70 protein-coding genes and 1 riboswitch (1 of these 71 only partly in view) are annotated in these 81,222 nt (G+C 63.9%); of the genes, 25 read left to right on the forward strand and 45 right to left on the reverse strand.

Translation table 11 applies throughout. The features are described 5' to 3' along the window. Both ubiA and NCT32_RS01915 read left to right on the forward strand, forming a co-directional pair. Positions 1 to 354: the end of a 4-hydroxybenzoate octaprenyltransferase gene (gene ubiA / locus NCT32_RS01910; protein ID WP_061117785.1), read on the forward strand. Its footprint begins 507 nt before the window's first position; the window shows 354 of its 861 coding nt (coding positions 508-861); its start codon lies off the left edge, out of view; it ends in the stop codon at positions 352 to 354. A 550-nt stretch (positions 355 to 904) separates the two neighbouring features. After that, on the forward strand, positions 905 to 1,918 hold the full coding sequence (locus NCT32_RS01915; protein WP_250489863.1) for a class I SAM-dependent methyltransferase: 1,014 nt from the start codon (positions 905 to 907) through the stop codon (positions 1,916 to 1,918). A 55-nt stretch (positions 1,919 to 1,973) separates the two neighbouring features. On the opposite strand, the gene proC is transcribed toward NCT32_RS01915, so the two are convergent. The 6 genes from proC to NCT32_RS01945 form a co-directional block, all read right to left on the reverse strand. After that, positions 1,974 to 2,786, reverse strand: a complete 813-nt coding sequence (proC, locus tag NCT32_RS01920; RefSeq protein WP_250489864.1) for a pyrroline-5-carboxylate reductase — start codon at positions 2,784 to 2,786, stop codon at positions 1,974 to 1,976. A gap of 14 nt (positions 2,787 to 2,800) precedes the next feature. Then, positions 2,801 to 3,496, reverse strand: coding sequence for a YggS family pyridoxal phosphate-dependent enzyme (locus NCT32_RS01925; RefSeq protein ID WP_061117783.1), 696 nt, complete (start codon positions 3,494 to 3,496; stop codon positions 2,801 to 2,803). A gap of 44 nt (positions 3,497 to 3,540) precedes the next feature. After that, a complete protein-coding gene (gene glcF / locus NCT32_RS01930; protein WP_061117782.1) occupies positions 3,541 to 4,767 on the reverse strand; it encodes a glycolate oxidase subunit GlcF in 1,227 nt (408 codons plus the stop codon). A gap of 8 nt (positions 4,768 to 4,775) precedes the next feature. Continuing rightward, on the reverse strand, positions 4,776 to 5,864 hold the full coding sequence (gene glcE / locus NCT32_RS01935) for a glycolate oxidase subunit GlcE (protein ID WP_061117781.1): 1,089 nt from the start codon (positions 5,862 to 5,864) through the stop codon (positions 4,776 to 4,778). Between the two features lie 143 nt (positions 5,865 to 6,007). After that, complete coding sequence (locus tag NCT32_RS01940) at positions 6,008 to 7,552, reverse strand: FAD-linked oxidase C-terminal domain-containing protein (RefSeq protein ID WP_061117780.1); 1,545 nt, start codon at positions 7,550 to 7,552, stop codon at positions 6,008 to 6,010. A 64-nt stretch (positions 7,553 to 7,616) separates the two neighbouring features. Beyond that, entirely contained in the window at positions 7,617 to 9,035 is a 1,419-nt protein-coding gene (locus tag NCT32_RS01945; protein WP_061117779.1) for an FAD-binding oxidoreductase, read from the reverse strand. Between the two features lie 239 nt (positions 9,036 to 9,274). Here NCT32_RS01945 and NCT32_RS01950 point away from each other — a divergent pair, with 239 nt between their 5' ends. Beyond that, entirely contained in the window at positions 9,275 to 9,832 is a 558-nt protein-coding gene (locus NCT32_RS01950; RefSeq protein ID WP_061117778.1) for a cob(I)yrinic acid a,c-diamide adenosyltransferase, read from the forward strand. Between the two features lie 253 nt (positions 9,833 to 10,085). Here NCT32_RS01950 and aroG read toward each other — a convergent pair whose 3' ends face one another. The 4 genes from aroG to NCT32_RS01970 all read right to left on the reverse strand — a co-directional run bounded on the left by aroG (position 10,086) and on the right by NCT32_RS01970 (position 18,281). After that, the gene (gene aroG / locus NCT32_RS01955; RefSeq protein ID WP_061117884.1) at positions 10,086 to 11,159 is read right to left on the reverse strand and encodes a 3-deoxy-7-phosphoheptulonate synthase AroG; all 1,074 of its coding nucleotides are present in this window, start codon (positions 11,157 to 11,159) and stop codon (positions 10,086 to 10,088) included. A 331-nt stretch (positions 11,160 to 11,490) separates the two neighbouring features. Continuing rightward, the gene (tldD, locus tag NCT32_RS01960; RefSeq protein ID WP_061117777.1) at positions 11,491 to 12,957 is read right to left on the reverse strand and encodes a metalloprotease TldD; all 1,467 of its coding nucleotides are present in this window, start codon (positions 12,955 to 12,957) and stop codon (positions 11,491 to 11,493) included. 137 nt (positions 12,958 to 13,094) lie between these two features. Then, positions 13,095 to 13,925 (reverse strand): carbon-nitrogen hydrolase family protein, encoded by an 831-nt coding sequence (locus NCT32_RS01965; RefSeq protein ID WP_061117776.1) that lies wholly within the window; start codon positions 13,923 to 13,925, stop codon positions 13,095 to 13,097. A gap of 69 nt (positions 13,926 to 13,994) precedes the next feature. After that, a complete protein-coding gene (locus NCT32_RS01970; protein WP_061117775.1) occupies positions 13,995 to 18,281 on the reverse strand; it encodes a YhdP family protein in 4,287 nt (1,428 codons plus the stop codon). A gap of 183 nt (positions 18,282 to 18,464) precedes the next feature. On the opposite strand from NCT32_RS01970, the gene glnE reads away from it, so the two are divergent. After that, positions 18,465 to 21,257, forward strand: coding sequence for a bifunctional [glutamate--ammonia ligase]-adenylyl-L-tyrosine phosphorylase/[glutamate--ammonia-ligase] adenylyltransferase (glnE, locus tag NCT32_RS01975; protein WP_061117774.1), 2,793 nt, complete (start codon positions 18,465 to 18,467; stop codon positions 21,255 to 21,257). A 7-nt stretch (positions 21,258 to 21,264) separates the two neighbouring features. Here the strand turns inward: glnE and recN are convergent, their stop codons facing one another. Both recN and NCT32_RS01985 read right to left on the reverse strand, forming a co-directional pair. Then, on the reverse strand, positions 21,265 to 22,917 hold the full coding sequence (recN, locus tag NCT32_RS01980; RefSeq protein ID WP_061117773.1) for a DNA repair protein RecN: 1,653 nt from the start codon (positions 22,915 to 22,917) through the stop codon (positions 21,265 to 21,267). Positions 22,918 to 22,952: 35 nt separating this feature from the next. Further along, positions 22,953 to 23,849: an NAD kinase gene (locus NCT32_RS01985; protein WP_061117772.1), complete on the reverse strand. Its 897-nt coding sequence runs from the start codon at positions 23,847 to 23,849 to the stop codon at positions 22,953 to 22,955. A gap of 185 nt (positions 23,850 to 24,034) precedes the next feature. Between NCT32_RS01985 and hrcA the strand changes: the two genes are divergently transcribed. The 3 genes from hrcA (at position 24,035) to NCT32_RS02000 (ending at position 26,671) form a co-directional block, all read left to right on the forward strand. Beyond that, positions 24,035 to 25,051 carry a heat-inducible transcriptional repressor HrcA gene (gene hrcA, locus NCT32_RS01990; protein ID WP_061117771.1) on the forward strand — a complete coding sequence of 339 codons (1,017 nt, stop codon included), beginning with the start codon at positions 24,035 to 24,037 and terminating at the stop codon, positions 25,049 to 25,051. A gap of 120 nt (positions 25,052 to 25,171) precedes the next feature. Next, a complete protein-coding gene (gene hemH, locus NCT32_RS01995) occupies positions 25,172 to 26,239 on the forward strand; it encodes a ferrochelatase (RefSeq protein WP_250476315.1) in 1,068 nt (355 codons plus the stop codon). A gap of 24 nt (positions 26,240 to 26,263) precedes the next feature. Continuing rightward, positions 26,264 to 26,671: an RNA-binding S4 domain-containing protein gene (locus tag NCT32_RS02000; RefSeq protein WP_061117769.1), complete on the forward strand. Its 408-nt coding sequence runs from the start codon at positions 26,264 to 26,266 to the stop codon at positions 26,669 to 26,671. Here NCT32_RS02000 and NCT32_RS02005 read toward each other — a convergent pair. Further along, a complete protein-coding gene (locus NCT32_RS02005; protein ID WP_181291003.1) occupies positions 26,643 to 26,804 on the reverse strand; it encodes a hypothetical protein in 162 nt (53 codons plus the stop codon). The genes NCT32_RS02000 and NCT32_RS02005 overlap by 29 nt on opposite strands. 358 nt (positions 26,805 to 27,162) lie before the next feature. Here NCT32_RS02005 and grpE point away from each other — a divergent pair, with 358 nt between their 5' ends. From grpE to pabB, 5 genes are all read left to right on the forward strand, one after another. After that, entirely contained in the window at positions 27,163 to 27,753 is a 591-nt protein-coding gene (grpE, locus tag NCT32_RS02010) for a nucleotide exchange factor GrpE (protein ID WP_061117768.1), read from the forward strand. Positions 27,754 to 27,769: 16 nt separating this feature from the next. After that, positions 27,770 to 28,165 (forward strand): thioredoxin family protein, encoded by a 396-nt coding sequence (locus tag NCT32_RS02015; protein WP_250489865.1) that lies wholly within the window; start codon positions 27,770 to 27,772, stop codon positions 28,163 to 28,165. A gap of 162 nt (positions 28,166 to 28,327) precedes the next feature. After that, positions 28,328 to 30,283: a molecular chaperone DnaK gene (dnaK, locus tag NCT32_RS02020; protein ID WP_061117766.1), complete on the forward strand. Its 1,956-nt coding sequence runs from the start codon at positions 28,328 to 28,330 to the stop codon at positions 30,281 to 30,283. 236 nt (positions 30,284 to 30,519) lie between these two features. Then, positions 30,520 to 31,656, forward strand: a complete 1,137-nt coding sequence (gene dnaJ / locus NCT32_RS02025) for a molecular chaperone DnaJ (protein WP_061117765.1) — start codon at positions 30,520 to 30,522, stop codon at positions 31,654 to 31,656. A gap of 37 nt (positions 31,657 to 31,693) precedes the next feature. Continuing rightward, positions 31,694 to 33,481 (forward strand): aminodeoxychorismate synthase component I, encoded by a 1,788-nt coding sequence (pabB, locus tag NCT32_RS02030; RefSeq protein ID WP_061117883.1) that lies wholly within the window; start codon positions 31,694 to 31,696, stop codon positions 33,479 to 33,481. Between the two features lie 3 nt (positions 33,482 to 33,484). On the opposite strand, the gene dgoD is transcribed toward pabB, so the two are convergent. Then, positions 33,485 to 34,633: a galactonate dehydratase gene (gene dgoD, locus NCT32_RS02035; RefSeq protein WP_061117764.1), complete on the reverse strand. Its 1,149-nt coding sequence runs from the start codon at positions 34,631 to 34,633 to the stop codon at positions 33,485 to 33,487. Between the two features lie 181 nt (positions 34,634 to 34,814). Between dgoD and NCT32_RS02040 the strand changes: the two genes are divergently transcribed. Next, positions 34,815 to 35,450, forward strand: a complete 636-nt coding sequence (locus NCT32_RS02040) for a FadR/GntR family transcriptional regulator (protein WP_409219251.1) — start codon at positions 34,815 to 34,817, stop codon at positions 35,448 to 35,450. On the opposite strand, the gene NCT32_RS02045 is transcribed toward NCT32_RS02040, so the two are convergent. Beyond that, positions 35,447 to 36,307, reverse strand: a complete 861-nt coding sequence (locus tag NCT32_RS02045) for an MBL fold metallo-hydrolase (RefSeq protein WP_061117762.1) — start codon at positions 36,305 to 36,307, stop codon at positions 35,447 to 35,449. The two genes, NCT32_RS02040 and NCT32_RS02045, sit on opposite strands and share 4 nt — an antisense overlap. 162 nt (positions 36,308 to 36,469) lie before the next feature. Between NCT32_RS02045 and NCT32_RS02050 the strand changes: the two genes are divergently transcribed. Further along, complete coding sequence (locus NCT32_RS02050; protein WP_061117761.1) at positions 36,470 to 37,483, forward strand: DedA family protein/thiosulfate sulfurtransferase GlpE; 1,014 nt, start codon at positions 36,470 to 36,472, stop codon at positions 37,481 to 37,483. 1 nt (position 37,484) lies between these two features. Here the strand turns inward: NCT32_RS02050 and NCT32_RS02055 are convergent, their stop codons facing one another. The 14 genes from NCT32_RS02055 to NCT32_RS02120 form a co-directional block, all read right to left on the reverse strand. Further along, positions 37,485 to 38,414 carry a DMT family transporter gene (locus NCT32_RS02055; RefSeq protein WP_061117760.1) on the reverse strand — a complete coding sequence of 310 codons (930 nt, stop codon included), beginning with the start codon at positions 38,412 to 38,414 and terminating at the stop codon, positions 37,485 to 37,487. Between the two features lie 149 nt (positions 38,415 to 38,563). Then, entirely contained in the window at positions 38,564 to 38,950 is a 387-nt protein-coding gene (gloA, locus tag NCT32_RS02060) for a lactoylglutathione lyase (protein ID WP_061117759.1), read from the reverse strand. Between the two features lie 81 nt (positions 38,951 to 39,031). After that, complete coding sequence (locus tag NCT32_RS02065) at positions 39,032 to 39,952, reverse strand: M48 family metallopeptidase (protein WP_061117882.1); 921 nt, start codon at positions 39,950 to 39,952, stop codon at positions 39,032 to 39,034. Positions 39,953 to 40,034: 82 nt separating this feature from the next. Further along, positions 40,035 to 40,808, reverse strand: a complete 774-nt coding sequence (locus NCT32_RS02070) for a 1-acyl-sn-glycerol-3-phosphate acyltransferase (RefSeq protein WP_061117758.1) — start codon at positions 40,806 to 40,808, stop codon at positions 40,035 to 40,037. Between the two features lie 12 nt (positions 40,809 to 40,820). Beyond that, entirely contained in the window at positions 40,821 to 41,393 is a 573-nt protein-coding gene (gmhB, locus tag NCT32_RS02075) for a D-glycero-beta-D-manno-heptose 1,7-bisphosphate 7-phosphatase (protein ID WP_061117757.1), read from the reverse strand. Between the two features lie 9 nt (positions 41,394 to 41,402). After that, the gene (gene glyS, locus NCT32_RS02080) at positions 41,403 to 43,502 is read right to left on the reverse strand and encodes a glycine--tRNA ligase subunit beta (RefSeq protein WP_061117756.1); all 2,100 of its coding nucleotides are present in this window, start codon (positions 43,500 to 43,502) and stop codon (positions 41,403 to 41,405) included. Between the two features lie 17 nt (positions 43,503 to 43,519). After that, complete coding sequence (gene glyQ, locus NCT32_RS02085) at positions 43,520 to 44,548, reverse strand: glycine--tRNA ligase subunit alpha (protein ID WP_086960944.1); 1,029 nt, start codon at positions 44,546 to 44,548, stop codon at positions 43,520 to 43,522. A 195-nt stretch (positions 44,549 to 44,743) separates the two neighbouring features. Continuing rightward, on the reverse strand, positions 44,744 to 46,417 hold the full coding sequence (lnt, locus tag NCT32_RS02090) for an apolipoprotein N-acyltransferase (RefSeq protein WP_061117755.1): 1,674 nt from the start codon (positions 46,415 to 46,417) through the stop codon (positions 44,744 to 44,746). Between the two features lie 79 nt (positions 46,418 to 46,496). Beyond that, positions 46,497 to 47,402, reverse strand: coding sequence for an HlyC/CorC family transporter (locus tag NCT32_RS02095; protein WP_061117754.1), 906 nt, complete (start codon positions 47,400 to 47,402; stop codon positions 46,497 to 46,499). Between the two features lie 200 nt (positions 47,403 to 47,602). Further along, complete coding sequence (locus tag NCT32_RS02100; RefSeq protein ID WP_061117753.1) at positions 47,603 to 48,295, reverse strand: gamma-glutamylcyclotransferase; 693 nt, start codon at positions 48,293 to 48,295, stop codon at positions 47,603 to 47,605. Positions 48,296 to 48,330: 35 nt separating this feature from the next. After that, positions 48,331 to 48,795 carry an rRNA maturation RNase YbeY gene (gene ybeY / locus NCT32_RS02105; RefSeq protein WP_061117752.1) on the reverse strand — a complete coding sequence of 155 codons (465 nt, stop codon included), beginning with the start codon at positions 48,793 to 48,795 and terminating at the stop codon, positions 48,331 to 48,333. After that, entirely contained in the window at positions 48,792 to 49,910 is a 1,119-nt protein-coding gene (locus NCT32_RS02110) for a PhoH family protein (protein ID WP_061117751.1), read from the reverse strand. The genes ybeY and NCT32_RS02110 overlap by 4 nt, the downstream gene beginning before the upstream one ends. A 21-nt stretch (positions 49,911 to 49,931) precedes the next feature. Further along, a complete protein-coding gene (gene miaB, locus NCT32_RS02115) occupies positions 49,932 to 51,293 on the reverse strand; it encodes a tRNA (N6-isopentenyl adenosine(37)-C2)-methylthiotransferase MiaB (protein ID WP_061117750.1) in 1,362 nt (453 codons plus the stop codon). A gap of 112 nt (positions 51,294 to 51,405) precedes the next feature. Continuing rightward, on the reverse strand, positions 51,406 to 52,377 hold the full coding sequence (locus tag NCT32_RS02120; RefSeq protein WP_061117881.1) for a LysR family transcriptional regulator: 972 nt from the start codon (positions 52,375 to 52,377) through the stop codon (positions 51,406 to 51,408). A gap of 111 nt (positions 52,378 to 52,488) precedes the next feature. On the opposite strand from NCT32_RS02120, the gene NCT32_RS02125 reads away from it, so the two are divergent. The 3 genes from NCT32_RS02125 to NCT32_RS02135 are packed head-to-tail and all read left to right on the forward strand — an operon-like array spanning position 52,489 to position 54,787. After that, positions 52,489 to 52,872 carry a VOC family protein gene (locus NCT32_RS02125; protein ID WP_061117749.1) on the forward strand — a complete coding sequence of 128 codons (384 nt, stop codon included), beginning with the start codon at positions 52,489 to 52,491 and terminating at the stop codon, positions 52,870 to 52,872. A gap of 12 nt (positions 52,873 to 52,884) precedes the next feature. Next, positions 52,885 to 54,063, forward strand: a complete 1,179-nt coding sequence (locus NCT32_RS02130) for an MFS transporter (RefSeq protein WP_061117748.1) — start codon at positions 52,885 to 52,887, stop codon at positions 54,061 to 54,063. Positions 54,064 to 54,100: 37 nt separating this feature from the next. After that, positions 54,101 to 54,787, forward strand: coding sequence for an HAD family phosphatase (locus NCT32_RS02135; protein ID WP_061117747.1), 687 nt, complete (start codon positions 54,101 to 54,103; stop codon positions 54,785 to 54,787). 12 nt (positions 54,788 to 54,799) lie between these two features. Here NCT32_RS02135 and ribB read toward each other — a convergent pair whose 3' ends face one another. Further along, positions 54,800 to 55,534 carry a 3,4-dihydroxy-2-butanone-4-phosphate synthase gene (gene ribB / locus NCT32_RS02140; protein ID WP_061117746.1) on the reverse strand — a complete coding sequence of 245 codons (735 nt, stop codon included), beginning with the start codon at positions 55,532 to 55,534 and terminating at the stop codon, positions 54,800 to 54,802. A 151-nt stretch (positions 55,535 to 55,685) separates the two neighbouring features. Beyond that, a riboswitch (FMN riboswitch) is annotated at positions 55,686 to 55,849 on the reverse strand. A 114-nt stretch (positions 55,850 to 55,963) separates the two neighbouring features. Further along, the gene (gene glpK, locus NCT32_RS02145) at positions 55,964 to 57,460 is read right to left on the reverse strand and encodes a glycerol kinase GlpK (RefSeq protein WP_250489866.1); all 1,497 of its coding nucleotides are present in this window, start codon (positions 57,458 to 57,460) and stop codon (positions 55,964 to 55,966) included. A gap of 221 nt (positions 57,461 to 57,681) precedes the next feature. Here glpK and NCT32_RS02150 point away from each other — a divergent pair, with 221 nt between their 5' ends. Then, the gene (locus tag NCT32_RS02150; protein WP_061117744.1) at positions 57,682 to 58,065 is read left to right on the forward strand and encodes a hypothetical protein; all 384 of its coding nucleotides are present in this window, start codon (positions 57,682 to 57,684) and stop codon (positions 58,063 to 58,065) included. Between the two features lie 70 nt (positions 58,066 to 58,135). Here NCT32_RS02150 and NCT32_RS02155 read toward each other — a convergent pair whose 3' ends face one another. Continuing rightward, a complete protein-coding gene (locus NCT32_RS02155) occupies positions 58,136 to 58,333 on the reverse strand; it encodes a hypothetical protein (protein ID WP_035497782.1) in 198 nt (65 codons plus the stop codon). Between the two features lie 461 nt (positions 58,334 to 58,794). On the opposite strand from NCT32_RS02155, the gene ggt reads away from it, so the two are divergent. The 4 genes from ggt to NCT32_RS02175 all read left to right on the forward strand — a co-directional run bounded on the left by ggt (position 58,795) and on the right by NCT32_RS02175 (position 63,642). After that, the gene (gene ggt / locus NCT32_RS02160) at positions 58,795 to 60,432 is read left to right on the forward strand and encodes a gamma-glutamyltransferase (RefSeq protein ID WP_061117743.1); all 1,638 of its coding nucleotides are present in this window, start codon (positions 58,795 to 58,797) and stop codon (positions 60,430 to 60,432) included. A gap of 146 nt (positions 60,433 to 60,578) precedes the next feature. After that, positions 60,579 to 61,928, forward strand: a complete 1,350-nt coding sequence (locus NCT32_RS02165) for an MFS transporter (RefSeq protein ID WP_061117742.1) — start codon at positions 60,579 to 60,581, stop codon at positions 61,926 to 61,928. 337 nt (positions 61,929 to 62,265) lie between these two features. Next, positions 62,266 to 63,090: a ferritin-like domain-containing protein gene (locus NCT32_RS02170; protein ID WP_061117741.1), complete on the forward strand. Its 825-nt coding sequence runs from the start codon at positions 62,266 to 62,268 to the stop codon at positions 63,088 to 63,090. Between the two features lie 39 nt (positions 63,091 to 63,129). After that, entirely contained in the window at positions 63,130 to 63,642 is a 513-nt protein-coding gene (locus NCT32_RS02175; RefSeq protein WP_061117740.1) for a hypothetical protein, read from the forward strand. Between the two features lie 49 nt (positions 63,643 to 63,691). On the opposite strand, the gene NCT32_RS02180 is transcribed toward NCT32_RS02175, so the two are convergent. From NCT32_RS02180 to NCT32_RS02195, 4 genes are all read right to left on the reverse strand, one after another. Continuing rightward, entirely contained in the window at positions 63,692 to 65,254 is a 1,563-nt protein-coding gene (locus tag NCT32_RS02180; protein ID WP_061117739.1) for a DEAD/DEAH box helicase, read from the reverse strand. Between the two features lie 239 nt (positions 65,255 to 65,493). Further along, positions 65,494 to 66,114 (reverse strand): PAQR family membrane homeostasis protein TrhA, encoded by a 621-nt coding sequence (trhA, locus tag NCT32_RS02185; protein WP_061117880.1) that lies wholly within the window; start codon positions 66,112 to 66,114, stop codon positions 65,494 to 65,496. A gap of 98 nt (positions 66,115 to 66,212) precedes the next feature. Continuing rightward, the gene (locus tag NCT32_RS02190; RefSeq protein ID WP_061117738.1) at positions 66,213 to 67,511 is read right to left on the reverse strand and encodes a cytochrome c; all 1,299 of its coding nucleotides are present in this window, start codon (positions 67,509 to 67,511) and stop codon (positions 66,213 to 66,215) included. Between the two features lie 21 nt (positions 67,512 to 67,532). Next, a complete protein-coding gene (locus NCT32_RS02195; protein WP_061117737.1) occupies positions 67,533 to 68,279 on the reverse strand; it encodes a cytochrome c in 747 nt (248 codons plus the stop codon). Between the two features lie 462 nt (positions 68,280 to 68,741). Between NCT32_RS02195 and NCT32_RS02200 the strand changes: the two genes are divergently transcribed. Next, positions 68,742 to 69,680 (forward strand): CopD family protein, encoded by a 939-nt coding sequence (locus NCT32_RS02200; protein WP_061117879.1) that lies wholly within the window; start codon positions 68,742 to 68,744, stop codon positions 69,678 to 69,680. 8 nt (positions 69,681 to 69,688) lie between these two features. Here the strand turns inward: NCT32_RS02200 and NCT32_RS02205 are convergent, their stop codons facing one another. From NCT32_RS02205 to hda, 7 genes are all read right to left on the reverse strand, one after another. Next, positions 69,689 to 69,988, reverse strand: a complete 300-nt coding sequence (locus NCT32_RS02205; RefSeq protein WP_061117736.1) for a hypothetical protein — start codon at positions 69,986 to 69,988, stop codon at positions 69,689 to 69,691. Positions 69,989 to 70,113: 125 nt separating this feature from the next. Further along, a complete protein-coding gene (panB, locus tag NCT32_RS02210; protein ID WP_061117735.1) occupies positions 70,114 to 70,929 on the reverse strand; it encodes a 3-methyl-2-oxobutanoate hydroxymethyltransferase in 816 nt (271 codons plus the stop codon). A gap of 49 nt (positions 70,930 to 70,978) precedes the next feature. Continuing rightward, positions 70,979 to 71,659: a deoxynucleoside kinase gene (locus tag NCT32_RS02215; RefSeq protein WP_061117734.1), complete on the reverse strand. Its 681-nt coding sequence runs from the start codon at positions 71,657 to 71,659 to the stop codon at positions 70,979 to 70,981. Next, complete coding sequence (folK, locus tag NCT32_RS02220; RefSeq protein WP_061117733.1) at positions 71,656 to 72,213, reverse strand: 2-amino-4-hydroxy-6-hydroxymethyldihydropteridine diphosphokinase; 558 nt, start codon at positions 72,211 to 72,213, stop codon at positions 71,656 to 71,658. The genes NCT32_RS02215 and folK overlap by 4 nt, the downstream gene beginning before the upstream one ends. Positions 72,214 to 72,292: 79 nt before the next feature. Next, positions 72,293 to 73,870: a polynucleotide adenylyltransferase PcnB gene (gene pcnB / locus NCT32_RS02225; RefSeq protein ID WP_061117732.1), complete on the reverse strand. Its 1,578-nt coding sequence runs from the start codon at positions 73,868 to 73,870 to the stop codon at positions 72,293 to 72,295. Next, the gene (locus NCT32_RS02230) at positions 73,863 to 74,549 is read right to left on the reverse strand and encodes an HAD family phosphatase (RefSeq protein ID WP_061117731.1); all 687 of its coding nucleotides are present in this window, start codon (positions 74,547 to 74,549) and stop codon (positions 73,863 to 73,865) included. The genes pcnB and NCT32_RS02230 overlap by 8 nt, the downstream gene beginning before the upstream one ends. A gap of 11 nt (positions 74,550 to 74,560) precedes the next feature. Then, the gene (hda, locus tag NCT32_RS02235) at positions 74,561 to 75,376 is read right to left on the reverse strand and encodes a DnaA regulatory inactivator Hda (RefSeq protein ID WP_061117730.1); all 816 of its coding nucleotides are present in this window, start codon (positions 75,374 to 75,376) and stop codon (positions 74,561 to 74,563) included. Positions 75,377 to 75,626: 250 nt separating this feature from the next. Here hda and purM point away from each other — a divergent pair, with 250 nt between their 5' ends. After that, positions 75,627 to 76,682: a phosphoribosylformylglycinamidine cyclo-ligase gene (gene purM / locus NCT32_RS02240; protein ID WP_061117729.1), complete on the forward strand. Its 1,056-nt coding sequence runs from the start codon at positions 75,627 to 75,629 to the stop codon at positions 76,680 to 76,682. Between the two features lie 653 nt (positions 76,683 to 77,335). Here purM and miaA read toward each other — a convergent pair. Next, positions 77,336 to 78,283, reverse strand: coding sequence for a tRNA (adenosine(37)-N6)-dimethylallyltransferase MiaA (miaA, locus tag NCT32_RS02245; RefSeq protein WP_061117728.1), 948 nt, complete (start codon positions 78,281 to 78,283; stop codon positions 77,336 to 77,338). Then, complete coding sequence (gene mutL / locus NCT32_RS02250) at positions 78,280 to 80,232, reverse strand: DNA mismatch repair endonuclease MutL (RefSeq protein WP_061117727.1); 1,953 nt, start codon at positions 80,230 to 80,232, stop codon at positions 78,280 to 78,282. The genes miaA and mutL overlap by 4 nt, the downstream gene beginning before the upstream one ends. 214 nt (positions 80,233 to 80,446) lie before the next feature. Here mutL and NCT32_RS02255 point away from each other — a divergent pair, with 214 nt between their 5' ends. Then, positions 80,447 to 81,106 carry a VTT domain-containing protein gene (locus tag NCT32_RS02255; RefSeq protein ID WP_061117726.1) on the forward strand — a complete coding sequence of 220 codons (660 nt, stop codon included), beginning with the start codon at positions 80,447 to 80,449 and terminating at the stop codon, positions 81,104 to 81,106. The last annotated feature ends 116 nt before the right edge of the window (positions 81,107 to 81,222 follow it).

Genomic DNA, 81,222 nt, shown 5'->3' on the forward strand with positions numbered 1-81,222 from the left:
GCGAACGTGTTCTGGTCGGTCGCGTACGACACCGAATACGCGATGGTCGACCGCGACGACGACATCAAGATCGGCATTCGCACGTCCGCGCTCACGTTCGGCCGATACGACGTGCTGGCCGTCATGCTGTGTTACGCGGTGACGCTCGCGATCTACGTGGGCATCGGCATCGCACTGGGATATGGCTGGCTCTACTGGCTCGGCTGGCTCGCGGCGGCGGGTTGCGCGGTGTATCACTACGGGCTGATCCGCAATCGCGAGCGGATGGCGTGCTTCGCGGCGTTCAAGCATAACAACTGGCTCGGAGGGATGCTGTTCGCGGGAATCGCCCTTCACTACGCGATTTCGAGTTGAGCCCTTTTGCGTGGATCGAGTGCCCGCAACGTGCACAACGCACGTTGCGTAAAACCATAGCTCGCTGCTTTATGTCAATCTGCGAAATGGTTTGAGAACGAAAAATTTGATCACATCGCGGCGTCGCGGCCTTATGTTTTGATAACGTCGTGCGCCAGTCAAACGATTGGTTGCCCGGGAACGCTCAAAGCAAAGCCTCCCGTGGCGCCCGGTGATTCTCACGAACGCACCGTCCCTTCCCTCGACAAGCCGGTTGAACACTGCGGGGTTTTCCGCGCGGTGGCAATCGTTCGCTTGCTTCATTTTCAGCGTGTGAATCATGGGTTCTCTTGCTCGCTTCGATCTGGCTGCACTCGTTTCCCGGAATCGGGTCACACATCTCATTGAAACCGGTTATGGAAAGGGCGATTCTTGCCGAGCCGCATTGTCCGCCGGGTTCGCCAAAGCGCTGTCCTGCGAAATCTTCAAGCCGCTTTTCGCAGAGGCGGAACAAAGCGAACGTCTCCATGTGGCGAATGCTGACAGTCTTGCCTTTTTGCGCTCGGCCCCGGTGGAAGACACACTGGCCGGGCGACGCTGCCTCGTTTTTCTGGACGCGCATTATCCCGGCGCGGACTATGGCGGCAACAGCTATATCAGCCAGGAGCACGCTCCGACCGAGCGCCTGCCGCTGCTCGCTGAACTCGAACTCCTGCGCGGCCGGACGGCTAACGCACTCATCGTGCTGGACGATGTGCGCATCTACCGGCGCGACTTCCGGACGAACGCAGGGACCCTTCCGGATTGGGTCGAGAACGGCTTCGATCAGGAAGCGGCGTTCCTCGAATTGCTCGCGTCGTTCGAGTCCACGCATACGGTGCACTGGCATGGAGAGGATACGGGCTACGCGGTGCTATGGCCGCGTGCGTGGGGCGAGTACGCGCTGAAGAAATGGGTCGTTCCCGGCGATCAGACGCAGCCGTTTGTGCTGACGCTGGGTGTTCCGGGTACGACGTGCATATCGGTCAATCGCCGTCTGCTCGACGCTCGCTTCGGCAATCGCTGGCTCGTGGGCAAGGGGCTCGATATCGGCGGTGGCAACGACAGCATCGCGCTGTATAGCACGTTGTTTCCGCGCATCGAGAGCGTGACGGTCTATGAGTGGGCGCAGGGGGACGCGCAATACCTCGAGAACGTTCGGGACAACAGCTTCGACTTCGTCTATTCGGGGCACTGCCTCGAACACGTGATGGACCCGCGCGTCGCGTTGCGCCACTGGTTGCGCGTGCTCAAGCCGGGCGGCCATCTCGTCATCACCGTGCCGGACGAGGACATGTACGAGCAAGGTGTATGGCCGTCGACATTCAACACCGACCACAAGCACACGTTCACCCTCTTCAAGCGCAAAAGCTGGTCGCCTGTGTCGATCAACGTGCTCGATTTGCTGCGCGATTTCGAACGCGAAGTCAGCGTGAAGAAGGCCGAACTGCTGGATCACAGCTTCATGCACGGCATGGAGCGCTTCGACCAGACGCGGACTGCCTTCGCGGAGTGCGGCATCGAGTTCGTCGTGCAGAAGCTTTGAGCGAGCGCGGCGCGCGTGCTTGCGCGCGCCGCTCGTTCAGGGTGGCGTCGCTCGATCAGGCGCCGCCCAGTTCATCCCCCATCTCTTTCGCCCGCGCTTGCGCCGCCAGTGCGCCGCGCACGATCGCGTCCTTCACGCCCTGAGCATCGAACGAGGCGAGCGCGGCCGCCGTGGTGCCGCCCTTCGACGTCACGCGCTCGCGCAGCACGCTCGCCGGCTCGCCCGATTGCGCCGCCAGTTGCGCCGCACCCGTGAACGTGGCGACCGCGAGCGCGCGGCCTTGCTCCTCGTCCATGCCGAGCTGGCGGGCCGCTTCCTGCATCGCTTCGATGAAATAGAACACGTAGGCCGGGCCGCTGCCGGAGATTGCCGTGACCGCGTCGAGCTTGGCTTCGTCGTCGAACCAGACGGCCGTGCCGACCGCTTCCAGGACCTGGCTGCTGAGCGCCTTCGCCGCGTCGCTCACGCCGGGCAGCGCGGCCAGACCCGTCACGCCCATGCCGATCAGCGCGGGCGTGTTCGGCATCGTGCGCACGATCTGCGTATAGCCGTTCAGCCAGCGCGAAAGATCGGTCGCGCGGATGCCCGCCGCGATGCTGATGATCGTCTGCTTCGACAGATGCGGCGCGAGCGCTTCGGCCACACTCTTGAGCACTTGCGGCTTCACGGCGAGCACGATCGCGTCGTAACCGGCGAGCGTTGCATCGACGGCCGCGCCGGTCGCGATGCCGAACCGTTTCGCCGTGCGCTCGCGCGCTTCGTCGTTGATGTCGACGGCGTAGATGTCGGACGGCTGGACGCCGCGCTTGATCAGACCGCCGATGAGCGCCGCGGCCATGTTGCCGCCGCCGATGAATGCAATTTTCATGGTTGAAGGTGAGGTCAGGTGGTGTAAGTGCGCGCGCCAAAAATGGCGGTGCCGATACGCACGATCGTCGCGCCTTCGATCACGGCGGCTTCGAGATCGGCGGACATGCCCATCGAGAGCGTGTCGAGTTCGAGGCCATCGGCGCGTAGCGTGTTCATCAACTCGCGCAGGCGGACATGCGGCGCGCGTTGCGCATCGAGGGTATCGGCGGGCTCGGGTATCGCCATCAGGCCGCGCAAACGCAGGCCGGGCAGGGCGGCGACCGCGTGCGCGAGCGCGGTGGCTTCATCCGGCTCGACGCCGCTCTTCGACGCCTCGCCGCTCACGTTGACCTGAATGCACACGTTGAGCGCGGGCGTGCCTTCGGGACGTTGCGCGGAGAGCCGCTCCGCGATCTTGAGCCGGTCGATGGAATGCACCCAGTCGAACTGCTCGGCGACGAGCTTCGTCTTGTTCGATTGCAGCGGCCCGATGAAATGCCATTCGATGTCGCTGCGCAGATCACCGAGCGCGGCGATCTTCGCGATGCCTTCCTGCACGTAGTTCTCGCCGAACGCGCGCTGGCCGGCGTCGAAGGCGGCGCGCACGTCGTCGGCGGGAAAGGTCTTGGACACGGCGAGCAGCTTGATGGACGCCGCATCGCGCGACGCGCTTTGCGCGGCCTTCGCGATGCGTCGACGGACTTCTTCGAGGTGTTGAGCGATGGACATACCTGAGACAGCCATGAGAACCATCCGGCCATTATACGAATCGCTCAACCGTACAGCAGATGCTCCAGCAGTTGAATCCAGTGCGTGACGGGCGTCGACGTGCCGCTTTGCAGATGCGCGATGCAGCCGACATTGGCCGATACGATCATCTGCGGCTCCAGCTTCTCCAGCCGGTCGAGCTTCTGATTGCGCAGCGTGTACGAGAGCTTCGGCTGCAGGACCGAATACGTCCCCGCCGATCCGCAGCACAAGTGGCTGTCGGCGGGCAGGCGCACTTCGAGCCCGAGCGCGGTCAGCAATTGCTCGACGCGTCCGCGGATCTGCTGTCCGTGCTGCAACGTGCACGGCGGATGGAACGCCACGGTATGCACGCCGCGCCGACGCGAAAGCGCGACGAGCTCCTCCTCGTACATCGGCAGGATTTCGGCGAGATCGCGCGTCAGGTCGACGATCTTCTGCGCCTTTTCCGCGTACGCCGGATCGTTGCGCAACAGATGCGCGTACTCCTTCACCGTCGCGCCGCAGCCCGACGCGTTCATCACGATCGCCTCGACGCCGCTTTCCACATACGGCCACCATGCGTCGATGTTGTTGCGCACGTCGTCGAGCGCGTCTTCGTTGTAGCCGAGATGCAGGCGGATCGCGCCGCAGCAGCCCGCGGACGGCGCCGTGACGATCTCGATGCCGAGCGCGTCGAACACGCGGGCCGTTGCGGTGTTGACGTTAGGCATCATCGCCGGTTGCACACAGCCGGCGAGCATCAGCATCTTGCGTTCATGCTTGTTCGTGGGCGCCGCGAGCGGCCGCTCGGGCACGGGAATCTTCGCGCGCAGCTTGCGCGGCAGGATGCCGCGGAACTGCTGCCCGAGCTTCATCGCGGGCGTGAAGAGCGTGCTGTTCGGCAGGAAGCTCGCGAGGAGGCGCCGTTGCAGGCGCTGGCGCATCGGCCGCTCGACCTTTTCTTCGACGATCTTGCGCCCGATCTCGACGAGCCGTCCGTACTGCACGCCCGATGGACACGTGCTTTCGCAATTGCGGCACGTGAGACAGCGGTCCAGATGCAGTTGCGTGCTGCGCGAGACCGGCGCGCCTTCGAACATCTGCTTCATCAGATAGATGCGCCCGCGCGGCCCGTCGAGCTCGTCGCCGAGTATCTGATACGTCGGGCAGGTCGCCGTGCAGAAGCCGCAGTGCACGCACTTGCGCAGGATGGCGTCGGCTTCGTCGCCATCGGCCGTGCCGCGGATGAATTCGGCGAGATTGGTTTGCATCGAAGCGCCTAAAAGTCGGGGTACAAACGCGCGCGGTTGAAGATGCGCGCCGGATCGAATGCGGCTTTCAATCCACGATGAATCTTCATCAGCGGCGCGGGCAGCGGCGTGAACACGCCCGCGTTGCGATCGTAGGCGGAGCCTGCGCGGAATATCGTCGCGTGCCCGCCCGCCTGCTTCGCGCTGATGCGCACGGTTTGCGGATCGGTGTCGGTGATCCACCAGCGCTGCGCGCCGCCCCATTCCATCAACTGCGCGCCCGGCAGATGCAGCGGCTCCGCGATCGACGGCAACGCGAGCCGCCACAGCGCCGAGCGCGGTTCGATCACCGCGAAGAACGGGTCCGTCTGCTCGCGCATGCCGATCCAGAAACGGTCGGCTTCGACCGCATCGACGACCTCGCCGCCGAGCGTATTGCGCGCTGTCTTTACAGCAGCTTCCGCGCCTGCGAGACGCAGCGCAAGCGTGCCGTCGCGCCACGCGCTGCCGCAGATCGGCAATGGATGGCCGCCCCATTCGTTGAGCTTGCGCACGCCGTCGGTGGCGTGCATGTCGAACTTGAGCGTGGCTTCGGCGACGGGGCGCGGCAGCACCTTGATCGAGAGTTCGAGAATCAGCCCGAGCGTGCCGAGCGAACCCGCTAGCAGGCGCGACACGTCATACCCGGCGACGTTCTTCACCACTTGTCCGCCGAAATGCAGCACTTGCCCGTGACCGTTCATGACGACCGCGCCGAGCACGAAATCGCGCGGCGCGCCGGTCCATGCGCGGCGCGGGCCCGCGAGCCCCGCGGCGATGCAGCCGCCCAGCGTCGCGTTGCGCCCGAAGTGCGGCGGCTCGAACGGCAGCATCTGGTTGTGCTCTCTGAGTGCCGCTTCGATTTCGGCGAGCGGCGTGCCGCTTCGCGCAGTGATGACGAGTTCCGCCGGATCGTAAGCGATGATGCCGCGATACACGCGCGTGTCGAGGATCTCTCCCTGGAGCGTCTGCCCGTACCAGTCTTTCGTGCCACCCCCGCGCACGCGCAGCAGCGTGCCGGTTTCGGTGGCCCGGGCGATCCTCTCCGACCAGCCGGCGACGATGTCGTCCTGTTCCATGGATGTTCCGCTCATTCGTCGATTTCGATCCGACTTCCGTGTTCAGCTTTCTAATGGCTGTCCGATCGATTGTACCGGCCGCTTAACCCCGCCACACTCGGAGAAACGTGGATAGCGCAACGCGCGCCGCGCGTCGTGAGACTTCAGAAGCGCGGCAATTCGGGATGCGGCAACAGCCCGCCCCGGACATGCATCTTGCCGTACTCGGCGCAGCGCGCGCGCGTCGGGATACCCTTGTCGGGATTGAGCAGGCCCGGCGGATCGAACGCGCGCTTGACCGCGAAGAACGCGTCGCGCTCTTCCGGCGAAAACTGCACGCACATCGAATTGATCTTTTCGATGCCGACGCCGTGCTCGCCCGTCACCGTGCCGCCCAGTTCGACGCAACACTCCAGGATGTCGCAGCCGAACGCCTCGGCGCGATGCCATTCATCGAGATCGTTGCCGTTGAACAGAATCAGCGGATGCATGTTGCCATCGCCGGCGTGGAACACGTTGATGCAGCGCAGCGCGTACTTCTTCTCCATCTCTTCGATGCGCTTGAGCAGCGGCCCGATCGCGCGGCGCGGTACGGTACCGTCCATGCAGTAATAGTCCGGCGAGATGCGGCCCGCCGCCGGGAACGCGTTCTTGCGGCCCGACCAGAACTTGAGGCGCTCGGCTTCGGAGCGCGAGATCTGGATGCGCGACGCGCCGTGCTCGCGCAAAACCGCCGTCATGCGGACGATTTCCTCGGCGACTTCGTCGTGCGTGCCGTCGGATTCGCACAGCAGGATCGCGGCGGCGTCGAGGTCGTAGCCCGCGTTGACGAACTCTTCGACCGCGCGCGTCGCGGGTTTGTCCATCATTTCCAGGCCGGCCGGGATGATGCCCGCGGCGATGATCGCCGCGACGGCGTCGCCGCCTTTCACGACATCGTCGAAACTCGCCATGATGACCTGCGCCGTTTGCGGCTTCGGGATCAGCTTGACGGTGATCTCGGTGACGATCGCAAACATGCCTTCGCTGCCGATCAGCACCGCGAGCAGATCGAGGCCCGGCGCGTCGGGGCCGAGCGAGCCGAACTCGACGACGTCGCCTTCCATCGTCACCGCGCGCACGCGCAGGACGTTGTGCACCGTGAGGCCGTATTTCAGGCAGTGCACGCCGCCGGAGTTCTCGGACACATTTCCGCCGATCGTGCACGCGATCTGCGATGACGGATCGGGCGCGTAATACAGCCCATAGGGCGCGGCAGCTTCCGAAATGGCGAGGTTGCGCACGCCCGGCTGCACGGTCGCGGTGCGCGCGTATGGATCGACTTCGACGATCTTGCGAAAGCGCGCAAGCGACAGCACGATGCCGTGGCGAATCGGCATCGCGCCGCCGGAGAGGCCGGTGCCCGCGCCACGCGGGACGATCGGAATGGAAAGACGCGCGCAGATTTGCACGACACGCTGCACCTGCGCCTCGGTTTCCGGCAGCGCCACCGCGAGCGGCAGGCGCCGGTACGCGGCGAGGCCATCGCATTCATACGGGGCGGTGTCTTCGTCGCGAAAGAGCAGACAGTGCGTCGGCAGCACGGCCATCAGCGCCTGCACGACTTCACGCTGACGCGCGGCGAGCTGATCTTCGGTCAGCTCGGGCGCGTCTTCGTGCGGCAGATTGGGCGACATCTGCTCGGCCTTGAGCTCGTCGGGTGCGTTCATGTCTCCTCCTTTTGATGCCTGCGCGGTCAGTGGCGCTTATTTCATGCGTGCATCTTGCGCTTCTTCAGCCTTCGAAAGTGAAGATTTTCCCGGGGTTCATCAGGTTTCTCGGATCGAGTGCCTGTTTGATGGCGCGCATCGTCGCGATGGCGTCCTCGCCGTGCTCCTCGATCATGAAGCTCATCTTGTGCAGCCCGACGCCGTGTTCGCCGGTGCAGGTGCCGCCCATCTCGAGCGCCCGTCCGACGATGCGCCGGTTGATGCGCTCGGCTTCGTCCAGCTCTTCGGGCTTGTTGGGATCGAGCAGCATCGCGACGTGAAAATTGCCGTCGCCGACGTGACCGACGATCGGGCTCGGCAAGTACGAGCCTTGCAGATCCTTTTCCGTTTCCTCGACACATTCGGCGAGACGCGAGATCGGCACGCAGACATCGGTGGTGACGGCGCGGCAGCCCGGCTTCAGTTGCAGCATCGCGAAGTAGGCCGAGTGGCGCGCGTTCCAGAGACGGCTGCGGTCTTCGGGACGCGTCGCCCATTCGAAGTCCTCGCCGTTGTTCTCCGCGACGATGTCCTGCACGGTCTGCGCCTGTTCCTGCACGCCGGATTCGGTACCGTGGAATTCGAAGAACAGCATCGGCGATTCGCGCAGCGTCAGATTCGAGTGACGGTTGATGGCGCGCACGGCGAGTTTGTCGACGAACTCGACGCGCGCGATCGGCACGCCCATCTGAATGGTTTCGATGACGGCGCGCACGGCATCTCCCATGGAAGGGAATGCGCACACGGCCGCCGAAATCGCTTCGGGCTGCGGATAAAGACGTACCGTGATTTCGGTGATGACGCCGAGCGTGCCTTCCGAGCCGACGAAAAGACGCGTGAGGTCGTAACCCGCGGACGATTTGCGCGCGCGCGTGCCGGTTTTGATGACGCGGCCATCGGCGAGCACGACGGTGAGGCCGAGGACGTTTTCGCGCATCGTGCCGTAGCGCACGGCGTTGGTGCCCGAGGCGCGCGTCGCGGACATGCCGCCGATGCTCGCGTCGGCGCCGGGATCGATCGGGAAGAAGAGGCCCGTGTCCTTCAGCGCTTCGTTCAGTTGCTTGCGGGAGATGCCGGGTTGCACCGTGACCGTGAGGTCTTCGGCGTTGATCGAGACGATCTGGTTCATCTCGGAGAGGTCGATGGAGACGCCGCCCTGAACGGCGAGCAAGTGACCTTCGAGCGAGGAGCCGTTGCCGTAGGGAATGATCGGGACGTCGTGTTCTGCGCAGAGCTTCACGATGGCCTGCACTTCGTCGGTGCTGCGCGCGTAGACGACGGCGTCGGGGAGTTGCGGATCGAACGGCGATTCGTCGCGGCCGTGGTGTTCGCGGACGGCTTGCGATGCCGTCGCGCGCTCGCCGAATCTTGCTTTCAGCGCTTCGAAAAGCGACGCGGGAAAGGGACGCTTCTGAAGTGCTTGATGTTCTGTGGGGTGGTTCACTTGCGTGTCTCCGGGCGGTGCGGCTTTGTGTTCTTTGCTTGCGCGCTTGGTATGGGCGTTGCGGTTTTCGCGTGATGCCTCGTGACTGGCTCGTTTTGCGGCTCGCGCGAAAGCCGTACGGTGTTCATTCCATTTTACGCCGTCGGAGAGAGGCCGGCGGGGCGGGTTTATGGCGGTTTCGAGTGCGTCGGCGTGCCTATAATGGGTCGGTTTTTTGTCTGCTTATCAGGGAGACAGCGATGGGTAACCGCTTGAGCAAGATCACCACGCGTACTGGCGACGATGGAACCACAGGACTGGGCGATGGGAGCCGGGTTTCGAAGGACGATACGCGCATCGCCGCGATCGGGGATGTCGACGAATTGAATTCCTGTATTGGCGTGCTTTTATGCGAGCCGATGCCGTCCGATATTCGCGCCGCACTGACGCAGATTCAAAACGATTTATTCGATCTCGGTGGCGAGTTGTCGATTCCCGGGCATTCGATGATTCAGACTTCTCATCTTGCTCAACTCGATGCGTGGCTGGAAGAGTACAACGCGACTTTGCCTCCGTTGAAGGAGTTTATTTTGCCGGGTGGGTCGAGGGCGGCGGCGCTTGCTCATGTTGCGCGGACGGTTTGTCGGAGGGCGGAGAGGGGGATCGTGGCGTTGGGACGTGCAGAGACCGCGGGAGTGAATGAGGCGCCGAGGAGGTATGTGAACCGGTTGTCGGATTTGATGTTTATTTGGGCTCGGGTGCTAAATCGGGCGGACGGAGGAAGCGATATCTTATGGACTCGTGCAACTGAGCGATAGCAGCACCGCCAAAACACCATTGGTTTGATTCAACTTCGTCTTCCATCTCGCACTCTGGGTTCTTTTTAGATTGGAAATGCACGCGATAAGCGCCGAGTTCGAAATAATCCAAAGAGATTAAGTCAAACTCTGGAAACGATTGTCCTTCACGCCCGATGCCAGCAAATTCGGTTCTAGCGACGACTGCTCTGTTCTCATAGCCTACGTTGTAGACGGCTTACTCGGATCGCCGTCTACAACGATGTCAGGAAACTCAGTTTCCGCCGCCACGTACTACGCGCCGCTGCTTAACCGCTTCCGCCAATCCCTCAAGCACCTTCACACTCTCATCCCATCCGATACAGGCATCGGTGACGCTTTGCCCGTAGGTCAATTCGCATCCTTCCTTCAGATCCTGGCGTCCCGCAACCAGATGCGACTCCACCATCACTCCGACAATCCGCTCATCCCCAGCAGCCAGTTGCTTGCCAATATCCTCACAAACCGGAATCTGATTCTCATGCTTCTTCGAGCTATTGGCATGGCTCGCGTCAATCATTAATCGCGCAGCCAAGCCAGCCTTCCCAATATCGCTACACGCAGCATCCACACTCGCCGCATCGAAATTAGGCGTCTTGCCACCGCGCAAAATGATGTGGCAATCCTCATTACCAGCGGTAGAAACAATCGCCGAATGGCCGCCCTTGGTCACAGAGAGAAAATGATGCGGCTGCGAAGCCGCCTTGATCGCATCCACAGCAATCTTGACGTTACCGTCAGTACCGTTCTTGAATCCCACCGGGCAAGACAACCCGGAGGCAAGCTCGCGGTGTACTTGAGACTCCGTGGTCCGCGCCCCAATCGCGCCCCACGAAATCAGATCGGCGATGTACTGCGGACTGATCATGTCGAGATACTCGGTCCCCGCAGGCAAGCCAAGCTCATTGATATGCATGAGCAACTCCCGCGCGGCCCGCAACCCATCATTGATCTTGAAGCTGTTATCCATGTACGGATCGTTGATCAGCCCCTTCCAGCCGACCGTTGTCCGCGGCTTTTCGAAATACACCCGCATCACGATCTCAAGTTCACCAGCAAACCGCTTACGCTGCTCGATCAATCGCCCCGCGTACTCCAATGCAGCCTTCGGATCATGAATCGAGCAAGGCCCGACGATGACGATCAGGCGATCATCCATCCCATGAAGAATGCGATGCATCGACTGCCGCGCGTTGTAGATGAGTTCCGAAACCGGCTCGGCGCAGGGAAATTCGCGGATCAGATGCGCGGGCGGGGTCAGCTCTTTCAACTCGCGGATGCGAACATCATCGGTATTGTGCGGGGGCATGTCGTTCTCCAACGGCAACGTTCTAATCAAAATATGAGACGAAAAAAAACCGCCAGACTCGCTGGCGGTTTTTCGGGAATTTCGGTTTGTTCAACCTGTGTACGACTCACCCCTCTCGATCCGCCAGCGGCTTGAGATGCCAAAAGAAATAAAAATAAAACTTGGCGGACATGATGGGTCGAAGGGGTGTCGCAAAAAGTTGTGACTGCTCTTATAACCTCAAACGTGCGGCGCTGACAACCCTGCAACTAAGAAAACGCGGACAATCCGCATCGGACGGCGCGGCCACGCCGCATACCCACCCATCCGATGCGGAAATGCCGCATACAAATCACACCGTCCCGCCGACCGTCATCTTCTCGATGCGCAATGTCGGCTGACCGACGCCCACCGGCACGCTCTGGCCTTCCTTGCCGCACACGCCGACGCCGCTATCGAGCGACATGTCGTTGCCGATCATCGTCACGTACTTGAGCGATTCCGGGCCGCTTCCGATCAGCGTCGCGCCTTTCACCGGATACGTGATCTTGCCGTTCTCGATCATGTACGCCTCGGACGCCGAGAAGACGAACTTGCCGTTGGTGATGTCGACCTGACCGCCGCCGAAATTCACCGCATACAAGCCGTTCTTGACCGAGGCGAGAATTTCCTTCGGGTCCTTGTCGCCGTTGAGCATGTACGTGTTCGTCATGCGCGGCATCGGCAGCGCGGCGTACGATTCGCGGCGCGCGTTGCCCGTCACCGGCATTTTCATCAGGCGCGCGTTGAGCGAATCCTGGATGTAGCCCTTCAGAATGCCGTCCTCGATCAGCGTCGTGCACTGCGTCGGGTTGCCTTCGTCGTCGATATTGAGCGAGCCGCGCCGATTCGGAAGCGTGCCGTCATCCACCACGGTGACGCCCTTCGCCGCCACCTGCTCGCCGATCATCCCCGCGAACGCCGACGATCCCTTGCGGTTGAAATCGCCCTCGAGCCCGTGTCCGACCGCCTCGTGCAGCAGCACGCCCGGCCAGCCCGGCCCGAGCACCACCGTCATCGCGCCAGCGGGAGCCGGGCGCGCTTCGAGATTGACGAGCGCCGCGTGCACGGCATCGTCGACGTACTTGTTCAGGATGTCGTCGGTGAAATAGCCGTAGTCGAAGCGTCCGCCGCCGCCGCCCGTGCCGATTTCACGTCGCCCGTTCTGCTCGGCGATCACCGTCACCGACACGCGCACGAGCGGGCGCACGTCCGCCGCGAGCGCACCGTCGCTGCGCGCGACGAGCACGACGTCATACTCGCCGGCGAGACCGGCCATCACCTGCGTGATGCGCGGATCCTTGCCGCGGGCCATCTGCTCGACGCGCTCCAGCAACTTCACCTTGGCGTTCGCATCGAGCGAATGCAGCGGATCGGCAGGCAGATACAGATCGCGCCCCGATACGCCCGTGAGCGTGCTCGCCGGTTTGATCTTGTGCTTGCCGCCGCCCGCCTTGGCGATGGCGCGCGTCGCGATCGCGGCCTGGCGGATGGATTCGGGCGACAGGTCGTCCGAATAGGCGAACGCCGTGCGCTCGCCGGACACGGCGCGCACGCCGACGCCCTGATCGATGCTGAAGCTGCCTGATTTGACGATGCCTTCTTCGAGACTCCACGCTTCGCTGCGCGTGGACTGGAAATAGAGGTCCGCGTAATCGACACGATGCGTGAAGATTTCCGCGAGCGTGCGAGTGATCAGCCCTTCGTCGAGGCCGTAGGGCGTGAGCAAAACGTCCTTCGCCGTGACCAGGTTACGAATGCCGGGTTCGATGATATTCATGCGGTGCCTATTACGTGTTCTGTGACGAGTTCGATGATATTTCAGACGAATTGCAGCCTATTCTACGGTCTGATCCAGTCAGGTCATGTGCGCGGGCAAACCGCGTCTTCGAGTCGTCAGTTGAGTGAGCCGCGCGATCACCCGATCACGCGATGTCGATACGCCGGCAAGCTCTGCCGCACGGCTGCGATGCGTTGCAGATCGATACCGCCCGCGACCACGCCCATGCCCTCGTCCTTGACGGCGACGATCTCGCCCCACGGATCGATCAGCATGCTGTGGCCCCACGTCCTGCGGCCGTTCTCGTGGCTGCCGCCTTGCGCCGCGGCCAGCACGTAGCATTGATTCTCTACGGCGCGCGCCTTGAGCAGCGTTTCCCAGTGCGCATTGCCGGTCGTGTAAGTGAACGCGGAAGGCACGACCATCAGCGCGCAATCGCCGAGCTTGCGGTACAGCTCGGGAAAGCGCAGGTCGTAGCACACCGACAATCCCACGCGCCCGAACGGCGCCTCGAACGTCCGCACTTCGCTGCCAGGACAGATGGTGCGCGATTCGTCGAAGGATTCTTCGCCCTTTTCGAAATTGAACAGATGAATCTTGTCGTAGCGCGCGACCTGCTTGCCAGTCGGATCGAAGACGAGCGTCGTGTTCAGGACGCGGTTCGGTTCGGGCGATTGCAGCGGAAGTGTCCCGCCGATGATCCACACGCGATGCTCGCGCGCCGCATCGGATAGAAATTGCTGGATCGGACCCGCGCCGGGCGTTTCGCGGATCGCGAGCTTGTCGGTGTCCTTGAAGCCCATGTAGCAGAAATATTCGGGCAGGAGCACGAGCTGAGCGCCGCCGCGCGCAGCTTCGGCGACGAGGCGTCCGGCGTCGGCCAGATTGCGGTCGCGCTCGGGCGTGCTGACCATCTGCAGCGCGGCGACCTGAAACGGGGCCGCGCTTTCGCTCGATCTTTCGCTCATGTCTTTTGTGCGCTGATAAAAAAGGGGACGAAAAAACGGCGTCGCCGGGGCGGGTGCGACCGCCCGTTTTCAGCGGGCAGCGGACGGAACCGCGGTGGCGGCGGGTGTTTCGATCTTACCCTGATCGCCAGTGAGCCGCTTAACGACGGGTTTGCTCCATGAGCCGGTGATCGAATAGTCGAGCGCAAATGCTTTTTGAATCGATGCCGACAGCGCGATGTCCGCCGCAAGCACGCCGAGGCCGAGCAAGGGATTGATCACCGCGGCGCCGATCGCAGCCGCGCCCGCGCCGACTGTCGGAATCACCTTCACGTGAAGGTCCTGCGTCTGCTTCGGCATATCGACGAGGCCCTGCATCTGCACGCGCGCGGGCGATGTGACCATGAGAAAGTCGTCCGTGCGGCTGATGCCATCGACGATCTTCGCATTGCCCGTGATCTTCTCGAACGGCAGCCCCTTTCCGACGACATCCTCGAAGTGCAGCGTCAGCAGGTTGGCGAGGCTGCGCAGGCTGAAGATGCCGAGCCACTTCGCCGCGCCCGGCGCACGCAGGATCTGGCCGTGACGCAGATCGACGGCGACGTCGCCATCGAGCGTGTTCACATCGACGGCAGTCGGACCGCCGTTCCAGCCCGCATGGCCCGCGACCGTGCCGCTGCCCGAGTTGACGACGCGCGGCGCGCCGAAACGGTCGATCAACTGTCCGCCGTTCTTCACATCGAGCTTGAAAGCGAGCGACGTGCGGCGCGGCGGGCCGTCGCCGGTGTTTGCCTTTACGACGCCGCCCGGCAGCGTGCGCCACGTGGCGTTCGCGGTGAGCGTCGCGTCGGGGTTCGCGAGCTCGAGCTTGTCGAGTGTCCAGATCGGTTCGTCGGCGATGACTTCGTTGTGCGCGTCGACTTCGAGCCGCCCGAGGCTGTGACCGCGATACACGAGCTCGTTCACGATGAGATCGATCGTCGGCACATTGCGCGGCGGCTTTTTCATGACCTGCCCGGTGGATTCGCTTCCCGTCTTGTCCGGAATCACGACTTTCGCGAAGCGCGCATGCAACGCGCCGGGACTGTCCCGGGTCGCGCCCGGCGTCCACGCAACATCGCCCGACACCCGATCCGACGCGATGTTCGCCTGCCACTTGCGATCGGCACCGCTCGCGTCGATCGCGATGTTCTCCCACCGCCGGTCGAGCAGCTTGAGCGTCGTGATGTGGATGGCAGCGCGCGTCGGGACGAACTGACTGACGCTCTCGCTCATCGGGGGGGCAGGCGCGTTCGCGTCGGCGGCTTGCGGCGTCGCGGCGCCGGCGGCGGCGATATCGGCGAAGACCTTGCGCCATGCGTCGGCATCGAGCTCGTTCAGATCCGCGTTCGCGATGACGCCTTCGGCCGGCAAGTCGGCGGCCTTGTTCAAGCCGATCGCGCCGCGCACGACTTTCAGACGCGCGCGCATGTTCATCGGCTCGGCCGCGTTTTGCGGATCGATCCTGACCTGCGCGCGGCCTATCTGCTGCAGTACGTAATGCGCTGCCACCGGCCCGAAGCTGAGCCGCGCGTCGTGCAGGTCCGACGCACCGCCCGGCGCGGGCTGGAACGTGAAAGAGAAGGGCATCGGCGTGCCTTGCGGCTTGCTGAACGGCGCGGGCAGATCGATGCCGAGTCCCGTCAGATCCGAGCGAGCCTGCACGATCGGCAACGCGTTCCTCGCGCCGTGCACGTGCAGCTCGTAAGGCGCGGTGCCGTTGATCCGCTTCATGAATTCCGCGACCTGCGGCGTGATCCGCTTGTTGAGCCGCGTGGCGGCGTCCGCGCCGATGCGCCCGTTCACGTCGATCGCATAGCTGCCGTCGGGCTGCACGCCGCCTTTTGCACGCACGTCGCCGCCGAGCAACTGCGCGGTCAGGCCGTCGAGCGTCACGGTCTTCGCGGCGAAGTCGGCGCGGCCGCGCAGATGCGTGAGCGGCGGCAGATTGCCGTAGGTGACTTCGTTGTCCGCGAAGGTGAGCGAGCCTTTGTACTCGGGCTTGATCGGCGGTTGCGGCGCGGGCGGACGATAGCGCGGAATGCCGAGCGTGAGCGCGAGTGCGGCGTCGCCTTTGGCGTCGATCTTGCGCGTCGCGTGCTTCGCCATCAGGCCGAGCGAACTGTCGTCGACGTATTGCAGCATGTCGGTGAGCGGGCCGCGTGCCTTGCCGTCGATCCACAACTTCGTCTCACGATTGCCCGTATCGTCGATGCGTCCGATGACCTTCGAAACCTTCACGCCGCGGTAATGCCCCTTGTCGATGTCGAACCCGAGCTTGTTCTGCGCGAGCGTGAATGTGCCGTCGATGCCCTCGAACGCCGGCCAGAAGTTCGGCAGGCCGTTGGCCATCTTGCGCGGCGGAAACGGCGTCGGGTCGAACTTGCCGCCGCTGAACGGCGCCTCGATGCGGAAGATGCCCGCGTCGGGAAACTTCGCGTAAGGGAAGCGCGTGAGATCGCCGTGCACTTCGATCGTTCCGTTCTTCGCGACGCCCGCCTGCAGTGCATGGCCGAGATAGACGCGCACGCGCTCGTTCAGGCTCGTCGGCAGATAGCGCACGAGGCTCGTCACCTTCAGATGCGCGACCTTCGCCTTCAGGTCGAGATTGCCGCGTCCGTGGCCCTGGTTCCAGTAATCGGCGGTGGCTTCGCCTTCGGCGTCGGCGTTTTTGACGCGCAGTCTTTCGAGGTGGATCGTGAAGGCGCGGCGCAGTTCGCCCGGCGCGATCGCGTCGGCCACAGTCCAGCGCGCATTGCCTTGCAGCGAGTCGAAGGTGAGGCGGGGATCGTCGAACGCGCCGGGGATGATGACGGCCACGTTCTTCGTGTCGATCGTGATCCGGCCTTCCTTCTCGTTCGCGTCGACCGTGCCCCACATGTTCTCGACGCCCGGAATGCCCGCGCGGGGATGATTGTTGATCGTGAGTCCGGGTGGCGGCTCCTGCGCCTGGATGCTAAGACCCTGGAGATCGCCCTTCAGCGCGTAGTGCAAAAGCGGCGCGTCGCCCTTCTTGCGCTGCTCCTGCGCTTCTTGTTCGGTCTTCGGCGCGGCGCGCTCGGTGAAGATCGTGTAGTTCGACACCTGGCCGCGCGGATTGAAGCGCACGAGTTCGTTGAGCACTTTTGCCGGCACCGGCAGCGCGCGCGTGAATTCCGCAAGGATGCCGATATCGACGGAATCGCCCGTCAGCCGCACCAGTTGTCCCTTGCCCACGCCCGGCGGCCGATATGTGCCCGTCAGCGAGCGCGACACGAGCAGGCGCGTGACCGGCGTGCCGTCCTCGAGCGGCGGCTGGCCGAGCTCCGCATGCAGGTCGCGCAGATTCAACGTGTACTCGGTGTCGTTCCTGTCGATGCTCCAGCCGAAGCGCGCGATCGGCAGATCGAGACGCGGCTGCGTCGCGCGCACGCGCAGCGCGACGTTCGCGCCGGTCAGCTCGCCGGTCGCGTTCTGCAACTGGCCGCCGGCGAAGTTCAGCCAGATCTGGTTGTTGATGCGCCCGCCGTACATCTGGAAAGGCAGCTTCACGTAGCGCGCGAGCATCGGCAGATCGACCGGCCCGGTCGACATGTAGAGACGGCCGGCCCAGTTGGCGGGCGCGCCCATCGCGGAAAAAGGCTGATGACGGAAGTCCGCGCGCAAGTCGAGCGGGCCGTGCAGCACGTCGCCGTCGGCGGGCGCCTTGAGCGCGAGCCGATGCCGCGTGCCGTCGTTGATGATCGCGAGATGCAGGCGCTTGAACGCGATCTCGGGCGCGGCGCGTTGAGCGTCGCGCCAGCGCAGCGTGCCGTCGCGCAGAAGGATGCGGTCCTGGCCGAGCAGCCAGGTCGTGAACGCGTTCGAGCCGGTCCGATGCGTGGGAATCGGCACGCCCGCGACGGTCAGCGCGCCGTCCGCATTGCGCGCGATGATCACGTCGGGGCCGTCGACGGTCAGGTCCGCGAGCTTGGGCCGCAGATGCAGCAGCGAGGCCCACGCGATGCTCGCGCTCGCGTGCGGCACGGCGAGACCCGGCGAGCCATCGGCGGCGTCGATGCTCAGATTGTCGATATCGAGTGTCGGCGAAAGCCCCGACCATCGCGCGGAAATCCTGCCGATATGCAACTGCGCCTGAATCTTCGATGAGACGAGTTCCTCGATGCGCGGCCGGAACGAATCGACCTGCGGCATGACGATATAGCGCAGGCCGACATACACGCCCGCCACCGCGAAATACGCGATGGCCGCGATGACCAGAACGATTTTGAAGACGCGTGAAAGCACGCGCTCGGCGTTGCCGCTGGGCTTGGCTTGTCCAACTTCGGTCGGGTCGACGGATCGTCTGCTGTCGGACATGCTGCTGCTGTCGGGCGATATGGTAGTTTTGCGTGTTTGACGCTGAAATGTAACACGGGCAAAGCGGGGAAGGCCGCTGCCCGTGTACGCGTGGATGCTCGCAAAGTCGCGCCCGGCAAGACTCGCGGCGCAATGCGTGAAGCGTTATGTCTTACCGGAAGCAATGAGCGAACCCAACCATTCATGACCGCCGACACTCTCCTCAGTTCCGACTATTCCAACTATGCGGCGCGCGCGTATGCAGCGCGGCCCGAACTGGCGTCGAATGTCGCGCAGTGGGCGCGCTCGCGCATCACGCGCGCATGGATCGAGGCGCGTCTCGATGCGCACTGCAAGCCGTGCACCGAAAACGGCGTGCTCGACGAGGCCGCGCTCAAGACCGCGCTGCGTCGACTGCGAACGGATGTGTTTTGCACGGTGATGGAGCGCGATCTCGCGGGCGCGGCGGATGTCGCCGAAGTCACCGGCGCGATGACCGATCTCGCCGAAGTCACCGTCCAGCGCGCGCTCGCGGTGTTGTCCGCGGATCTCGAAGCGCTCTTCGGCGAACCGCGCGGACCGGACGGCGAGCGGCTCACGCTGGGCGTCGTCGGCATGGGCAAGCTCGGCGGGCGCGAGCTGAACGCATCGTCGGACATCGACCTGATCTTCGTTTATGAAGAGGACGGCGAAACCTCGGGCGGCACGCGCTCCGCGCTCGCGACGCAGGAATTCTTCACACGGCTCGGCAAACGTCTGATCGGCGCGCTCGCGGAGATCACGCAGGACGGCTATGTGTTCCGCGTCGACATGCGGCTGCGGCCCAACGGCGATTCCGGCCCGCTCGTGTGCAGCCTCGGGATGCTCGAAGAGTATTTCTACGTGCAGGGCCGCGAGTGGGAGCGCTACGCATGGATCAAGGGGCGGCTCGTTTCGGAGACACAAAGCGAATCCGCCAGGCGCCTCATGAAACAGCTCGAAGCGATCGCGACGCCGTTCATCTACCGGCGCTATCTCGATTACGGCGTGATCGCGGCGATCCGCTCGCTGCATCAGCAGATTCGGCAGGAAGCGCGGCGGCGCGCATCGATGCGCCCCGACAAAGCCGACGACATCAAGCTCGGACGCGGCGGCATCCGGGAGATCGAGTTCAGCGCGCAAGTGTTTCAGTTGATTCGCGGCGGTCAGGCGGCGGATTTCCGCATTCGTCCGACGCTCGCCGTGCTCGAACGCGCCGCCGCGCACGGCTTGCTCGCGCCCGACGTGTGCGCGGCGCTGTCCGACGCGTATCTGTTCCTGCGCACGGTCGAGCATCGGCTGCAATATCGCAACGACGCGCAGACGCACGCGATGCCCGTCGCGGACGACGAGCGCGCGCGGCTCGCGAAGTCGCTCGGTTTCGCGGACTATGCCGCGCTGATGGAAAAGCTCGATGCGCATCGCGAGCTCGTCGAGCAGCAGTTCGACGCGATCTTCGCCGACAAGGTGAGCGGGCAGGGCGGCTGCGGCGTCGCGGAGGATTCGGCGGCGTCGTGGATCTGGAGCAGCGCGCTCGCCGACGACTCCGCGCAGGAAGAACTCGCCGCACGCCTGGCGGAACTCGGCTTTGCGGACCCCGCGCCAGTGCTTTCGCGTCTGACCGGCGTGTGGAATTCGGCGCGTTATGCAGGCTTGCCGTCGCAGAGCCGCGAGCGCTTCGACATCGTTGCGCAGCGGGCGCTCGAAGCCGTGCAGTCGAACGATGCGGGCAAGCGCGGCGACATCATCGTGCGGCTGTTCGATCTGCTCGAAGCGATCGGCAAACGCGGCGCGTATCTCGCATTGCTGACGGAATATCCGGCGGCGCTCGAGCGCGTGCTGTCGGTGCTGTCGGGCTCGCGCTGGGCGGCGGGCTATCTGATCCGCCATCCCCAATTGCTCGACGAATTACTCGACGACGAAGCGATCGCCAGCCCGTTCGACTGGTCCGAGTTCAAGCGCTCGCTGATCGCGCGGCTCGATGCTGCCGAGGACGTCGAGCATCAGATGGATCTGTTGCGTCACGCGCACCAGGCCGAAGTGTTCCGCATTCTGCTGATCGATCTCGCCGGCCATTTGAGCGTCGAGCATGTGAGCGACCGTCTTTCCGAACTCGCCGATGCCGTGCTCGACGTAACCGTACGAACCGTGTGGAAGCAGTTCCCGAAGCGGCATCGCGAGACGCCGCGTTTCTCGGTCATCGCGTACGGGAAGCTCGGCGGCAAGGAACTGGGCTACGCGTCGGATCTCGATCTCATCTTTCTCTACGACGATGACGACGACGCGGCCTCCGACATCTACGCGATGTTCACGCGCCGCCTCATCACGTGGCTCACGGCGGCGACCGGCGCGGGCACGCTGTTCGACGTCGATTTGCGCCTGCGGCCGAACGGTGAATCCGGCCTGCTCGTGACCGATCTCGCAACGTTTCGCCGCTATCAGATCCGCGAGGGCGACGCGGCGAACACCGCGTGGGTCTGGGAGCATCAGGCGCTTTCGCGCGCACGCTATAGCGCGGGCGATGCCGAAATCGGCGCGGAGTTCGAGAAGATTCGCGCCGACGTGCTCATCATGGAGCGCGATGCCGCCGCTCTGGCGCGCGAGATCGCGACGATGCGTCAGCGCGTCGCCGACGGCCATCCGAATCGCAGCGAACTGTTCGACCTGAAGCACGATCGCGGCGGCATGGTCGATATCGAGTTCATCGTGCAGTACTGGGTGCTGCTGCATGCGCGCGAGCATCGCGCGTTTCTGCGCAACGCGGGCAATATCACGCTGCTCAAGATCGCTGCGCAAAGCGGACTGATCGCCGAAGCGCAAGCGGAAGTCATCGGCGCGGCTTACCGGCATTACCGCAAGCTCCAGCACACGCTGCGGCTCGACGGCATGGAGAAGGCGCGCGTCGATCCGGCCGAGGTTCAGACCGAGCGCGACGCGGTGACAGCGTTGTGGGAGCGGGTGTTCAGCGTGGCGGGCTGAGCCGGCTTCAGGCGGCCAGCATTTCCTTCGCGTGCTTGCGCGTGGTCGCGGTGATCTCCAGCCCGCCCAGCATGCGCGCGACTTCCTCGATGCGCCTGCTCTTGTCGAGCGGGGTCACCGTGCTCACGGTGCCGCCGGCGTCGTCCGGAGACTTCGCGACCTGGAAGTGCTGATCGCCGCGCGCGGCCACCTGCGGCAGGTGGGTCACGCACAGGACCTGACGGTCACGCCCGAGTTGATGTAGCAGACGCCCGACCACCTCCGCGACACCGCCGCCGATGCCCGTGTCCACCTCGTCGAAGATGAGCGTGGGCGTCGGGCTCGCGGTGCTCGCGATCACGGCGAGCGCGAGGCTGATACGCGCCAGTTCGCCGCCTGACGCGACTTTCGCGAGCGGTCTCAACGCGACGCCCGCATGACCGGCAACGCGGAACTCGACCTGCTCCAGCCCGTTGGCGCCGCCTTCGGCGAGGGGCACGAGCGCGACTTCGAAGCTGCCGCCCGCCATCGACAATTCCTGCATGCCGGCGGTGACTGCTTTCGAGAGATGCTTCGCGGCCTTCGCGCGCGCCTTCGACAGCACGTTGGCGTGCGCGAGATATTCGCCTTTCGCTTTGTCCGCTGCGGCGTTGAGCGCGTCGAGATCGGCGGCGGCGTCGAGTTCGGCGAGCTGGCGGCGGCGCGCGTCGTGTTCCTCGGGCAGCGTTTCGGGCTGAAGGCGGAACTTGCGTGCCGTCGAGTGAAGTTGATCCATGCGCCTTTCGACTTGCGCGAGCCGGTCGGGATCGAGTTCGAGCCGCTGCGCGTAATGCGACAGCGAATACGACGCCTCCTGCAACTGGATCTCCGCCGGTTCGAGCGACGCGAGCACGTCATTAAGCGCGGGATCGATATCGGCGAGGCCGCGCACCTTCGAGATGATCGTGCCGAGCTGCGAGATCATGGCCTCGTCGGACTCCGAAAGCGCGCCGAGCGCGCCCTGCACGCCGTCGATGAGACTCGCCGAATGCGACAGCCGATGATGCTCCGCGCTCACTTCTTCCCATTCGCCCGGTTGCGGCGCGAGTTTGTCGAATTCGCTCAGTTGCCACGCGAGGCGTTCGCGCTCCAGTTGCAGCTCGCGGTCGCGGCTTTGCGCGGCCTCGACGGCCTGCTGCGCGTCGCGCATGGCCCGCCACGCGCGACTCACCGCGCCGGCGGTGTCGAGCAACTGCGCGTGCGTGTCGAAGAGTTCGCGCTGCGCGTCGGGACGCATCAGCAACTGATGCGCGTGCTGCCCGTGGATGTCGACGAGCATTTCACCCACTTCGCGAAGCTGCGCGAGCGTCGCGGGCGTGCCGTTAATGAATGCGCGGGAGCGGCCGCCCGAATCGATCACCCGGCGCAGCATGACCGAGTCGCTGTCTTGCGCCAACGCGTGCTCGTCCAGCCAGCGCGTCACCAAAGGATGGGTGCCGAACTCCGCGGTGATATCGGCGCGCGCCTGGCCCGTGCGCACGACACTCGCGTCGCCGCGGGCGCCGAGCGTGAGCGCGAGGGCGTCGATCAGGATCGACTTGCCCGCGCCGGTTTCTCCCGAAAAGACCGTGAAACCTGGATCGAAATCGATATCCAGCGTGGCGACGATGACGAAATCTCGAATGGAAAGATGACGGAGCATGGACGCTTCGGGAAAGGGGAAGACGAGAAGTTAGTTCAGAGCGAAGAGGCGTCCTGCGACGGATGCTCGTTCCAGTGCAGCTTCTTGCGCAGCGTCGCGTAAGTGCTGTAGCCGACCGGATGCAGCACCGGCACCGTGTGCTTCGAGCGCCGCACTTCGATCGCGTCGTTCAATTCGACGGCGGTGAAGGACTGCATGTCGAAATTCACGTTGACGTCCCGTCCGCCGATGATCTGGATGGTCACCTTCGAATCGTCAGGCAGCACGATCGGACGGTTCGACAGCGAATGCGGCGCGATCGGCACGAGCACAAAGCCTTGCAACTGAGGATGAAGAATCGGCCCCGCCGACGACAGCGCGTAAGCGGTCGAGCCCGTCGGCGTCGCGACGATCAGGCCGTCCGAGCGCTGGTTGTACATGAAGTGGCCGTCCACCGACACGCGCAGCTCCGCCATGCCGGAAAAGCCGCTGCGATTCACCACGACGTCGTTGAACGCGAGTGCGTGATAGATCGGCTTGTCGTCGCGCACGATGCGCGCTTCGAGCAGGCTGCGCTCCTCGCGCTCGAACTGGCCGGCGAGCAGTTGCGGGACGATTTCCTGCATCGCCTTGAGCGGAATGTCCGTGATGAAGCCGAGCCGCCCGTGATTCACGCCGATGAGCGGCGTCTTGTAGGGTGCGAGCTGTCGGCCGATGCCGAGCATGGTGCCGTCGCCGCCGAGCACGATTGCGACGTCCGCGCGCGCACCCATCTCCGCGATGGACAGCGCGGGAAACTCCGTCACACCGACGTCTTTCGCGGTGCCCGCCTCGAACACGACCTCGAAGCCTTGCTGCGCAAGAAGACCGGCGAGCGATCTCAGCGGCGCCTCGATGCCTGGCGTGTTGGTGCGCCCCACGAGGGCGACGGTCTTGAATTGGCCAATTTCCATGCCGGCATTACACCATAGTCAGAGATCGAAAAGAACCGTGGGCGAGGTTGGACGGTCGTGTTGCGACGGGACCGCGCGACGTTGCGCGGCACGCCCGTCGTTTCTCGCTAGAATGGAGCGGACGTTGAACGCAGCGCACGCGGCGCGGCTCGCCGCCCCCCGACTCGTTGAGCTAAAATTTCCCCATGCTAGACCCACGTGCACAAACCCTCCTCAAGACGTTGATCGAGCGCTATATCGCCGAAGGTCAGCCGGTCGGTTCGCGCACGCTATCACGCCATTCCGGTCTCGAACTGAGTCCCGCGACGATCCGCAACGTGATGTCGGATCTCGAGGAGCTCGGCCTCGTCGCGAGCCCGCATACGTCGGCGGGACGTATTCCCACGCCGCGCGGCTACCGGCTCTTCGTCGATACGATGCTGACTGTAGAAGCGCCGCAAGACGAAGCCATGACCACCGCGGTCAAGACCCGGCTGCAGGGCGAGGAGCCGCAGAAAATCGTCGCCGCGGCGGCGAGCGTGCTGTCCAATCTGTCGTCGTTCGCGGGCGTCGTGCTCACGCCGCGCCGCAGCCACATGTTCAAGCAGATCGAGTTCATGCGGCTGTCCGACAAGCGTATTCTGCTCATCATCGTGACGCCCGAGGGCGATGTCCAGAACCGCATGATGGCGACGCAGCGCGACTACTCGCCGTCGCAGCTCGTCGAAGCCTCCAATTACATCAACGCGCATTTCGCGGGCCTGTCCTTCGACGAAGTGCGCCGGCGCCTGCGCGAGGAAATCGATCAGTTGCGCGGCGACATGACCGCGCTCATGCAGGCGGCCGTGGTCGCGAGCACCGCCGAGACGGATCCCACGGACACCGTGCTCATTTCCGGCGAGCGCAACCTGCTCGAAGTGGCGGACCTTTCGTCCGACATGGCGCGGCTGCGCAAGCTTTTCGATTTGTTCGACCAAAAGACGAGCCTCCTGCAATTGCTGGATGTTTCGAGCCACGCGCAAGGCGTGCAGATTTTCATCGGCGGCGAGTCGAATCTCGTGCCGATCGAGGAAATGAGCGTCGTGACGGCGCCGTACGAGGTCAACGGGAAGATCGTCGGCACGCTCGGCGTGATCGGCCCGACACGCATGGCCTACAACCGCGTGATTCCGATCGTGGACATCACCGCGCGCCTGCTCTCGATGTCGCTCAGCCACCAGTAGCGCCATCTTGGCGCGGCACGCAAGGCTGCGCCACTAGGCCGTTCGGCCAATGATGCGCTCGTGGACCCGCCGCTATAATGGTCTTCACCTTTTCGACGTCCCTTCCGGCCCGCTTGCCCTATGCGTTTCGACCTCGAGTTGCCCTCGCAGCCCAGCGCTTCCCATCGCGTCGCGGTGCTGCTGATCAATCTCGGCACCCCGGACGCGCCCACGCCGCGGGCGGTGCGCAAGTATCTGGCGCAATTCCTTTCCGATCCGCGCGTCGTCGAAATACCCTCGATCGTGTGGCAGGTCATTCTGCGCGGGCTGATCCTGCCGTTTCGCGGACGCGCGTCGGCGAAGAAATACGCTCAAGTATGGATGCCCGAAGGCTCGCCGCTGCGCGTTCATACGGAAAAGCAGGTCGAGGGCCTGCGGCGGCTGTTCGCGGCGAACGACTATCACGTGATCGTCGACTATGCGATGCGCTACGGTTCGCCCGGCATCGGCGCAATGCTGAATCAGCTGAAGCTCGAAGGCGCCGATCGCATCCTTCTCTTGCCGATGTATCCGCAATACTCATCGTCCACGACAGCCACCGCGTTCGACGATGCATTTACCGCGCTCAAGCGCGTGCGCAATCAGCCGGAAATCCGCACGATCCGCCACTACGCGGATCATCCGGCATACATCGCCGCGCTTGCGGAGCAGGTGCGCGACTACTGGCGGCATCACGGCCAGCCGGATTTCGCCGCGGGCGACAAGCTCGTCCTGAGCTTCCACGGCGTGCCGAAGCGCACGATGGATCTCGGCGATCCGTATCACGACCAATGCCAGTTGACCGGCTCGCTGCTCGCGTCCGCACTTGGGCTCACGCCGGTGGAGTGTCGCGTGACGTTCCAGTCGCGCTTCGGCCGCGCGGAGTGGCTTCAGCCGTACACTGCGCCGACGGTCATGGAGCTCGGCGCAGGCGGCGTCGCGCGCGTGGACGTGTTCTGTCCCGGCTTCACGGCGGATTGCCTCGAAACGATCGAGGAAATCGGCATCGAGGTGCGTGACGAATTCCTGAAGGCTGGCGGCAGGCATTTCCACCGGATTCCCTGTCTGAACTCGGCTTCCGCGTGGATCAAGGCGCTCGGCGAGATTGCCGCGCAGCATCTGCAGGGATGGCCCGTACAGTCCGTGCAGCCGCTCACCGCGGTGGCCTGAACAAGGCTTTTCAAGCATTCACCGATGAATCACAAAATTTCGACGGAACCTGGCGCGCGTTTGCGCATCGATAAGTGGCTTTGGGCGGCGCGTTTCTACAAAACGCGTTCGCTTGCGAGCGATGCGGTGGAGAAGGGCCGCGTGAAGGTCGGCGGGGCGAATGTAAAGCCGTCGAAGGATGTGCGCGTCGGCGATATCGTCGAGATCGACATCGAGGGGCTCGTCTGGCAGGTCGAAGTACTCGGGTTGTGCGACGTGCGCGGCCCGGCGACGGTCGCGCGAATGCTCTACGCCGAGACCGAGGACGGCCGGGCGAAGCGCATGGCCGAGGCCGAGCGTCGCAAGACGTTCCGCGAACCCGCAGCCGGCATGCAGGGCAGGCCAACCAAACGAGACCGGCGGATCATCGACAAATTTTCTCGTTCGGATTGAAGTAGCTTTCGATGGTCGCGTGAACGCCGCCGTACTCGGTGTTACGGTCGGTCACGACGCCGGACATGCAAATGGTGGTCGTTCCCGCGACGAGTACCAGGGCGACCACCGCAATAGCAAAGGTCAGTTTCATGGTACCCCGCAGAACGGGTTGCCCGGTCAAAAAGCGGCCGGTTCAGGAAACGGGCAAGGGCTGAAAGCGGTTTGTAGCAATACGTAGGATTAGGGTAAACGTGCGTCTGCAGTGCTTCGTTGAAGTGTAGGCCAGTCAGGGCTTTCCCTCAATCTCTAAATTGCGCGGTGCGGCGAAGCGTGGGTTACAGGCCATTTCGTGCCATCGAGGGCCGGAAACTAGTCGCAAAAATTCGCCTTTAAAGCTTGAAAATGCGTTCGACGCCCCAATTTCCGGCGCTAGTGCGAAAGACGCGATCTCAACTCTGTTCGCCGCTTTCGCAGCCGATTCAACTCAACAGCAATTCATATTGAGCGACATGGAAAACACGCAAGAAAATTCAGCGAGCCAGAACCCCACGCCCGCCGACGATAACGCGCGCCAGGCCGCAGACACGACCAGCACGGCTCAGGCCGCCCCGGCAGACGCGGCCGCCGCGCCGCAAACGGCGCCGAACGAGGCCGAGGCGGCGTTGGCCGAGGCGCAGGCGACCATCGCGGCGCTGAAGGAAGATTTCCTGCGCGCCAAGGCCGAGACGGAAAACGTGCGCCGCCGCAGCCAGGAAGATGTCGCGAAGGCGCATAAATTTGCCATCGAAAATTTCGCGGAAAACTTGTTGCCCGTGCTTGACAGTCTCGAAGCGGCGCTTTCGGATCAATCCTCGGACCTCGCCAAGGTTCGCGAAGGTGTCGAACTGACGCTGCGTCAGCTGACGGGCGCCTTGGAGAAAGGCCGCGTCATCGCGTTGAATCCTGTCGGCGAGAAATTCGATCCGCATCGTCATCAGGCCATTTCGATGGTTCCGGCCGAGCAGGATCCGAACACCGTCGTGACGGTGCTTCAGAAGGGCTATGTGATCGCCGATCGCGTGCTGCGTCCGGCGCTCGTGACCGTCGCCGCGCCGAAATAACGCATCCGGAGCGATCATGGCCAGCGTGCTCGTCGATTCGGCCGCTTTCGCGGTCCTCGACATGCAGGCGCTCGATGAAGCCGGTTTCGACGCCGGTCTTGCATCGGCGGGCGACGAGCTGGCCGTGGTGTTCTTCTGGGGCCGCGACTGCTTCAATTGCGAGATCGCCGAAAAAGCGATGCTCTCGAAGCCCGATGCGATCCGCTCGCTCGGCCTGAAATGGTTCCATAGCAACGTGTACGCGCATCGCGAACTCAGCCGGCGGTTCATGCTGCACGGCGTGCCGACCTGGTTCTTCTTTCATTGGGGCAAACGGCTCGGCCGGGTGACCGGCTGGCATGGACTCGCTCAGTTCGAAACGGCAGTCAAGGCGGCCCGTGAGAAGATCGGCGCCGCGCAAAAAAAGTTATAGACCGCATCGCGTTCAGGGTCTTGAAATCGAAACTGACGCTCTTATCTTGCGTACAGGTATGAATTTTGGGCGTTCGGCCCGGTAAATCGGCAAAAGCCGGCGTCAGGCACGACACACCGCCGCCGCAACGCCACTGCGATCAAAGCTAGGAGAGTATAAAAAATGGGCAAAATCATCGGCATCGACCTCGGCACCACGAACTCGTGCGTGGCGCTGATGGAAGGGAACCAGGTCAAGGTCATCGAGAACTCGGAAGGCGCGCGCACCACGCCGTCGATCATCGCTTACATGGATGACAACGAGATTCTCGTCGGCGCGCCTGCCAAGCGCCAGTCGGTCACCAATCCGAAGAACACGCTGTATGCGGTCAAGCGCCTGATCGGCCGCCGCTTCGACGAGAAGGAAGTGCAGAAGGACATCAACCTGATGCCCTACAAGATCGTCAAGCACGACAACGGCGACGCATGGGTCGAAGCGCACGGGAAAAACCTCGCGCCGTCGCAGGTTTCCGCCGAAGTCCTGCGCAAGATGAAGAAGACCGCTGAGGATTACCTCGGCGAGCCGGTCACGGAAGCTGTCATCACGGTGCCGGCGTACTTCAACGACAGCCAGCGTCAGGCAACGAAGGATGCGGGCCGCATCGCCGGTCTGGAAGTGAAGCGCATCATCAACGAGCCGACGGCAGCCGCGCTCGCGTTCGGTCTCGACAAGGCTGAAAAGGGTGACCGCAAGATCGCGGTGTTCGACCTCGGCGGCGGCACGTTCGATATCTCGATCATCGAAATTGCGGACGTGGACGGCGAAATGCAGTTCGAAGTGCTGTCGACGAACGGCGACACGTTCCTCGGCGGTGAAGACTTCGACCAGCGCATCATCGATTACATCATCGGCGAGTTCAAGAAAGAGCAGGGCGTCGATCTGTCGAAGGACGTGCTCGCGCTGCAGCGCCTGAAAGAAGCCGCTGAAAAGGCGAAGATCGAGCTGTCGTCGACGGCGCAGACCGACATCAACCTGCCTTACATCACGGCCGACGCGTCGGGTCCGAAGCACTTGAACCTCAAGTTCACCCGCGCGAAGCTCGAAGCGCTCGTCGAAGAGCTGATCGAGCGTACGATCGAACCGTGCCGCATCGCGATCAAGGATGCGGGCGTGAAGGTTGGCGACATCGACGACGTGATTCTCGTCGGCGGCATGACGCGCATGCCGAAGGTGCAGGAAAAGGTCAAGGAGTTCTTCGGCAAGGACCCGCGCCGTGACGTGAACCCGGACGAAGCGGTGGCCGTGGGCGCCGCGATCCAAGGTCAGGTTCTGTCGGGCGACCGCAAGGACGTTCTGCTGCTCGACGTGACGCCTCTGTCGCTTGGCATCGAGACGCTCGGCGGCGTGATGACGAAGATGATCAACAAGAATACGACGATCCCGACGAAGCACTCACAAGTGTATTCGACGGCCGACGACAACCAGGGCGCCGTGACTATCAAGGTGTTCCAGGGCGAGCGCGAAATGGCCGTGGGCAACAAGCTGCTCGGCGAGTTCAACCTCGAGGGCATTCCGCCCGCACCGCGCGGCGTGCCGCAGATCGAAGTGACCTTCGACATCGACGCGAACGGCATTCTGCACGTGGGCGCGAAGGACAAGGCGACGGGCAAGGAAAACAAGATCACCATCAAGGCGAACTCGGGTCTGACGGACGCGGAAATCGACAAGATGGTGAAGGACGCCGAAGCCAACGCCGAGGAAGATCACAAGCTGCGCGAGCTGGCCGATGCCCGCAACCAGGGTGACGCGCTGGTCCACAGCACGAAGAAGGCCGTTGCCGAGTATGGCGACAAGGTCGACGCTTCGGAAAAGGAAAAGATCGAAGCGGCGCTGAAGGACCTCGAAGACGCGCTGAAGAGCAGTTCGAGCGACAAGGCCACGATCGAAGCGAAGGTCGAGGCGCTGGCGCAAGCCTCGCAGAAGCTCGGCGAAAAGATGTACGCCGACATGCAGGCGCAGCAGGGCGCGGCGAGCGCGGCGGCGGGTGCCGCGGGCGCGGGCGCTTCGGCGGATGCGGGCGCGAGCCAGCATCACGACGATGTCGTCGATGCCGACTTCAAGGAAGTGAAGAAGGACTAAGCCGTGAGGGCGCGCGAGTGGCAACGCTCACGCGCTTTTCGGTGGCATCACCGGGACGCGTGACGCGTCTTACGTGTAACGCGCCTGGCGAGCCTCACGGCTCTCCGGGCACGTTGTTTTTTCAGAGGCGTCTTGATTTAGGCGAGGCGCGCGAAGTTTTACGCGCGAGTCGAAGCAACGGACTCGCAGCATCTGACAGGAACCGTCGCGGGTAAGCGCGGCGGCATCGAACCGACATGGCGAAACGGGATTACTACGACGTTCTGGGCGTCGCGAAAAACGCGAGCGACGACGAGATCAAGAAGGCGTATCGCAAGCTCGCGATGAAGTATCACCCTGACCGCAATCCGGACAACAAGAAGGCGGAAGAGAATTTCAAGGAGGCGAAGGAAGCCTACGAAATGCTCTCCGACCAGCAGAAGCGGGCCGCGTACGATCAGTACGGCCACGCGGGCGTCGATCCGAACATGGCGGGTGCGGGCGCACAGGGATTCGGCGGTTTCGCCGATGCCTTCGGCGATATCTTCGGCGACATCTTCGGACAGGCGGCCGGCGGTGCTGCTCGCGGCGGCCGAGGCGGCCCGCAGGTGTATCGCGGCGCGGACTTGCGCTACAGCATGGAGATCACGCTGGAGCAGGCGGCGCACGGCTACGACACGCAGATCCGCGTACCGAGCTGGGTGAACTGCAACGTATGTCACGGCTCGGGCGCGAAACCGGGCACCAAGCCGGAAACCTGCCCGACCTGTCATGGCCAGGGCCAGGTGCGCATGTCGCAGGGATTTTTCAGCATCCAGCAGACATGCCCGAAGTGCCACGGCAGCGGCAGCTACATTCCCGATCCGTGCGCCAATTGCCACGGCGCGGGCAAGGTGAAGGAAACGAAGACGCTGGAAGTGAAGATTCCGGCGGGCATCGACGACGGCATGCGCATCCGCTCGGCGGGCAACGGCGAGCCGGGTATCAACGGCGGACCGGCCGGCGACTTGTACGTGGAAATCCACATCAAGCAGCACACCGTGTTCGAACGCGACGGCGACGACCTCCATTGCCAGATGCCGATTCCGTTCACGACGGCGGCATTGGGCGGCGAGATCGAAGTGCCCACGCTGGCGGGTCGCGCGAGCTTCACGGTGCCGGAAGGCACGCAGTCCGGCAAGACGTTCCGTCTGCGCGGCAAGGGTATCAAGGGCTTGCGTTCGAGCATCGCCGGCGATCTCTATGTGCATGTGCAGGTGGAAACGCCGGTCAAGCTCACGGAACAGCAGCGTGATCTGCTGAAGCAGTTCGAGAAGTCGCTGGAGCAGGGCGGCGCGCGGCATAGTCCGCAAAGCAAAAGCTGGTTCGACCGTGTGAAGAGCTTCTTCGATTGATGCGGTTGAACGCGTTAAACGTCGTGCGAGCATGACGATGAAAACCGAAGAGCGCAGCGCGGTGTTCGCGCTGCTCGACGATTGCGATGCGACCGCCGAAAGGCGGTCGAGTCGTTTGTACACGGACTTCGCGCACGAACGCGCGTGCGCGGATGCGCGTGAGCTCGACGCGGTCTGCGGCGACATCGAACGCGACTTGCAATGCGGCCTCCATGCGGTCGTCGTCGCGGATTACGAGTTCGGACGCAATCTCCAGTTCGGCAGCATCGGACGCGGCGACGATCATGCGCTGCGCGTGCTCATGTTCCGCGAGTGCGCGCGTCTTTCGCGCGATGAGGTCGACGCCTGGCTCGCCTCGGAAGGCGATGACCTGACGGCAGGCATCGCGGGCCTCGAATCGAGCGTCACGCGCGATGAGTTCGATGCGTCGATCGCCGCTGTACAGGATGCGTTGCGCGCGGGCGAGTCATATCAGATCAACTACACCTTCCGTCTGCACTTCGACGTGTTCGGCACGCCGCTCGCGCTGTACCGGCGTTTGCGCGAGCGGCAGGCCGTGCATTACGGCGCGCTGATTGCGTTGCCCGATGGCAGGTCGGTGGTGTCGTGCTCCCCGGAATTATTCGTCGAGAAGCAGGGCGATCTGCTGCGCGCCCGGCCGATGAAAGGCACCGCGCCGCGCGACACCGATCCCGAAGCGCTGCGCCGTGATCCGAAGAATCGCGCCGAGAACGTAATGATCGTCGATCTGCTGCGCAACGACATGTCGCGCGTGGCGGTCACGGGTTCGGTGCATGTGCCCGTGCTGTTCGCGGTCGAGCCTTATGCGTCGGTGTGGCAGATGACCTCGACGATCGAAGCGCGCGTGATTCCCGGCACGTCGTTCGCCGGCATCGTGCGCGCGCTTTTTCCATGCGGTTCGATCACCGGCGCGCCGAAGTATCGGACGATGCAACTGATCGACGAAATCGAGAGCTCGCCGCGCGGCCTCTATACGGGCGCAATCGGCTGGCTGGATGCGAGCGGCGATTTTTGTCTGTCGGTGGCGATTCGCACACTCGTCGTCGATGCCGCGGGCAAACGCGGCGTGCTCGGCATCGGCGCGGGCATCGTGCTCGATAGCGTCGCGGCAGACGAATACGAGGAGTGTCTGTTGAAAGCACGCTTCCTGACCGGCGCGGACCCTGGCTTCGAACTCTTCGAGACGACCTATGCGACGCGCGACGAAGGCATTCGCTACTACGCGCGCCACGCCGCGCGACTGCAGGCAAGCGCCGCCTATCTCGGCTTTGCTTTCGACGAGCGCGCGCTCGCGGCTCAAGTCGAGAAGCAGTGCGCGCAATTCGACGCCGGCACGCCGTATCGTATGCGTATCGCGCTGGACAAGAACGGACGCATCACGATCACGAGCGCGCCGCTGGCGCCGTTGCCATCGGATACGGTGGAAGTGTTGCTCGCGTCCGATCGCGGCTTCGCACCACAATCGTCCGGCGATCCGCTGCTGCGTCACAAGACGACACGCCGCGCCGACTACGATCGCGCATGGAAAGCCGCCGAAGCCGAAGGCGCGTTCGACATGCTGTTCTTCAACGAACGCGGCGAGTTGACCGAAGGCGGCCGTTCGAGCGTCTTCGTGCAGCTCGACGGAAAGTGGTGGACGCCGCCCGTCGACGCCGGCGTGTTGCCAGGCGTGATGCGCGCGGTGCTCATCGAAGAACTCGGTGCCGCCGAACGCACGCTGACGATGGATGACTTGCAGAAAGCCGAAGCCCTGCTCATCAGCAACGCATTACGCGGTGCCGTGAAGGCAAGGCTTCGGCGCTAAGCATCACCACTCCGCGACGCTGCCGTCCGCATGACGCCAAACCGGATTGCGCCAGCGATGCCCGACCTTCGCCATCTCTCGCACCTTCTCCTCGTTCACCTCGATGCCGAGCCCCGGTCCCTGCGGGATCGAAACCATCCCGTCGTCATACTTGAAGACTTCCGGATTCTTGATGTAATCGAGCAGGTCGTTGCCCTTGTTGTAGTGAATGCCGAGGCTCTGCTCCTGAATGAACGCGTTGTAGCTCACCGCGTCGATCTGCAGGCAGGTCGCGAGCGCGATCGGCCCGAGCGGGCAATGCAGCGCGAGCGCGACGTCGTAGGCTTCAGCCATCGTCGCGATCTTGCGGCATTCGGTCAGGCCGCCCGCATGTGACGCATCCGGCTGAATGATGTCGACGTAACCGCCCGCCAGAATGTGCTTGAAGTCCCAGCGCGAGTAGAGCCGCTCGCCGAGCGCGATCGGCGTGCTCGTCTGGCTGACGATATCGCGCAGCGCCTCGACGTTCTCCGACAGCACCGGCTCTTCGATGAACATCAGCTTGAACGGATCGAGTTCCTTCGCGAGCACCTTCGCCATCGGCTTGTGGACGCGTCCGTGAAAGTCGACGCCGATCCCCACATTCGGACCGACGGCCTCGCGCACCGCGTGCACGTTGTCGATCACGCCTTGCACCTTGTCGAAGGTATCGATGATCTGCAACTCTTCCGAGCCGTTCATCTTCACGGCCTTGAAGCCGCGTTCTACCACCGCGCGCGCGTTATTCGCGACATCGCTCGGACGGTCGCCGCCGATCCATGAATACACCTTGATCTTGTCGCGCACCTGGCCGCCGAGCAGCGCGTGCACCGGCACGCCGTGATGCTTGCCGAGAATGTCCCACAACGCCTGATCGACGCCCGCGATCGCGCTCATGCCGATAGGACCGCCGCGATAAAACCCGGAGCGGTACATCACCTGCCACAGGTCTTCGATATGACGCGGGTCTTTGCCGACCAGATAGTCGGCGAGTTCGTCCACCGCGGCGGCCACCGTATGTGCGCGGCCTTCGACAACCGGCTCGCCCCAGCCGGTGATGCCTTCGTCCGTCTCGATCTTGAGGAAGCACCAGCGCGGCGGAACGATAAAAGTTTCGAGCTTCGTGATTTTCATTGAGCGTCTCCTGAAGGGTTATCCATGTTAGCAAAAAGCCGCGATCAAGGCATATTAATAGTATTATTGTATTTAAGTCGGGTTCTACGAAACATCAGTCGAATAGCCCATAATCGTGCCCACACTAAAGGAGACGACCATTCACCGGGATCTACATGGCCGCGTCGCGCATGAACTGGGCATGGCCATTCTGCGCGGGGACTTCGCGCCCGGTTCGCCTCTGCCGCGCGAAGCGGAATTGATGGAGCGCTTCGGCGTGAGCCGCACGGTGCTCCGCGAGGCGTTACGCACGCTCACATCGAAAGGGCTGATCGAGTCGCGCCCGAAGGTCGGCACGCGCGTGCGCGCGAAGGATGCCTGGAATCTGCTCGACGTCGATATGCTCGACTGGTACTCGCGCGTCGCGCCGCCGCTGCAATTCGCGCTAAAGCTCCAGGAAATGCGCGAGATGATCGAGCCGTACGCCGCCGCGCTTGCCGCCGGCAACCACGAGGACCGCACGCGCGAGCGCCTCACGCGCGCGCATCAGGCGATGGCCGGCGCACAGAATGTCGAAGAATGGGTGCGCGCGGACCTCGATTTCCATCTGTGCGTGCTCGCCGCGTGCAGCAACGAATTGCTGATACCGCTCGGCGCGCTCATCGAGCGCACGCTGGAAGGCCAGTTGCGCCTGAACGCCAAACGCGCCGATGTCTACAACGCGTCGCTCGCGGAGCATACGGCCGTGTTCGAGGCGATCATCGCGCGCGATTCGACCGGTGCGCGCCGCGCGATGGCCGATCTGCTCGGCATGACGCGCAGCAGGATTGAAGGCTAAAAAGCGTTCAGCGGAATCTTCAGATACGTCGTGCCGTTGCCGGCCGCTTCAGGAAAGTGGCCCGCGCGGATGTTCACCTGGATCGCCGGCAGAATGAGCGTCGGCATGTCGAGGGTCGCGTCGCGTGCCTCGCGCATCGCCACGAATTCGTCCTCGGTCTTGCCGCCCCCGACGTGAATGTTCTGCTCACGCTGCTCGCGCACCGTGGATTGCCAGCGCGGGGCGCGCGTGTCGGACGGATAGTCGTGGCACACGAAGAGCCGCGTGTCCGGATCGAGCGCGAGCAGGCGCTGGATCGATCGATACAGCCGGCGCGCGCTGCCGCCGGGAAAATCGCAGCGCGCGGTCCCGACGTCCGGCATGAAGAGCGTGTCGCCGACGAACACCGCATCGCCGATCCGATACGCCACGTCGGCGGGCGTGTGGCCCGGCACGAAGAGCGCGGTGGCTTCGAGCTCGCCGATCATGAAGCGCTCGCCGTCCGCAAAGAGATGATCGAATTGCGAGCCGTCGAGCCGAAACTCCGGCTCGAGATCGAAGATCTTCTTGAACACGCCCTGCACGGCGCGTATCGATTCGCCGATGCCGATCTTCCCGCCGAGCATGCGCTTCAGATACGGCGCCGCCGAAAGATGGTCGGCATGCGCATGTGTCTCCAGAATCCATTCGACGGCAAGCCGCTCTTCGCGCACGAACTCGATGACCGCATCGGCTGATTGCGTCGACGTGCGCGCGGCTTTGGGGTCGTAGTCGAGCACGGGATCGATGATCGCCGCCGCCGAACCGGCCTTCGCGTAGACGACATACGTCATCGTGCCGGTGTTGATATCGAAGAAAGGCTGAATGATGGGTTGCACGCTGATTCCCCCGGCTGCCGTGCGGCGCGTCGACTCGCGTCGTGCTCTCGTCGCCCTGATCGATTGGGCGTGTTTGTCAGGATCGCGATACAGTGTAACCTTTTGCGCCGGACCCGAACGCGCCGGCGGTCATCTCCACGGAAGCTCCATCAAGAGGTTCGAATGCCGCACGTCCCGACTTCGCTCGCGTCGTCGTGGGGCGCGTGGGCCGTCTTCGTCAGCGTCCTCGCGACGCAGCTCGGCGTGCCCGTCCCCGCCGCGCCGATGCTGATTCTCGCCGGCACGCTCGTCGCCGCCGGCAACGCGCCGTTCTGGCAGATGCTCGCGGCGGCAGTGCTCGCCGTGCTCATCGCCGATTCGCTCTGGTTCGCCGCCGGCCGACTCTACGGCCGGCGCTTTCTCAATTCGCTCGTGCGCTTCTCGCTGTCGATCGATACGACGTTGCGCACCGCGCGCCGCTGGTTCGAGCGCTTCGGCGTGCCGCTGCTCGCGCTGTCGAAGTTTGTGCCCGGGCTCGGGCTCGTGTCGGCGCCGCTGCTCGGCACCACGCAGATCGAAGTGCGCGTCTTTCTGCTGTGGGATCTGATCGGCGCGACGGCGTGGGCGAGTTTCTGGATGCTCGGCGGCGCGGCGCTGCAGGAACAGATCGGACGGCTCGTCATCCTGGTGCGCGCCAACGGCACGACGGTGATCGACATTCTCGTGATGGTCGCGCTCGGCTTCATGCTGTATCGATGGATCCGCCGCGAGCAATTTCGCCAGTGGCTCGCGAAGTATCACATCACGCCGGATCAACTCGACGCGATGATGCGTTCCGACACGCCGCCCGTGATCTACGACGCGCGCCCGGCGGAGATCCGCCGCCGCGAGCCGTATCGCATCGCGGGCGCGATCGCGCTGGATCTCGATTCGCCCGATCGCGTCGATCAGTTGTATTCGGAGCACGAGGTGGTCGTGTATTGCGTGTGCCCGAACGAGGCGACCGCGAAGACCATCGCACGGCAGTTGCGCGCGAAGGGGTTCAGGCACGTGCGGCCGCTGAAGGGCGGGCTGGATGCGTGGGAGAAGCACGGCTATCCGGTCGAACCGATGCCGGCGGAGCACCTTCACGCCGCCGCCGACCAAGACGACATCGATCACGACATGGTCACGATTCGCGCGACCGCGCCCGAATGATCTACGTCCGGCGCGCCGGCCGGTTCACCAGCGCGATGCCCGCGAGGACCATCGCCGCGGCGACCATGAAACGCGCGGTGAAATGCTCGCCGAGCAGAAGCACGCCGAAGGTGACGCCGAAGATCGGCGTGAGAAACGAGAACACCGAAAGCCGCGACGCCATATAGCGCGTGAGCAGCCAGAACCAGGTCAGATAGCTGATGAACGCGACGACGATCGCCTGATACGCGAGACTCGCGATCGCGAGCGTCGAGACGGCTTCGACGTGCGTCTGCCCGATGCCTGCCGCGAGCGCGAGCAGCAGCACCGCCGACACCGCCAGTTGATAGAACAGCGTCTTGCTCGCGCTTGCCCGCGCCAGCGACGACGCACGCACGACCACGGTCGTGGCGGCCCAGAAGATGCCGGCCATGATGCCGAGCGCATCGCCCGCGATACCCTGCAACGTCGATGCGCTATTCGGATTGCCGTGCAGAAAACCGTCGGCGAACGCGAGTGCGATGCCGCAGAACGCGAGCACGATGCCGCACCACTGCGTGCGAGAGAGCCGCTCGCCGGCCACGAATGCGTGCAGGCCGAGCGCCGTGAAGCAGGGCGCGGTGTAGAGAAACACGGCCATGCGCGTTGCGGTGGTGAGACTCAGGCCGAAGAATATGCAGACGAACTCGCCGCCGAAGAGCAGGCCCGCGAGCAAGCCGGCGGGCAACGTGTCGTCGCGCTGGAAGAGCGGCACGCCGCGCGTGCGCGTCCAGATCCATACAAGCAGTGTTGCGATGAGCGAGCGGATGCCGGCTTGCAGCATTGGCGGAATCGACGCGTTCGCTTCCTTGATCGCGACTTGCTGGAATCCCCATGCGCCGCACAGCGCGATCATCACGACGATGGCGGTGGTGTCGGGGGCGCGGCGCAGGGCGAGGGACGGCGTGTTCATTGGCTGGCTCTTGAACGTGGCCGCAGAGGCCATGCACTGATTTGGAGCGTCGATTGTGCCAGCGAACGGGCCCTGATGAGCGAAAGGTCGCGATGAGCCCGTGGAGATTGCGCGCCGCGACGAATGCGCGGCGCGAGTTCATGCGTGAATCAGGAATGCTTTTCGATCAGTTCGACCTTGTAGCCGTCCGGATCTTCGACGAACGCAATCACGGTCGTGCCGCCCTTCACGGGACCGGCTTCGCGGGTGACCTTGCCGCCCGCCTGGCGAATGCGCTCGCATGCGTCGGCGGCGTCGTCGACTTCGAGCGCGATATGGCCATATGCCGTGCCGAGGTCGTACTTGTCGGTGCCCCAGTTGTAGGTGAGTTCGAGCACGCTGTTCTCGCTTTCCGGGCCGTAGCCGACGAAAGCGAGCGTGTACTTGTACTCCGTGTTTTCGCTTTGACGCAGCACTTTCATGCCGAGAATGCGCGTATAGAAATCGATGGAACGCTGCAGGTCGCCGACGCGCAGCATCGTATGGAGGAGTCGCATGGTGGGGTTCCTGTTGTGTGTGGTTTGCGGGGGACAGGAAAGAAATTGTACCGTCGGCGCCGGACGCCCGCTGACGATGCGTCAGAGCGCCGGAAGCAGATCCGGCGGATGATGCTTCAATGTATGCCGCGCCTCGCGGAACTCCGGGAAGATCGATTCGACCGTCTGCCAGAAGCGCGGGCTGTGGTTCATCTCGCGCAGATGCGCGAGCTCGTGCGCGACGACGTAATCGATGATCGACATCGGGAAATGAATGAGCCGCCAGTTCAGGCGGATCTTGCCGTCGCTGGAACAACTGCCCCAGCGCGTCGCCGCCGATGACAACGCGTACGCGCGATACTCGACGCCGAGCTTCGCCGCATACACCGCGAGCCGCTCGCCGAAGATGCGCTTTGCTTCCGATTGCAGCCAGCCTTGCACGCGATCCTTGATCTGCTGCGCGTCGGCGAAGGCGGGCATGGCGAGCGAGAGCACGTTGGTGGCGTCGTCGAAGGACAGCGCGCTCGCCGCCGATCCGAGCGACACGCTGATCGTCTTGCCGAGATACGGAAACTGAGCGCCGTCCTTCCAGTCGATGCGCGGCAGTGCGCGCTGCTCGACGCGCGTCTGCCATTCGGTGAGCTTCTTGACGATCCAGTTCTGCTTGTCGAGGATCGCGCTTTCGATGTCCGCGATCGTCACCCAGCGCGGCGCGGTGATCGCGAGCCCGGTGCCGTCGATGCAAAAGCCGATCGTGCGCCGCGACGAACGCCTCAGCCGATACTCGAGCGCGCCCGCCTTGAGCGCGATGCGGCGCAGGCGCACGCCATCGGGCAGCGGCGCCGCCGGAGTTGCTGGTGTCAGGACGGGGAGGGGATCGGCGGCAGGGACGTCGCCACGCAGCGGAGCGGGTGCGCTCGCGGGCGGCGCGCCGGAGTATGCCGGCGCATGCTCGAACGGCAGATCGAGCTGCAGGGTATCGAGCGCGACGGCGGGACGCTGTCGCGATGGGGCTTTCTGCATCGGCTCGGCTTTGCGCTCACGGCGCAGGAATGACGAGAAGAATGAGTAAGGCACGCCGCGGCTCGATCCGAACGCCGCCGCTTCAGCGGCCCGCGCCCGCGGCGCCGGCTTCACCCGGCTGCGCGTTCGGCGCGGCATAAGCATGCGGATCGATGCGGCGCATTTCCGCCTCGATCCAGCTTTCGACGCGCGTGTTCACTTCCTCGGGCGTGAGGCCGGCTGTATCGATCGGCTTGCCGATCGACACCGTGACTATACCCGGATATTTGATAAAGGAATTGCGTGGCCAGACGTGCCCCGCGTTGTGCGCGATGGGCACGACCGGTGCGCCGGTCACGACGGCGAAGCGCGCGCCGCCGGTCTTGTACTTGCCCTGGCTGCCGACTCGCGTGCGCGTACCTTCGGGAAACATGATGACCCACGCGCCTTCTTCCATGCGTGCGCGGCCCTGGCGCGTGACCGATGCGAACGCGTCGCGGCCCTGCTTGCGATCGATGTGCACCATCTTGAGCAGCCCGAGCGCCCAGCCGAAGAACGGTACGTAGAGCAGCTCGCGCTTGAACACGTAGCAGAGCGGCCGCGGCATCAGCGCGGGAAACGCGAGCGTCTCCCACGCGGACTGGTGCTTGGACAGCAGCACGGCCGGCCCATTCGGCAGGTTCTCCATGCCTTCGATCGTGTAGCGTATCCCGATCAGATGTCGCAACACGACGATGGTCGATTTGCACCAGCCGGCCGCCATCCAGTAGCGCTTGTCGGCGCGCATGAACGGAAACGCAATGAAGCAGGCGATCGCGTACGGCGTCGTGTACGCGATGAAGTAGAGCATCAACAGCAAAGAACGGATGAAGCGCATGGCGTCTCGGTGTTACTGGGCCGCGGAGCGGTCCTGATGCCGTGCGAGGAAGTCGAGCGCGAACGCGCGCAAGTCCTTGTGAACGACGGTGCCTTCGGGCAACTGACCTTCCTTGAGCGTCTTTTCGCCCTTGCCGGTGAGCACGAGATGCACGGGGAAGCCGAGCGCCGCGCCCGCCTGCAGATCGCGCAGCGAATCGCCGACGACGGGCGTAATTTCAGGATCGATCTCGAAGCGGTCGATGATCTGCTGCAACATGCCGGGCCTCGGCTTCCTGCAATCGCATTGATCTTCCGCCGTGTGCGGGCAGAAGAACACCGCGTCGATGCGCCCGCCGACGGCCGCGACCGCGCGATTCATCTTTTGATGCATCGCGTTCAGCGCGGCCATGTCGAAGAGACCGCGCCCGATGCCCGACTGATTCGATGCGATCGCGACGCGATAGCCCGACTGATTCAGGCGCGCAATGGCTTCGAGGCTGCCGGGAATGGCGACCCATTCGTCCGGCGACTTGATGAACGCATCGGAATCGACGTTGATGACGCCGTCTCGATCGAGGATGACCAGTTTTCGGTTCATGACCATGGCGGCGCGTCAGGCAGCGAGCTTCGAAATATCGGCGACGCAGTTCATCTGCTGATGCAATGCGTTGAGCAATGCGAGCCGATTGTTGCGCAGCGCGGGATCTTCCGCGTTCACCATCACATCGTTGAAGAACGTGTCGACGCTCTCGCGCAATGCGGCGAGCGCGCTCAACGCTTCCGTATAGTTGCGCGCGGCGAGCTGGCTCTGCACGCGCGGCGTCACCTGCTCGATCTGCGCGTAGAGATTCTTTTCCGCCGCTTCGACGAGCAACGCCTTGTTCACCGACGAAGGCGCGCCTTGCTCCGACTTCTTCAGAATGTTCGAGATGCGCTTGTTGGCCGCCGCGAGCGCCGCCGCTTCGGGCAGCGCGGCGAACTCGCGCACGGCATCGAGGCGCGCGACGATGTCGTCGAGACGCGTCGGGTTCAGGCTCAGCACCGCTTCGATATCGTTCGCTTCGAAGCCGCGTTCGCGCAACAGACCGCGCAGGCGATCGAGGAAGAACGCGTAGATGGCGTCGGTCGAATCGGCGACTTGCGGTATGCCTGCGAACTGGCGTTGCGCCACGCCGACGAGATCGCGCAGATCGATCGGCAGCTTCTTTTCCAGCAGGATGCGCAGCACGCCGAGCGCGTGACGGCGTAGCGCAAACGGATCTTTCTCGCCGGTCGGCGCGAGGCCGATACCCCAGATACCGACGATCGTCTCCAGCTTGTCCGCGAGCGCGACCGCGGCGCCGACGCCGGTCGATGGCGTTTCATCGCCCGAAAAGCGCGGCTGATAGTGCTCCGAGCACGCGAGCGCGACTTCTTCCGGCTCGCCGTCGTGACGTGCGTAATACGTGCCCATCGTCCCTTGCAGCTCCGGGAACTCGCCGACCATGTCGGTCAGCAAGTCGGCCTTCGCGAGGCGCGCGGCGCGGCGGGTGAGCGCGGCATCGACGCCGACCATCGGCGCGATTTCACCTGCCAGCGCCTCGAGACGCTCGACGCGTTGCAACGTCGAACCGAGCTTGTTGTGATAGACGACGTTCGCGAGCAGCGGCACGCGATCTTCGAGACGCTTCTTCTTGTCCTGGGTGAAGAAGAACTTCGCATCGGCCAGGCGCGGGCGCACGACGCGCTCGTTGCCTTCGACGATCTCGCCGGGCGTCTTCGTATCGATGTTCGACACGATCAGGAAGCGCGAGCGCAGCTTGCCGTGCTGGTCGGTGAGCGCGAAGTACTTCTGGTTGGTCTGCATCGTGAGGATCAGACATTCCTGCGGCACCTGCAGGAACTCCTCGTCGAAGCGGCATTCGTAGACGACCGGCCATTCGACGAGCGCGTTCACTTCGTCGAGCAGCGCTTCGGGCATCACGACGCGGTCAACTCCTGCGAACGCCAGAAGTTGCGTGCGAATCGACTCGCGGCGATCCTCGAAGTTGGCGACCACATGCCCCTTGCTGCGCAGCGTGTCGGCGTAATCGTCTGCGTGCGGAATCGCGACGAAGCCTTCCGACATGAATCGATGGCCGATGGTCGTATCGCCCGAATCGACGCCAAGCGCGCTGACCGGCACGATATTGCGCCCGTGCATGGCGATCAGGCGCTGCACCGGACGCACGAACTGCACGCTGGTGCCGTCCGGACGCTGGTAAGTCATGACCTTCGGAATCGGCAACTTGCCGAGTGTTTCATCGAGCGCGGCTTGCAGCCCGTCGGCGAGCGTCGCGCCGGGCGCGGCATAGCGCAGGAAGAACGCTTCCGCCTTGCCGTCCTGTGCGCGTTCGAGTTCGGCGAGCGGGAAGTCGGGGAAGCCGAGCGCCGCGAGCTTCTTCGCGAGCGGCGCCGTAGGGTTGCCTTCCTTGTCGAGCGCGACCGTCACCGGCAGCACTTTCTCGCGCACCTGCTTTTGCGGCGCGACATCGCGCACGTTCCGGATGAGCACGGCGAGGCGGCGCGGCGTCGCGTACTTTTCGAACGAGGGCGCGCCGTCGATCAGATCGCGTGCGGCGAGACGTTCGACGATGCCGTCGGCGAAAGCGGTGCCGAGACGCGCGAGCGCCTTCGGCGGCAGTTCCTCGGTGAGCAGCTCGACGAGCAGAGAAGCGTGTTTGGATTGCGTCATTGTTCTGTCGAGCCTCGTCAAACCTGTTCGTTGTTGCTGCGTTCGCCCGGCGGCGTGCTTTCCGGCTTGAGCGGCGGCGCCCACGCGGGGCGCTGCGCTTCCTGCTCGTCGGTGACGAGGTCGCGATCGCCTCGCACCGGGTTGCCGAGCATCGGGAAGCCGAGCGCTTCGCGCGAATCGTAGTAAGCCTGCGCGACGAGACGCGACAGCGCACGGATGCGGCCGATGTACGCCGCGCGCTCCGTGACGGAAATGGCGCCGCGCGCATCGAGCAGATTGAACGTGTGGCCCGCCTTCAGCACGAGTTCATATGCGGGCAGCGCGAGCTTTGCGTCGATCATCTTCTTCGCTTCTTCTTCGTAGCTCTTGAAGAAGGTGAAGAGCAGGTCGACGTTCGCATGCTCGAAGTTATAGGTGGACTGTTCGACTTCGTTCTGGTGATACACGTCACCGTAGGTCAGCCGGCGCAGCACGCGGCCGTTCGGACCGTCTTCTTCCCATTCGGTCCAGACGAGGTCGTACACGTTCTCGACCTTTTGCAGATACATCGCGAGACGTTCGAGGCCGTAGGTGATTTCGCCGAGCACCGGCTTGCAATCGATGCCGCCCGCCTGCTGGAAATACGTGAACTGCGTCACTTCCATGCCGTTGAGCCACACTTCCCAGCCGAGGCCCCACGCGCCGAGCGTGGGGTTCTCCCAGTCGTCCTCGACGAAGCGCACGTCGTTCTGCTTCAGATCGAAGCCGAGCGCTTCGAGCGAGCCGAGGTACAGATCGAGGATGTTTTCAGGCGCGGGTTTCAGCACGACCTGATACTGATAGTAGTGCTGCAGGCGGTTCGGATTCTCGCCATAGCGGCCGTCCTTCGGGCGGCGCGACGGTTGAACGTAGGCCGCGCGCCACGGCTCGGGGCCGATCGCGCGCAGGAACGTGTGGACGTGCGAGGTGCCCGCGCCGACTTCCATGTCGATCGGCTGGAGGAGCGCGCAGCCCTTCTCGTTCCAGTAGGACTGCAGCGTCAGAATGATTTGCTGGAATGTGAGCATGATTGCCTTTTGCGGGGCGGACGCGGCGCGGCCATCGTCGGGACGACGCGACTCGGAGGCTCGGCCAAAGTGCTGAAACGGGGAATTTTAGCCGAACGGCTGGGCGGCTGCGGCTTTTTGGGAATCGACGCGCCTGCGGAAACAGACGCGCGGGCCGCGTCGCATGGCGCAACGCGGCATCGTTTCAGTCGATGTTCAGCGCGCGTCCGAACGTTTCCGGTCAGGTGCAAACGCAAACCCGAACGCGAGCAACAAGAGCGACATCGCGATCACCGTCATATTCCCGCTCGTCACATACGGCGTGCTGCCCGACGTCCCTTGCACGCGCGCTTCGAGCACGCCGGTCGTGAAGGTCGGCAGCTTCGAGACGACATCGCCGTTCGCCGCGATCACCGCCGTCATGCCGGTGTTGGTAGCGCGCAGCATCGGCCGGCCGGTTTCGATCGATCGCATGCGCGCGATCTGAAGATGCTGATCGAGCGCAATCGTATTGCCGAACCACGCGAGGTTTGTCGAGTTGACCAGAATGCCCGCAGGCGTTTCCTGCTCGCGGATCGTGCGCGCGATCTCTTCGCCGAAGATGTCCTCGTAGCAGATATCCACGGCGACCGGCTGGTTGTGCACGATGAACGCCTTCTGCGCGATCGGCCCGCGCGCGAGATCGCCGAGCGGAATGCCCATCATGCGCACGAACCAGTGAAAGCCGAGCGGCACGAATTCTCCGAAGGGCACGAGATGATGCTTGTCGTAGCGGTACACGCCGTTCACGTGCGGCGTGACGCCGAAGAGGCTGTTGGTGTAATCGGTCGCGCGGCCATCGGGGAGAATCGTGACGCCGATCGCGCCGAAGAGAATCGACGAGTTCGTGTCGTCCGCGAAGTTCCGGATCGCGACGGCGAAGTCTCGAGGAATCTGCACGGACAAGACGGGCAGCGCAGTTTCCGGCGTGACGATCAGATCGGCGGGCTTCTCGGTGATGAGCCGCTGGTAGAGCGCGAGCGATTCATCGACACCGGCCTGTTCGAACTTCATTTCCTGTTTCACATTGCCTTGCAGGAGACGCACATCGAGAGGGGCGTTGGCGGGCGTCGTCCATTCGACGAACGATAGCAGCATGCCCCCGACGATCAGCGCAATGGCAACAGCCGCGGGGATCAGCGCACGCGCGCCACGGCCCGCATGCCGCCAGTGATACAGCGCCTGCACGATCAGCGCCGCGACGAGCGCGAGCACCCAGCCCACACCGTACACGCCGACGAGCGCGCCGAAGCCCTTGAGCGGTCCGTCGACTTGCGCATAACCGCTCGCGAGCCACGGAAAGCCCGTGAACACGAGTCCACGCAGCCATTCGCCGAGCGCCCACGCGCTCGCGAACGCAAACGCGCCGTGCCATGTCGGCGCAAAGCGCGGCGAGGCGTCGATGTCGCGTGCGGTGGCCGTGTCTTCATCGCCGAAGCGCGCGCGGCCCGCGACGAACGACCAGACCGCGCTCGCCAGCGCCGGATAAATCGCGAGGTAAAGCGAAAACAGCGCGACGGCCGCTGCGGCGAGCGGCGCGGCCATCCCGCCGTAGACATGCATGCTCACGTAGAGCCACCACACGCCCGTGACGAAGTTGCCGAAGCCGAACGCCCAGCCGGTCGCGGCGGCGCTGCGCCAGTTGCCGGTGCGCGTGAGCCACGCGAAAAAGAGCGCGAAGATGACGAGCTCGATCCAGCCGCCGTGCGGCGTCGGGGCGAAGGAGAGCGTATTGATGGCGCCGAGCACGGCGGCCACGAGGTAATGCCAGAAGGGCAACGCGCGCGGCGACTCGGAGATGAGGGATGCGTCGCGTTGACGGGAGAGGAAACGAAACGATGAATCGGCCATTAATGACGGTCGAGATGAAACGTAGGCGGGCGAAGGGGTGATGGCGGGCGCCGGACTCGCTCCGGCGCCCGCGGCGCGCTTAGTCGCGCAATTCGTCTTCGTCGTCGCCTGCGTGGTGATGTTGCTGCGCGAGATTCGGCACGCGCCGCACGAGAAGAACGTGAATCTGCCGGGCGTCGCCGCGCAGGATCTCGAACGCGAAATCGTCGATGCGCACTTTCTCGCCGCGATGCGGCACGCGCCCGAAGCGATGCGTGACGAGACCGCCGATGGTATCGACCTCGTCGTCGGAGTAATCCGTGCCGAACTCCTCGTTGAACTGTTCGATGCCGGTCAGCGCGCGCACGCGATACTTGCCGTCAGGCGTCGCGATGATATTGCCGGCCTCTTCGTCGAAGTCGTATTCGTCCTCGATGTCGCCGACGATCTGCTCGAGCACGTCTTCGATCGTGATGAGACCCGCCACGCCGCCGTATTCGTCGACGACGATCGCGATGTGATTGCGGTTCACGCGAAAGTCGTGCAGCAGCACGTTCAGGCGCTTCGATTCGGGGATGAAGACGGCGGGGCGCAGCATGCCGCGCACGTCGAATTCCTCTTCCGCGTAGTAGCGCAGCAAGTCTTTCGCGAGCAGCACGCCGATGATGTTGTCCCGATTGCCCTCGTACACGGGATAGCGCGAATGCGCCTTGTCGAGCACGAACGGGATGAATTCGGCGGGCGTTTCCGCGATGTTGATGGCGTCCATCTGGGCGCGCGGAACCATGATGTCGCGCGCGCAGAGATCGGACACCTGAAAGACGCCTTCGATCATCGAGAGCGAATCGGCATCGAGGAGGTTGCGCTCGTGCGCATCCTGGAGCACTTCGAGAAGTTCGTCGCGCGATTCGGGCTCGTGCGAGATGAAATCGGTCAGCCGTTCGAGCAAAGAGCGCTTTTCCGGCGGTTTGTCGGTGTGGCGTCGACTGGGATAAGGTTCGTTCATAGCGGAGCGCCCGGGAGTTCCCGGGCGCGGGTTAGCGGAAGTTCAAGCATACACCAAGGAAAAACGGGGACTGCGTGGCGCAGTGCGCATGTCATGAGCCATGCTAGCCGATAAATATGCGAGGAGTATGTCCGGCGATGAGCGTTGTCCGAACGGACGACGCGCGGTAAAAAATCGTACGGATGCGAAAAGCACGCGCGTCATTTATTTCCTTGTTCCTGACAGCGTTTCAGGAGCGCTTCGAGGGCGCGATCCGGCATGCCGCTCTCGCGCAGCGCCTCGACGGTCCGGCTGACGTAATCCAGCGTCGTGCCATAGCGGCCGCTCGCACAGCCGAGCACGGTGCGCACGATCGGATCGGAGAGTTTGCCGGTATAGGAAGTCGCATCCCGGCGCATCACGAATGCCAGCGCCTCCACGCGCCGTCCGTCCGCGAGCGTGCAGGGCAGCCACGCGGGCCTATACGACGCCATCGCCATTTCGCGCCGCCACAATACCTGGAGATGCTCGATCGCATCGGCGCCCGCGAGCCTGAACGCCATGCCGGTGCACGAGCCGCCGCGATCCAGCGCCAGCACGAGGCCAGGCTGTTCCGGCGTGCCGCGATTCACGCGCGACCACAAATAAAGCCCGCGATGGTAGCCATGCACCTTGCCGCGCACGGCTTCGAGCGTCGGCAAGCCGGGGTTCCAGATCAGCGAGCCGTACCCGAACAGCCACAAATCCGACTTCCGGTCCCAGTGAGCGAGCGCCGCGTCGCGCGACGCGGCCAGTTCCTCGTCCGTCAGCAGCGCGGATTCGCCGAGCGCGGGCGGATAGTCCGGGCAGGGCGCGGGCGGCGGATCGGCTTCGGAAGGTGCGGCTTGCGCGGGTTCGGGCGTCTTGTCGTTCACGGCGCTTTCAACACATCGAGGACATCGGACCGGCTTCAGGTCAAAGGCACGTAAGGATCGGAAAATCCCAGAGACTGCATGATATCCGTCTCAATGGATTCCATCTCTTGCGCTTCGCTTTCGACTTCATGGTCGTAGCCCTGCGCATGGAGCGTGCCGTGGACGATCAGATGCGCATAGTGCGCGGCGAGCGGCTTGCCCTGTTCGTCGGCTTCGCGCTCGACGACGGGGCAGCACAGAATCAGATCGCCCGCGACGGGATCGTCCTCGGATTCCGCGTAGGCGAACGTGAGCACGTTCGTCGCGTAATCCTTCTGGCGATACGTGCGATTGAGCATCCGGCCTTCTTCCTCGTCGACGAAGCGCACGGTCAGCTCGGCGTCGGCGAAAAGCGAGCCCTTGATCCAGCGCGCGACCGTCGCGCGCGGCAAGATCGCCTTGTGCGACGGGTACGCTTTTGCGGCGGGGAACTGCATCGTCAATGCGAGGCGCGGCTTCATTCGGGCTTTTGCTGCGACTGCTGAGCGACGCGCGCGGCCTCGGCGAGCGCCGCATCTTTCTGCGATTGCGCGTCGTAAGCCTCGACGATGCGCGCGACGAGCGGATGCCGCACCACATCCGCCGACGTGAAGTGCGTGATCGCGATGCCGCGCACTTCCGAGAGCACGTGCTGCGCCTCGATCAGCCCGCTCTTGTGGCCGCGCGGCAGGTCGACCTGCGTGGTATCGCCGGTGACGACCGCCTTCGAGCCGAAGCCGATACGCGTGAGGAACATCTTCATCTGCTCGGGCGTAGTGTTCTGCGCCTCGTCGAGAATGATGAACGCGTGATTCAGCGTGCGCCCGCGCATGTACGCGAGCGGCGCGATCTCGATCATCTGACGTTCGAACATCTTCGCCGTCTTGTCGAAGCCGAGCAGATCGTAAAGCGCGTCATAGAGCGGACGCAGATACGGATCGACCTTCTGCGCGAGATCACCCGGCAGGAAGCCGAGCCGCTCGCCCGCCTCGACGGCCGGACGCGTCAGCACGATGCGCTTCACCTGATCGCGTTCGAGTGCATCGACCGCGCACGCGACCGCGAGATAAGTCTTGCCCGTGCCCGCCGGCCCGATGCCGAACGTCACGTCGTGCGCGATGATCTGCTTCAGATACTCGCGCTGCGCCGGAGTGCGGCCGCGCAGATCGGCCCGGCGCGTGTAGAGCTTCGGACCGTGGTCTTCGTCTTCGCCGAGGTCGATCGTCGCGCTCGGTTCATCGAACGGATGATCCGGATCGCCACGAAAACGCGGATCGATCTCGCCTTCTTCACCGTTGGCTTCGCGCGCATCCTTCGCGCGGCGCGTCGCATGGCTCGCCTCGACGAGCGCGAGTTGAATGTCGTCGACGGAAATCGGATCGCGCGCGCGGTTGTAGAAGTTCTCGAGCGCCGCGAGCGCGACTTTCGCGCCACGGCCGCGAATCGCGATCTTGTGGCCGCGACGCGAAAGCGTCACATCGAGCGCCTGCTCGATCTGCCGCAGGTTTTCGTCGAGCGGGCCGCAGAGGTTGGCGAGCCGCGCGTTGTCGTCGCGCGGCGCGGTGAATTCCAGATGCTGCGTAGGAGCGTTCTTCAAGATGAACCTGGGTTCCTTTCTTTAGTGCGTCAGCTCGGGCGCCATGACCAGTTCGCCGCGCAGCGAATGCGGATACGCATGCACGATCTTCACGTCGATCATCTGGCCGATCAAACGCGCGTGCGACTCGGCCGGCGCGGGGAAATTGACGACGCGGTTGTTCTGCGTGCGCCCGGCGAGCTCGTTCGGGTCCTTGCGCGCGGGCCGCTCGACCAGAATACGCTCGACCTTGCCGACCATCGACGCGCTGATGCGCTGCACGTTTTCCTCGATGGTCGCCTGCAGATGTTGCAGACGCTTCAGCTTCACTTCGCGTGGCGTGTCGTCATGGAGGTTCGCGGCCGGCGTGCCGGGGCGCGGACTGTAGATGAACGAAAAGCTCGTGTCATAGCTCATCTCGTCGACGAGGGCCATCATCTTGTTGAAATCGTCCTCGGTCTCTCCGGGGAAACCCACGATGAAGTCCGTCGATAGCGACAGATCCGGGCGAATCGCGCGGAGTTTGCGGATGACCGACTTGTACTCGAGCACGGAGTAGCCGCGCTTCATCGCCATCAGAATGCGATCCGAGCCGTGCTGCACCGGCAAATGCAGATGCGAGACGAGCTTCGGCACTTTCGCGTAAGTGTCGATGAGGCGCTGCGTGAATTCCTTCGGATGCGATGTGGTATAGCGAATGCGTTCGATGCCGGGCACATCCGCGACGTACTCGATGAGCGTCGCGAAATCCGCGATGTCGTGCGAGCCGAGCGTGAGCGCGCCGCGATAGGCGTTCACGTTCTGGCCGAGCAGCGTGACTTCGCGCACGCCCTGATCGGCGAGGCCGGCGATTTCGGTGAGCACGTCGTCGAGTGGGCGGGAGACTTCCTCGCCGCGCGTGTAGGGCACGACGCAGTAGCTGCAGTACTTGCTGCAACCTTCCATGATCGACACGAACGCGCTCGGGCCGTCGACGCGTGCGGGCGGCAGATGATCGAACTTCTCGATTTCGGGGAACGTGATGTCGACCTGCGCGCGGCCGGTGGCGCGGCGCTGATCGATCATCGCGGGCAGGCGATGCAGCGTCTGCGGGCCGAACACGAGATCGACATACGGCGCCCGCGCGACGATCGACGCGCCTTCCTGGCTCGCGACGCAACCGCCGACGCCGATCAGCAGATTCGGATTCGCCTCCTTCAGCTCGCGCACGCGGCCGAGATCGGAGAACACTTTCTCCTGGGCCTTTTCGCGCACCGAGCACGTGTTGAACAGGATGACGTCCGCGTCTTCGGGCGTGTCCGTCTTGACGAGTCCTTCCGCCGCGCCGAGCACGTCGACCATCTTGTCGGAGTCGTACTCGTTCATCTGGCAGCCGAAGGTCTTTACATAAACTTTCTTGGTCATGAATCGTCGCCGGTCGCAGTGGTTGATCTGGGGGCGCAGGTAAGAGGATTGACGGAGTTTTCGCGGACTTCTACAGCGATCTGCCCGCTTTCTGCTGTAATTTAGCCCGATATTATAGCGCCGACGACCATTCCTGACGCGACGGGCGCCTGTCGGGCGGATACGCCAGATCGCCGAGCAGTTCGTGCGTCGTTTTCTCGAAACGCTCGACCAGAAAATCCAGCAGCACGCGCACGCGCGGCGCCATGTGGCGGTTCGCGTGGAAGAGGGCGTGAACGGCCGCCTCGTGCGTGCACCAGTCGGGCAACACCATCTTCAGCGTGCCGGCGCGCACGTCGGCGGCGATATCCCAGATCGATTTATGCGCGATGCCGTGGCCCGCGAGCGCCCACGCGCGGGTCATCGCGCCGTCGTTGGTTTCCCACGCGTCCGCGAGCGGAATCGTGTACGCGTAGCGCTCGTCGCCGCGCACGAAAGCGAGTTCGTTGAGCGGCCCGCCTGCCGTGACCACGACGACGAAATCGTGACCCACCAACTCCGCGGGCGTTGTGGGCTCGCCCTTGCGCGCGAGATAGTCGGGCGATGCGCACAGCACGCGTCGATTCGGCGCGAGCGCGCGGGCGGCCAGTCCGCTGTCCGGCGGCGCGCCGAAGCGAATCGCGAGATCGATCTCCTCCTGCAGCAGATTCGACACGGAGTCCGACAGCGTCAGCGCGAATCTCACGTCCGGATGCAGCGCGCTGAATTCGTCGATCCAGCCCCGCAGCATCGAGCGGCCGAAATTCGACGTCGCTGAAATGCGCACCTTGCCGCGCACGACGTTCTGGCCGGCTTGCAGCGCGGCTTCGGCGTCGTCGATTGCCTGCAGCGCGATCCGGCAGTGCTGCAGATACATGCGGCCTTCGTCGGTGACACGCAGCTGGCGCGTCGTGCGCTCGAAAAGCCGCGTGTGCAGCGCTTTTTCCAGCTTGATGAGCCGCGCGCTCGCCGCGGCCGGTGATAGTCCGATCTTGCGCCCCGCCGCCGACAGGCTGCCCGCCGCCGCCGCTTCAACGAAAAGGCGCATGTCCCCGAGTCGATCCATCGTCATTTTCAAATCCGGTTTGATAATGATTCAAAGCGTAGACCCATTCTCAAAGCAATGCATACCTCGCACAATGCCGGCTAGCGTTAACCCTTGAGGAGCATCCACGTCATGCAACTCGACCACGTCACCCTCGTCGCACCCGACTGCGATGCGTTCATGCGCTTTTTCGTCGATATCGCCGGTATGCGTGTCGGGCCGCGGCCGCCGTTCGGCGTCGGCGGTTACTGGCTCTATCTCGGCGCGCGGCCGGCGGTGCATCTGATTGCCTCGGGTGCCGCGGATTCGCGTCCCGCCGAGCGGCCAGGCGCGACGCGCATCGACCATCTGGCGCTGCGCATCGACGACAAGGCCGAGTGGCGTGCTTTGCTCGAACGTCTCGATTGCCACGGCTATGCCCACCAGCTCGCCGAAGTGCCGCTCGCCCGCGAGCTTCAGCTCTTCGTGCGGCTGGCGCCAGGTGTCGTCGTCGAATTCGTGACCGCTCAATTCTGATTCGGAGCCACCATGCCTCTCCCGCTTCTCGCGCTGGCGATCAGCGCTTTCGCCATCGGCACGACGGAGTTCGTCATCATGGGCCTGCTGCCCAACGTCGCGCACGATCTTTCCGTGTCGATTCCATCAGCGGGCCTGCTCGTCACCGGCTACGCGCTCGGCGTGGCGGTCGGTGCACCACTGCTCGCCGTGCTGACGAGCAAGCTGCCGCGCAAGCTTGCGCTGCAAGGGCTGATGCTCGTGTTCATCGTCGGCAACGTGCTGTGCGCGGTCGCGCCGGGCTATGGACTCTTGATGGCCGCGCGCGTCGTCACGTCGTTCGCACACGGCTCGTTCTTCGGCATCGGCGCGGTCGTGGCCGCGTCGCTCGTGCCGGCGGACAAGCGCGCGAGCGCCATCGCGCTGATGTTCACTGGCCTCACGCTCGCGAACGTGCTGGGCGTGCCGTTTGGGACGTTCATCGGCCAGGAACTGGGCTGGCGCGCGACGTTCTGGATCGTCGCGGGGCTGGGCGTGCTCTCCGCACTCGGCGTGACCGCGCTCGTGCCGAATCGCCACGATGCCGCGCCGAGCGGACTCGCACGCGAAGTGCGCGTGCTGCGCGACGGCCAGGTCTGGCTCGCGCTCACGATGACCGTGCTCGGTTTCGGCGGCGTGTTCGTCGTGTTCACCTATATCGCGCCGATTCTCGAACAGGTCGGCGGTTTCTCGCCGCGCGCCGTCACGCTGATCCTGGTGTTGTTCGGCCTCGGTCTCACCGTCGGCAATACGATCGGCGGCAAGCTCGCCGACCGCGCGCTGATGCCCTCGCTGATGGGCATTCTGTTCGCGCTCGCGATCGTCATGGCCGTGTTTGCAAAGACGAGCCACAGTCAGATCGGCGCGATCGTCACGATTTTCGTGTGGGGTATCGCGGCGTTCGCGACGGTGCCGCCGCTGCAGGCGCGCGTTGTCGAGAAGGCGAAGGATGCGCCGAATCTTGCATCGACGCTCAATATCGGCGCGTTCAACGTCGGCAATGCGGGCGGCGCGTGGCTCGGCGGCGCGGTGCTGACGCACGGTCACGGACCCGATGCGCTGCCGTGGGCCGCCGCGGCGGTCGCGCTCGCAGCCCTCGCGGTGACATGGTTCGCGGCGCGGCTGGACGCGCCGCGCGTTACATCCGAAGTAAAAGCAGCCGACGCTTGCTGAACGCTTATGATGTTGGCTCAACGTAATTCGAGCCAACATGATCGATCATCTCATCTGCGATTGCGACGGCGTGCTCGTCGATAGCGAAGTCATCGCGGATCGCGTGATGCTGGACGTCCTGACCGAGACGTTTCCCGGCATCGACTTCAAACCGGCCGTCAAGACGGCTTTCGGGCAGCAGACCTCGCGCTTCCTGACGCATCTGGAGACGAACTTCGGCATCGTGATGCCGCCGGATTTCGTCAACACGATCGAGGCGCGCGTCGCGGTGGAACTCGCGCGCTCGGTCGGACCGATTGCCGGCGTGCGCGCCGCGCTGGAAGGTTGCGGCTTGCCGGTCGCGGTTGTGTCGAACAGCCGTCTCGAGCGCGTGCGTGCCTCGGTGCGGCGCGCGGGTCTGGACGAAGTCGTGGGCGCGCGCGTATTCAGTGCGCAGCAGGTCGAGCGGCCGAAGCCTTATCCCGATGTCTACCTGCTCGCGGCGCGCACGCTCGATGTCGCGCCCGAGCGCTGCCTCGTCGTGGAAGACAGCGTCGCCGGACTCACGGCGGCGCGCGCGGCGGGCATGAAGACCATCGCGTTCGTCGGCGCGAGCCATATTCCGTCGGGCTACGCGCAGGTGCTGCGCGAAACCGGCATCACACGGATCATGGAGCACATGGACGAACTCCCCGCGCTGGTTGCCGCGGGCGTGCGAGGGGATTTCGGCGACGTGCTGTCCTGAGCGTCTTGCGACTCAGGCCGTTTCTTCGACGGTCTCACGCGCCGCTGCGAGCGCCGTGCGGAATTCGACGAGTTCCGCGATGGTCAGCATCGGCAGACGGTGTTCCTGTGCGAAGCGCGCCACTTGTTCGCCGCGCGTCATCGTGCCGTCCGGGTTCATCAGTTCACACAGCACGCCTGCGGGCTTGAGTCCCGCGAGAATCGCCAGATCGACGGTGCCCTCCGTGTGGCCGCGCCGCGCGAGCACACCGCCCGGCATCGCGCGCAGCGGGAAGACGTGGCCCGGCCGGACGATATCGCCCGGCTTCGCATGATCTGCGATGGCCGCGCGGATCGTCGTCACCCGATCCGCCGCCGATACGCCCGTGGTCACGCCTTCGCGCGCTTCGATCGACACCGTGAACGCGGTGCCGTAGCGGCTGCCATTGGCTGGGGCCATCGGCGCAAGCTCGAGCGCGCGCACTTTATCGTCGGGCAGGCAAAGGCACACGATGCCGCTGCACTCACGGATCAGAAGGGCCATGGTGGCGTCGGTGAGTTTCTCGGCGGCGACGATCAGATCGGCCTCGTTCTCGCGATCGTCATCGTCCTGCAGGACGACCGGGCGGCCTTCGCGCATGGCGTCGAGCGCAGCGGCAATGCGCGGCGGAACGTCGAAGGAAGCGAGTTGGGGAAGGTCGGCAAAGGCGTCGTCGGCGATGACGGCGGGTGCGGCGAACGAAAGGCTGGTAGCTTGGGTCTGGGACATGTGAAACGCTCTCGCGAGAAAATTAAGCGAAAAACGTTTCAGGGCATTGCAAACAGACAGAACGACACCCCGCGGCGACACGCCCGAAGGCGCGGCGTCGTCCGGTTCGGCGCGACGCAAGGATCGCCAAGGGGAACGGACATGACCATCTGCACATCTTCTCTCATCCGGACTGTGACCGTCGGCTCTGGCGTTTCACCAGATCTGCTGACCCCGCGCACGTTGCCGGCGCGGGCGCTCGCGGGCTCGTGGTCTGGCCACGAGGCCTCGCCACTTACCGCCGGTGGGGAATTGCACCCCGCCCTGAAGACGTACTGAATACCGCCGAGCCAAAAGCTCGACAGGTTTTTTAGGATACAGCACGCCGCCGGTTTTTGCACCGCCGCATGGCGCCGCGTTCCGGAAAATGACATCGGCGGATCGGTACAGCTAGCTGTCGGCCCATGCCTTCGCCGCATTGACCGCGCGTTGCCATCCGGCGAGACAGGACGCGATCTCCGGTTGCGGCATCGACGGACTGAACCGGCGCTCCAGTTGCCATTGCGCCTTGAGTTCGTCGACATCCTTCCAATAGCCGACCGCGAGCCCCGCGAGATACGCCGCGCCGAGCGCCGTGGTTTCAGCGATGCGCGGCCGCGCGACATCGACGCCGAGGATGTCGGCCTGAAACTGCATCAGCAGATTGTTCGCGCAGGCGCCGCCATCGACGCGCAATTCGCCGATGCGCATGCCCGAGTCCGCTTCCATTGCTTTGAGCACGTCGAGGGATTGATACGCGATCGAATCGAGCGCCGCGCGCGCGATATGACTCGATGTCGTGCCGCGTGTGACGCCGAAGAGCGTGCCGCGTGCGCGCGCGTCCCAGTGCGGCGCGCCGAGCCCGGCGAACGCGGGGACGAGATAGACGCCATCGGTATGCGGCACGCCGCGCGCGAGCGTCTCGACTTCGCTTGCCTGGCGAATGAGGCCGAGCCCGTCGCGCAGCCATTGCACCACCGCGCCCGCGATGAAGATGCTGCCTTCAAGCGCGTAATTGACCTGATCGCCGATCTGCCAGGCGATTGTCGTGACGAGGTTATTGCGCGACTCGATCGGCTTGTCGCCCGTGTTCATGACGAGAAAGCAGCCGGTGCCGTACGTATTCTTCACCATGCCGGGATCCGTGCACATCTGTCCGAAGAGCGCGGCGTGCTGGTCGCCGGCAAGCGAGGCGAGCGGGACGTCCGCGGCGAACACCGTGCCTTGCGTGGCGGCATACACCTCGGACGATGTGCGCACTTCGGGCAGCATGTTGCGCGGTATGCCGAGCGCGTCGAGCAACTCGTCGTCCCAGCGCCGCTCGTGGATGTCGAAGAGCATGGTGCGCGATGCGTTCGTGATGTCCGTGACATGCAGGCCGTGCCGCGTGAAATTCCAGACGAGCCAGCTATCGACCGTGCCGAAGGCGAGCCGTCCTTGTTTCGCCTTGTCGCGGGCGCCCTCGACATTGTCGAGAATCCACCGGATTTTCGTCGCGGAGAAATACGCGTCGATGGGCAGGCCGGTCTTACTGCGCACCATGGCTTCGAGGCCGCGCGCCTTGAGCTCGTCGCAGAAGCCGGCCGTGCGACGGTCTTGCCAGACGATTGCGTTGTAGATCGGCTTGCCCGTCTCGCGGTCCCAGACGATCGTGGTCTCGCGCTGATTCGTAATGCCGACCGCCGCAATCGATGAGGCGCTTGCGCCGGCGCGCGTGACGGCTTCTGCGGCGACGCCGGCCTGCGTCGACCAGATCTCCTGCGGATCGTGCTCCACCCAGCCCGCTTCCGGATAAATCTGCTGGAATTCCTTCTGCGCCACGGACACGACGTTGCCGTTTCTGTCGAACAGCATGGCGCGCGAACTGGTCGTGCCCTGGTCGAGCGCGAGAATGTACTGATCCTGCATGGTCTTCTCCGATTAGAGCTGACATCGACGCGTCGAGCCGTGACGCGATGTCCTTCTGCGCAATCTATCGGAGCAAGGCGCCGCGGACAACCTGGCCAAACGGCATAAGCCGCGTGACATGTCGCGCTCGAACGTCGATCGGCCTATGCCATTCGGCCGAGTGGCGCGGCAGTTCCGTTCGTCCGATACTGGCGTCACGAAATCGATCGAAGGTGAGTGCGATGCGAGTGCTGTGTGTTTCAGGCGTTTTGAGTGCGGCGTTGCTGGCGGGCTGCGTGGGAACACCCAATCTGAACGGAACGATGGGCGCGCCCTCGTTCAATGCGCTGCAGGGCATGTGCGGGACGTCGTCTCCGGTCGATTACGGGGCGGACGCGCAATCGGTTTATTCGGCCTTCTACGACGCCTATGTGGCCGAGCGGCGAGGCGGGCTGACGAGGGAGCGTTTTTGCGCTTTCCAGACGGCGATCGCGGAGCGTTATCGCATGTACCGGTCGAATCCCAGCCCTGAGGCGCAGAGCGCATGGGCGAGCTTCTTCCTGGATCAGCGAGCACAGGCACTGAGCTGGCGCGCCGCAGTCGACCCGACACTGCGTGCCGGCTGAATGATTTGATACGAGGGAGAGGCGGAGAGGGACGCGGCCGCGGGCCGCGCCCCGAGTCCTGCTACGCGTGCTACGAGTAACGCTTGAAAGCTTTGACGGTGGAATCGCCGGTGGCGGTGAGGCGCCATTGCTGGCGTCCTGATGCGAGATTTTCGAGTTGGACCAACTGACGTTCGAGCAGAGCGTCGAGTTCCTGGCGTTCCATGTCGACCTGATTGGGCGCTTCCTGTACCAGTAGCAGCGTGGCAAATTCGTGCGGACTCAGCATTGTGTGTTCTCCATGACGACCGAACGGCATAAGCAGCCGGCTTTGTAAGCCGGATCTTTTTGCTTCGAAACGTTGTACGGGGAAACTGAAAAACCGCCGGGCAAACGCGTGGAGTTTTGTATTGCGGATGCCGGGAATTGGGATTGTAGGCAAGCGTCTGACAAGTGCCAAATTCGCGTTGAAAATTTTGGCTTTGACTTTTTTTACTCGAGGAAGCGGTCCATCGCTTACGGGAATTCGGAGATTCGACTTGAAGTGCGTGCGGCGGCGCACACAAACACGAGGGCGCCCAAGTACGCGCAAACGGGCGGACGTGCACGACGTATTCATGCAGATTAATCATTAATTTATACGATAAATGAATTTGTTTTGGATTAAGTGGACAATGCAATATCCCCCTTTTCCCGCTGGCCTACAGAATTGCCCGGCATGCTGCCTCCTCGTATTTCGGACTTCATTCAATGACTCGCTTCAACTGGCAAAACCCCTATCCCACGCCGCGCCTGCCGGTGTTCGCCCGTAACATCGTTTCGACGTCCCATCCGTTGGCCGCGCAAGCTGGCCTGCGCATGCTGTGGAAGGGCGGCAATGCCGTCGACGCAGCGATCGCAGCGGCGGCCGCCATCACCGTGGTCGAACCGGTGTCGTGCGGCCTGGGCGGCGACGCTTTCGCACTCGTATGGGACGGCGAGAAGTTGCACGGCCTCAACGCGTCGGGCGTGTCGCCGGCGGCTTGGAACGTCGACTATTTCCGCCGCAAGTACGGCGAGGAGAACGGACTCGCACGGCAGCCCAAGCGCGGCTGGGACGCGGTCACCGTGCCGGGCGTCATTGCCGGATGGGAGGCGCTGCATACGAAGTTCGGCTCGCTGCCCTTCGCGGACCTGATGGAACCCGCCATCGAGATCGCCGAACGCGGTCATGCGGTGGCGAGCATCGTCGCTTACAAGTGGGCGGCGGCGGTGCCCGAGCTCAAGGATCAGCCGGGCTTCGCGAATGTGTTCATGCCGCACGGCCGCGCGCCTGATGTGAGCGAGCTCGTGCGCTTTCCCGGCCACGCTAAAACGCTGCGCATGCTCGCGCAGCATGGTCCGCGCGCGTTTTACGAAGGCGAGATCGCCGAGCGCATTGCCGCGTTCGCGCGCGAGGGCGGCGCAGCGCTGACCATGAACGACTTGCGCGGTTATCGCGCCGACTGGGTCGAGCCGATCAGCAAGGACTATCGCGGCTACACGGTGCACGAGATCCCGCCGAACGGTCAAGGCATTGCGGCGCTGATCGCGCTCGGTATTCTGGACAAATTCGATGTGAGCGCCCTGAGCGTCGATCGCATCGAGTCGCAACATCTGCAAATCGAGGCGATGAAGCTCGCCTTCGCCGACGTTTATCGCTACGTCGCCGATCCTCGCTCGATGGAGGTGACGCCCGAGCAGATGCTCGACGACGCGTACCTGGCGGAACGCGCGAAGCTCATCGATCCGTCGAAGGCGACGCAGTTCGACTTCGGCATGCCGAAGGCGGGCGGGACCATCTACATGTCGGTCGCCGACGAGCGCGGCATGATGGTGAGCTTCATCCAGTCGAACTACATGGGCTTCGGCTCGGGCGTGGTCGTGCCTGACACGGGCATCGCGCTGCAGAATCGTGGCTGTGGCTTCTCGATGGATCCGAAGTCCGCAAACGTGGTCGAAGGCGGCAAACGCCCGTTCCACACGATCATTCCGGCGTTCCTCACGCAGGAAATCGATGGCAACCGCCAAGCCGTCATGAGCTTCGGCGTGATGGGCGGTGACATGCAGCCACAAGGTCATCTGCAATCGATCGTGCGGATGCTCGACTACGGCCAGCAGCCGCAAGCGGCGTGCGACGCGCCCCGCTGGAAGGTGAATCGCGATTTCACCATCGATATCGAAGCCACGCTCGATCTCGAAACCGCGCGTGCGCTCGAAGGCCTCGGCCATACGATCAAGTCCGTCGACGATCCGTATATGGACTTCGGCTCGGGCCAATACATCTGGAAGCTCGACCCCAACGATCCCGAGCGTGGATATGTCGCGGCGAGTGACAGCCGGCGCGACGGGCTCGCAGCAGGCTTCTAAAGCCACTTTCGGAGACCGGCCACGCGGCGGTCTCCGTTTCCAAAAAATGCGCAACGATCGCTGAGTTTCGGTAGCGAGCGGGATGTGCACGCTTGTTCCAGCCGCATCCGGCACGAAACCAGGATCAGGGAAGGGGAGGAGAATTCATGAACGAACGAATATATGGAGCGCCCGATGCTCCGAGTGCGGCGGCCACGAACGCCGAAACGCTGGCCCCGAAAGCAGCGCCATCGAAGGCGATGATCCGCCGCATCGTGTTCTCGTCGTCGATCGGCAACGCACTCGAGTGGTTCGACTTTCTCGTCTACGGCTATTTCGCAACGGTCATCGCGAAGGCGTTCTTTCCGTCGAACGACGAATGGCTCTCGACGATGCTGGCCATCGGCACGTTCGGCATTTCGTTCCTGATGCGGCCACTGGGCGCGATCGTGCTCGGTATCTACGGCGACCGCAAAGGGCGCAAAGCCGCGCTCACGCTCGCCATTCTGCTGATGATGATCGGCACGCTCACCATGGCCGTGATGCCTTCGTATCAGCACATCGGCATCGCGGCGCCGCTGCTGATCCTGCTCGCGCGCCTTGTTCAAGGTTTCGCGGTCGGCGGCGAGTTCGGCAGCGCGACCGCGTTCATGGTCGAGCACAGCGAAGCGCGGCGTGGCTATTACGCGAGCTGGCAGTTCGCGAGCCAAGGGCTCGCCGCGATCATGGCTGCGGCGTTCGGCTCGGTTCTGAGCGCCTGGCTGCCGCCAGCGCAACTCGAAAGCTGGGGCTGGCGCATCCCGTTCGTCTTCGGTCTACTTGTCGGGCCGGTCGGCTATTACATCCGTTCGCACCTGGACGAAACGCCGGAGTTTCTCGCGACGCGTGCCAGCGCGAAGGCAAGCGACCCCGGCATCTCGTTCGCGAATCAATGGCTGAACCTGCTGCTTGCCGTGGGCATCGTGGCGCAATCGACTGTCGGCGTCTATGTCTTGCAACTCTATATGCCGATGTACGCGGTCAAGCAGTTGCATCTTCCGGCGACGGCATCGTTCGCCGTCGTGGTGCTCAATGGCGGACTTCAGTTCATTTTTTCCCCGTTGATGGGCGCGCTCTCCGATCGGCTCGGGCGCATCCGCATCATGCTCGGCACCTCGATCTTCATGGGCGTAACGATTTATCCGATGTTTGCGTGGCTTCAGGCGCATCCGACGGTCGCGTCGCTCGTCGTGCTGCAATCGGCGGCGGGCATTCTGAAGGCGGCATACTCCGGTCCGATGCCGGCGCTTATGTCCGAGATCTTTCCGACGCGGGTGCGCTCAACAGGCCTGTCGATCGGCTATGCGCTCGGTGTCACGCTGTTCGGCGGTTTCGCGCCGACGATCGTCGAAGCGTTCATTCACGTCACCGGCGACAAACTCGCGCCGAGTTACTACGTGTTGCTGGCCGCCGCGCTGTCCGGGGTTTCGCTGGCTATCGTCGCCTGGCGCATGCGTGTGGCACGTCTTGCTGCGTAAGAACCGCACACTAATACCTCGAACGCGTAAGAATCGGCGGCCTCGGCCGCCTTTTTTCATTTCCAGCACACAGCACTCAAATATCGGCGCGTTTCATGCTCGCGCACCGGCTGCCGCTCGCCTGACGTTGTAAGAAATCGGCACGCACGGAACCGGCGCGCCGCACGTGAGTCTGTCCCCATGTCTGCAAACTCGTTGCAGGGCGGCTAAGATGAAAAAGCAGCCGCTAACACTTGAATTTAAGGACGCCAGGATCGAACCGTTCACGGCGTCGCCTGAACGTCGGCCGTCTCTCGTTGGCCGATGGCGCGTTCGGTCCAGCCTGGGAGCGCGATATATGCATACAGACAGTACACACGTGATGCCTTGGCGCATCGAAGATATCGATCTCACGCGGATCGATCGCCAGAAGGCGGCATCCAACGAGCATCTTCTTTTGTTGTTGTGTGCCTGCTCGTTCATCGAGAGCGGCACCGATCTTTATACGAGCAACCTCAGCAAGTATTTTCATGACGACCCCGAGATATCGGCGTGGCTGAATAACGAGTGGGAGCCCGAAGAGATGCAGCACGGCCGGGCGCTCAAGAGATACATCAATCATGTGTGGCCCGAGTTCGACTGGGACACCGCGTTCAGGAATTTCTTCGATGAATATTCGCTGACGTGCTCTTACGAGGAGTTCGAGAAGAAGCGCGCGCTCGAAATGGTGGCGCGCTGTGTCGTCGAGACGGGGACGGCCACGCTCTACCGCGCGATCAACGATTGTTCGGATGAACCGGTGCTGAAGGAGATCACCGACAATATCCGTACGGACGAAGTGCGGCACTATAAGCACTTCTTTCACTTCTTCAAGAAGTGGAACAAGATCGAAGGCAATGGCCGCATCGCCGTGCTCGGCGCTCTTGTGCGGCGCGTGATCGAATTGAAGAGCGAAGATTCGGAAATCGCGTTGCGGCACGTGTTCGCCATTCGTTACCCGGAGCGTGCGCAGGATGCCGAGTACAACCGCGAACTGTCCGCGCGCGTGAATGCGCTCGTGCGGCGCAATCTGTCCGCGGATCAGGCCATCAAGATGCTGCTCAAGCCGCTCGACTTGCCCGCGCGCATTCAGCCGGGCGTGCACTATCCGCTCTCGAAGATGACGCAGTTGTTCTTCCGTTAATCTTTCTCGACGATGCCGGTTCAAAGCCGGCATTTTTCTATGTCCGATCACGACACGCCGCAGCCATCGCTGTCATCGCACACCGTTTTCGACGAGTGGCCGCCCGAGTTGCGCGCGCTTTTCGACGGCACGCTCGCCGACGCCGATGCTGGTTTTACCGCATCGCTATGCGCTGCCGATCGCGCCCATCGCGTGCGAACGGCGCTGCTCGGCGCCGGCGAACTGCTTGCGCCCGATGCGCGCACACTCGCCTTCGCACTATGGCCGTCGTCACGGACTGCGCAGGCGGTCACCGCGACCGGACGCGCGACTCTCGCCTTCGTATTCGACGACGCGTTCTATCAGGTGCATCTGGACGCGCGCCGCGTGCCGCTCGACGATGTGCCGCTGGCGTGCTTCGTCGGGACTATTGAGAGCGGTGAAATACAGCGGGTGGGATATGCGCGACTCACGAATGGAATCGTCTTCGAATTGACTGACGCGCAACCGGCGCTCGCACGCTGGCGCGAGCAACTCGAATGGCTGAAGCGGGCGGCGAGCGCCGCCGCCTGAAACCTCGACGCGACGCATTCGAGCGTCGCGCCAGCTTGCATCGAACGTATTAGCGACTGCGATCGCCCGATCGCAACGCATCACGCCGGCCACTAAGCAGCGCGCCAGGGTTGCCCCCCGGTCCCGGTTTGCGCGCGTTCGCGGCGTGACCCGTCTGCGCCGGCTCCTGACGTCGCGGCGCCGAAGTCGTGTTGACGTTCGGCTTGCTGTGATTGCGAGTTTCACGCGAAGGCTGAGCGCCGCCATTGTTTGCTTTCGCCGGCCGCGCGCCGCGGGCCTCACCGCTCGGACGGCTGCCTTCGCGGCGCGGCTCGCCGTTGCGGCGCGCTTCACCGCTCGGGCGTGCATCGCCCTTCGGACGCGATTCGCCATTCGGACGTCCTTCGCCGTTGCGCGGATTCTGGCGCCCCTGACCTTGTCCCTGGCCGCGCCCTTGACTGCGGCGCTGGATCGGCTCCGGCTTGGCATTCGGATCCGGTTCGAAGCCCGGAATCACCTCGCACGGAATCGGCCGCTTGATGAGGCGCTCGATGTCCTTCAGCAGTTGATGCTCGTCCACGCATACCAGCGATACCGCTTCGCCTTCCGCGCCCGCGCGCCCCGTGCGGCCGATGCGATGGACGTAATCTTCCGGCACGTTCGGCAAGTCGAAGTTCACGACATGCGGCAGTTGATCGATGTCGATGCCGCGCGCCGCGATATCCGTCGCGACCAGCACTTGCAGCGTCTGATCCTTGAATTCGGCGAGCGCGCGCGTGCGCGCCGACTGGCTTTTGTTGCCGTGAATCGCGAGCGCGCTGATGCCGTCGCGCGTCAATTGCTCGGCGAGACGATTCGCGCCGTGCTTCGTGCGCGTAAAGACGAGTACCTGGAACCAGTTGTTGCCGCGGATGAGATGCGTGAGCAGTTCGCGCTTGCGATCGCGATCGACGGGGTAAATCTTCTGCTCGACCTTCTCGGCCGTCGTATTGCGACGCGCGACTTCGATCAGCGCGGGCGAATCGAGCAGGTTGTCGGCGAGCGCCTTGATCTCGTCGGAGAACGTGGCCGAGAACAGCAGATTCTGGCGCTTCGCCGGCAGGCGCGCGAGCACGCGCTTGATATCGTGGATGAAGCCCATGTCGAGCATGCGATCGGCTTCGTCGAGCACGAGAATTTCGAGCTGCGAAACGTCGATCGTCTTTTGCTGCATGTGGTCGAGCAGACGTCCCGGCGTCGCGACGACGATATCGACGCCACGGCGCAGCGCGTCGATCTGCGGATTGATGCCAACGCCGCCGAACATCACCGTCGACTTGAGCTTGAGGTACTTGCCGTACGCGCGGACGCTTTCCTCGACCTGCGCGGCGAGTTCGCGCGTCGGCGTGAGGATCAGTGCGCGCACCGGGCGTTTCGCGCCGCCCGTGGCGGGTGCCAGTTGCGACAGGCGTTGCAGGATCGGCAGCGTGAAGCCGGCGGTCTTGCCCGTGCCGGTCTGCGCGCCCGCGAGCAGGTCGCCGCCTTTCAGAACGGCGGGAATCGCCTGAAGCTGGATGGGAGTGGGACTGGAATAGCCGAGTTCGTTGACGGCGCGAAGCAGAGGTTCCGACAGACCGAGTGAATCAAAAGACATAGATTGGATACTTGTTCGTTGTGTCGAACGGCGCGCATGCGAATCAGGCTGCGGCGAATCATGGTTCGGCCGGCAGAGCGCATGTGCATCGCTCGAAGAAAAATCGGGCGGCGGGTCATTCGGCGATCAGCGATTGCCGGACGTTGCCGCGAGGGTCGACGTGCTATCAAGACACGTCATCTGGCGCCAAGTTGCATCGAAGGACACTTCGACGCGGCGGCGCCCGTTTCAGCCGACGCTCACGCGACGTAGCGCGCGACGCTCACAAACTGACACAGGCTGCCTGCGAGCACGAACAGATGCCAGATTCCGTGTCCGTGCCGAATACGCTCGTCGTTGATGAAAAACCAGATGCCCGCGGTGTACACGACGCCGCCCGCCACCAGCCACGCGGTTCCCGCGGGTGGTAGCGCCGTCACGAGCGGATGAATGGCTACGAGCGCGAGCCATCCCATCAACACGTACAGCACCATCGATACGCTGCGGGTTCGGCGCCCGAGCGTCAGTTCCTGCGTAATGCCGAGCACCGCAAGCCCCCAACTCACGCCGAAGAGGGACCAGCCCCAGGGACCACGCAAGGTCACCAGTGTATACGGCGTATAGCTGCCGGCTATCAACAAGTAGATGGCCGAGTGATCGCACTTCTGCAGTATCGCCTTGATGCGCGGCGTGCGCACGCAGTGATACAGCGTCGAGATGATGTAGAGCGCGCACAGCATCGCGCCATACACCGCGAAACTGACGACCTTGTACGCGTCTCCGTCGAGCGCGCCCATCGTGACGAGCGCGGCCAGGCCTGCCACCGACAGCAGCGCGCCGATCAGATGGCTGATGCTGTTGAAACGCTCGCCTGTGTGCATGATCGATCCGCCAAAAAACAAGGGGCGCGGCCCCAACTACGAAGGCTGCGCCCCAAATGCGTATTGTACGCTCTATTGGCGGAAGGCCGCCGCGGACCTCAGTCGAGCGGCGCCGAACGCAGATTACTCACCTGTTGCGGCGACACCGGCGTGCCGTGGTTGCCCCACGACATACGGATGTATGTCACGACTGCAGCAACTTCCGTGTCCGACAGCGACTGCGCGAAAGGCGGCATGCCGTGCGGCATCGGATTACCTTCCGTGCTCGGCGGATAGCCGCCGTTCAAGGTCATGCGGATCGGGTTGACGGCCGACGGCATCTGGATCGACTGGTTGTTGGCGAGCGGCGGATAAGCCGGCGGCTTGCCAAGACCGTTTTCCTGGTGGCACTTCGCGCAGTTCTCGGTGTAGACCTTCTTGCCGAGCGTGAGCAGTTCGCCGCCGAATTTCTCGGACGTCTCGAGCTGCATGACTTCCGGCGCTTCCTTCTTCTGCGGGATCGACTTGAGATACGTCGAAATCGCGTTGACGTCCGCGTCGGTCATGTACTGCAGGCTGTTGTGAACCACTTCGGCCATCGGGCCGAACACCGCGCCGCGCTGCGACACACCGGTCTTCAACAGATCGTTGATGTCCTTCAGGTCCCAGTCACCGAGGCCCGCTTCCTTGTTCGACGTGAGCGACGGCGCGTACCAGTTCTGCAACGGAATCAGGCCGCCGGCGAAGGCTGCAGAGCTGACAGGGCCGCCCATCGCGTTGATCGACGTGTGGCACATGGCGCAATGGCCGAGGCCTTCGACCAGATACGCGCCGCGATTCCACTCGACCGATTTGGTCGGATCCGGCTTGTATTCGCCTTCGCTGAAGAAGAGGGTGCGCCAGCCGATCAGCAGGTTGCGGTTGTTGAACGGGAAGCGCAGTTCATGCGGACGGCTGGGCTCGGAAACGGGCGGCACGGAACGCAGGTACGCGTAGATCGCGTCGGAGTCGGCGCGCGTGACCTTCGTGTAGCTCGTGAACGGGAAGCCGGGGTAGAGCAGGCTGCCGTCCTTCGAACGGCCCGTGTGCATGGCGCGATAGAAGTCGTCGGAGGTCCACTTGCCGATGCCGTATTGATCGTCAGGCGTGATATTCGGCGTGAACATCGTGCCGAAAGGCGTGGCCATCGGCAGGCCGCCCGCGAATTGCTTGCCGCCGCGCACCGTGTGGCACGCGATACAGTCGCCGGCGCGCGCGAGATATTCACCTTGCTTGATGAGCGCGGCCTTGTCGGCCGGCGTCGCCGCGATGGCGCCGCCCGAATGCAGGTTGTCGCCGCCCGACCAGAGAACGGCGCCGGCTGCGACGGCTGCCACCACGACAGCCGAGGAAAGTGCGAACAGGGACTTGCGTTTCATTTTGTTGTCGCTCCAGACGCCTTATTGCGGTTCGCTGCCGCACTTGAGCGGCATCTTCAACGAGCCAGCGGGCGCGGGCACCGGGTTGGCGGGTGCTTGTTGCGTGGACAGCCAGGCGGCGACGGCGGTCACGTCGTCATCCGTCAGGCGCGAGGCGATCTGCTGCATGCAATCGGGCGCCTTCGCGTGACGCGTGCCCGACTTCCATGCGCCGACTTGCGCGCTGATGTAGTCGGAATGCAGACCGACGAGGCCCGGAATGGCCGGTTGCATGCCGGTCAGACCCTTGCCGTGGCAGGCCGCGCACGCGGGAATGTTCTTCGATGCATCGCCGTTCAGGACGATCTGTTGGCCGCGCGCGAGCGTCGTTGCGGAGACGTTCGACTTGGCAGGCGGCGGATACGGCGGCCGCTGATTCGAGAAGTACGTCGCGATTTGATGAAGATAATCGTCCGAGAGATACGTGACGAGGTAGTTCATCGGCGGGTACTTGCGCCGGCCTTCGCGGAAATTCTGGAGCTGGTTGTACAGATAGTCGGCCGGCTTGCCGGCAAGACGCGGGAAGTAGTCGTTGTCCGTGCCTTCACCATGAACGCCGTGGCACGCCGTACAGCCTTGCACGCGCGCGGCCATCGTGTCCGGTGCGATCGGCTGGTTTTGCGCCTGCGCGGCGGAGCTGAAAACGCCCGCGCTGCCTACCAGAGCCGAGGCAAAAGCCATAGCGAGCAGCGGACGAAAAATGCGTCTTGAAAACACGCGACACTCCATGAAATTCGGGGACCTGCCGAGCTTCGTGCGGCTCGGTGCGAAGGTGGCGAACCACGGCCACGCAGGGGGCGGTGGGTGGCGGACCACGGCCACAGCGGCTCGACGAGCCTCTGATGCGACGCGGCATTCTATCATCGATGCATGATGATGACTATTTGACACAATCTCGCTCTAAGTCCCGCTGCAGCGCATTCGCGACAATTTGCCGCGTGGCTATTGACCACCCGCGACGAACTTAATAGGCACGAGTCGTCCATTGCCTTTCGACAAATAATCGACTCGACGCAAAGACGCCCGATCGATGCGCTTCATGCAGTTTCGGAAGCGGCCGACAAAAATTCAAGGCGTTTCGTCGACGTTCGATGCTGTGCTGCAACCTGGACGTTCGTTTAGACTCCGCAGATTTCCTTCGATGAGCTTCCCTTCTGCCATGCACGTTCGCGCCGCGACCGGTCCCGCATGATGAACGACGATCCTCTCTGGCTTGCGCAGACGGCATTCGCGGCGCTCGCCGATCTCGCCTTTGCCTGCACGCTCGGCGCGTTGCTCTTGGCCGGCTGGCTGTCGCGCGAACAGGCGTTCGCGCCACCTTCGGCCGTTTTGCCCGCGCGGCAGGGATGTCGGCGTGCCGCGCGCGGGGGTCTGATCGCTGCAATCGTGCTGGTTTCGTGCAACTTCGTTTCTTTGTGGCTGCAGTCGGCGGCAATGAGCGGCGTGCCCATCCTGCAAGCGGGCGCGTCGTTGTGGCTCGTCGCGACGGGCACGCACGTGGGCATCGGCTGGTCGGTCGCGCTCGCGGGCAGCGTGCTTTTGTTGCTCGCGGCGAGCGGCGCGCCGCTATCGATTTCGCGGATCGTATCGACGGTGCTCGCCGCGCTGATCGTCGCTGCGGGAAAGTCGGCGATCGGCCACGCAGCCGACGCGGGCGCGTTCTCCTTCGCCGAAGGTGTGCAAACGCTGCATCTGCTCGCGACCGCGGCGTGGGGTGGCATCGTCATCGCGGGCGCGTTCGTGTTGCCGGCGCTCGATACCTCGGTGGCGCGCGCGGCTTTGATCCGCACGGTTGCGCGCATGTCGCGAGCGGCGTCGCTGGCGGTCGTGCTCGTCGTCCTGACGGGCGTGTTCAATGCGTGGCGCGGCGCCGCCGGCTCTCTCGCGACGCTCACTGCGAGCACCTGGGGCCACGCGTTGATCGTGAAGATCGCGCTGGTCGCGGCGGCGCTCGCGTTCGGCGCGCTGAATCGATGGTCGGCGTTGCCGCGTCTGCAACGCTCTGCATCGACGATGGACGCTCACACGGTCATCAACGTCATGCGCATGGAAGCAGTGATGATGGCCGGCGTGTTCGTGGCAGCGGCCGTGCTGTCGCACAGCGTGCCGGGATCGGCGCTGGCGGGCTGAGCGCGCGCTTATTCGTAGCCGAGTTTGTGAGAGACGATCGGCGCGCAAAAGAGCGCCACTGCGCAGCCGATGATCTTGCCCTGCAGTTCGACGAACGCGGTATGTGAATCCACGACGAACAGCACTTCGAGCAATTGTGGCAGGCAGAATACGAACGCCGCGCCGATGAACCAGCGCGTCACCGCCGCAATGCGCCAGTGATGCTGCGCACCGATTCCCGCCGCCACCACACGCGCCACGCCCAGCGCGACGAGCGAGCCCACGGCCAGTTGGGCTCGGACATATTCATCGGGAAGGACGTGCCACATGATCGTTCTCGCTCTTTTTAGTGACTATGGGCAAGGGTACGCGCAGGAAGCTCGGCAGTATGTACGAAAAAACTCAGTTCGTGGGCGCAGACATCGAAAGGCGTGGCCCGCGTTCACGGCATCGCTCAGAACGTGTGCTCGGGACCCGGGAAGCTGCCGTCCTTCACGGCGCGCACATACGCTTCGACGGCCGCGAAAATGCTCGGCTGGCCTTGCATGAAGTCCTTGACGAAGCGAGGCCGCTTGCCGTGAAAGATGCCGAGCATGTCGTGCAGCACGAGCACTTGTCCCGAGCAGTCGATGCCCGCGCCGATGCCGATAGTCGGAATCGCAAGCGCCTGCGTGACATCGCGCGCGAGCAGCGTCGGCACCGCTTCGATCACGAGCAGCTGGGCGCCCGCCTCCTGCAGCGCGATGGCGTCGCGCTTCATCTGTTCGGCCGCCGCTTCGGACTTGCCCTGCACCTTGAAGCCGCCGAACGCGTGCACCGATTGCGGCGTGAGCCCGACGTGCCCGCATACCGGAATCGACCGCTCGACGAGGAAGCGCACGGTGTCCGCGAGCCATTCGCCGCCTTCGATCTTCACCATCTGGGCGCCCGCGCGCATCAGTTGCACGGCGTTCGCATAGGCATCTTCCTTCGAGCCGATCGTGCCGAACGGCATGTCCGCGACGATGAGCGCGCTCCGGTTGCCGCGCGCGACGGATGCCGTGTGATAGGCAATGTCGGCGAGCGTGACGGGCAGCGTCGTGCTGTGCCCTTGCAGCACATTGCCGAGCGAATCGCCGATCAACATGACATCGACGCCCGCGCGGTCGAGCAGCGCGCCGAAGCTCGCGTCGTAGCACGTGAGCATCGCGATGCGCTCGCCGGCCTCGCGCATGGATTGAAGCTTGGGTACGGTGATCGTCGAGCGATTCGTTTCCTGCAGATACGTCATGATCGTTTCACTAAAGAGTCGCTAAAGAGGGCGGGGCCGCGCGACGCGCTCAAACCGATACGCCTTTGACAAAGAATTCCTTGCGTCCGCGCATTGATTCGATGCGTTCGATCAGGAGCGCGAGATCGTCGTCCGATTCGAGCGGGTTCAGGTGCTCCGCATTCACGGTGAGCAACGGCGTCGCGTCATAGTGATAGAAGAAGTCGTTATAAGCATCGCAGAGCGCGCGCAGATACGAATCGGAGATTTGCAGCTCCATCGGCAGCGCGCGTTTCTGGATGCGCGAGAAGAGCACTTCAGGGCTCGCCTGCAGATAGACGACGAGATCGGGCGCGGGGCCGCTCGAGCGTATGCGCGAGGCGACCTCCTTGTAGAGCTGGAACTCGTCGTCGGGGAGCGTGAGGCGCGCGAAGAGATCGCTCTTCTGCGTGAGGAAGTCGGTCATCAACGCGGCGCCGCTCGTCACGATATCGGCGGCTTCCTGCGTCTGCGATGCGCGCTGTAACGCGAAACTCAATTGCGTGGCGAGCGCGTGTCGCGTGGTGTCGCGATAGAAGCGTTCGAGAAACGGATTGTCCTGCGGACGCTCGAAGAGCGTGCGCATCGACCAGCGTTCGGCGAGCAGCGTCGCGAGCGTCGTCTTGCCGACGCCGATCGGCCCTTCGATCGCGATGTAACGATGCGGCGGCCGCAGTTGCGGCGCGGTCACGGTGAGTGGTGGAGCGCTCATCGGCAGTCTGTCTTGTGGTTGGATGAGACGGCGGTTGCGTCGGCGTCGCGCGGGTTCGTTCCGACCATGCACTGGCATGTCGCGACTTTTTCGATGCGCTGATCGGCGACGCCCGCGATGAACGCATCCGCGCGGCCGCGTTGGGGAAGAATGAGATCCGGCTCGAGTTCGATGAGCGGCACGAGCACGAAGGCGCGCTCGGTCATGCGCGGGTGCGGCACGACGAGATCCGCTTCGTCGATGCTCGATGCACCGTACAGCAGGATGTCGAGATCGAGCGTGCGCGGCGCATTGCGATACGGCCGCTCGCGCCCGAACTGCTCTTCGATGTGATGACACAGGCGCAGAAGCGATCGCGCCGGCAGGCTCGTTTCGAGCTTGACGACGCAATTGAAATAGTCGTCGCCCGATGCATCGATCGGGGCGGTGCGATAGAGGCTCGATTTCGCGAGCACGGTGATCGTGTGTTGCTGAGCGAGACACACGACTGCGTCTTTCAGGGTCTGGCGCGCATCGCCGAGATTCGCCCCCAGGCCCAGATAAGCAATCGTCATGGCAGAAGTCCTACGCGTGGGTCACAGCGAAAAGCGAGGAAAGCAACGTCGCTCTTCGCTACTGTAACCAAAACCGGCGTTACTCGTTGTCGGCGTCTTCGCGCTTGTTCGCCGCACTCGAGATCGTGTCGCCATCGTTTCCTTGTTCAGCCTGCTCGACCGGCGCACCCGGCTCGCCCGAGCGGCGTTTCGCGTTGCTGCGGCGCCTGCGCTTCTTCGGGCCGTTGCGCTCCTTGCCGCCTTGCGACAACAGTGCTTCGCGCTCGGCATGATCGCCGTCGATGAAGTCGCTCCACCACTGGCCGATGGCCGCATCGAGTTCGCCCGATTCGCAACGCAGTAGCAGGAAATCATACCCCGCTCTGAATCTTTGGTGTTCCAGCAGCTTCAGCGCGCTGCGGCCGCGCTTTTCCAGCCGATGCTGAAGACTCCAGATCTCGCGCATATCCGACGAGTAGCGCTTGTGGATCGCGAGCTTCTCGGTCTGCATGTCGAGGACATCGTCCATCGCGCGATGCAAGGCAGGCACCGGATACTCGCCGTTCGCGGTGTATTGCTGCCAGCGCGTCTGCACGTCGTGCCACAAGAGCGTGGCGAAGAGAAAGCCCGGCGAAACCGGCTTGCCGGCGCGCACGCGCTCGTCGGTGCTCGTGAGCGCGAGCGTGACGAACTTCTCGCCGTGCGGCTGTTCGAGCACGACGTCGAGCAGCGGCAGCACGCCATGATGCAAGCCTTCCTGACGCAGCCGTGTGAGACACGCGAGCGCATGACCCGAGAGCAGCAGCTTCAGCATTTCATCGAAGAGACGCGCGGCCGGCACGTTGTTCATCAGGTCGGCGAGATCCTTGATCGGCGCGCGCGTGGCCTCGTCGATTTCGAAGCCGAGCTTCGCCGCGAAGCGCACGACGCGCAGCATGCGCACCGGATCTTCGCGATAACGCGTGGCCGGATCGCCGATCATGCGCAACAGGCGCGCGCGGATATCGGCCATGCCGTCGTGATAGTCCAGCACGGTTTGCGTGGCCGGATCGTAGTACATCGCGTTGATAGTGAAGTCGCGGCGCGTGGCGTCTTCGTGCTGCTCGCCCCAGACGTTGTCGCGCAACACGCGGCCGCTCGCATCGACGGCATGCGTGCGGCCATCGAGCTCGCCGCGTTTAAGGCGGCGCGGCGGCTCCGACACCGGCTCGGGCGGGGCGTCCATCAACGCGCGAAACGTCGATGTCTCGATGATCTCCTGCCCGAACTGCACGTGCACGATCTGAAAGCGCCGCCCGATGATGCGCGCGCGGCGAAAGAGCTTCTGCACCTGATCGGGTGTGGCGTCGGTCGCGACGTCGAAGTCTTTCGGCGCGACGCCGAGCAGCAGATCGCGCACCGCGCCGCCGACGATGAACGCGCGATGCCCCGCGTGCTGCAAGCCGTCGGTCACGCGGACCGCGTTCTTCGAGATCAGCGACGGATCGATGCCGTGAATGTCCGACGACAGGATCACCGGCACATTCGGGTCGCGCTTCACGGGCGCGGCGGCTTTCTTGCGCGTGCTCTTGCGAGCGGGCTTGGCGTCGGGCGAAGCCGCCGTCGTGTCGTTCGCTGCGCTTTCGTTGGAGTCGGCGCTTTCTTGCCCGAACAGCTTGCGGATGAGTTTTTTAATCACGTGTGTCGAACAGGTTCAGGATGCGCCAGCCTTTGGCTTGCGCATGCGCGCGCAGGGTGTCGTCGGGGTTGGTCGCGACTGGATCGGTGACGCGCTCCAGCAGCGGGATGTCATTGTGCGAGTCGCTGTAGAAATAGCTGTGCCTGAAGTCGGACAGCGTCTTGCCGATCGATGCGAGCCATTGCTCGACCCGCACGATCTTGCCTTCGCGATAGCTCGGCGTGCCGGTCGGCCGGCCGGTGAGCGCGCCGTGCGGATGGTCGTCCACGGTTTCCACTTCGCATGCGATCAACGTTTCGATGCCGAAGGCTTCCGCGATCGGCGCGGTGATGAACGCGTTGGTCGCCGTGACGAGACAGCAAAGGTCGCCGTTGTCCTGATGCTCGCGCACCAGCGTGACGGCGGCCGGCACGATGCGCGGATTGATCACCTCGCGCATGAACTGCGCGTGCCAGTCGGTGAGCTGCTCGCGCGAGTATTTCGCGAGCGGCGCGAGCATCGCGTGCAGATACGCGTTGATGTCGAGCACGCCCGCCTTGTAATCGGCGTAGAAGGCGTCGTTCTGACGCGCGAAGGATTCCCCGTCGACGATGCCGAGCTTCACCATGAAGCGGCCCCATTCATGGTCGCTGTCGGTGGGAATGAGCGTGTGGTCGAGATCAAAGAGGGCGAGGTTCATGGGTGCGCATTTTACTTGAAGCGGGTCGGGGCGTTGTCCGGCGCGGCCGCGCGGGGATCGGGGTCGAGCGGATCGCCGGGGAGATCGGACGGCGCGCCGGACGGCCGTTCTTGCGCCGACACGGGAACGAGCGGCGCGGCGCGGCCCGTTTGCTGGAGCATCGTGCGCAGGAGCGGGCGCGTCACCGCGCGCTTTTGCTCCAGCGAGAAGCGGTCGAGCTCGTCGAGCAGGGCCATGAGGCTCGGCATGTCGCGCCTGAAGTGCGTGAGCAGATAGCCGGGCACGTCCTCGGCGAGCACGATGCCGCGTTCGCGCGCCGCGTGCTTCAGCACCGACGCCTTCGCTTCGTCGGAAAGCGGCTGCAGATGGAACACGAGGCCCCAGCCGAGCCGTGTGCGCAGATCTTCGCGCACGGTGAGCGCGAGCGGCGCGTCGTTGCCGGTGGCGACGAGCGCGCTCGACGGATACGCGCGCACTTCGTTGAAGAGATTGAAGAGGGCGATCTGCTGCGCGGCGGACAGGCGGTCGCAATCGTCGACGGCGTAAAGCGTCACGCGCGGATCGAAGCCGAACGCGTTGAGCGCGCTTTGCGGGCTCAGGTAGCGCGCATGGCCGTTCGCCTCGTGCGTGAGCGCCTGCAGCAGATGGCTGCGGCCGCTGCCCGGCTCGCCCCACACGTAGAACGTGCGGTCGGCGACCGGCCCGGCCGCGAGTGCGCCTTCGAGCTCGCGCAACCGCGCGATCAGTTCGTGATTGCCGGCGGCGAAAAAATTGTCGAAGGTGGCGGGCGGCGGCGTGCCCAGATCGAGCGTCAGTTGGCGTTGCACGGGAGATCGGTGTCGTCGGGCCTTGAGTCGGGCATATCTTGAAAACTGCCGGATGAGCCACGGGTGTACGCGCAAAGCCGCAGCGGAGCGCCCTGTGCGGCCGTGGCTCGGGCGCTTTTCAGACCGGCTTCGATCTCGAAAAGAGCGCCTTCGCGATTTCTGGCGAACGCGGGAAAATCCGGCCTGCCGACCGTCGTCGGGTCATCATCGGGTAAAATCGCATTTTACCGACCTTCTTGCTTCCCTCCCCATGAATCAACCGAAATCCGCTCCAGACGCCCAAGGTTTGTCGTATCGCGACGCGGGCGTGGACATCGACGCGGGCGACGCGCTCGTCGACCGGATCAAGCCGTTTGCCAAGAAAACCTTGCGCGACGGCGTGCTGGGCGGCATCGGCGGATTCGGCGCGCTCTTCGAAGTGCCGAAGAAGTACAAGGAGCCGGTGCTCGTGTCGGGCACGGACGGCGTAGGCACGAAGCTGCGCCTCGCGTTCACGCTGAACCGTCATGACACCGTCGGCCAGGATCTCGTCGCGATGAGCGTGAACGACATCCTCGTGCAGGGCGCCGAGCCGCTCTTCTTCCTCGATTACTTCGCGTGCGGCAAGCTCGACGTGGACACCGCCGCCGACGTCGTGAAGGGCATCGCGACGGGTTGCGAACTGGCGGGCTGCGCGCTGATCGGCGGCGAGACGGCGGAAATGCCGGGCATGTATCCCGATGGCGAATACGACCTCGCGGGCTTCGCGGTCGGCGCGGTGGAAAAGAGCAAGATCATCGACGGCAGCACGATCAAGCCGGGCGACGTGGTGCTCGGGCTGGCTTCGAGCGGGATTCATTCGAACGGTTATTCGCTGGTGCGCAAGATCATCGAGCGCGCGAATCCCGATCTGAACGCCGACTTCGACGGCCGCTCGCTTGCCGACGCGCTGATGGCGCCGACGCGCATCTACGTGAAGCCGCTGCTTTCGACGATGCAAAGCGTGACCGTGAAGGGCATGGCGCATATCACGGGCGGCGGTCTCGTCGAAAACATTCCGCGCGTGCTGCGCGAAGGGCTCACGGCCGAGCTGGATCATCGCGCGTGGCCGCTGCCGCCGCTCTTCGCTTGGCTGCGGAAGCACGGCGGCGTCGCGGATGCGGAGATGCATCGCGTGTTCAATTGCGGCATCGGGATGGCGGTGATCGTCGCGGCGGAAGATGCCGATGCGGCTACCGGTTTGCTGTCGGCTGCGGGCGAGCAGGTGTGGAAGATTGGCGTCGTGCGCGAGAGCAAGGAAGGGGAGGCGCAGACGGTGGTGGTATGAGCGCCGCGCGATTGGGCTGATTTGAAGGCAAAAACCCTCGCTTTGCGCGAGGGTTTTTGTTTTTTGGGTGGGGCGGTTACGGTTGCCTTGGCCTATCAATTGGTTCAATAGCCGCAGCGACTTTGGTATGCCGAATCCCCATCTAAATACATCGTCTGAATAACAACTACCAGGAATGTACATAACGTCATGCTCGGGAGTAGATCCAAGTTGTCTTGTGAGGAACGCGGCGGCGATTTTGTTGAAGGCCGGGCGCGGAGCCGTCAGATGATAGTGGAATGTTGTCGAGGATTCGGAAACGGGTGCGGTCAAACGCGTTCCGGAAGAGATTAGGTCGCCTAGATAAACTTTACCTTGATACTCGACATACATGTCATCGGCAGTCAGGAATCGGCCGCTGTCAGCGCCCCCGCCTGCTGGTCTCGAGATTTGGTACCCGCCGAGCGTTTTGACGTCATATATGGGACGGCCGGCGCTCTTTTTCTTAAGTCTTGCATGGTTCCGTCGAATAGAACTTTCGAAAGATCGACGCGAAGGAATTCGGTTTGAGCCGTGTAGCGTTTCCGCCTGATAGTGCATTTTTTGCACTATCAGGCGGATTGGAAGATGCTAGCTTTTTGAAACGATTACACGCAATATTTCAGTCTGCTTTTTCAGACTTTCGGAACGCGAACGAGTGCTTCCATTGCCCGCTCGGTCGCATCCCCCGCGCAGCAATCCACCACGACGCGCTCCGGCATCGCTCTCAACCACGTCAACTGCCGCTTGCATAACTGCCGCGTCGCAAAGATGCCCTTGTCGCGCATCTCGTCGTAGCGCGTTGCGCCGTCGAGGTATTCCCACGCTTGCCGATAACCGACGCAGCGCATCGACGGCATCGACAGATCGAGATCGCCGCGCTCGCGCAGCCGCTTCACTTCGTCGATGAAACCGTGCGCGAGCATCGCATCGAAGCGCGCGGCGATGCGTGCATGCAGCACCGCGCGATCCGACGGCTCCAGCGCGACCGGCACGAAGCGATACGGCGCATCCACGTGCTGGGTACGCGGTGCGGCGAGGAGCGTGGACATCGGTTGTCCCGTCAGCATGAAGATTTCGAGCGCGCGCTGGATACGCTGCGAGTCGTTCGGTGCGAGCCGCGCGGCCGTTTTCGGATCGACCGCCGCGAGCCGCGCGTGCAGTGCGGGCCAGCCGTCGCGTGCGGCGTCGGCGTCGAGCGTCGCGCGCACGTCGGCGTCGGCGGTGGGGAGATCGTTCAGGCCTTGCGTCAGCGCCTTGTAGTACAGCATCGTGCCGCCGACCAGCAACGGCACATTGCCCCGCGCGATGATCTCGCCGACCAGCCGCAGCGCATCCGCGCGAAACTGCGCGGCGGAATAGCTCTCGGCAGGATCGATGATGTCGATCAGATGATGCGGCGCCGCCGCGCGCTCCTCAGCGCTCGGCTTGGCCGTGCCGATGTCCATCTCGCGATAGACGAGCGCCGAATCCACACTGACGATCTCGACCGGATGCCGCGCCGCGAACGCGAGCGCCGCCGCCGTTTTCCCCGAGGCCGTCGGCCCGAGCAGACACGCCACACGCAAAGCGGTATCGCTCATTGTCCGCGCATGAAAAGGCGGTCGAGATCGGCGAGCGTGAGCTGATACCACGTCGGCCGGCCGTGATTGCATTGATCGGCGCGCTCGGTCGCTTCCATCTGGCGCAGGAGCGCGTTCATCTCGTCGAGCGTGAGCCGGCGATTCGCGCGCACCGCGTTGTGACACGCGAGCGTGCCCAGCAATTCGTGTTGACGCTCGGTGAGCACGCGCGATCCGCCGTAGGCGTGCAGGTCGGCAAGGACGGCGCGTGCGAGCGATTGCAGATCGGCGTCCTTCAGCAGCGCGGGCACGGCGCGGATCGCGATCGATGTCGGCGACAGCACCGCGAGATCGAAACCGAGCGCATCGAGCGTGTCGCGCTCTTCCTCGACGGTGCCGATCTCGACCGGTTCGGCCGTCATCGACACGGGAATCAAAAGCGGCTGCACCGCGATCGCCCGGTCGGCGAGCGCGTGCTTGAACTGCTCATAGAGAATGCGCTCGTGCGCGGCGTGCATGTCGACGATCACGAGGCCGCGCGCGTTTTGCGCCAGCACGTAGATGCCGTGAATCTGGCCGACGGCGAATCCGAGCGGCTGTTCGCCGGCGTGATCGAGTGCGCTGTCGTTTGCCATGACCGGCGCCGCGGGCCGCTCGTCCGCGCTCGGGTAAGGCGTGTCGATGGAAGTCGTCGCGTTCGGCGTGCCCGCGCCGGTGTCCTTGCGCCCGAACAGCGCGTCATACAGCGCGAGCGGCTGCGCGACCGGCAGCGTGCCCTGCGTCATGCGCGACTGGCGCATCCAGTTCGTGCCGTTCTCGCTTTTGAGATGCAGTGTGTCGGGCGCACCGGCAAATGGCTTCGCACTGAACGACGCCGGGCCGGTCGGCTGCAACTGCGCCGCGTGGCCGCCCGATGTCGTCTCCGGCGAAGCGCCCGCATGCCGGGCGAGCGCGCGCTGCACGGCATGGAAGACATATTGGTGGATCGAGCGCGAATCGCGAAAGCGTACCTCGATCTTCGACGGATGCACGTTCACATCGACGGATTCGGGCGGCAGATCGAGAAACAGCACGTACGCCGGATAGCGATTTCCGTGCAACACGTCTTCATACGCGGCGCGCACCGCGTGCGTGAGCAGCTTGTCGCGCACGAAGCGGCCGTTCACGAAGAAATACTGCTGGTCGGCGCGGCCGCGGCTCGCGGTGGGCAGGCCCGCGCAGCCGTAGACGGCGAGCGGCCCGGCGCGTTCGTCGAGCGGCAGATGCGCGGTTTCGAACACCTCGCCGAGAATCTTCGCGACGCGCGTTTGCGGATCGCTCGCGTTCCAGTGCTCCACGGCCTTGCCGTTATGCATCACCGAAATCGCGACGTCGGGCCGCGCGAGCGCGGTGCGGCGGATCACGTCGAGGCAATGTCCGAGCTCGGTCTGCTCGCTCTTCAGGAACTTGCGGCGCGCGGGCGTGTTGAAGTACAGCTCGCGCACTTCCATCGTCGTGCCGACGGTGCCGGCCGCCGGCGAGATCGCGCCGGTCTGCGCGTCGATGCGCGTGGCGTGCGGGCAGCTTTCCGTGCGGCTCGTGATGAACAGCTCGGCCACTGATGCGATCGACGCGATCGCCTCTCCGCGGAACCCCAGTGTTGCGACGGCTTCGAGCTCGGCGAGCGAGCGGATCTTGCTCGTGGCGTGGCGCATCAGCGCGAGGGGAAGTTCGTTCGGCGGAATGCCGCAGCCGTCGTCGGCGACCACGATGCGTTTCACGCCGCCTTCGTCGAGCGTGATGCGCAAGGTCGTCGCGCCCGCGTCGAGCGCGTTTTCCAGCAGTTCCTTGACGACCGACGCCGGCCGTTCCACCACCTCGCCCGCGGCGATCTGGCTGATGAGCTGGTCGGGCAGCGGGGCGATCGCGCGCGAACGGCGCACGCTGTCGGCGGTCAAATCGCCAGCGGAGGGTTCGTTGAGGTCGGACATGCCGAAATTATAACGATTCGCAACGTTTCGCCCGTTTCGCCTCTGGCTCGACCGGGCGCATCCGTCCATGCCCGCCAACGCGCCGCACAATGACGCCTGGATACGGTTTTTTTAACCGGCTCGATGTACCACTTCGGTATCATGGCGCGACTCCCGCTTTCGATGCCGATGCGCCGCTTTTCCGGCGCCGGCGCAACTTTTCGAGGAAAGATTTTTGGACACGTTGCTGCAATTCCTGGGACTCATTCTTCACATCGACAAGTCGCTCGGTGTCTTCATCCAGAATTACGGCGCCTGGGTCTACGCGGTGCTGTTCCTGATCGTGTTCTGCGAAACCGGACTCGTCGTGTTCCCGTTCTTGCCGGGCGATTCGCTGCTGTTCATCGGCGGAGCCTTCGCCGCGTCGCACGAGATGGATCTCCTCGCGCTGATCGCGTTGCTGCTCATCGCGGCGGTGACCGGCAACACGGTGAATTACTGGATCGGCCGCGCCATCGGACCGAAAGTCTTCGACACGAACATTCCCGTGCTGGAGCGCTTTCTCGACCGGGCCGCGTTGCAGAAGACGCATAACTTCTATGAGAGGCACGGCGGCAAGACGATCGTGATCGCGCGTTTCGTGCCGGTGGTACGGACCTTCGCGCCGTTCGTCGCGGGGGTATCGTCGATGAGTCACGCGCGCTTTCAGTTGTTCAATATTCTGGGCGCGCTCGTCTGGGTGCTGTTGCTGGTGCTGCTCGGTTTTTTCTTCGGCAACATTCCGTTCATCAAGCAGTATCTGAACGTGATCGTGCTGGTGGGAATCGGTGCCGCGATCGTGCCGATCGCGATCGGCGCGCTCTGGAAGATGAGCCGCCGCAATTCGAAGGCTTGAGATAGGGGCGGGGGGGGGGGGGGGCCGCCCCCCCCCCCCCCCCGGCGCCGCCCCCCCCCGCCCCCCCCGCGCCCCCCCCGCCCGCGTTTAAAAACAACACCCCCCCCCCCCACCCC

It is taken from the genome of Caballeronia sp. INML2, from assembly GCF_023631365.1.
Classification (GTDB): domain Bacteria; phylum Pseudomonadota; class Gammaproteobacteria; order Burkholderiales; family Burkholderiaceae; genus Caballeronia; species Caballeronia turbans.

Bases quoted from the DNA above. Each gene is read 5' to 3' on its own strand.
- gmhB (WP_061117757.1), bottom strand. From the start codon at position 41,393: ATGGTCATGAACCGAAAACTGGTCATCCTCGATCGAGACGGCGTCATC.
- NCT32_RS02215 (WP_061117734.1), bottom strand. From the start codon at position 71,659: ATGAGCGCTCCACCACTCACCGTGACCGCGCCGCAACTGCGGCCGCCG.
- glcF (WP_061117782.1), bottom strand. From the start codon at position 4,767: ATGCAAACCAATCTCGCCGAATTCATCCGCGGCACGGCCGATGGCGAC.
- panB (WP_061117735.1), bottom strand. From the start codon at position 70,929: ATGACGTATCTGCAGGAAACGAATCGCTCGACGATCACCGTACCCAAG.
- tldD (WP_061117777.1), bottom strand. From the start codon at position 12,957: ATGAATATCATCGAACCCGGCATTCGTAACCTGGTCACGGCGAAGGAC.
- trhA (WP_061117880.1), bottom strand. From the start codon at position 66,114: ATGCACACAGGCGAGCGTTTCAACAGCATCAGCCATCTGATCGGCGCG.
- glyQ (WP_086960944.1), bottom strand. From the start codon at position 44,548: ATGCTCACATTCCAGCAAATCATTCTGACGCTGCAGTCCTACTGGAAC.
- miaA (WP_061117728.1), bottom strand. From the start codon at position 78,283: ATGAGCGATACCGCTTTGCGTGTGGCGTGTCTGCTCGGGCCGACGGCC.
- folK (WP_061117733.1), bottom strand. From the start codon at position 72,213: ATGACGATTGCTTATCTGGGCCTGGGGGCGAATCTCGGCGATGCGCGC.
- hrcA (WP_061117771.1), top strand. From the start codon at position 24,035: ATGCTAGACCCACGTGCACAAACCCTCCTCAAGACGTTGATCGAGCGC.
- NCT32_RS01925 (WP_061117783.1), bottom strand. From the start codon at position 3,496: ATGTCCATCGCTCAACACCTCGAAGAAGTCCGTCGACGCATCGCGAAG.
- NCT32_RS02195 (WP_061117737.1), bottom strand. From the start codon at position 68,279: ATGGAGTGTCGCGTGTTTTCAAGACGCATTTTTCGTCCGCTGCTCGCT.
- dnaJ (WP_061117765.1), top strand. From the start codon at position 30,520: ATGGCGAAACGGGATTACTACGACGTTCTGGGCGTCGCGAAAAACGCG.
- ggt (WP_061117743.1), top strand. From the start codon at position 58,795: ATGACTCGCTTCAACTGGCAAAACCCCTATCCCACGCCGCGCCTGCCG.
- NCT32_RS02150 (WP_061117744.1), top strand. From the start codon at position 57,682: ATGCGAGTGCTGTGTGTTTCAGGCGTTTTGAGTGCGGCGTTGCTGGCG.
- hemH (WP_250476315.1), top strand. From the start codon at position 25,172: ATGCGTTTCGACCTCGAGTTGCCCTCGCAGCCCAGCGCTTCCCATCGC.
- NCT32_RS02170 (WP_061117741.1), top strand. From the start codon at position 62,266: ATGCATACAGACAGTACACACGTGATGCCTTGGCGCATCGAAGATATC.
- pabB (WP_061117883.1), top strand. From the start codon at position 31,694: ATGAAAACCGAAGAGCGCAGCGCGGTGTTCGCGCTGCTCGACGATTGC.
- NCT32_RS02130 (WP_061117748.1), top strand. From the start codon at position 52,885: ATGCCTCTCCCGCTTCTCGCGCTGGCGATCAGCGCTTTCGCCATCGGC.
- NCT32_RS01965 (WP_061117776.1), bottom strand. From the start codon at position 13,925: ATGAGCGAAAGATCGAGCGAAAGCGCGGCCCCGTTTCAGGTCGCCGCG.
- NCT32_RS02000 (WP_061117769.1), top strand. From the start codon at position 26,264: ATGAATCACAAAATTTCGACGGAACCTGGCGCGCGTTTGCGCATCGAT.
- NCT32_RS02005 (WP_181291003.1), bottom strand. From the start codon at position 26,804: ATGAAACTGACCTTTGCTATTGCGGTGGTCGCCCTGGTACTCGTCGCG.
- NCT32_RS02165 (WP_061117742.1), top strand. From the start codon at position 60,579: ATGAACGAACGAATATATGGAGCGCCCGATGCTCCGAGTGCGGCGGCC.
- glyS (WP_061117756.1), bottom strand. From the start codon at position 43,502: ATGACGCAATCCAAACACGCTTCTCTGCTCGTCGAGCTGCTCACCGAG.
- mutL (WP_061117727.1), bottom strand. From the start codon at position 80,232: ATGTCCGACCTCAACGAACCCTCCGCTGGCGATTTGACCGCCGACAGC.
- NCT32_RS01950 (WP_061117778.1), top strand. From the start codon at position 9,275: ATGGGTAACCGCTTGAGCAAGATCACCACGCGTACTGGCGACGATGGA.
- proC (WP_250489864.1), bottom strand. From the start codon at position 2,786: ATGAAAATTGCATTCATCGGCGGCGGCAACATGGCCGCGGCGCTCATC.
- ybeY (WP_061117752.1), bottom strand. From the start codon at position 48,795: ATGAAGCCGCGCCTCGCATTGACGATGCAGTTCCCCGCCGCAAAAGCG.
- grpE (WP_061117768.1), top strand. From the start codon at position 27,163: ATGGAAAACACGCAAGAAAATTCAGCGAGCCAGAACCCCACGCCCGCC.
- lnt (WP_061117755.1), bottom strand. From the start codon at position 46,417: ATGGCCGATTCATCGTTTCGTTTCCTCTCCCGTCAACGCGACGCATCC.
- glcE (WP_061117781.1), bottom strand. From the start codon at position 5,864: ATGGAACAGGACGACATCGTCGCCGGCTGGTCGGAGAGGATCGCCCGG.
- NCT32_RS01970 (WP_061117775.1), bottom strand. From the start codon at position 18,281: ATGTCCGACAGCAGACGATCCGTCGACCCGACCGAAGTTGGACAAGCC.
- NCT32_RS02175 (WP_061117740.1), top strand. From the start codon at position 63,130: ATGTCCGATCACGACACGCCGCAGCCATCGCTGTCATCGCACACCGTT.
- NCT32_RS02055 (WP_061117760.1), bottom strand. From the start codon at position 38,414: ATGAACACGCCGTCCCTCGCCCTGCGCCGCGCCCCCGACACCACCGCC.
- miaB (WP_061117750.1), bottom strand. From the start codon at position 51,293: ATGACCAAGAAAGTTTATGTAAAGACCTTCGGCTGCCAGATGAACGAG.
- aroG (WP_061117884.1), bottom strand. From the start codon at position 11,159: ATGCCCCCGCACAATACCGATGATGTTCGCATCCGCGAGTTGAAAGAG.
- NCT32_RS02190 (WP_061117738.1), bottom strand. From the start codon at position 67,511: ATGAAACGCAAGTCCCTGTTCGCACTTTCCTCGGCTGTCGTGGTGGCA.
- NCT32_RS02180 (WP_061117739.1), bottom strand. From the start codon at position 65,254: ATGTCTTTTGATTCACTCGGTCTGTCGGAACCTCTGCTTCGCGCCGTC.
- glpK (WP_250489866.1), bottom strand. From the start codon at position 57,460: ATGCAGGATCAGTACATTCTCGCGCTCGACCAGGGCACGACCAGTTCG.
- NCT32_RS02065 (WP_061117882.1), bottom strand. From the start codon at position 39,952: ATGCAGAAAGCCCCATCGCGACAGCGTCCCGCCGTCGCGCTCGATACC.
- purM (WP_061117729.1), top strand. From the start codon at position 75,627: ATGAATCAACCGAAATCCGCTCCAGACGCCCAAGGTTTGTCGTATCGC.
- dnaK (WP_061117766.1), top strand. From the start codon at position 28,328: ATGGGCAAAATCATCGGCATCGACCTCGGCACCACGAACTCGTGCGTG.
- NCT32_RS02135 (WP_061117747.1), top strand. From the start codon at position 54,101: ATGATCGATCATCTCATCTGCGATTGCGACGGCGTGCTCGTCGATAGC.
- glnE (WP_061117774.1), top strand. From the start codon at position 18,465: ATGACCGCCGACACTCTCCTCAGTTCCGACTATTCCAACTATGCGGCG.
- NCT32_RS02015 (WP_250489865.1), top strand. From the start codon at position 27,770: ATGGCCAGCGTGCTCGTCGATTCGGCCGCTTTCGCGGTCCTCGACATG.
- NCT32_RS02070 (WP_061117758.1), bottom strand. From the start codon at position 40,808: ATGCGCTTCATCCGTTCTTTGCTGTTGATGCTCTACTTCATCGCGTAC.
- NCT32_RS02205 (WP_061117736.1), bottom strand. From the start codon at position 69,988: ATGTGGCACGTCCTTCCCGATGAATATGTCCGAGCCCAACTGGCCGTG.
- NCT32_RS02155 (WP_035497782.1), bottom strand. From the start codon at position 58,333: ATGCTGAGTCCGCACGAATTTGCCACGCTGCTACTGGTACAGGAAGCG.
- NCT32_RS02050 (WP_061117761.1), top strand. From the start codon at position 36,470: ATGCCGCACGTCCCGACTTCGCTCGCGTCGTCGTGGGGCGCGTGGGCC.
- NCT32_RS02200 (WP_061117879.1), top strand. From the start codon at position 68,742: ATGAACGACGATCCTCTCTGGCTTGCGCAGACGGCATTCGCGGCGCTC.
- gloA (WP_061117759.1), bottom strand. From the start codon at position 38,950: ATGCGACTCCTCCATACGATGCTGCGCGTCGGCGACCTGCAGCGTTCC.
- NCT32_RS02230 (WP_061117731.1), bottom strand. From the start codon at position 74,549: ATGAACCTCGCCCTCTTTGATCTCGACCACACGCTCATTCCCACCGAC.
- NCT32_RS02120 (WP_061117881.1), bottom strand. From the start codon at position 52,377: ATGGATCGACTCGGGGACATGCGCCTTTTCGTTGAAGCGGCGGCGGCG.
- dgoD (WP_061117764.1), bottom strand. From the start codon at position 34,633: ATGAAAATCACGAAGCTCGAAACTTTTATCGTTCCGCCGCGCTGGTGC.
- recN (WP_061117773.1), bottom strand. From the start codon at position 22,917: ATGCTCCGTCATCTTTCCATTCGAGATTTCGTCATCGTCGCCACGCTG.
- NCT32_RS02040 (WP_409219251.1), top strand. From the start codon at position 34,815: ATGGCCATTCTGCGCGGGGACTTCGCGCCCGGTTCGCCTCTGCCGCGC.
- NCT32_RS02125 (WP_061117749.1), top strand. From the start codon at position 52,489: ATGCAACTCGACCACGTCACCCTCGTCGCACCCGACTGCGATGCGTTC.
- NCT32_RS01940 (WP_061117780.1), bottom strand. From the start codon at position 7,552: ATGAACGCACCCGACGAGCTCAAGGCCGAGCAGATGTCGCCCAATCTG.
- ribB (WP_061117746.1), bottom strand. From the start codon at position 55,534: ATGTCCCAGACCCAAGCTACCAGCCTTTCGTTCGCCGCACCCGCCGTC.
- NCT32_RS01985 (WP_061117772.1), bottom strand. From the start codon at position 23,849: ATGGAAATTGGCCAATTCAAGACCGTCGCCCTCGTGGGGCGCACCAAC.
- NCT32_RS02095 (WP_061117754.1), bottom strand. From the start codon at position 47,402: ATGAACGAACCTTATCCCAGTCGACGCCACACCGACAAACCGCCGGAA.